The following is a 110,924-nucleotide window of genomic DNA, read 5'->3' as shown; positions in this document are numbered from 1 at the left end:
GAGCGGCCCCGGCTGGGTCATTCGGCCAAGGCGGCGGACGACTTCGTGCGCCTGTGCCAGACGCCGTCGCTGGCGTTCGCGCCGAAGACGGTCGATCGCTACGAGCCCGGTGGTGGTGGCAAGCCGGCGCGTCTGCACGGCCTGTTCTTCGGCTTGTTCGGCCCCAATGCACCGTTGCCGCTGCACTTGACCGAATATGCGATAGATCGCGAACTGAATGCGAAGGATCGGACTTTCACGGCCTTCGCGAACATCTTCCACCATCGCATGATGAGCCTGTTCTACCGGGCCTGGGCGGACGCGCAGCCGACGGTGCAGATGGATCGTCCCGCCGAGGATCGCTTTCGGATGTACATGGGTGCGCTGGTGGGCCTGGCCACGCCGGATCTCGGTGATCGCGATGCACTGCCGGATCAGTTCAAGCGCTTCTTCGCCGGTCGCCTGCTACAGCAGAGCCGCAATGCCGAGGGTCTCAAGGGGTTGCTCGAGCGATTCTTCCGCGTTCCGGTCAGCATCGTCGAGTTCGTGACCGAATGGATGCGCCTGCCGCCCAGCTCCCATCTGCGACTGGGGGCATCCGGCGAGGTCGCCGCACTGGGGCTCACCACGGTCACTGGCGAATATGTATTGGGCAGTCAGCAGCGATTCCGTCTGCGGCTGGGGCCATTGAGCCGTGCCGAATTCAACAACTTCCTGCCCGGTGGCGAGGCGCTCAGGCAGTTGGAGGCGGCCGTCAAGACCTATGTGGGCGAGGAAAAAGCCTGGGACGTGCAGCTGGTGCTGAAACGGTCCGATGTGCCGGCCACCCGACTGGGGCAGAACGGAAGAATGGGGCTGACCACCTGGATGGGACGGCCACAGCTGGAAGGCGACGCCGACCAGGTCGTGCTGAAGCCGGTGGGATAGCCGTTCGCGCGCGAGATGGGCAGCAGGTTCCGAGATACGACTTCATCGCACTGGATTGACTTCGCAACAAGACATCCGGATCGACAACTACCGCAAAGGATCAATGATCATGGCCGAAATCAGTCGCGGCGCACTGTTCGGGAAACTCAACAAACTGGCCTTTCGCGGTATCGAGAGCGCCACGGTGTTCTGCAAGCTGCGCGGCAACCCCTATGTCGAGCTGGTGCACTGGATCCACCAGATACTGCAGTTGCAGGATTCGGATCTGCACCGCATCGTCAAGCAGTTCAATCTCAATCCGTCGAACCTGGCGCGCGACATCACCGATGCGCTGGATCGCCTGCCGCGTGGTTCGTCGTCCATCTCCGACCTTTCCAGCAATGTCGAGGAAGCGGTCGAGCGGGGCTGGGTGTTCGCGACCCTGATGTTCGGCGAGGCACAGGTGCGCACCGGTTACCTGATCGTGGGCTGCATGCGCACGCGCAACCTGCGCAACGCGCTGGTGAACATCTCGGCGGAGTTCGACAAGATCAAGCCGGAGGCGCTGGTCGAGAAATTCGCCGAGATCGTCGCCGGTTCGCCGGAAGACGGGCAGAGCGCCAACGACGGTTTCCGGATGGGCGGTGGCTCGGCACCCGGGGAGGCCAGCGGCGCGATGTCGCCGGCACAGATGGGCAAGCAGGAGGCACTCGCGCAGTTCACCATCGACCTGACCGAACAGGCGCGTAGCGGCAAGATGGATCCGATCGTGGGCCGCGACGACGAAATCCGCCAGCTGGTCGACATCCTGATGCGCCGGCGCCAGAACAACCCGATGCTGGTCGGCGAGGCCGGCGTCGGCAAGACCGCGGTGATCGAAGGCTTCGCCATGCGTATCGCGATCGGCGACGTGCCGCCCCCGCTGAAGGACGTGCAACTGCGCGTGCTCGACGTGGGCCTGCTGCAGGCCGGTGCCAGCATGAAGGGCGAGTTCGAGAACCGCCTGAAGCAGGTCATCGAGGAGGTCCAGTCCTCGACCCGGCCGATCATCCTGTTCATCGACGAGGCGCATACGCTCGTGGGCGCCGGCGGCGCGGCCGGCACCGGCGACGCCGCGAACCTGCTCAAGCCCGCGCTGGCGCGCGGCAACCTGCGCACGATCGGGGCCACCACCTGGGCCGAATACAAGAAGCACATCGAGAAGGATCCGGCGCTGACCCGCCGTTTCCAGACCGTGCAGATCGATGAGCCCAGCGAGGAGAAGGCGATCCTGATGATGCGCGGCGTCGCCAGCGTGATGGAAAAGCACCACAAGGTACAGATCCTCGACGAGGCGCTGGAAGCCGCGGTGAAGCTGTCGCATCGCTACATTCCGGCGCGTCAGCTGCCGGACAAGTCGGTCAGCCTGCTCGACACCGCCTGCGCCCGCGTGGCGATCAGCCAGCACGCCGTACCGGCGGAAGTGGACGACACGCGCAAGCGCATCCAGGCGCTGGAGACCGAGCTGGGCATCATCGGCCGCGAGAAGAATGTCGGCGTCGAGGTGACGCTGCGGGAGGAAGCCGCCAACGAGAAGCTCGCGATACAGAAGGCCCGGCTTGAGACCCTGGAAGCGAACTGGGTTACCGAGAAGGAACTGGTCGAGAAGATTCTCGACATCCGCTCGAGGCTGCGCGGTTCGACCGGTCCGGTGGAAGGCACCGGCAGCGCGCTGGAAGAATCCGCCAACCAGGAAGCGGTGGCCGAAGGTACACCGCCGAAGGGGGAGGCGGCCCTCGATGGCGCCGAGCGCGCGGCAGCGCTGGAAGAGCTGAAGGGGCTGCAGACGCAGCTGGCCGAACTGCAGGGTGAGACGCCGCTGATCCTCGCCTCGGTGGACTACCAGGCGGTCGGCTCGGTGGTGTCCGACTGGACCGGTATCCCGGTCGGTCGCATGGTCAAGAGCGAGGTCGAGACCGTGATGAACCTGGCCAGCCTGATGGGTGCGCGCGTCATCGGCCAGGATCACGCGATGGAGATGATCGCCAAGCGCATCCAGACCTCACGAGCTGGACTGGTCGATCCGAACAAGCCGATCGGCGTGTTCATGCTGGCCGGCACCTCCGGCGTCGGCAAGACCGAAACAGCGCTGGCGCTGGCCGAAGCGCTGTACGGTGGCGAGCAGAACATCATCACCATCAACATGAGCGAGTTCCAGGAGGCCCATACGGTTTCCACGCTCAAGGGCGCGCCTCCCGGTTACGTCGGCTATGGCGAAGGCGGCGTGCTGACCGAAGCGGTGCGGCGCAAGCCGTATTCCGTGGTGCTGCTGGATGAAGTCGAGAAGGCGCATCCCGACGTCCACGAAATCTTCTTTCAGGTGTTCGACAAGGGTGTGATGGAGGACGGCGAAGGGCGCTCGATCGACTTCAAGAACACCCTGATCCTGCTCACCACCAATGCCGGCACCGAGATGATCTCCGGCCTGTGCAAGGACCCGGAGCTGATGCCCGATCACGAGGGCATGGCCAAGGCCTTGCGCGAGCCGCTGCTGAAGATCTTCCCGCCCGCGTTGCTGGGTCGGCTGGTGACGATCCCGTACTACCCGCTCAGCCCGGAAATGCTGGGCAAGATCGTCAAGCTGCAGATCAACCGCATCAAGAAGCGGGTCGAGGCCCGCTACAAGATCCCGTTCGAGTACAGCGAAGATGTGGTGAAGCTGGTGGTCGAACGCTGCACCGAGACCGAGTCGGGCGGCCGCATGATCGACGCGATCCTGACCAACTCGATGCTGCCGGATATCTCGCGCGCGTTCCTGACCAAGATGATGGAAGGGGAGCAGATCGCCAAGGTGCAGGTGGGAGTGACGGGCGGGGAGTTTTCGTACGGGTTTGGTTAACGAGTCGGTTGCAGTGAACTTGTCCCCTTTTCATTTTCCTGGATGAGGATCGACACGATGCCAGACTTCATAGAGACCTACATTGCCGCGTACAAGAAGAGCCATCCCACCCGCAACATTGCGGGCTACCTGGATGGTGACGACAACTTCGTCTGGGTCGATCGACCAAGGGTGAGCATCCTGCCGGCCGCCGCCTATCTGGCCGACTATATCGTCCGAAAGGGTTGGAATTTCAGAAATTCGACAATCTACACATCGCTGCCGACCGGCCACTGGATCACGACCTACTTCAAAAATATCAAGACCATCGATATGGCGGGTACCGCAACCTATAAAAAGGTCAATCCAAAAAGTCTTGACGAGACCGTGGGCGAACTCAAGCTGAACCTGTTCTCCGGCTTTGACCAGTCCCCGGCGCCGTTACCCGGTGGCGGATTGTATGAAGCGGCCGAGCACGGCCTGGCGCTGAGCCTGGAAAAGCAGGCGTCGCTGACAGGCAGTCGGCACGCTCGAGTTCGCGCCTTGCGCTATTACATGCTGGCAACGTATGCACTGTTGGGGCTGTGCAAGCGCAATGGCTATGAGGGCGGCAACTACGTCGCGGCAATGATGGTCAGCGACGACGGGCAGGTGCTGTCCTATGGCGTCAACAACGGGCAATCGGCGGGCAGTTTCCACCATGCCGAGGTAAACATGTTGTTGAGCTACTTCGACGCGAACCGTGATGCCGTCCGCTACCCGGAGAAAACTGTCGTCTTCTCCACGCTCACACCGTGCGCCCAATGCACGGCTTACCTCAAAGACACGCGTCCCACTAAAAGCTTCATCTATTTTGGCCAAATGGATACTGGCAAGTCAGGTGCGGTCGGTGCCGAGGGAGGCTTTTCCAAGGCTTTCGATGACCTGACGAAACCCGTGCGCGGATCCGAACTCAACGAGGGTGTGGTCAACAAATTCCGGATTTCGACGGGCATAGAAAGCTGCATGACCGGAGGCGGAATGATTGCGGCCCAGATAGGTCGGGACGATCCGGCAGCTTATCTTGAGACCGCCTTGTTCGCGCTCGAAAGGAAGGGCGAAAAGGCGCGATCGGGCGAGACTCCGGATCAGAAGGAAGAGGCCGAGATAAAAACCCGTGTGCTGACGTACCTGCGAGGGTTCGTGAACTCGACATGGGGATAAGGGCTGAGATCGACGCGCGCTTTTGGGGCCGGCTGGAAAAGGCCGCAAGGCAGGGGCTGTGGGGAATGCAAGAAATGCCCGTCGGAGTCGACTTTGCGAGAGAAAGCGACGACGAATCGTACTCTGCGTGATTTTCAGTTTGGTGAATGGATTGGGGTGACTCCCGTTTTGCCGTGCGGGCCTTCCTGGACGTCGTCGATACATGGAATGCAATGTCGGCAGGATTTCCGTCACTCCAGCACCCACTTTCTTTGCAAGAGGAACCTAAATGGCTGTTCTGCGCGCTTCGATTGCTATAACGCCTTACAACATAGGTGCACCTCAGGTCTTGGTCGATGTCGCCCCTCTCAGGGGGGAGCACAAAATGTACACAGCCGTTGCCGCCAGAATAACCGACGCCTGGAACGTAAGTCAGACAGTGCCGGTGCTGCGGGATTTTGCACCGGTGCTGAATGCCGCCGGCACCACCATCTACTTGCCGTACAACGATGACAGAATAACCTCCGTACGACTGCCCAGCCCGCCACCAGCTGGAGTCGACTTCTTCCTGACCGCAAACATGAGCGGCTGCAAGTTCTTCGTGGATACCATTGCCGGAAGCAACGATTTGATGGTGTACCACGCGAACACGCATCAACACGGCTCGCCGGCTCACAATAGTCCCGTGAATTACCAGAGCGTGCAGGCCGGTCACATCCTGGATGCCTTGCACGCCAATGCCCAGGCCGACTATGCGGCGCTCCCGGCGCCAAACAATCTCGTTCTGCACAACGTGGCATCTCTGGCTAAAGGCACGTACTACATGCAGGGCGCCCTCGCCGAACAACGGAAGGCAAATCAGGGGCGAGGCCTGGCACTTCCTGGAGGAGTATGGGCCACGCCTGAATTTGCCGGGGGATGCTCAGTGATGGGCTTCTACAACGCGGGCTGGCATTTCTACTATCAAACGTGGGGCGGTGTGGACTATACCCGCCCTTCAGGAACGCAAGCGATAGCCAAGGACCTCTTCACGTTCCACTGGAAATCGCTGCATAACCGGCGGACCAAAGGCATCTCGCACACCGCCTTCAGCGATATCACGGTAGTCGATCATGCGTTGATTTATTGAAGCTGATCGTCCACTGCCTGTGTGCGGCGCCGACGCTACGAATTCTGACCAGAAGGACGTTCAACAATGGCAATTGAATACCATTCGCTCGGCGGCCAGAAGAAGGTCAACGAGATCGTCATGGCCGGCAGTCACGATGCCGCCATCACCTCGGGCGGCATCCGCGCGCGCACCCAGAACAAGTCGATCTATCAGCAGGCCAAATGCGGCGTGCGAATTTTCGATGTCCGCATTTCGGGGCAGCGTACCGGTCACGGCGGAGCCAAGCTTTCCGCGTTCCACGGCAAGAACACGCCGGAGATGAAGTCGAAGACCGTGGGCGGCGTCACCCGGAACATTGAAGTTACCCGTATGGTTCTCGGCGATTGGGGCATGGACCTGGACGACATTCTCGACGGTGCCAAGCGTTTCGTCGACAAGTACCAGACCGAATTCCTGATACTCAAGTTCGACAAGTCGGCCAACTACGAGCTGATCCTGGAGGCCTGCCAGAACAAGCTGGGCAACCGGATCTACAAGAAGACCGGCAACCTCGCCAACCACACGCTCAGCGAAATGGCCGGCAAGGTGGTCTGCGCCTTCATGCCGGACGGGTTTGCCGCGCTGAGCCATGCAGGTTGCACGATCGCCGACGGGGCAGCGCAGATCGTCAGCCTGTACCCCCATGGCACCATGCCGGACACGATTAACGGGCTGATCTACTACGGCAAGGGCGGCACCTCGATCGCGCAGCCATCCAAGTACGCGCTGAAGGCACCGGTCAAGGGCAAGTTCCTCGAGAACATCGACAAGCAGCGTCGGATTCTGGGCGATGCGAACACCGCACACTACTCGCGCGATGTGCTGCGCATGATGTACTGGACCCAGACCGGCATGGTGCGAAGCATCAAGGGACGCGACAAGAAGGCATGGACCACGGGCTCGAAGCAGCGCCTGAAATCGCTGTGGGCCGAGGGTGGCTACAACTACCTCAGCAACAGCGTGCCCGAAGCATTCCCGATGGACTCGCATGCCACCAATTTCCAGATCTACATGCCGAATTTCATCATGGTCGACTTTGCGGACGAACATAAGGGTCAGACGATTTACGATCTGAATCTGCTGACCCGGGCGGAAATCATCCAGTTGAACGGCGGTATCGACCAGCCCGACGACACGGTCGGCTTCAATATCTAGCCTGACGTGGTATTCGACCCCGCGCTGGACGGGGATCGCATCGGAATCATGAAGAAGAAACAAATGCAACCCATGATCAAGATCGCCAACAACATCATCATCGGCTCGCAACGGCAGCCGGAAGGGCTTGGCAGCGACAAGAGGATGCGCGGCAAGAAAGGCTACTTCGTCGGCGTCGCGATCGCCCGAACTGTGCTTCGGCTCCAGGCGGATTGCGACCGATGGTGACGAGAATGCACAAGGCGTTATTTACGGGGATGGCCGACAGGGCGTGCAAGATCCTGCGTGCGGTTCATCCCGTGGGTACAGCAATTTTTCTATGTCTGGCTTTCAGTTTGTCCGAGGGGTGTGCCATGGGTTTATCAAGTCATCTGGTGCTGTTTTCCGAAGTGCAGGGCACCGTGTTGAAGGAGGGCAGGCCGGTGCAGGGCGCACGGCTCACCCAGGAGATCGTGTGGTCCGACAACAAGAACGACGTGCCGCCGAGTACGGTGAGCAGCGGCTCCGATGGTCGCTTCATGTTTCCGGCGGTGGAACGCGATGCAGGCGTGATGCGCGTCGTGCCGCACCAGCCGGTGATCCTGCAGAAAATCACGATCAGCTACGAGGGCGTGGAATACACCGCATGGCGCCACACCAAGAACAGTTATGAGGCGAATTCCGAGATGGACGGCCGCCCGCTCAGGCTCGAATGCGAGTTGACCCGCGCCGCGGATTTCGAAGGCACTCATTACGGCATCTGCAAGGCACTCTGACCGCAGCGACACTTTCAATTGCCACAGGGGAATGGATGATGACGACGGAACTCTCACCTGCCCAGTCCGCGGAAATCGCCGAAAGCGCATATGCGCTGCGGCTCTCCACCGACATGCTCGATGCCGCGGTAGCGGCGCCACGCGCACGTGCCGCATTCGACCTGATGAATGGCCGGCGCCTGACCGGCACCACCGGGCTGGGCGCACGGGCACTGCAGCAAACGACCGGTTTCGGCTACGTCGCCTGGGGCCAGGGCTCGCGCCAGGGCGAATGCCTGATCTCGGTGCGCGGCACGTTCAAGACCAGTGCCTACGACTGGATCACCAACGCACGCATGGCCGGCTGCACCGGGCCCAGCGGCTTTACCGTGCATGCCGGCTTCTGGGCCGCGGCACAATCGCTGTTGCCGCAGATCCGGGAGTCGTTGCGCGGGCGCACACCCTCGGCCATCCACGTGGTGGGGCACAGTCTCGGCGGCGCCATCGCCACCCTGATCGCCGACAGCCTCAGCGGTGCCGGCAGCGGCATGCAGCTCTACACGTTCGGCGCGCCGCGGGCGGGTGTCGAACTGCACGCGGAATATCTCACGCATCGGCTCGGCGCGGCGCAGGTCCATCGTGCATATCACGATACCGATCCGGTCCCGATGGTGCCGATCCATCCGTACAGCCACGTGCCTTACAAGGCCAATGCCTATCGCATGAAAGGTCCCGGCAAGCTGGTCAGCGTCGGGGCGCATCTGATGCCCGAATACATCCGCTCGGTCGGCGATGCGGGCTGGGCGGCGCTGCCGGTGCAGCCTGCCGGGCCGGGTGTACTGGCCAGCGCCGAAGCATGGCTGGAGGAAGTGGCCAGCGGTGCCGGTCCGGGCGTGATGCTGTCGGCGACCGCCTTGCGCATGATCCTGCATGCACTCGACTGGATCCTCAGCCAGATCGGCAAGGGCATCGGCCTGGCCGTGCTCGGCGGCGCCACGATCATCGACAGTCTGGCGCAACTGCTTTACAGCGGCGTGCTGCAGTCGGTGAGGCTGGCCGGGATGATTCGCAACCTGATGGTGGCTGCGCTGCGTTTCATGGGACGCACGCTGGCCACCGGCGTCAGCATCACCGCCAGTTTCATCCAGTACGTGCTGGGCATGCTGTTTCGCGTCATCTCCACGGTGGCGGTGCGGGCACTGGATGCGCTGTCGAGATAGTGGGGCGGCGGCCGGGCCTCCCCGCCCTCCGTTGCCGGATCGGGCGATGATGCGGAGCTTCGATGGAGCATTACCCGGCGGAGTGAGGAGACGATGCCCGCATCGGAGCCAGTACGGCCTCCAGCGTGCGGCAGATCGTCTCGAAGTCTTCGTCGGTCATCCACGGGCTGTTGCTGATGCTGAGGCTGCGCGCGGCGAAGTCGCGCGCATGCGGTACGTCCTGTTGCGGCACGATCGCGGACAGATAGGCGTAGTCCGGCAGCGCATGGATGAACAGGCGACTGACCCCCATGCCGGCGCCCCACAGTTGCTCCAGCGCCGCATCGCGATATTTCTGATCCGGCAGCAGCAGCAGCAGGAACGGCCAGGTGCCTCCGGTGCCGGCGGAATCGTCGTACACCTCGACCCCTCCGATCCGGCGCAATCGTGGCAGGCGGCGCTGGGCCTGGGCGGCCAGCTGATCGAGGAATGCCGGCAGCCGGGTTGCCGCATGCGCGCCCACGGCCTGTCGCCAGCGTCCGACGCGGTGCAACGGAATCGTCAGCGCAAAGTCATCGCCCACCGCCGCAACCGGGTCGCCCCGACGCAATCCACGGCGCAGAGGGTTGCCATAGGCCAGCCGCAGTCCGCCGGGCCGGTACAGCGCGGCGTAGCCGAGCAACTCGATGCAGCGGCGGCATTCCCAGTCGAAGCGACGCGGCACGAGGCGTGCAGCGGTATCTGCCAGCCGCTGGCGCAGGCCCGGGTCACGAGCCAGCAACAGTCCGCCCTCGTAGATCGACAGGCCCTTGCCCGCGGCCAGGCTGAAGAAGCCGATGTCGCCGGTACAGCCGACACTGATGCCGTCGCGGCGGGCGCCCAGCGCCTGTGCCGCATCCTCGATCACATACGCGCCGACGTCGCGTGCTGCCGCCATCGCATCATCCACGTCGGCGACGCGCCCGGCCAGATGGGTGGGGATGATCGCCAGGGTGCGTTCGTCGCAGACCGTGCGCAGGGCCGCCGGGTCCATGTCGAAATGGCCGAGGCGCAAGTCGCACAGTTGCAGCTCGAGTCCCGCCTGCTGCACCGCGATCGCGACCAGCGGGCAGGTGAATGCAGGGACCACCACGCGGCGGCGCTGCGGCTGCAGTTCGCGCAGCGTGGTCAGGGCGATCAGCAGGCTGGCGGTGCCCGAACATTCCAGTTGCAGCGGTGGCGTGCCCAGCTGCCGGGCGAGGTCCGACGCCAGCGTCGCGGCGCCCGGACGCAGGTCAGCGGCTTGCAGCGGCAGGCCGGCGGTGGGGGGCAGTTCGCGAGGGCGACGAGGCAGCATGCAGGCAGCTTAACCGGGCTCAGGCCTCGGCCGGTTCCGGCGCGTGCTCGCGGTCTTCGGCCAGTCCCAGGCAGACGATGCCGGCGACGATCGCGATCGCCCCCAGCACGCGGGGGAGGGTGAGGTGTTCGTCGAACAGCCAGATCGACAGCAGCATCACCGAGACGACCTCCAGGTGCGAGGCGGCGAACGCGGGGCCGATCGGCGCGTGCTTGAGCAGTGCCATCCAGGTGAAGAACGCGCCGACGTATCCGAGCACCGCGCCATAAACCCAGGGCTGGCTGAATACGCGCAGGAGCCAGCCGATGCTGGCCTGCACCGGCAGGGCACTGTCGCCAGCATATTTGAAGCTGATCTGCGACAGCGTGTCGAAGGTCATCAGCAGCAGGAACCCGAACACATAAAAGCGTTTCATCAGGCCAGCCCCACGATCGCCACGCCCAGGGTGACCAGCAGGATGCCGGCCACCCGCAGCCGGGTAAGCTTCTCGCCGAACAGGAAACGGCCGGCGATCATGATCGCCACGATGTTGATCGAGCCCAGCAGCACGCCCTCGGACAGCGGCAGCAGCGACAGAAACGCGATCCACACCAGGAACTCGATGACGTAGCAACCGATGCCCAGCCACAGCCATGGCCGGGCCGCCATGTGCTTCCAGCGCGCCAGTCCGTCACCGGCAGCGGGATTGCCCGCGGCGGCCTTGAAGGCCAGCTGGCCGCCGGTATCCAGCACCACGTTGAGCAGCCACAGGCTGGCGACCAGGGCCGAGAGGGAACCGGGTGCCGGCATGATCAGGCGGCGATGCGCAGCGAGCTTTCGGTAGCGACGACCCGTTCGAAGAAGGCGGCCGATCGTTCGATCAGGGTGCGCCGTTCCTTGTCGATCGTGATCATGTGGTAGCTGTCCTCGAGCAGCAGCAGCTCGGTCGGCGCGCTGACCGAGCGCATCACCAGCTCGGCATTCTTCACGCTGGCGACGTCATCTTCGCTGGCGTGGGCGACCAGGCACGGCGCGGTGACTTGCGGCAACTGACGGCGCACGTCGGCGGCCAGATCATACATTTCGGCCAGCGAATACCACGGATTGCCGGGCAGGCCGGCGGCGGCGCTGTCTCCGCCGAGCATGGCCGCGCTGACCTGCGCGCGCAGGCGCTCGTCACGAATCCCGTACGGCGGTTGCTCCATGAAGCTGCGTCCCCGTCCGATGCCGAGTTTCTTCAACAGCGGCAGCAGGAACGACAGCCGCGCCAGTGGCGGAATGCTCCAGCCGTCGTAGCGGAAGGTGGCACCGTACACGCCGACGCCGGCAATCTGCCGCGGCCGATCCGCGGCCAGTTTCAGGGCCAGCAGTGCCCCCATCGAGAGACCGCCGACGAACAGGTGATCGACCTTGCCGAGCATGTCGTCGGCGGCCTTTTCGACGCTGGCGTACCAGTCGCGCCAGCCGGTGGCGAGCAGGTCGTCCGCGTTGCCGCAGTGACCGGCCAGCTGCATGCCGTGCACGGTAAAGCCGGCACGGTTCAGACCCTTGCCAAGCAGGCGCATCTCCATGGGCGTGCCAGTCAGGCCATGGATAAGCAGCACGCCGCTGCGGCCACCTTCGAAGAAAAAGTCAGTCTGCTGAATCACTCGCTTGCCTTCATGCCTGGTGGGCCCGGATCGTTCGATCGAAGCAGCCATTATCGGCAGAAAGTTTCGCAGGCGGCGGTTTCCTCAGTCTTTCGCAGAGACCCCCTGGGGAGCGGCTTCTGCCTCGAAGCGCACCATCACGCGTTGGCCGATACGCAGCTTTTGCGGCTGGTCGAAGGCCAGCACGCATTCCACCGTGCGGGCATTGGCGCGCACCTGCGGGTCGTTTTCCAGGGTGGCCGGGCCATAGATCTCGCCGATGCGCAGCACGTGCGCGCGCCAGTGCGCGGTGGCGCGACCATCGTCTGCAATCACTTCGGCAGACATGCCCGGATGGATCACCCCGACAAAACTCTCGTTGAGCTCGGCCCGCACGATCCTCGGCTTCTGCGGCAGCAGGGTGAACAGCGGGCCGGAAGCGGGCGAGACACTGGCACCGGGCTGTGCCGAGGCCTGCACCACGTCGGCGTCGAACGGCGCCAGCAGACTGCGCTGCTTCAGCTCGTAGCGCGCCGCGTCCAGTTTCTGGCCGGCCATGCTCACAGCGGCACGAGCGCCCTGCTGCTCGGCGTCGAGCTGGGCGGCCGCCTCACGTGCGTCATCCGCGCTCTGGCCATCGCCGGCACCGGCCGCGACGGCGGCGGTCAGGCGTTGCGCGCGTTGCTTCGCCGCCGCCTGCTTGATGCCGAGCAACTTCAGCTGCGCCTGCGCCTGTTCCAGTTGCGCCTGAGCCGCATCGACGGCCAGGGTGGCGGGCCGGGTGTCCAGCTGGGCCAGCAACTGCCCCTGCCTGACGTGATCGCCTTCATGCGCGGCGACCCTGGCCAGGGTGCCTTCGCGTGGCATCGACAGGGTCAACAGGCCCCCTTCGATGTCGATCCGCCCGCGTGCCACGGCGGCGTAGGCTGGCGCCGGTGGGGCGTGGGTGCCGGGCGCCGGCGCGGTTGAGCGGGAGCAGGCCGCCAGCAGCCAGGGCAGGCACAGGGCCAGGCAGGCCAGTCCCGCGGGATGCAAGCCACGGGGGCGGTCGAACGGGGCGGGTATCGCGGGAGGCAGCTTCATGGCGAAATTCCGTTGCTGTCGTCGATCCGCGCGCTATTGCGGCGGTCGCTGAGAATGCGGCCGTCTTCCATCGCCAGGACGCGATCGGCGTGGACGACCAGACGTGGATCGTGGCTGACGCAAAGCACCGTGGTGCCATGGGTGGTGGCGATCCGGTGCAGGATGTCGATGATCATCTGGCCGTTGGCGGAGTCAAGCGCGCTGGTCGGCTCGTCGGCGAACAGCAATTCCGGCTCCTTGGCCAGTGCGCGGGCAATCGCCACGCGCTGCTTCTCGCCGCCGGACAGCTCGGCCGGGCGCAGCCGCATGCGATGCGCCAGGCCGACCTCCTCCAGCGAGAGCCGGGCACGACGGCGGGCTTCGGTGCGCGACAGGCCCATGTGGCTCAGCGGCAATTCGACCTGTTCGAACGCGCTCAGCGCGGGGAACAGGTTGAAGCCCTGGAACACGAAGCCGGTGTGCTGCAGGCGGAAGCGCTCCAGCGCTCGCAGATCGAGCTGGCCGAGCTCGCTGCCCAGTGCCTGCACGCGACCGCTGTCGACTTTCTGCAGGCCGCTGAGTATGGCCAGCAGCGTGCTCTTGCCGCATCCCGAAGGCCCGGAAATCAGGGTCAGCTCACCCGCTTCGATGCTCAGGCTGAGGTTGTTCAGTACCTGGGTACGCTGGTGACCGGAGATAAATGCCTTGCTGACACCCTCGGCCAGCAGGGCGGGCTTGGGGGTCGACGTAGTGGCGATGGCGGGCTGCATGGTCGACTATCTCAGCAAGGTGGCGGGGTCGGCGCGGCGCAGGCTGCGCATCGCGGCCAGGCCGGAAACGGCGGCCAGACCCATCACCAGGATGATGCAGGCCAGCGCCGCGGGTACATTCAGGACCACTGGCACATCCTGGCTGCGCGCCAGCAGCATCAGTGCGACACCCAGCACACCGGCGCCGAGCAGGCCCAGCGCCCCGACCCAGAACGCCTGTTCCAGTACCACCCGGCGCAGCGCCGCCACACCCACGCCGAGCGCATTGAGGGTGGCGTATTCGCGGATCGAGCCGTTGACCGCGGCGATCAGGGTCTGACTGGTAATGACGGTGCCGACCAGGAATACGATGCCCGCCAGAAACAGTACGCCCGCACCGGCACCGGTATCGAACAGCCAGTAGCGAACCGAGCGAGCCGCAAAATCGCGGGCGCTCCAGGCGGCATACGGCCCGAAGGCCTTGTCGCCGCTGATACGCAGGGCTGCCGCATCGGCCTGGGTCGGATCGCGCAATCGGGCGACCAGGTAGGTCGGGCCGATGTCGGTGGCGTCATTGTCCAGTCGGCGTGCGGTATCCAGCGAGCACAACACGTTGACGCCGCCCAATGCGCGCAACCCGGTACTGATCCCCACCACATGCACCTGATGGCCGTTGATGGTGGCGGTCTGGCCGATGTCGACACCAAGCTGATCGAGCGCGGAACGATCGACGACGATGGCGTCCGGCTCGGCCAACCGTGCGCGCAGGATCGGCGACAAGGCCTTGGAGAACATCAGCCCGTCAGCTGCCGGATCGATGCCGGAAACGAACACCGAAACGCCGCCGGTCTCCTGCGGCCCGCGCCAGTCGCCGTCGATCCAGAGATACGGTTCGACCTGTTGCACGGCCGGATCCATCAGGATGCGCGACTCCACGTCGGCGTCGATGGTGCGGCCCAGCCCCACGCTTTGCGTGCCGGGATAGCCCACCCAGACATCGGCTGAGGAGCCGGTGATGTACAGGCTGGTGCTGCCGAAGATACCCAGCACCAGGGCGATCTGCAGCAGTTGCAGCAAGCCTGCGAAGCCGACAGCCAGCATGGCCGGAAGGAATCGGCGCCATTCGTAGATCAGGGTCTTGCGTGCGAGGGCCACCATCAGCGGGGTGTCCCGTCGGTGGGGCCGGCAGAGCTGCCGGTCGACGCGGCCGGAGCACTCTCCGGCGCATCGACGTCCGGCAACGGCGCGCCGCCCAGGGCCTTGTACAGCGCCACGTAAGCCAGGCTGTGGGCGGCGCGTGCGTCTGCCAGTTCCAGCGATGCCTGGTCGGCGGCGATCTGGCTTTCGGCGCGATCGAGCGGACCGCTGAGTTGCAGGTCGACTCGTGTTTGCTCGGCCCGATCGGCATGTTGCAGTGCCTGCCACGCGACGGTGCTGTGCTGCTCGCGTTGCTCTTGCTGCTGCAGGCTGCCCAGCGCGGTTTCCACTTCGGCCACGCCTTGCAGCACGGCTTGCCGGTAGGCCAGCACGCTGGCTTTCAGCTCGTATCCCTTGGCATGGGTGGCAGCCAGCCGTATACCCCAGTCGAACAGGGGGATGTTGATGATCGGCCCCACCGACGCGATGCCATTGGGGGTGCTGGAAATTCGATGGTTGTTGTTGATGTCCGTGGCCCAGACCATGGATCCGCCGATGCCGATATTGGGAAACATGTCGGCGTGGGTCAGGGCGAGTTCACCGGCCGCACGCAGCACGTCCGCCTCGGCCCGGGCAATCTCCGGGCGCGTGCGCAGCAGGTCGGCGGGGGTGCCGGCGAGTCGCCAGGCGCCCAGTTCCGGTGGCGCGCCGGGTTGCAGCCATGCCGGATCGGGATGGTTCTGACCCAGCAGCACGGCCAGGCGCTGCGCGCTGGCGTTGATGGCCTGGCGCGGCGAGGCCAGCGCCGCCTGGGCCTGTGCGAACGCTGCCTGTGCCTGGTCGACGGCGCTGGGCGCGACCAGTCGCAGGTGTTTGCGCGCCTGCAACAGTTGCCACTGACGCTGGCGAACCTGACTGATCTGCTGCAGCAGGTGTTCCTGTTGCTGCGCGGTGCGCAAGTCGATCCATTCGCGAACCACTTCGGCCACCAGGCTGACTTGTGCGGCGCGCAGGTCGGCCACGCTGGCGTCGAGTTCACCTTGCGATTCGCGTCGGGTGCCCTCGGCCCGGCCAAACAATCCCAGTTCCCAGGTGGCATCGAAGCCGGCCACAAAGAACGATGCGCTGGCATCGGGGTCGATCGCATCGTCGGTACGTGCGCTCAGTGCCGGCAGGTAACGTCGCTGCGCATGCGCGTGCAACGCACGCACCGCGCGCAGGTGCTCGACTGCCTGGGCAACATCGAGGTTGTTCGCCAGGGCGTGGTCGACCAGCTTGTCGAGCTGTGGATCGTTGAAGGCGTGCCACCAGCCATGCAGGTCGGTGGGTTTGGCCTGGTCCATGGCTTCCACCTGTTGCCACTGTGCAGGCAGGGGCGGGGCCAGTTTGGGCAGCGGTGCAGCACAACCGGCCAGTCCCGACAGCAACGCACCGAGCAGGCACGCGCGAAGCCGGCAGGCGGGGGGCAGCTTGCTCAATCGAAGCGACACGGTGGGCATTTTTCCATGGCAAATGATGCTGTGCACAGGCACCGGTCCGGATTTGTTGTTGGCCATCATGCTCATTGTGATGATGGAGCCTTTGTATATTCTGATGGCGCCGGGCGGGATCACGCCAGCTGCCTTGCTCAGCCGTCCGTACCGGCCGCGGCGTCGGTCGCCTTCATGCCTGGCGCGACACTGGCGGTATCGGCGCCGGGAAGTGTACTTCCACGCGCAGGCCATGTTCTTCGCCGAGCCGGTAGGTAATCGTGGCATGGTGTCGTTCGACGATGCGCTGGACGATCGCCAACCCCAGTCCGCTGCCTTCCTCGTTGTTGCCGGCCACCCGGAAAAAGCGCTCGCTGAGCCGCGGCAGCAGCTCGGGGGGCACGCCCGGGCCGTTGTCCTCGACGCTGAGGCAGACGCCTCCATCGACTTGCGCCTGCAGGTTGACGGTAACGCTGCTGCCGCGGCCCGCGTAGCGCACCGCGTTGTCGATCAGGTTGTCCAGCAAGTCCAGCACGCTGGAAGCATCGCCAAGGATGCTCAGCGGCTGTCCGCTGCACGAGTAGCCGAGATCCACTCCGGCACGGATGGCTTCGTGCACGCGCTGGGATACCGCGTCGGGGATCAACCGGCCCAGATCGAGCAGCTGAGGTTCGTCGGTGTCCAGCGGCGCTGCCTGTGCGCGAGTCAGCGCCAGCAGTTGCGACGATGTGCGCGCCGCGCGCTGGGTCAGGCGCCGGATATGGCTGAAGGCATCCGCCATCGTTTCCGGCCGCGGGTCGGCAATGGCGCGATCGACATGCAGGCTCAGTCCGGTCAGCGGCGTGCGCAGCTGGTGCGCGGCATCGGCGATGAAGCGGTCATGCAGGGCCAGCGTGCTGCGCAGCCGGCCGAACAATGCATCGATGGTGCGGGTCAGCGGCTGGATTTCCTGTGGCACATCGGGGGCGTCGATCGGGGTCAGCTCATGCGAGCGGGCAGCCAGCCGGGCCGTCAGTGGATCGAGTACGCGCAAGCCCCGGCTGACCCCGAACCAGACCAGCGACAGTACGCAGGCGATCAGTGACGCCTGCATCAGGATCGACAGCAGCAGGATTTCCCGGGCCTGTCCATGCCGGTCGCGCAGGGTTTCGGCGACGGTGACGATCAGGCTGTCGGTCGGGTCGCGAGGTGCTACCGCACGGACCGTTGCCGCTCGCAAGGTGTGCCGGTCGAATGCGGTGTCATAGAGCGACGGTACGGCATCGGCCACCGGCATTTTCGCCGGGAGCGGCAGTTCCCCATCACCTGCGATCAGACCATGCCGGGAACTACGCACGCTGAAATAGCTGTGACCCTCACGATCGTATTCGAGCAGGAAGCGCGCCTGTGGGCTCAGCTGATTGCCGAGCTCACCGTTGCCCAGCATGTTGGCCAGCATCAGCGCGTCATCGCTGAGGCCCCGATCATGTACCCGATTGGCATAGGTCAGGGCCACGCCGTAACTCAGCAGTGCGTCCAGCATCAGCAGCACGGCCATCGGAATCAGCAAAAAGACCAGCAGCCGCCGCCGCAGGCTGGGACGCCGCTGATCCCGTGCTGGTGTCCTCATGCCGCGTCGCCAGCGGTCGCGTCGACTTCTTCCAGCAGATAGCCGAGGCCGCGGATCGTGCGCACACCGGTGCCGCTGCCGTGCAACTTGCGGCGCAGGCGATGGATCGCTATGTCCAGGCCGTTGTCGGTCAGTTCCTGATCCCAGTCGCACAGCGCTTCGATCAATTGCGCCCGGCTGGTGACGCGGTCGGGCCGCAACGCCAGCGCTTCGAGCAGGCCGAATTCGCGCGCGGTCAGTTCCAGCGCTGTCTCGCCTACCCACGCGCGGTGACCGGGAAGATCCAGTCGCAGTTGGCCGAGCATCAGCTCCGGCTTGCCCTGGCTGCTGGACCGGCGCAGCAGGGCGCGCACGCGTGCCTCGAATTCAGCCAGCGCGAAGGGTTTGACCAGGTAATCGTCGGCACCCAGATCAAGCACGCGAATGCGCTCCGGCAAGCCGTCACGGGCGGTCACTACCAGCACCGGCATGCCGGTGCCGCGATTGCGCAGCCGGCGCAGCACCTCGCTGCCGTCGATGGAGGGCAGGCCGAGATCGAGCACCAGCAGGTCATAGTCGTGATCGCGCAGCGCGGCGTCGGCCAGGTTGCCTGCAGCCACGTGATCCACCGCGTGACCGCCGTGGCGCAGTGAGGCACAGATTCCCTCGGCGATGGAGGGATCGTCCTCGGCCAGAAGAATGCGCATCGTGGGCTCCGGGTCAGGATGTCAGTGTGGCCGGCGAACGCATGGGCAGCAAGCTGGCGGTCGGGACTTCCCGGGTTCCGAGTCGCGACCGGCTCGTCACCACAGGGAAGATCCGGATGTCATGGACTTCCAGACCATTCACGCCACCAGCAGTTCCCCGTGAAGAGGTGCCCGTGCAGCCCATTCACATGGGGTGGGGGCACCACGCAGACAAGGGGACTTGGCGCAGCGGCCACCCGATCGGCCACCAGGGGAGCGTTGGTGCAGCGCTCAGGCGTAGGCGCGGCGGTGTTCGCGGTGTGGCGGGTAGTAGGCGAATACGTGGCTGTGGCTGCCGTAGAAATCGATGTTCTCGATGTGCTCGCCGCCAAGGCGCTCGGCCACCCGGTCGGAGGCCTCGTTGCCGATGCGCACCAGGCTGATTACCCGCTGGGCGTGCAGATGGTTCCAGGCGAATTCCAGTACGGCATTGCCTGCCTCGGTGGCATAACCCTTGTGACGATGTTCCGGTTTGAGCATCCAGCCCAGTTCCAGGTCCGGCCAGCCGTCCGGGTACATCAGCCCCGCGCGGCCGATGAATTCGCCGGTATCCTTCAACTCCAGTGCCCACATGCCGCAGCCACGCAGTTGCCAATGGCCCAGCAGCATCGCCAGCGAACGCCAGGCGTTGGTGCGATCCAGCGGCTGGCCGTCACCGATCCAGCGGGTACTTTCCGGGTCGGCCAGCATCGCGGCGTAATCGTCGAAATGCCGTTCGGTCAGGGCGGTCAGGCGCAGGCGCGCCGTTTCAAGAGTAGGAATATCAAACATCACGATCAGCGGTTGGTTGTATCCAGCAGGTGGGCCAGTGCATGAGTACTGCTGGCGAGGCTTTCTTGCCAGGACAATCCCGTAATTGTCTCACCTGTGACGGAATCGACAAAATCCTCGGCCTGGCCGGGCGGCAGCAGGTGCCGGTAGTCCACCGTGATCTCGCTGCCGGCGGGCAGTTCGGCCAGGGCGAACACGAAACCCAGGTGCCACAGCCCATTCGGCTTGAAGCTGTGGTTGATATAGCACTCGTCCGGCCAGTCGGGCGACAGCGTGTAGCGGTCCTCGAACCAGCGGGCGCTGGCGTGGAACTGTGCGCTCAGCTCGGCCGAGGCGGCGATGTCGGCGTGGCGAAAAGTCTGCTGGATGCTGTCGGGGGCGGTGATGATACGTCCGGCCGGCACTGTTTCGTCGAGAAACAGGCCCTTGCCGGCACCACGGATGCTGGAGGCGGCAATGTGGTAGCGCGGAAGGATCATGGCGACACGGCGACTGGTTGGGCGCGCGAGTGTAACGCAAGCGGCGCGCCCGGGCTGGGCGCGCCGCTTGCGGCTTCCGTCCGTGGAAGCGGTCGCCGCGACCTTACTGCTCCGCCGCGGTCTTGCTGCTCTTGTGGGCCGTCTTCGTGGGCGCGTGCGGCCTGGCGACGGCCTCGGGCGTGCTGTCGGCGAGCAGGATCGCGCTACGGTTGCGTTCGATCGTCGCCTTGCCGATGCCCTTGACGTGGTGCAGGTCGTCGGCCTTCTTGAATGGCCCGTGCGCATCGCGCCAGGCCACGATGGCCTCGGCTCTGGACTGGCCGATGCCGTCCAGTGATTTGGCGATGGTGGTGGCGTCGGCCTGGTTGACGTTGACGGGCGTGGCGGCAAGCAACAGCGCCGGCATGCCGAGGGTCAGTGCAAAGGCGAGTGCGGCAAGTCTGTGGAACATGGTCTTCCTCCTTGAACCGGTGATGATGCGGCGTCGATGGCGGCATCTGGATACTGCGGGGCCCACTATGCGCGGCAGTGGCAGATCGTGCCGTCGGGCGTGCGGCTGCGGGCGCGTGCGCGATGCTCATTCCCGCGCGTGGGCGCTTTACCCGGGCCGCGTAAGGGCAGTCGGAGCGCGCTGCTACAATGGAAAATTGATCGCCTGCTGGAGTATGTCCATGGATACCACCCGCCTTTCCCGCTTCGTCAGCGATTTGTGGGACGCCGAAATCGTGCCGCAGCTGGTTGAATACATTCGCATTCCCAACAAGTCGCCGATGTTCGATGCCAAGTGGGTCGAGCACGGCTACATGGATGCGGCGGTCAAGCTGATGGAGGATTGGGCCCGCTCCAAGTTGAGCAAGCTGCCGGGTGCCACGCTGGAAGTGGTGCGACTGGAAGGGCGCACACCGCTGATCTTTATCGATGTACCGGGCGAAGGCGACGACACCGTGATGCTGTACGGCCATCTGGACAAGCAGCCGGAGATGACCGGCTGGGCTGACGACCTCGGTCCGTGGCAGCCGGTGATCAAGGGCGACCGGCTGTATGGCCGCGGTGGGGCCGACGACGGTTACGCGATCTTCGGTTCGCTGGCCGCGTTGCTGGCGTTGCATGAACAGGGCATTCCGCATGCGCGCTGCGTGGTGATGATCGAGGCGTGCGAGGAATCGGGCAGCTACGACCTGCCGTTCTACGTCGATCACCTGGCTGCGCGGATCGGCAGCCCCTCGCTGGTGGTCTGCCTGGATTCCGGCTGCGGCAATTACGACCAGTTGTGGCTGACCACCTCGTTGCGCGGCATGACCGGCGGCAACCTCACCGTGCAGGTGCTGGACGAGGGCGTGCATTCAGGCGATGCGTCCGGGGTGGTGCCATCCAGTTTCCGCATCCTGCGCGAACTGCTGTCGCGGCTGGAGGATCCGGTCACCGGCCAGATCAAGCCGAAGGAACTCCACGTCGAGATTCCGGCGCAGCGGGTCGAGCAGGCCCGGTTGTCCGCCGACGTCCTGGGCGAGGAGATTTTCAACAAGTTTCCGTGGGTCGATGGCATGCAGCCGGTCACCCACGATCTGACCGAGCTGGTGCTCAACCGCACCTGGCGTCCGCAACTGGCGGTGACCGGGATCGGCGGCATGCCGACGCTGGACAGCGCCGGCAACGTGCTGCGGCCGTATACCGCGGTGAAGCTGAGCCTGCGCGTACCACCCACGCTCAGTGGCGCCAAGGCCGGCGAGTTCGTCAAGCGGTTGCTGGAAAAGGATCCGCCGTACGGCGCCAAGGTCAGCTTCACGCTGGAGAAGGACGGCAGCGGCTGGAATGCGCCGGCGCTGTCGCCGTGGCTGGCCGAGGCGGTCAGCGATGCTTCGCAGCACTATTTCGGCGCTCCGGCGACCTACATGGGCGAGGGTGGCAGCATCCCGTTCATGGGCATGCTGGGCGAGAAATTTCCGCAGGCGCAGTTCCTGATCACCGGCGTGCTGGGGCCGCATTCCAATGCCCATGGTCCGAATGAATTCCTGCACATCCCCACCGGCAAGAAAGTCAGCATGGTGGTGGCCGAGGTGGTGGCGCGGCACCACCAGCAGGGCAGCAAGGCCTGATCCGGGCACCGGTGCATGAGCACGGACACCGCCTACCTGGCCGGGCACTGGGCGCAGGTCCGCCAGCGGGTCGATGAGGCCTGCCGCCAGGCCGGTCGCGATCCGGCGGCGGTCGGCATCCTGCCGGTCAGCAAGACGTTCGGCGCGGAACTGATCCGGGCCGCGGTTGGGCTGGGCCTGCATCGGTTTGGCGAAAACAAGGTGCAGGAAATTCGCGACAAGTCGCCGGCGCTGGCCGACTGCGCCATCGAGTGGGTGATGATCGGCCACCTGCAGACCAACAAGGCCAGGGACGTGGCCCGCCTGGTCAGCGAGGTGCAGTCGCTGGATCGACTGGAGCTGGCCGAGGCGCTGGAGCGGCGCCTGCAGCTGGAAGGCCGTGCGATCGACGTGCTGGTGCAGGTGAAGACCTCGCCGGAGCCCAGCAAATACGGGCTGCCGCCGGAACAACTGCCGGATTTCCTGGCCGGCCTGCGTGCCTACAACACTCTGCGCGTGCGTGGCCTGATGACCCTGGCGACCCAGTCAAGCGATCCGGTGGAAGTGCGCGGCTGTTTTCGCCTGTTGCGTCAATTGCGCGATCAGGTGCAGTCCCAGGGCCATGATTTGCCGCGGCTTTCCATGGGCATGAGCGGTGATTTTCCGCTGGCCATTGCCGAGGGTGCCACCGAGGTACGGATCGGCACGGCGATCTTCGGCCAGCGGGCCTATCCGGCCGCCTGAGCGCTGGTCGAAAGCGGGCGAGCCCTGACTGCCGTGCAAGCCGGTCACAGGCGGGAGCCTATGGGCGGTTTCCACCGGGCTCAGGGGAGCCTGACGATCTTCGTGCCGGACGGCCGGAAAATGCCGTCATGTCGACCGGCGACAACGCCGTTCAGCGCCCCGTGCATGACATCACCGCGCCGCCCTCGGCGGCGCAGCGGTCGCCGAGGGCGAGTGTGATCGAACGCCGGTCGCTTGAAACCGGTGTGCGGTCGGTCCGCGGACAGGCGGGAATGGCAGTGGCTTGATGTTGATCAATAACCGCCCGCCGGCGATCGCTATGGTAAGCGCTCGATCCTGTGAACCACGCCATGGCGGGAGTTCCCCATGAACCGACAACGCAAGCGTGTCGACCCACCCGTTGACCGGAGGGGCTCGTGGTAGCGGATCCGGATACGCAAAGAGCGCCCCGGACTCCGGCGGGGACGGGACTGCCCTTGATGCCGCAACCGCCGGCAGGCCGTGGCTGGCTGGCCCGGTGGTGGCGCTGGTCGCTGGCGCTGGTCGTCTTGCTGGCGCTGGCTGTCTTCGGTTATGTGATCCTCCATCGCGGCGAGGCTTCGGCGCCGCGCTACCGGACCGCCGAGGTCAGCCGCGGCAACCTGGTGGTCCGGGTGACTGCCACCGGCAACCTGCAGCCGACCAATCAGGTGGATGTCGGCAGCGAGCTGTCGGGAACGATGGAAGCCGTCTTCGTGGACGTCAACGACAAGGTGCGCCGGGGCCAGATCCTGGCGCAGCTGGACATGTCGCGACTGCAGGATCAGCTGGCCAACGCTCGCGGGGCGCTGGCGGCGGCGCAGGCCCAGGTGAAGCTGGCCGCGGCCACGGTGAAGGAGACCCGGCTGCAGTACGACCGGCTCAGCCGCCTGTTCACGTCCAGCGGCGGCCAGCACCCGGCCAGGGCCGACGTGGATGCCGCCGAGGCATCGCTGCAGCGCGCGCAGGCCTCCCACGCCAATGCGCTCGCCGCGGTGCTCCAGGCGCAGGCTGCGTTGAGTTCGGCCCAGACCAATCTGGCCAAGGCATCCATCCGTTCGCCGATCAACGGGGTGGTGTTGACCCGCACGATCGAGCCCGGGCAGACCGTGGCCGCCTCGCTGCAGGCGCCGGTACTGTTCTCGCTGGCCGAGGACCTGTCGAAGATGGAGTTGCAGGTGGACGTGGATGAAGCCGACGTGGGTCTGGTTCGCGACGGTCAGCGCGCCACTTTCACGGTGGATGCCTATCCGGCGCGCGAGTATCCGGCCCGGGTGCGGCGCGTCGGCTTCGGTTCGCAGACCAAGGACGGCGTGGTGTCGTATCTCACCGTGTTGACCGTCGACAACGTGGACATGAGCCTGCGTCCGGGCATGACGGCCACCGCCTCGATCGTGGTCAGCGATCAGCAGAACGTGTTGCTGGTGCCGAGCGCCGCCTTGCGCTTCACGCCCGAGGCGAGCACGACGCCGGCGGCCAGGACCTCGGGCAACCTGGTCAGCCGTCTGATACCGCATCGGCCGAGTCCCACCGCGGCCCGACCGCCGACGGAGGCGGCCGGCGCTCGCCGGGTCTGGATCCTGCGCGACGGTCGGCCGGTCGCGGTGCCGGTCACCATCGGTGCCAGCGACGGCAAGATGAGCGAGGTCACCGGCGGCGACCTGAAAGCCGGGATGAAGGTGATCATCGCCAGCCTGGGCGCCTCGCCGTGAACGCGGAGGTGGATGCGGGGCAGTCCGTGCCGCCGTTGATCGAGTTGATCGGCGTGACCAAGACCTACGGCGAGGGGGCGGTGGCGCTGCAGGCGCTGCGTGGCGTCGATCTGGTGGTACGCGAGGGCGAGTTCGTCGCCATCATGGGACCCAGCGGCTCGGGAAAATCCACCGCGATGAACATCCTCGGCTGTCTCGATGTGCCGACCACCGGCAGCTACCGCTTTCGCGGCGTCGCGGTGGAAACCCTGTCGCGCAACCAGCGGGCGCTGGTGCGGCGCAACTACCTGGGTTTCGTGTTCCAGGGCTACAACCTGCTGGGGCGAACCTCGGCGCTGGAGAACGTGGAGCTGCCGCTGCTTTACCGCGGCGAATCGCCGGCCACGCGCCATGCCGCCGCCCGCGAGGCGCTGGCCGCGGTGGGCCTGACCGGTTGGGAACATCATTCGCCGGCCGAGCTGTCCGGCGGCCAGCAGCAGCGCGCGGCGATCGCTCGCGCCATCGTGACGCATCCGGCGGTGCTGCTGGCCGACGAGCCCACCGGCAACCTCGATACCCAGCGCAGCCGCGAAATCATGGATCTGATCGTCGCGCTCAATCGCGATCGCGGCATCACCGTGCTGATGGTGACCCACGAGCCCGACATGGCGGCCTATGCGCGGCGCATCGTGCGCTTCGTGGATGGCCGGGTCGAGAGCGACATCCGCCAGCCGGAGCCGGCGTAATGTTGTGGAGCACGCTGCTGCTGGCGCTGCGCGAGATCCGCCGCAACCTGACGCGGTCGTTTCTCACCGTGCTGGGCATCCTGATCGGGGTCGCCGCAGTGATCACCATGGTCACCCTGGGCAACGGTGCCACCGCGGCGGTTTCCGCGCAGATCTCCAGCCTCGGCAGCAACCTGCTGATGGTGCGGCCGGGGCAGCGGCTCGGCGCCGGCCGCGACACCGCCGGTGCGGCGGCGTTCAAGCTCGCCGATGCCGCGGCCATCGAAAGCCAGGTCGGCCAGCTGAGCAGCGTGGCGCCGGTGGTGTCGCGCACGGTGACGGTGGTGCACCTGGCCAACAACTGGTCGAGCAGCGTGGTCGGCAGCAGCAACGCATATTTCAGCGCGGGCAGCTGGAAGTTCGCCGCCGGGCGCATGTTCAGCGAGGCCGAACAGCAGACCGGCAAGGCGGTCTGCGTGCTGGGCGAAACCACACGCAGCAAGCTGTTCGGCAGCGAGAATCCGGTCGGCAGCGCGATCCGCATCAAGCGGTTTTCCTGCGAGGTGATCGGGTTGCTGGTGGCCAAGGGCCAGTCCTCGATGGGGCGCGATCAGGACGACGTGATCGTGATGCCGCTGCGCACGGTGCAGCGGCGGCTCAGCGGCAACCAGGACGTCGGCATGTTGCTGGTATCGGTGCAGGACGGCGCCTCGACCAGTCAGGTCAAGCAGCAGATCGAGGCGCTGCTGCGCGATCGGCGTCGCATCGCCGCCAACGAAGAAGACGACTTCAACGTGCTCGATACCCGCGAGATCGCCGAGATGCTGTCCAGCACGACCCGCGTACTGACCCTGTTGCTGGGCGCGGTGGCGGCGGTCAGCCTGCTGGTGGGCGGGGTTGGCATCATGAATATCATGCTGGTGTCGGTGACCGAGCGGACCCGCGAGATCGGCATCCGGCTGGCGGTGGGGGCGCTGGAGCGCGAGGTGCTGCTGCAGTTCCTGATCGAGGCGGTGGTGCTGTCCTCGATCGGCGGCCTGCTCGGCATGCTGGTGGCCACCGTCGGCTCGATCGTGCTGGCCCAGCTGATGCAGGTGCCGTACGTCTTCGGCCCGGCCATCAACCTGCTGGCGTTCCTTTTTTCGGCGGCGATCGGCGTGGTGTTCGGCTACTTTCCGGCGCGCCGTGCGGCGCGGCTTGATCCGATCGAGGCACTGCGCCACGAATGATTCGCCGGCCAGCGGCGCGGCGCTGTTCCGGCGGTCACAGCTGTTCGGCCGCCGAGTCGTCGCAGGAGTGTCCCAGCAGCGCCATCCCTTCCGCGAGGAAATCGGCGACCAGAGGGGTTCCCAGCAGATAGTCGACGGTGCGGGCACTGTGGGCCTGCGCGGCTTCCTCCCGGACCGCGGGCCAGTCGTCAGCGATGCTGTCGTTCCGGCCCAGCCAGGCAAGCGCCACCAGATCGATCTGTTCGTCTTCCGGCAGATCACCGATGAACGCGGCCAGCTCCTGCAGCACAGGGGCCTGCTCGAACTCGTGCCCGGGTCCTTCGAGCGTCTCGTCGATATCCTCGCCTTCCAGCGGGCTGGATTCCTCGGCGGGCTCGGAGAACATGTCCAGGGCGTCGTACTCGCGCAGCTTGTCGATGATGAAGCACACCGTATCCGTCGCTATCGCCAGCGCGGGTTGCGGAGCGTCTGGCTGGGTTGTTGCTGTTGGTTCTGCCATGGCTTTCACCTGAGTCATTGGTCGATGGCTTCGCGCAATGCATCGGCTTCAGCATCGTCATGCGTCGATCTCCCCGGCAGGCGCCACCTGCGAGTACCGACCGGAGGATGGACCGCGATACGCGGTCGCCGCGCCAATTCGGGTCCGTCGTCACGGCGGCATCCGGTACGCCGTGGATGTGTTGTATAGCGCTGGGTGGACGCGTGGGTTGATCTGGGTCAATCGGCGGCAGCGCGACGCCCAGGCGGAGCCGTTCCACATTCGGCTCACGGCGGAGGCGAGACGGGCAGGGGGCGATCGCCGGCATCCGGTTCGCCGCCGTGGTCGAGCAGGAACTGGCGCGCCGCCTCGGAAAGCCGCAGCGCCTCGTGCCAGCGATCGGCCGCCGGCTGCGGCACAAGCGGTGCGCCGATGGTGACTTCCACCGGCGCGCGGCGTGGCAGCCGCTCGACATCGCGCAGTACCGCGCGGGTACCGCGCAGCGCCACCGGCACGACCGGCAACCCGGCATGCGCGGCGGCGAGGAAGGCACCCAGATGGAACGGCAACAGGCCCGGCATGCGGGAGAACGTGCCCTCGGGGAAAAACAGGAAGTCCCGCCGCCCTTCCTCGGCCTGCGCGACGACCTCGGTGCTTCGCTGCGGGTCCGAGCGTTCGACGAACACGGCGCCGAGCCGCGACAGCAGCCAGTGGAACAGCGGCTTTCGGGACAGCTCGGCCTTGGCGGTGAATGCCACCGGGCGGGGCAGCGCCCACAGCAGGACCAGGGCATCGACATAGCTCGCATGATTCGCCACGAAGATGCACGGGCGCGCGGGCGGGGCCTGCTCCACATGCAGGGTCAACGGCAGGCGCAGTGCCACGCGCAGGACCCGGATGATCGCCCGCATCGCTCGCCAGCGCGACGGAGTGCCCGGCACCACCGCCAGCGCGACGGCGGCCGGCAGCAGCAGCAGCGCGAGGATCGTCCACGCATAGGCGGCGAAGGCGAGCGCGCCGGCACGCCGCAGACGGCTTCGCACGTTTTCGCCCAAGCCGCGCAGCAGTACCGCCAGCAGCGCACCGCGATGGGGCTTGCCCAGTGTGCCGGCCTCGTAGGCGGCACGGCAGGCGGCGCGGCGAAGCTTGCCGCTGGATGTCTTGAGCACGCTGCCCGGCGGCGCCAGGATCACCTCGTCGGCGGGACCGCCGGAGAGATTCGCGGCGATCGCGTTGACCTGCTTGCGCAAGGCGTCCAGCGCAGTGGCGTCGGCGACGCGCGTTTCGGCCACCACCACAAGCCGTTCGGTGCCTTCATCGGGGGCATAGCTGCCGAAGACCGCGACCCGCCCGCGGCGAATGCCGGCCACCGAACCGATCGCCTGTTCGATCGCCTGCGGATGGATATGGCGGCCGGCGCGGATGATCAGGTCCTTGACCCGCCCGGTGAGATACAACTCGCCCTCGAAAACGAACCCCAGGTCGCCGCTGTCGAGCCACGAATCATGAAACAGGCGCCGCGTCGTCTCGGTTGCGTGGAAATAGCCCGCGGTCGCCGACGGGCCGCGGAACTGGACGCTGCCTTGCATGCCGTCGGGCAGCTCGCGACCGGCTTCATCCACGATGCGGATCTCGTGTTCGCGCAAGGGTTGCCCGCACGACACGAAACTCAGCGTGGCTGTACCCGGGGCCGGTTGCGCCGCGCCGCGCTGGAGAAACGGCTCGCGCGCGATGCGCAGTATCCGGGGCGCCCGGCCGGTTGGCGGAAAGGTCAGGCCCAGGGTGTTCTCCGCCAGGCCATAGACCGGAAACAAGGCCTCGCGCCGGAAGCCGAACGGCGCAAAGCGCTGCGAAAAGCGCTCGAGGGTTTCCTCGAATATCGGCTCGGCGCCGCAGAAAGCCAGGCGCCAGCGACAGAGATCCAGACCCTGGATCGCGCTGTCCGGTACCCGATAGACGCACAGCTCCAACGCGAAATTCGGCGCGGCCGACAAGGTGGCGCGATAGCGGTGGATGGCCCACAGCCAGCGCTCCGGTCGCAGCAGGAACGCCTGCGGAGGGATCAGCACCAGCGGGATGCCGTAATACAGGCTGCCCAGGCACGCACCGATCAGCCCCATGTCGTGATACAGCGGCAGCCAGCTGACGAACACGTCGTCCGCGTTGACACCGATCGCCTGGCCCATCACGCGCAGATTCGCCAGCAGGTTGCGATGGGTCAGCATCACCCCCTTGGGGTCGGCGGTGCTGCCGGAGGTGTACTGCAGCATGGCCAGATCGTCCGGCCCGGGGGTGGCCGAGTGCCGCAACGGCGCATCGCCGAGTTCCGCCACGGTGACGATGTGCTCGACCGGTCCCGTCATGCTGCGGATGAGGTGCCGATGCGACTGCATCGCCGCGTCGACCAGCAGCAGCCGCGCGCCGCAATTGCGCAGGGTGCCTGCCTGCCGGCGCCAATAGTCGGCCAGTTCAGCGGGGCGCATGGGCGGATACAGCGGTACCGGCACCCCACCGGCGAGCAGGACGGCGAAAAACGCGATCAGGAAATCCGGATGGGTAGGAAGCATCAGCGCCACCGGGTCGAGCGGGCGCAGGTCCAGCGCCTGCAATCCCGCCGCGGCACGGCTGGCGCCCTGCCGGAGCTCGCCGTAGCTCAGCAGGGTTCCGTGCGCCGTGCCACCCTCGAAGCGGACATAGTTGCGGTCGGCGTGGCGCCGGCAATGCCAGTCGAGCACCTCGGGCAGCGTGCGCGCGCCGTCGGGCAGCTCGAACGCGGCGGTGTCCGCCGTGGCGGCCGCGACAGCCGTCGCCACGATCGCTTCGCGCGGCGCGGCCCGTTCCAGTGCATGCACCAGTTCGGCCGGCGTGGCGGCGGCCAGCGCCTCGGCCTCCGGCAGGACAACCCCGAAGTGACGCTCCAGCCGTGCCAGCAGTTCGACGCGCGACAGGCTGTCGAGGCCAAGATCGCGATCCAGGCGCGAATCGAGGTGAACCGCCGGTCGCTGGGCCGCCTGCGGGTGCAGCTCCGTCATCAGCTGGGCAATCTGCGCCAGTAGCGCGCGCTGCATCGACGCGGCGGCATCGGGCGGCCCGCCTGATACAGGCTCGGTCATGCCGGCGCACCGTTCGCCGCAACGCGAACCCCGGCGGCGGCCTCCTGCGCGCCGCCTACGCAGCGATGCACCGGTCGCTGCCACGATGCGTCAACTGAATGTGCCGTTGAATGTGCCGTCGGGATCACCGTCATGTCGGGACCTCCTGAGCAGAACCGGAAACACCTGCCGGCATCCCCCCACCAGGGGATGCCGGATGCCGCCAGGCGTGCAACACCACATTAGCGATGGAATGGTCACCGGTGCTTGATGTGCGTCAACTGTCGCCCGCCTTGTCCGCCGGCCACCGGCCACCGGCGAAAGCCGGGCGAGGAAGCTCGAAGGAAGACCGGGCCACCGTTTCACCGCCGTGATCGAGAGGAAAACGGGCAGCGGCTGGTGACGGGGCACTGCCCCGGAGTCTGGTCAGGCCTGCACGGGTGAGAAGTGACTCCTGGCAAAAGGACTGGCGCACCCCCGGCCAGCGCAGGACAGCGAAAGGCAGTCGAGGGCACCATGGATGGCTTTCTCGCGGGAAGGCTTGTTGGACGCGATCGGCCAGGGCTGTCATCTCGCTCCCTGAGGGGGCGGCCAAGGCGCTCCGGCTCTCTCCTTGGGCACCAGTCAAGTCATTCAAGATCAGCAACTTGGGGTTGCTTGCACGGGCGCCCTGACCGCCTGGCGTCGCCATCGGTGCGGTCAACTGAACTCGATGGCAAGAACTTGCTCCAAGCATCAAATGTGCGAGCGATCATGGTTTTTCGAAACGACAGGGTTTAGTTAACCTCAATCCAACATGCGGGCGGCGCCTTCTTGCTAATTTTGCTGCGCTATCACGTCGTCAGCTTCTGCGGGCGGCCAATCCTGTGAACACAACGGATTTTACCCCGCATGCCCATCAAGCGATTGACCGCTATTGCCGCGCTCTTCTCAGTGCTGCTCCTGTCGGGTCCGCTCCACGCCGCAAACAACCCGCCCGATAGCGCAACCCCCGTCGATTCTCCGGTCATCGCCAACGTCGCTTCGCAACTGCTGCAGCAGCTGCCGGTGTTCAATCCGGCACCCATGCTGGGCCAGTCGATCATCCCGGGCAATGTCGATGCCCTGCTGGCAGACAGCACGTCCGGCAACCGCAGCACCGCGGTCGACTCCACGGCAGCCGTGCAGACGGGCGGTGGCCAGGCGGATGCCGCGGGTACCCGGAACATCACCGATCTGCGCAAGGCGCTGCTGGCGGCGGCCATGAGCCTGCGCGACATCCGTTACGTGCGCGGCGGACATGATCCGTCCACCGGTTTCGACTGCAGTGGTTTCGTCCGCTACGTGTTCTCGCATGCGATCGGCATGCAGCTGCCGAGCAACTCCGCCGCGCAGTTCCTGGCCGGACTCAAGGTCAAGCGCGCCGACATGAAGCCCGGTGACCTGGTGTTTTTCCATACCCACGGCAGGCGGCGCATTTCGCATGTCGGCATCTACATCTCGAATGGCCGCTTCATCCATTCGCCCACCACCGGCAAGTCGGTGGAGATTTCCAGCCTGGATTCGGGCTACTGGGCCAAGCGTTTCGCCGGTGCCAAGCGCCCGGAGGCGATGGCGCTGGTCGTCAACAAGGGCTGAGTCGCCAGTCGCTAAGTCCCTGAAAAGGCCGCCCGCAGGCGGCTTTTTCATTTGCTTTTCCCGCTTTCACCCGCCATGTCTGCCGATGCTGGATGAACGATTCTCCGCGGGCAGGGTCACGTAAGGCGTTGCCTGCCTGCTGCCGTTGCATGGCGATATCCAGCCATCACCGTTACGCTTGTCACTGATCTCCCGGAAATCGCCCGATGCCTTTTGATTTGCCGCCCGTCACGCGCAACCTGCTGATCGCCAACGTCGTCATATTCCTGCTGCAACAGGTCATGGGTGATGCCCTGCTGCAATATTTCGCACTGTGGCCGTGGGGACCGGACCAGATTTTCCAGACGACGCAAGGCCTGGTGTCGATCGGCTTCCGCCCCTGGCAGCTGGTCACCTATGCCTTCATGCATGGCGGCGTGACCCACATCCTCTTCAACATGTTTGCGCTGTACATGTTCGGCGGCACGATCGAGCGCACGTTCGGCGCGCGCAATTTCACCATCTATTATTTTGTCTGCGCGATCGTGGCGGCGGTGGCCCAGTTGATCGTGGTGCACTGGTTCACCCACGGCTTCTATCCCACCCTGGGTGCGTCGGGTGCGATCTTCGGCCTGTTGCTGGCATTCGGCATGCTGTATCCGCACGAGAAGGTGATGCTGATCTTCCTGCCGGTGCCGATGCCGGCGTGGCTGTTCGTGATCGGTTACGCCACGGTGGAGCTGGTGATGGGCGTGACCGGGACCCAGGCCGGTGTCGCCCATTTCGCCCACCTGGGCGGCATGCTGGGCGGCATCGTGCTGATCGAGTACTGGCGCGGACGGCTTCCGATCAAGCCGAAGCGGCGGCTGATGCGCTGAGCGATCAGCGCAGCGCCAGGAAGTCCGCGCTGACCACGAAGCGTACCGCATCCAGCCGCAGGCGCGATTGCGGCAGGGCCGCCAGCAGGGCGGTGCGTTCGTCGGTCACCGCGGTGATTTCGGTGTCGCTGATCGACGGGTTGACCGCGCGCAGCGCCAGCAGGCGCGACAGTTCGGCGTCCAGCGTCTCGGTGGCCACGTCCAGTGCGGCCTCGATGCTGGCCTGACCGCGCGCGGTGGCCAGCACCTCGGCCCGGGTCAGCATCGGCGGGACCAGCTTGCCGAGGAATTTGCGGTAACGCGCCACTTCGATGTTGCGGTCGGCGGCCTTGCGCAAGGCGATCTCGCTGGGCACGAAGTCGGCCCGTTCGGCCAGCCGCGTATCGACCGTGACCACGATCGGCAGGGTCGGCAGGAAGCGCTCGGCATCGAGCCGGCGATCGGCCACGCACTCCAGCACGTACACGGCCTGCAGCAGTGCGGTGCGCGGCGGCAGCACGTCGTCGACCATGAACGCCGCATTGCCCTGTTCACCGGACAGGGCCAGGTCCATCGCGCCGGCGATCAGCGGGTGATCGAGCCGCAGCAGCGGCAGGTCTTCACGTGCCAGCGCCACGTCGCGCGCGAACGTCACCGACTGCGGGCCTTCGGCAAAGCCGGGCAGGGCGTCGGTGGACAGGTATTGCGGATCGAGCAGCAGCACCTGGGCACCGAGTTCCTCGGCATGGATGCCGAAGGCCTCCAGCAGGCGCTGCATGAAGGCATCGCGGCCCGGATCGTTGTCCTCGCGGGCAAACGCCTGCTGCAGTTCGTCGGCGTGCAGGTCGCGACTGGCCGCCAGTTCCAGCAGATGGTCGCGACCACCGCGGATCAGTTCGGCCAACTGCTCGTGACTGGCGTGGGTTTCGGCGAGCAGCACGTCCAGTTCCTGGTCGCGGTTGTCGACGCCGCGGGCATGTTCCTCGGCCAGCCGGGTCAGCGGCTCGCCGTAGCGACGCAGCAGCTCGCGACCGTCGGCGGGGCTCGAGCGAAACGCGTTGACGCCCTCGTCGTACCAACGTGCCAGCACGTGCTGGGCGCTGTCGGCCACGGCCAGGATATGGATGTTGATGTCGTGCTTCTGGCCGATGCGGTCGAGTCGCCCAATGCGCTGTTCCAGCAGATCCGGATCCAGCGGCAGGTCCCACAGGATCAACCGGTGGGCGAACTGGAAGTTGCGCCCTTCCGAGCCGATTTCCGAACACAGCAGCAGGCGGGCGCCATCGGGCTGGGCAAAGTAGGCGGCGTTGCGGTCGCGCTGCACGATGCCGAGGCCTTCGTGGAAACGCGCCACGCCGACGCCGCTGCGTGTGCGCAGCACTTCCTCCAGCGCCAGCACCTTGGCCTGGCTGCGGCAGATCAGCAGGAACTTGTCCTGCGGGTACCGATCGAGCAGGGCGATCAGGGTGTCGACGCGGGGGTCGACGCTGTAGTCGACCTCGATCAGCGCCGGTGGCTGCTGGATGTCGGCATGGAATTCGGCCAGCAGCGCCTGGCGCGTGCTTTCCTCCAGCGTGTCGGCATCGAGCAGATGCCACTCGGGCAGGCGTGTGGGGAAGCCGCCGACGCCGGCGCGATTGTTGCGGAACATCGCGCGGCCGGTGCCGTGACGGTCGATCAGTGCCGCCAGCAGTTCGCGCGCGTGGGTCGGCTTGCTCGAGTCGGCCAGCTGCGCGGTCAACGTCGGGTCGCCGTGGAAGGCGTCGGCGAGGGTGGCGCGCTGCAGGTCATCCAGCGCCTCGCCGTCGAGCAGCTTGTCGGCGATCTGCGACAGGGTCTGGTAGGTATCCGCTTCGGCGAGATAGCCATCGAGGTCGTGATAGCGCTGCGGATCGAGCAGGCGCAGGCGGGCGAAGTGACCGCTGCGGCCCAGTTGTTCCGGCGTGGCGGTAAGCAGGATCACCCCGGGGATCGCCGCGGCCAGTTGTTCCACCATCGTGTAGCGCGGGCTGGCCGCTTCCGGCGACCACGCCAGGTGATGCGCTTCGTCGACCACCAGCAGGTCCCACGGCGCATCGAGCAGTTGCCTGGCGTACTTCGGCGAGCTCTCGAGAAAGCCGAAATCGGCGATCACCAGTTGCTCGTCCTCGAACGGATTGCCGGCGTCGGCGGACGAATCATCGTCGTCTTGCGTCAGCGCCTCGCAACGCTCCTCGTCATAGATCGCGAAGCTGAGGTTGAAGCGCCGCAACAGTTCGACGAACCACTGGTAGACCAGGGTGTCGGGCAACAGCAGCAGCACCCGTGAGGCGCGACCGGTGGCGAGCTGGCGGGCGATGATCATGCCTGCTTCGATGGTCTTGCCCAGACCGACTTCGTCGGCCAGCAGCACCCGTGGCGGGCGACGGGCGGAGGCGATGCCAGCCACGCGCAGCTGGTGCGGCACCAGCCCGATCCGCGCGGCGCCCAGTCCCCACATCGGCGAACGGCGTGCTTCCGCACGCCGCTTGAGGCCTTCCAGGCGCAGCTCGAAATGCGCCACCGCATCGGTGCGGCCACCGATCAGACGGTCGTCGGCCTGACTCACGCTTTGCTCGTCGTCGAGCTGGCCTTCTTCCAGCTCGCGACCTTCGCCACGGTAGATCAGCAAGTCGTCGCGAATCTCCACCCGCTCGACCAGGAACGCGATGCCCTTGCCGGCCACCCGCTGGCCCGCGCGGAATTCGGCGCGCAGCAGCGGCGCCGAGTCGACAGCGTACGGTCGCAGCACGCCGGCCTTGGCGAACAGCACCTGCACACCGCGTCCTTCGACGCGCAGGATGGTGCCGAGACCGAGCTCGGGTTCGGCGGAGGAGATCCAGCGTTGACCAGGTACGAACATTGCACAGCCGTGTTGTTTCGAGGGCCGACGATTATCCGCCCCACAGCGCCCAGTGGGAACCGCTCGGCGCGGATTCGTGCATTTCGCCACGGTGATCCGGCTGCAGGCAAGGCCTGTGCAGACCGGTCGTACTCAGGTTTCGGCCCATCGGCGCAGCAGATTGTGGTACACGCCGGTCAGCTGCAGCACCGCGTCCGGGTCGGCACCGGTCAGGCGCTGGATCGAGGTGTCCAGTTCGAACAGCAATCGCCGCTGACCGTCGTCGCGGATCAGGCTCTGCACCCAGAAGAACGCGGCCAGTCGTGTGCCGCGACTGACCGCCTGCACCCGATGCAGGCTGCTGGAGGGGTACACGATCAGGTCGCCGGCCGGCAGTTTCACCTCGTGCTCGCCGTAGGTGTCGCTGACGATCAGCTCGCCGCCGTCGTAGGTATCGGGCTCGCTGAGGAACAGCGTGCAGGAGATGTCGCCGCGCAGCTGGCCGGCCTCAGCGGGCAGCGCCATGACGGCGCCGTCGACATGGAAGCCGTAGTGGCCGCCGCCGCGGTAGCGGTTGAAGCGCGGCGGCAGCATGCGCAGCGGCAAGGTCGCGGCGTGATAGAGCGGATGTTTCGCCAGCGCCGAGCTGACGACCTCGCCCAGTTCCCGACGCAGCGGCGATCCATCCGGCAGTTGCTGGTTGCGTTTCACGCGGGCCCCCTGCGCGCCGACCGTTTCGCGACCGTCGGTCCAGTCGGCGGCGTTCAGTGCGTCGCGCATCCTGGTGACCTGTGCAGGACTGAGAACATCCGGAATGTGCAGCAGCATGGCGAATTCCCGTGAAGAGGCCTCTGCCGCTCCCGCCAGAGCGGCGGGAGCGGGCCGTCGTCAGAAGCGGATATTGGCGGTGAGCATGGCCGAGCGCGGTGTGCCCGGCGTGTAACGGTAGCCGCTCTTGTTGATGGCGGCGACGTAGCTCTTGTCGAAAACGTTGTAGAGGTTCAGTTGCAGGCTGAGGTGCCTGCTGACCGGGTAGCTGGCCATCGCGTCGAACACCCAGTACGCATCGGTATGGGCCGGGGTGCCGATGGCGCCGTCGGTGCCTCGCTTCATTTCGCCGGCATGGCGCGCGCCGCCACCGAGGGTGAGGTCGAACGGCAGGCGGTAGGTGGTCCAGGCGGTGAATGCACTTTTCGGCGTGTACGCGAGGTCGCGGGAGCCGTCGCTGGCGACGGCCGAACCGTCGACGACCCTGGCGTCCATCGTGGTGTAGCCCGCGCTCACCGCCCAGCGCTCGGTGAGCTTGCCGACGGCGCCGATCTCGATGCCCTGCACCCGCTTCCTGCCGACCTGGTAATACAGCCCGTCGGTCGGATCCTGCACCAGATCGTTGCTGACGGTGGTGCGGTAGAGCGCGCCGGTCAGCAGCAGCCTTTCGCCCAGCAGGTCCCACTTGGTGCCGACTTCGACGGTGCGTGCCTTCTGCGGGTCGAGGTCGGGCCTGTCGGCGCTGTTGGCCGAGTTGCTGAGCGTCAGCGTGCTGCCGCCCGGCGGCTCCTGCGACATGGCGAAGTTGGCGTAGAGGCTGCCGTTGGCTGCCGGCTTGTACAGTACGCCGAGCTTGTAGCTGGGCAGATTGCCCGAGAGCCGTGCATCGACGCTGGGCAATACCGTGCCCACCGGGTTGCTGCCGCAGGCGGGGCCGCGCCGGCTGCCGCACAGATCGGTGCTGCTGAATTCGGTGCGGTAGTGGTCCAGTCGTGCACCGGCATTGATCTGCCAGTGCGCGCCGAATTTCATCGTGTCGAAGACGTAGGCCGCGGCCGTGTCGGTCGTGCCGTTACCGTAGGCGCCGGTCTCCCCGTAGATCAGGCCATCGGCACGGGTATCGGGATGATAGAGATTGGCCGCCGGCCAGGTGCTGCCATCGAGTGCGGCGAGGCCGAGCGTGGTGGCCTTTTCCTGGGTGAGCTCGATGCCTGCACTGAGGTTGTGGGTGATCGCGCCGCTGCCGAAGTTTGCGGTGAGGTTGGTCTGGTTGGTGATGATGCGATTGTTCTGGTGCTTGAAATTCGGATTGCTGCGCGCCAGCGTCCAGCTGGACGGGTCGGCGGGATCGGGCGTCAGCAGGTTCGCCGCGGTGGCCGTGAACGAGGTCAGCAGGTAATCCTGGCGCGTGCGGCCCCAGCGCAAGGTGTCGTGCAGGGCGACATTCCCGGAGACATCGTGTTCGACGATCGCGGTGAACATGTCGGTGGTGACATGTTCATGATCCTGGCGGGTGCCGTAGAAATTGTCGGGGTCGACCCTCGGTGCCTCGGTGATGAACGGGCGGGTCGGGTCCGGGCTGCTGTAACCGGGCAGGCCGATGGTCGAGACGCCGCCGTCAGGCACGTTGTCCTGCTTCACGTGCAGGAAATCGAGGTAGAGCCGGGTCGGCGTATTCAGGCCGAACGCCAGCGACGGGGCGATCCCCCAGCGGTCGTTCTCGACCTTGTCGCGGCCGGCGACGCCGCTGTCCTGGCCCATCACGTCGAGGCGGAAGGCGGCGTTGCCGCCGATGCTCTGGTTCCAGTCGGCAACGGCGCGCCGGTGCGAACCGCTGCCGTAACCGACCGAGCCGGACAGGCTGTGCCCCCGCTGCGGTTGCTTGCTCACCATGTTGATGGCGCCGGTGGGGGCAGTACGGCCGTACTCGGTGCCGTCGGGGCCCTTGGTCACCTCGATCTGCTCGATGTTGAACACGTCGCGGCTGATCGATCCGGTGTCGCGCACGCCGTCGACGAAGATGCTGCTGGAGGTATCGAAGCCACGCATGCTGATGGCATCGCCGGTCGAGGTGCTGCCGTTTTCGCCGACATAGAACGTGCCCACGCCGGGGCTGTTGCGCAAGGCGTCAGTCAGCGTGGTTGCGCCCTGCTGCTGGATCAGTTCCCTGCCGATCACGCTGATGGTCTGCGTGGTATCCAGCAGCGGCTGGGTGAATTTCGGCGACGACAGCGTGTCGACGCGATAATCGCCGGAGATGCTGGCCTCGACCTTGATGCCCGGCAGGTTGCTGGCGTGGCTCATCTGCGCGTCGGTGGTGCCGGTCGCCGCCGGCATGTCCGCAGCGGCGGCAGGACCGGCCAGTGCCAGGCCGGCCAGCAGGGTGGCGGCGCTCGCCATGCTGCAGCTAGTGGGCGATTTGCGCCCGGTGACGGGATATTTGCGGCTGTTGATGAAGGCCATGGGGATTCCGTTGGTGAAGAGTTGCGGGTCGACAGGGCCTGGCGGGTCTGGCGGATGCAGATGTTTCGCATTGGCTGGATGCAGGATTTCGGGTCAGCGCCGTTCCCGCGCCGTGACCGCTCCGCGGGAGGGTGCGGGCAGGCAGGAGCGACAAGCGGGATTCGTCGGCACCGCAGCGTGTGTTCGCTGGCGAACGGGCTGCGGTCGACATGCACGATATTAAGAATGAGAATGATTTGCAATAACTTTGCGTGCGAGTGAGGTCGTCGTTACCGCGGGAAGCCATGGGTCGGGCCAGGTATCGGACGGGCCGGAGGCCGCCGTCGCGGGGCATGCCTGGCCAGTCGGCCTGTTCCAGGCGGTCCGTCCGCTTTTGTTCAAGACCCGGAAGGCGGCAACATGTCGAATTGCAGCGGGCAGGACACGGTGTCCTGCCCGCGATGCAACATTCCTTCCACAACCGCACGGCGGTCCAGGCGCGGCGGCCCGCTGATGCTGGGGTGAGACGTCGTTCGCAGTCGCCAGCCATCGGAGGAACCGCTCCATGATCTTCGTTCTCGCTGCACTGCTCGTCGGCGTCGTTGCGGGCTTGCGTGCCATGACGGCGCCGGCGGTACCGGGCCGGGCAGCCCAGTGGGGCGCCCTGCATCTGGCCGCCACACCGCTGGCCTTCCTCAGCTGGTACTACTCGCCATGGGTCCTTTTCGCGCTCGCGCTGCGTGAATTGATCACCGACCAGTTGCCCTCGACGCCGAGCCGCAAGGTGCCCGCGCACTTCGGTCGCGATCGCCCGGTGGCCCTGCTGGAGGATACGGAGGCGATCGGTGGCGCGATCCCGATGATGGCGATGCTGCCATGAGCCGCGTCTTCGACGCGATCATCGTGGGTGCCGGCCAGGCCGGACCGTCACTGGCTGGCCGGCTCACGGCCAGCGGCATGACGGTGGCGCTGGTCGAGCGGCATCTGGTCGGCGGCACCTGCGTCAACACCGGCTGCATGCCGACGAAGGCGCTGGTGGCCAGCGCGCAGGTCGCGCACATGGCGCGCCGCGCGGCCGATTATGGCGTCGTGGTGGAAGGTACGGTCGACGTCGACATGCCGCGGGTGATGGCGCGGGCGCGGACGGTGACCACGAACGCGCGTGGCAATCTCGAAAGCTGGCTCGGTGGCATGGAGCGACTCAGCCTGCTGCGCGGCCACGCTCGCTTCGAGGCGCCGGATACGCTGCGCGTCGGCGAGCAGGCGATCAGCGCGCCACGCATCTTCCTCAATGTCGGTGGGCGTGCGCTGGTACCGGAAATGCCCGGCCTCGACACGATCGACTACCTCACCAACACGTCGATCCTGCAACTGGACACGCTGCCCCGTCACCTCGCCGTGGTCGGCGGCAGCTACATCGGACTGGAGTTCGCGCAGATGTTCCGCCGCTTCGGTGCGCAGGTGACCGTGGTGGAGCGGCAGTCACGCCTGATCGCACGCGAGGACGAGGATATATCCGCCGCGATCCGCGCCATCCTCGAGGCCGAGGGCATCGCGATCCGTACCGACGCGAACTGCATCGCCTTCGCGCCGCATGCCGATGGCGTCGCGGTGCGGGTCGAGTGTCGCGAGGGCGCACCCGAGGTGCCGGCCAGCCACGTGCTGCTGGCGATGGGGCGGCGGCCCAATACCGACGACCTCGGCCTGGAGCATGCCTGCGTCGCCACCGACGAACATGGCTACATCGTGGTCGACGACGTGCTGGCCAGCACCGTGCCCGGCATCTGGGCGATGGGCGACTGCAACGGGCGCGGCGCGTTCACCCACACCGCCTACAACGACTACGAGATCATCGCCGCCAACCTGCTCGACGGTGCGCAACGGCGCGTGTCGCAAAGGGTGCCTGGCTATGCGCTGTTCATCGACCCACCGCTGGGGCGTGCCGGGCTCACCGACGCCCAGGCGCGTGCCACGGGCCGCCCGTTGCTGGTATCCACGCGGCCGATGACGCGCGTCGGCCGTGCGGTCGAGCGCGGCGAGACGCAGGGTTTCATGAAGCTGGTGGCCGATGCCCAGACGCGCCGCATCCTGGGCGCGGCGATCCTCGGCATGAGCGGTGACGAGGCGATCCATGGCGTGCTCGACCTGATGCATGCCGATCAACCTTACGAGAGCCTGCAGTGGGCCGTGCCGATCCACCCCACCGTGTCCGAGCTGCTGCCGACCCTGGTCGGCGGGCTGAAGCCGGCCGACTGATCCGGCGCTTTCCGGCGGCTCGATCCGCGTCACGAAAAAGGCCCCGCATTCGCATGCGGGGCCCTGGCTTTCAGTCCGTGACGAATCGCGGCCGACGGCGCCGGCGGCTTACCAGATCTTCACCTGCTTGTCGGCCGGGCGGACCATCGCATCACCCGGCTTGCACTGGAACGCCGTGGCGAACGCAGGCATGTTCGACGGCGCGCCGATCGCGCGCAGCGAGGCCGGTGCGTGCGGGTCGGTATTGAGATACAGCAGCGCCTGCTTCTCGCGCACGCTGCCGCGCCACACCCGGGCCCAGTTCAGGAAGAAGCGCTGGTCCTCGGTGTAGCCCTCGATCTTCTTGCCGGCTTCTTCCGGATGCGCCTTCAGTGCCGTCTGCAGGGCGTCGTAGGCGACATTGAGGCCACCCAGGTCGGCGATGTTCTCGCCCAGGGTCAGCTTGCCGTTGACGTGCGCATCCGGCTTGTCCTTGATCGGCGTGTAGTCGTTGAACTGCGCCACCAGCTTGTCGGTGCGTGCGTCGAACTTGGCGCGGTCATCCTTGCTCCACCAGTTCTTGTTGTTGCCGGCACCGTCGAACTGGCTGCCTTCATCGTCGAAACCGTGGCTGGCCTCGTGGCCGATCACCGCGCCGATGCCGCCGTAGTTGATCGCGTCGTCGGCCTTGGCGTTGAAGAACGGCGGCTGCAGGATCGCGGCCGGGAAGTTGATCGTGTTGTCGGTGGGGTTGTAGTAGGCGTTGACCGTCTGCGGCGTCATGCCCCATTCCTTGCGGTCGGTCGGCTTGCCGATCTTGTCCAGGTCGTAGCGGTAATTGAACTTGCCGGCGGCCATGACGTTCGCATAGAAGTTGTCCGGCGTGACGGTGAGGCCGGACCAGTCACGCCACTTGTCGGGGTAGCCGATCTTGGGCAGGAAGGTGTTCCACTTGTCGATTGCCTTGGCCTTGGTCTCGGCACTCATCCAGTCGAGATTCTCGATGCGCGCCTTCAGCGCATTGCGAACGTTGGTGACCAGTTCCAGTGCACGCGCCTTGGCTTCCGGAGTGAACTCCTGCTTGACGTACAGCTCGCCCAGCGCCATGCCCATGCCGCCGTTGACGGTGCTCAGCACGCGCTTCCACAACGGTTTCTGCTCCGGCTGGCCGGACAGGGTCTTGCCGTAGAAGTCGAACTTGTTGTCCGAAAACGCCTTGGTCAGGTAGGGCGAAGCATCGTCGATGGTGTGGAAGCGCAGGTACGCCTGCCACTGGCTCACCGGCGCCCTGGCCAGCAGCTTGTCGAACTCGGCGAAGAATTTCGGTTGCGACAGCGAGAAGCCCTTGTCGACGGTCACCGCCTGCGCGGCGAAGAACTTCTCCCAGTTGAAGTGCGGGGTGACCTTGTCCGCATCCTTGACGCTGACGAAGTGATACTGGTTCTCCGGCGTGCGCAGCTCGACCGGGGCCAGCGAGGCCTTGGCGAGTTCGGTCTCGAACGCCATCACCTGGTCGGCCTGCTTCTTCGCGTCGGCTTCGGACACGCCGGTCAGCTCGAGGCTCTTGGCGATGTAGCCGAGGTAGGCCTTGCGCTCTTCGGCATGCTTCGGATCGAGGTAGTAGTCCCTGGTCGGCAGGCCCAGGCCGCTCTGGAAGGTGTAGGCGATCTGCATGTCGGCGTGCTGGAAGTCGGCACCGGAGCCGAACTGGAATACCTGCATGTCGCCTTCGGTGAAGCTCCTGGTCAGGTAGTCGGCGACGTCGCGGCCGTTCTTGAGGCCGTTGATCGCGTCCAGCTTGGGCTTGATCGGGTCGAAGCCGGCCTTCTCGCGGGCAGCCTCGTCCATGCCGGACTGGAACATGTAACCGATCTTCTGCTCGATCGAGCCGGCCGGCAGGGTGGTAGCCTGCTTGGCGGCATCCTCGACGATCTTGTGCTGGGTGTTGAGGCTGTCCTCGGCCAGCTGGTCGAACGCGCCCCAGCGACTGCGGTCGGCCGGGATCGGGTTGGCGGCAACCCACTTCGCGTTGACGAAGCCGTTGAAGTCCTGGCAGGCGTTGACAGCGGGATCCAGCTCGCTGACGTCGAAGATGCTCTTGCCCAGGTCGGCCGCCGCGGTGGTGCTGCTGGCGGCCGGTGCGGTGCCGGTACTGGCCGGCGCGCCGGTGTTGGCCGCCTCGTGCTTGCCGCAGGCGCTCAGGGTCAGGGCGGCGCTTACGGCCAGTGCCAGTGCCAACGGCTTCAGATACTGCTTGGTCATGGGTTTCCCTCAAATATGATGATGTCGCCCGTCGGGCGAGTACGGTCGTGCTTGACTGGCTGCGCACCTGAATCTCCCCCTCAGGGCCCAACCACGCCGGATTACGCTAGGTCAAACGTCACGGGTCAAACAGTGTCAAAGGTCAGGGGGTGGCGCCGTGGCCGGAACTCCTCCTTTGCGCAGGGCGCTCCGCTACGGGCGGTCGGAAGGCAGGCGCGCGGGCGAGGCGGGCAGGGTGTCGGGGGCCACCGCGCCGCCGGAGATGATGAAGGCCATCGCCTGATCCATGGTCCAGTCGGTCGGGGTCAGTTCGTCCACCGGCACCAGCTCCAGATAACCGCCCGTCGGGTTCGGCGTGGTCGGGATGTAGACCGCGGCCATCTCGCGGCCGCTGCCTTCCTCGACCATCACCCGGGTGACGAAGCCGACCACCTTCATGCCGCGTCGCGGGAAGTCGATCAGCACCACCCGTTGCATGCCGCTGGGCTTGTTCTGCAGCACCGCCATCAGCTTCTTGGTGCCACCGTAGATGGTCTGCACCAGCGGGATGCGTGCCAGCACCCGGTCGAATGCATGGATGAAACGCTGGCCGATCACCCGGTTGGCGATGAAGCCGAGCAGGTACAGCGACGCCAGCGTGATCAGCAGCGCCACGATGAAAACCAGCCACTCGGTCTTGAGCGCGGCGGCGGCATTCGGAGCGATCAGCGACAGCGCGCCGATCATCGCGCCGACCAGCGGGGCACCGATGCCGGCCAGCATGCCGAGCACGAACTTGAACACCAGCCAGGTCACCCACAACGGGATGAAGGTCAGCAGGCCGGTGAGCAGGTAGCGTTTGACACGCAGTTGGCGCATGGGGACGGGATCCGTTTTCAGTGTCTGATGATGAGGGATTGTAGGGGGGCTGGCGGGGCGTTGCGAACGCGGGGCCTTGTTGCGATGCGTTGCGATCGGAGTTGACGGCTTTCGTGTCGCGGTCGAAGCGGCGGCAGATGCCGTGCCCCGTCGTCGTGGAGGAGTGGGCTTCGGGGCGGTCTCGCCATCGGCAAATCGTCGTCACTGTGATTTTTTCCCTTAGCCTGCGAATCATGGGGTGGATCACCTGGGAAAGCGGCCGGCGATGACATCGGGGAAACACCAGCAATGTTTTCAGGCGCTCCTGCACGAGCATCGGGGGATCGTGTTCAAGGTGGCGGGGCTGTACAGCCGCAGCGCCGCCGACCGCGAGGATCTGGTGCAGGAAATCAGCGTGCAGTTGTGGCGCTCGTTCGGGCGGTATGACGAGCGGCAGGCGAAGTTCTCGACGTGGCTGTACCGGATCGCGTTGAACGTGGCGATTTCGCAGTTGCGGCGGCAGCGCTGGTCGGAGGCCGACCGCTTCGAGCCGCTGCAGGCACATCACCTGGAGACGGTCGGCGGTGGCGAGGCCATGCCCGAGCCCGATGAGCGGCTGGGCGCGTTGTATGCGTTCATCGGCCAGCTCGACCCACTGAACCGGGCGTTGATCCTGCTGTACCTGGAGGACCGCGGCTACGCCGAGATCGCCGAGATCCTGGGCATCAGCGAAACCAACGTGGCGACCAAGATCGGTCGCATCAAGCAGAAACTGCGTGGGCAGATGACCGGCGCGGTAGCCATCGGAGCATGAGCATGGAACTCGACGAGATGAAACTGGCCTGGCAGGCGCTTGATCGCCGGTTGGACAAGCAGTACGCGCTGAACCTGCAACTGTTCCGCGATGGCCGGATGGACAAGCTGCGACGCGGATTGCGGCCGCTGGTCTGGGGACAGGCGATCCAGATGCTGCTGGGTTTGTTGCTGGTCGGTGTGGCGGTCGCGTTCTGGGCCACGCACTGGCACGTCATGCATCTTCTGATCTGTGGTTTGCTGGTGCTTCTGTACGGAGTGCTGCTGACCGCATTTGCTGCGCGGAACCTGTATCTGATCCATCGGATCGACCACGCCGCTCCGGTGCTGCAGATCCAGCGCCAGCTGGCTGACCTTCGTGCATGGCGCGTGCGGGTGGAGGCGCCAGTGAACGCCATCCTCGGTTGCTTCGTCTGGATTCCGGTGGTGTGGATGAATCTGGCATGGTACGGAATCGATCTGTGGTCGCGAACATTTTTCTACTGGTCGATCAGCAGCAGTCTGGTCGGCGTGGTGATTGTCGTTCTGGTGGTCTGGCTGATGCGTCGCGCGGGCATGGCACGCCGGATTGAAGACAATGCAGCAGGCCGCAGTATCCAGAAGGCCACAGCGACGCTCGACGAAATATCCCGCTTCGAGCAGGAGTGAGGCTTCAGCCAGCTGAGGTGTTGGCTTCTGGATGATTCCGGGCAGGAGCATCGAGGCTGAAGCCGCTCCCACGATCCAGATCGGGGCTCAGCGCGCCTTCGGCTTCAGCCGCACGTAGACCTGCTTGCGCACGATGGCGATGAGTTCACCGGCGGCGGTCTTCACCTCGGTCTCGAACCAGCGCAGCACCTTCTGCCCGCCGGCTGCCGCCGCGCGCAGCTCGTCGACCACGGCCGGCTCCAGCTTGAAGTGGGCGTAGACGTCCTCGCGGCCGGGTGCCACGAAGTCGATCGCGCCGGCCTTGTCCCACACGTAGTAGTCGTTGCCCAGCTGGTGCATCACCAGCAGCATCCAGAACGGGTCGACCATCGCGAACAGGTTGCCGCCGAACTGGCTGCGCACGTAGTTGCGATTCCACGGGCGCAGCCGCAGCACGACGCTGGCCTCGGTCCAGTCGTCGCTGAGCGACTGCAGGCGGATCGAGTTGCACAGGAACGGCGGCCACAGGTTGAGCAGGTGACGGAAGGTGCTGGGACGCATGGGAAGGGGTTCGGCAAGGAGAGACCGGCCAAGCATACCCGAACGTACGTGCGCGTATGGATGGCCGGCCAGCGCGGCTCCTCGCCGTGACGGCCGGGCCGTCCGCTCAGAACAGCATCGAGGCCATGCGGCGGCGATAACGGCCGACCAGCTCGGCATCGTCGAGCGTGGCGAAGGCGGCGAGCAGGCGCTTCTTCGCCTGGCCGTCGTTCCACTCGCGCGCTTTCTGCAGAATGGTGAGGAACTGTTCCAGGCCGGCTTCGGCGTCGCCCTGCTGCAGCAGACGCACCCCGAGCTGGTCGCGCGCGGCCCAGTCGCTGGCATCGGCCTGCACGCGCTGCTGCAACTCGGCCAGCTCGGGTGCGTCCTTCAGGGCATGCGCCAGATCCAGCGCGCTGCGCAGGCGCTGGGCGCGCGCGTCGGTGGCGAGGTTGGCCGGCAGCGCGGTCAGCTCCACTTCGGCGGCCTCGGTGCGGCCGCCCTGCATCAGCGCCAGCGCCAGTTCGAGTTTCAGTTCGGGCTTGTCCGGCGCGGTGGCGATCGCCTGTTGCAACCGGTTGATCGCCTGCTCGGGGGTCTCCGCCGCGACTTCGGTGGCGGCTGCCTCGGGCGCTTCCAGCGGCTGCACGTGGCGCGACAGGAATTCGCGCAGTTGGCCTTCCGGCAGTGCGCCGGCAAAGCCGTCCAGCACCTGGCCGTCCTTGACCAGCACCACGGTCGGGATGCTCTTGATGCCGAACATGCCGGCCAGTTCCTGCTGGCTGTCGACGTCGACCTTGCCCAGCCGGAAGGCGCCGTTGTACTCGGCGGCGAGCTTTTCCAGCATCGGCCCCAGGGTCTTGCATGGCTCGCACCAGCTGGCCCAGAAGTCCACCAGCACCGGCGTGGTCAGGGACGCCTGCAATACGTCGGCTTCAAAGGTTTGCTGATCCACGTCAAAGACATGGGCCAGAACATCGGGAGGGGTGGTGGCATCGGTCACGGAAAACTCCAGCTCGGCGAATACCCGGTTTCAGATCAGGGCGCCGGCCAGCATATCAAGCAGACCAGCGCGTTCACGATGGATTTGCGAGAATCCATCCATCGTCATGTTGGAATCAGACCCCGAAGGCATGGGCACGAGCTCACCCGAACCACTGCTGATCTGCGAACACTGCGACACGGTTTACCGTCGGCGCAGGCTGTCGCGTGGCGACGTGGCGCAATGTGCGCGCTGTCATGCGGTGCTGGAGCGGCACCACGGCATGAGCTCGAACACGCTGCTGGCGCTGGTGCTGACGGCGATGATCGCATTCACCCAGGCCAATCTGTGGCCGATCGTGACGCTGGGGTTGAACGGGCAGTACAGCAGCGCCACGTTGTGGGGCACGATCATCACGATGTGGCAGCAGCAGGCGCAGGTGGTTGCGGTGATCGCCGCCGCCACGCTGTTCTTCTTTCCGCTGATCAAGATGCTGTCGTTCGGCTGGCTTTACTGGTTTGCCCGCGATGGACGGCGGGCGCCGGGCTTCGTGCCGATCATGGTGACGATGCATTACCTGGGGCCGTGGACGATGAGCGAGGTGTTCGTGCTCGGCGCGCTGGTGGCGATCGTCAAGGCGCGCGTGTATTTCGAGGTGACACCGGACCCGGGCATTTATGCGTATGCGCTGCTGACCCTGATGATCACCGTGTTCGCCAGCGTCGACGTGCGCCGCCTGTGGGACACCACCGCGGAGCGCCCCGCATGAGTACGTTGCCGCGGGCGGTCGACCTGGGTGTGATCGGTTGTCGCGTATGCCACCTGGTGAGCCACGACACGCTCGGCGACGACGACTCCGCGCTGGCCTGCCCGCGCTGCGGCTCGCGGTTGCACCGGCGCAAGCCGGCCAGCTATTCGCGCACGTGGGCACTGCTGATCGCCGCGTTCCTGATGTACATCCCGGCCAACCTGTTGCCGATCATGCGCACGGCCAGCCTCAACGACATCGACGACAACACCATCCTCAGCGGGGTGGTCGAGCTGTGGGTCAAGGGCTCGCCGGATCTGGCCGTCATCGTGTTCACCGCCAGCATCCTGGTGCCGATGTTGAAGTTCCTGGTGCTGAGCACGCTGCTGCTGAGCTGTCATCGCGGCAGCGACTGGGCGCGGTTGCAGCGGGCCAGGCTTTACCGGCTGGTCGAGTTCATCGGTTACTGGTCGATGCTGGACGTGTTCGTGGTGGCGCTGCTGACCGCACTGGTCCGCTTCAGCGTCCTGAGCCGGGTCGAACCGTTGCCCGGCGTGATCTTTTTCGGCCTGACCGTGGTATTGACCATGCTGGCCTCGATGAGTTTCGACCCGCGTTTGATCTGGGATGGCAGGGACATAGATGACTGACGACAGCAACACCGGAGCGAACGGACCGACGGGCGACGAGCTGCCGCAGCCGGTCGTGGTGCACCGGCGATTCAACGCGTCGCTGATCTGGCTGGTGCCGGCGCTGGCCGCGCTGGTCGGCCTTTCGCTGGTGATCAACAACCGGCTGCAGGCCGGGCCGCAGGTCACCGTCAGTTTCCAGAGTGCCGAGGGACTGGATCCGGGCAAGACCCCGGTGAAATACAAGAGCGTGGTGATCGGCCGGGTGCACAAGATCCGCCTCAGCAGCGATCGCAGCCACGTGCTGGTCACCGTGGCACTGGAGAAGAGCGCGGAAAGTTTCGCTACCAAGGGGACCCGCTTCTGGGTGGTGCGCCCGCGCATCGGGCTGGGCGGCATCTCGGGCATCGATACGCTGTTGTCGGGGGCGTTCATCGGTGCCGATGTCGGCGACTCGAACCAGCCCGAGGAGCACTTCAAGGGACTGGAGACACCGCCGGCGGTCAATCACGGCGCGCCGGGCCGCAGCTTCGTGCTGCATGCGGAGGACCTCGGCTCGCTGGATATCGGCTCGCCGGTGTACTACCGGCGCATCCAGGTCGGCCGGGTGGTCTCCTATCAGCTGGACAAGGATGGCAAGGGCGTCTCGCTGCATTTCTTCGTGGACGGTCCCAACGACCGGTTCGTCACCATTTCCTCGCGCTTCTGGAATGCCAGCGGGATCGATCTGTCGGTGGGCGCCAACGGCCTGAAGCTCAACACCCAGTCGCTGGCCTCGGTGCTGGCCGGTGGCATCGCGTTCCAGGATCCGCGCGGGCCACACGACAGCACGCCCGCGCCGGAGGACACCAGCTACCAGCTGTTCAATGACGAGACGACTGCGATGGCGCCGCCGGATGGCGAGCCGCACTACATCCGCATGCGCTTCGACCAGTCCGTGCGGGGGCTGGCAGTGGATGCGCCGGTGGAGTTCCTGGGCATGAACATCGGCAAGGTGGTGTCACTCAAGCTGGACTATGACGAGAAGACCCAGCACTTTCCGGTGATCGTGGGGGCGCTGGTCTATCCGCGGCGGCTCGGCGGAGCGTACGACAAGCTCGAGGCGATGGCCCGCGAGCGCGGTGAAAACCCCGACCTGTCGCAGCTGATGGGCGTGTTGATCGGCAAGGGCCTGCGTGCGCAGGCACGTACCGGCAACCTGCTCACCGGTCAGTTGTACGTGTCGCTGGATTTCGTGCCGCACGTACCGAAGGTCGCGTTTGACCCGACCGCCAAGCCGCTGACCATTCCCACCGTGCCGGGCAGCTTCGACAAGCTGCAGGAACAGCTGGCCGAGATCGTCGACAAGATCAACAAGATCCCGCTCGACAGCATCGGCCGGAACCTCGACCAGACCCTGGCTGGCCTCAACGCCACCCTCAAGCAGGTCAACGGGCAGACCCTGCCCGAGTTCAAGAGCACCTTGCAGGGCGTACAGAAGACCATGGGCACGGCCAACGATGCGCTGTCCGGCGACTCGCCGCTGCAGCAGAACCTCGGCGCCACGCTGGAGCAGGTGCAGCGCATGGCGCGCTCGTTGCGCGTGCTCACCGATTATCTGGGCGGTCACCCGGAGGCGCTGCTTCGTGGCCGCCGCGGGGATGCGAAACCGGACAACCCGAAACCGGCCGGCGTCGCCGCGCCGGCCCCCGCGGCGCAGCAAGGGAGCAAGCCATGAACCGGATCGCCAGCTGTCTACTGGTGGCGGCGACCCTGTCGGGTCTGGCCGCCTGTGCCTCGGCGCCACTGCACTACTACACCCTGGTGACGCCGGCCGATGCGCCGGTGGTCGATGCCGGCACGCAGGCGCCGTCGCTGCCGTTCGAGCTGCTGCCGGTCAGCGTGCCGGCCCAGGTCGACCAGCCGCAGCTGGTGGTGCGTGAAGGCGGGCAGGGTGTAGCCCTGCTGGGCAGCGAACGCTGGATCGCCCCGCTCGGCGACGAGGTGCGCAGTGCGCTGTCGGCGGATCTGGCGCGTGAACTGCGCAGCCAGGATGTCAGCGGCCTGTCCGGCGGTGACAAGCCGCGACTGCGGATCACGCTGGATCTTCGCCGGTTCGACTCGCAGCCCGGCAGTTATGCGCTGATCGAGGCGGTGTGGAGCATGCGCCTGCTGCATGGCGAACACCCCGCCGCACTGACCTGCAGCAGCCGCATCAGCGAAACGGTGGGGCCGGGTTACGCCGCGCTGGTGCAGGGGCACCAGCGCGCGCTCGGCCAGCTGGCAAGCGACATCGCCACCGCGGGACGCGCGCTCGGCGCCGGCCAGCCGGCCAGCTGCCCGGCCGGCTGAGCGCGGACGGCTTGGCGCCCGGCTCGCGCTGGGCTAGTCTGCCCAGTTCACCGCAGCTCGCCAGCGTGGGCCTGCACCAACCGCATCACGGCACCGGAATCATGCAGCACATCCAAGACCCGAACTCTCCTGATCAGGGCGGCGCCGAAACGGGCGGCCATCCCGAGCAGGGTTATGCACCGCAGGCGGTGGAAGCCGCCGCACAGCAGTACTGGAACGCCGAGCGCGCTTACGAAGTCGGCGAAGACAGCAGCCGGCCGAAGTTCTTCTGCCTGGCGATGCTGCCGTACCCGTCCGGTGCACTGCACATGGGCCACGTGCGCAACTACACCATCAGCGACGTGATCAGCCGCTACCAGCGCATGCAGGGCAAGAACGTGCTGCAGCCGATGGGCTGGGATGCGTTCGGCCTGCCGGCCGAGAACGCCGCGATCAAGAACAACACCGCGCCGGCCAAATGGACCTACGCGAACATCGACCACATGCGCAGCCAGCTGAAATCGCTGGGCTATGCGATCGACTGGACCCGCGAGTTCGCAACCTGCCGGCCGGACTATTACCGCTGGGAACAGCTGATGTTCACCCGGCTGCTGAAGAAGGGCCTGGCTTACCGCAAGAATGCGGTGGTGAACTGGGACCCGGTCGACCAGACCGTGCTGGCCAACGAGCAGGTGGTGGACGGCCGCGGCTGGCGTTCCGGTGCGCTGGTGGAGAAGCGCGAGATCCCGCAGTGGTTCCTGAAGATCACCGACTACGCGCAGGAGTTGCTCGACGGCCTGGACACGCTGCCGGGCTGGCCCGACGCGGTCAAGACGATGCAGCGCAACTGGCTCGGGCGCAGCGAAGGGCTGGAGATCCACTTCGCACTGGAAGGCGGCGGCGAACCGCTGAGCGTGTTCACCACCCGCCCCGACACGCTGATGGGAGTGACCTTCCTGTCGATCGCCGCGGAACATCCACTGGCGCTGCAGGCGGCCCGCGACAACGAGACGCTGGCGGCCTTCATCACCGAGCTGAAACACGGTGGCGTGTCCGAGGCGGAACTCGAGACCCAGGAAAAGCGCGGTATCGACACCGGCCTGCGCGCGATCCACCCGGTCACCGGCGAACCGGTGCCGATCTGGGTCGCCAACTTCGTGCTGATGGGCTACGGCACCGGCGCGGTGATGGCGGTGCCCGGGCACGACCAGCGTGACTGGGAGTTTGCGCAGAAATACAGCCTGCCGATCAGGATGGTGATCGTCGATGCGTCGGTGATCGAAGCGTTGAACGCGATCCAGCACGACCTGTCGCTCGGCGTCGGCGGCGATCCGATGCGCGCGGCCCTGCAAGGGCGCGACAGCAACACGCAGGATATCTCCGCACCGGTGCGGGTCATCGAGGAATTCGAGCGGCGCATCCAGGAAGAGGCCGCCTGGACCCCGCGCGGCCTGCTGGTCAATTCCGGCGAGTACGACGGCATGGACTTCGAGCAGGCACTGGCCGCGCTGGCCACCCGCTTCGAGCGGGACGGCAGCGGCTCGCGCCGGGTCAACTGGCGCCTGCGCGACTGGGGCGTCAGCCGCCAGCGCTACTGGGGCTGCCCGATCCCGGTGATCTACTGCCCGGACTGCGGCGCGGTGCCGGTGCCGGAGGACCAGCTGCCGGTGGTGCTGCCCGAGGACGTGGCGTTCTCCGGCGTGCTGTCGCCGATCAAGGCCGACCCGGCATGGCGCCAGTGCGCCTGCCCGCAATGCGGCGGCGCGGCGGAGCGCGAGACCGATACGTTCGACACCTTCATGGAGTCGAGCTGGTACTACGCGCGCTACACCAGCCCCGGCGCCGACGCGCAGATCGACGAACGCGCCAACTACTGGCTGCCGGTCGACCAGTACATCGGTGGCATCGAACACGCGATCATGCACCTGCTGTATTTCCGCTTCTATCACAAGCTGCTGCGTGACGCGGGCATGGTGCATTCGGACGAGCCGGCGCAGAACCTGCTGTGCCAGGGCATGGTGATCGCCGAGACGTTCTACCGCGACAATGCCGACGGCTCGAAGGACTGGATCAACCCGGCCGACGTCGAGATCCGGCGCGACGAGAAGGCGCGCGTGGTCGGTGCCCTGCTCAAGGCCGACGGCCAGCCGGTGTCGATCGGTGGCACCGAGAAGATGTCGAAGTCGAAGAACAACGGCATCGATCCGCAGACCATGGTGGACAAGTACGGTGCCGACACCGTGCGGCTGTTCTCGATGTTCGCCGCGCCGCCGGAGCAGTCGCTGGAGTGGAGCGAGGCCGGCGTCGAAGGCATGGCGCGCTTCCTGAAGCGGCTGTGGCGCGAGGTGACCGCGCACGCGGCGAATCCGGATCATCCCATGATCAAGCCCGTGGTCGCAGACCGCTCCGCTTCCCTTCTCCCGCCTGTGGGCGAAGGTGCCGAAGGCGGATGGGGGGACGCCGCAGGCGTCGTCGATCCGGCGCTGCTCGACCCGGCCCAGAAGACCCTGCGGCGCCAGCTGCACGAGACGATCCAGAAGGTCGGCGACGATTTCGGCCGGCGGCACGCGTTCAACACCGCGATCGCCGCGCTGATGGAGCTGCTCAACGCGCTGGGCAAGTTCCACGACCAGAGCGACCAGGGCCGCGCGGTGCGGCACGAGGCGCTGGAGGCGATGGTGCTGCTGCTCAATCCGGTGGTGCCGCACATCAGCCATGCGCTGTGGCAGGTGCTCGGCCACGAGCAGACGGTGCTGGAGGATCAGCCGTGGCCGCAGGTCGACCCGGCCGCGCTGGTGCGCGACACGGTCACGCTGGCGGTGCAGATCAACGGCAAGTTGCGCGCTACCATCGAGCTGGCGGTCAACGCCTCGAAGGAAGAGGCCGAGGCGCTGGCGCGGGCGCAGCCGCAGGTGATCGGTTTCCTGGAGGGCCTCAGCGTGCGCAAGGTCATCGTGGTACCCGGCAAGATCGTCAACATCGTCGCAGGATGAAATCCATGAGCTTCATGAAAGCGGGCCGTCTGATTCAAGCCTCGTTGCTGCTGGTCATCGCGCTCGCGCTGAGCGCCTGCGGCTTTCACCTGCGTCAGAACGCGAGCCTGCCGCCGTCGATGCAGCGGGTGCACCTGGACATCAGCGGGAGCAGCGAATTCCAGCGTCACCTGGCGCGTGCGCTGGAAACCTCCGGCGTCACGGTCGAGGACGACAGCGGTCCCGGCATCGCGGAGCTGCGCGTGCCGGTGGCCAGGTTCAGCACCGAGACGGTGAGCGCGGGTGGCTACGTACGGATCACCGAATACGCGGTGCGCTACCACGTGCAGTTCGATGTGACCGACGGCACCGGCCAGACCCTGGTGCCGGTCCAGCGCATCGACATGTCGCGCGAGTACAGCTACGACGCCGGCAATACGATTGGCAACGCGTCGCAGGTCGAGGAGATCCAGCGCAGCCTCAACGACGACATGGTGCAGGCGATCCTGTTCCGCCTGCAGGCCGCCGGCCAGCATCAGCTGGCCGCACCGGCGGCCGCTTCCAGCGCACCCTGATGCCGCTCAGCACGGGCCAGTGGCAGAAGGCATTGGCGGCGGATCGCCTGGCGCCGGTCTATCTGCTCGCGGGCGAGGAGTTGCTGGTGCTGGAAGCCGCCGACGCGCTGCGCGCGCAGGCGAAGAAGCTGGGCTACAGCGAACGTGAAGTACTCGAGGCGGGTCAGCATTTCGACTGGAACGACCTGGCGCGTGCCGGTGCCAGCATGTCGCTGTTCGCGACCCGCCGCCTTATCGATCTGCGCCTGCCCACCGGCCGTCCGGGGATCGAGGGGGCCAAGGCGATCAACGCGTTCTGCGCCGATCCACCGCCGGATGTCACGCTGCTGATCACCGCGATGGAGTGGAGCAGCAAGCACGACGGCGCCTGGAACAGGAAGCTCGACGCCAGCGGCACGATGGTGGTGTTCAATGCGCCGCGGGCGCACGAGTGGGCCGGCTGGATCGGTGCGCGGCTGGCATCGCGCGGCCTGTCGGCCACGCCCGAGGCGGCGGCGCTGCTGGCCGAGCGGGTCGAGGGCAACCTGCTCGCCGCGGCACAGGAAATCGACAAGCTGGTGGTGTTGCACGGCGAAGGCCGCATCGATGCCGCCGAGATGGAAACGCTGGTGGCCGACAGTGCGCGCTACGACGCATTCAAGCTCACCGACGCCGCGTTTGCCGGCGACGGCGCCCGCGCGCTGCGCGTGCTGGCCGGCCTGCGTGCCGAAGGCGACGAGCTGATCGCGCTGATGGGCTGGCTGGTCAATCAGCTGCAACTGGCCCTGCGCCTTGCCAATGCCCGCGACTTCGCCGCCCAGGCCAAGGTCGAGCGGCTGTGGCAGGCACGCGAGCAGCTGTTTCGCCAGGCCCTGCGCCGGGCCCCGCGCGAGCACTGGCTGCAGTGCCTGGCCCGCGCCTCGCGCATCGATCGCATGGCCAAGGGTCGCGAAACCGGCAACCCGTGGCAGGAAGCCGAGCGACTGATCGCCGCGATCGCCGAACCGCGCGCGGCTGCCGCGCTGGCATGAAACCGCTGGCGATCTTCGGCGGCACCTTCGACCCGATCCACCTGGGGCACCTGTGCGTAGCCTGGGAGGCCTCCGAGCTGCTCGATGCCGAGGTGCTGATGATGCCCTCGGGCATCCCGCCGCACCGGCCGCCACCGATCGCCAGCGCCGAGCAACGGGTGGCGATGCTGCGGGTCGCGCTGCGCGACCAGTCGCGGCTGATCCTGGATACACGCGAGCTGGCGCGCAGCGGCTCGTCCTATACCGTCGACACCATGGTCGAGCTGCGTGCCGGGCACGGCGAGCGCCCGCTGGTCCTGCTGCTCGGTGCCGATGCCTTCGCCGGCCTGCCGGGCTGGCAGGGCTGGCGAAGGCTGTTCGAGCTGGCGCATATCGGGGTGCTGAGCCGACCGGGCGAGCAGGCGTTGCTGCCCGATGAGCTGAAGCGGGAGACCCATCATCGCTGGGTGGACGCTCCGGCGGCGTTGCGGTCGCTGCCGTCAGGCAAGCTGATCGCCCTGTCGGTCACACCGATGGAAATCTCCGCCACGCGGATCCGCGAGCTGATCGCCGCCGGACGCGAGCCGCGCTACCAGCTGCCGTCGGGTCTGTTCGACGATCCCGGCCTGCTGGCGCCGTACCGACGCTGAGCCACCCGCTCCGGCCGAATTGCCGGAAATTCAGCTGTCCGTGTCCGGCTGCCCCTCCGGCGCGCCACGCTGAAGGCAATCCGGCAGCGGGTCGCCCTGTTCGGTAAAGGACAGCGATACCGAGTTGAGGCAGTGGCGGTCGCCGGTCGGCCTGGGGCCGTCGGGGAATACGTGGCCCAGATGGCTGCCGCAGCGTGCGCAGACTTCCTCGGTGCGGATCATGCCGTAGCTGGTGTCGCGGATCAGCCGGATATGGCTGTCGTCATAGGGTTTGAAGAAGCTCGGCCAGCCGGTACCCGAATCGAATTTCGCGCTGGAGCGGAACAGTGGCAGCCCGCAGAAGCGGCAGGTGTAGACGCCGTCCTTGTGGTTGTCCAGGAACACGCCGCAGAACGCCGCTTCGGTGCCGTGTTCCAGCAGCACGCGCTTTTCGTCGGCCGAGAGAGTGGCGGTGATATCGCGTCGCTGGGCGTCGCTGGGCGGGGTCAGATCGAATACGGTCATGCTGGACTCCTTGTGCGGCCGAATGCCGGGGCGGTCGTTATTGCTTCGATATTGGGGTGCCAGCGGTTACCCCAGGACGCGTTCGGCGGTGTCGTTCAACTGTCCCTGCACCTGGTTGATCGAGTCGCGGATGCGCTTGCTGAAGATCGAATCCTCGTGGTGGATCAGCAGCAGGTGCTCGGTGGCGCGGGTCATCGCCACGTACAGCAGGCGCGCCTCGTCGGCTTCGCGCTGGCCTTCCTTGGGCAAGCCGCCCAGGCCGGGGATGATCACGAACGGAAACTCCAGGCCCTTGCTGGAATGCATGGTCATCAGCTTGACGCTGTCTTCGACCACGAACAGGGTCTGCTTGCCCGTGTGGTCGGCGACCCGGCTGGGGATGCCGAGCTGCTGCAGTACCTCGTGCAGCTTGTCGCCTTCCCACTGGTTGCGGTACAGCACGGCCATGTCGGAATACGGACGGCCGCCGACGTGCTCGTCGCGCAGTCGCGCGATCAGCACGTCGAGCTGGGCGCGCGCGGTGTCGGTGCGCACCAGTTCGGGCACGGCGCCGCGGCGGCCGGCGCTTTCCGGTGCGATCAACGGCACGCCATCGTCGTCGTCGCTGCGCGACTCGAGCAGATCCTGGGCGAAGACCCGCGCGACAGAGAGGATCTCCAGCGTATTGCGATAGTTGAGCTTGAGGATGGTGGTGCGGCCCTGAGCCTGCACGCCGAGACTTTTCCAGCTGATCCTGCGCCGGTCGGTGTTGCCGTAGATGTTCTGCGCGTCGTCGTACAACACCAGCAGCGAGTTGGTCGCCGGGTCGATCATCTGCACGATCAGCTTGTACCAGTCCGGCTCGAAATCGTGGCCTTCGTCGACCAGCACGGCACCGTACTGGAAGCGGGGGATCTGGCCGCGATCGACCCCGTCGATGACGTTCTGCACCATCTGTTCGAAGAAGTCCTTGCTGCCCTGCGCGGGCAGATCCACGTGATACGCCACCAGCATCTTGCGACACCATTTGTGGAAGTTGTAGACCTGCACTTTCTCGCTCAGGCCGCGCTCGCCGATCAGCTGTTCCAGCCGCGCCGCCAGCGTCTTGTTGTAGCAGAGCACCAGGATGGGCTTGCCCAGCTCGCGTGCCAGCTGCATCGCGCGGAAGCCCAGGATCATGGTTTTTCCCGAGCCGGCCACGCCGTGGATGACCCGGTGCTCGCCGCCGATCGAGCGCGCCAGTTGCTCTTGCTGCGCATCCATCACCTTGACCAGGTCGGGAATCTCCAGCGGTCGCACCGCGGCATCGGTGGGTCCGAACAGGCCGAACTGGCCGCTGCCGGCTTCGACCCGCAGCTCGGGAAACAGGTGCCAGCGTACGCGGTCGATCTGCGGCAGGGTCATGGCCACCGGGAACACCTGCGGGAACATCGCCCACAGGCGCTCCTGGAACGCTTCGGCATCGACCGTCTCGTACAGTTCGTCGCGGCAGATCACCAGGTGTCCGGCAAGCACCTCGCCCAGTGCGCCCTCGTCGAACTGCTTGCGGGTGATGTTGGCCAGCACCACGCCCCAGGCCCACGGCATGATCAGTTTGCCGGCGTGGCGGGAACCCGCCGGATGGTGCAGGGCAGGGTCGCGCTCGAGTGCGTTGCTGATTTCCAGCGCGTGGGAGCGTGCCTGCAGCAGTGGATTGGGTTCCTTCGCCAGACCGCGTTCGGTGACCAGGGTGAACTGGGTGCTGTCGGCATGGCGGATGGTGTCGGCCTTCCAGTCCTTCACCTCCAGCACCAGCAGGCCACGGCGCGGATGGAAGATCACGAAGTCCGGGTGGCGTTGCTTGAGGCCGACCGGCACGTCGTACCACAGCAGGTAGTCATCCTCGAGCTTCTGCTCCAGACGCTCGGAGACGCGTTTCTCGCCACCGGTCATGCGCGGCAGGCAGCTGTTGCGGGTCGGAATGAGCGTGGCCATCCAGGATCCAGAAAGATTCGTGTAGTCGAAAGTAGCGAATCGCCGTGGGCTGTCAACGCTGACGTGGTTCGATGTCTGGGGGGTTAACGACTATTATTGAACCCCACTCCTTCAAGAGTGATACAAATGGTCGCACTGGATCTCGCCGACTGTTCGGCTCAGCGGATGCGCAATGGCTCTTCACATTGAAACGCTGTCGCTGATCAGCACCGTGCAGACCGCGGTGCTGGCCCTGATGCTGTGGGCGGGCACCCATCCCGGGGCGAGCGTGGCGCGCAACAGCCTGCATCTCCGGGCCGCGGCCTTTGCGGTGGAGGCGGCCGGGTGGGGCACCCTGGCGGCACATGCCTATCTGTCGCCGACGATGTTGTTGCTCGGCGGCAACGCGCTCAACCTGATTGCCATGGCCATGAGCGTGATTGCGTTGCGCATGCTGCTGGGCGAGCCGCTGCGCTGGCGGCTGGTGCTGGCGATCGGCGTGATCGGCTGGCTGGGCGTGGGCTGGTTCGGCCTGGTCCACCCGGATTACCGCTACCGTGTGCTGTGGGGTTCGGTGGCGATCACGTTGAACATGCTGCTGAACGTGGAAGCATTGACCAGCGGTTTTCGATGGCACTTTTCGCGCGCGCGCAACGTCCTGCTGCTGTTCTGCGTGATGGCGGTGGTCCTGGTGGTCTGGCGCAGCGGCCAGCTGTGGTTCGGCTCCGATCAGCCGCTCGCCACCAGCGTGCCCAGCGCCACGAATTTCATCTACATCAGCCTGTCGGGCATGCAGCCGTTGTTCGCCAGTATCGGCTTCCTGCTGCTGTACAACGAAATCCTGCAACAGGAATTGCACCTGCTGGCGCGGATCGACTCGCTGACCGGAGTGAAGAACCGGTTGGCGATCAATGAAATCATGCCTCGCAAGATGGCGCAGAGCGCGCGTTGGCAGCAGTCGCTGGCCGTCCTGATGATCGATGCCGACCATTTCAAGTCGGTCAACGATCGCTTCGGGCATGCCGGAGGTGACGTGGTGCTGTGCGCCATGGTCGCGAGCATTCGCGCCACCTTGCGCGAAACCGATGTGCTGGGCCGGGTGGGTGGCGAGGAGTTCGTGGTGCTGTCGTCGGGAACCGATTTGTCGGGTGCCCTGCGCCTGGGCGAGCGCATTCGCACGACGGTGGAGAGTACGTCGCTGCTGGTGGATGGCCAGGCCCTGCGGCTCACGGTTTCGATCGGAGTGACCACGGTCATGCCGGCCGAACAGGACAGCGCCGCGGTGCTGCATCGTGCCGACCAGGCCTTGTACGCAGCCAAGCGCGCGGGGCGCAACCGGGTGGTGTCGGCGTCGATGGATGACGATCAGGTGGCCACGCTGCCTGCCTGAGCCCGGCGTGGTCGGACGACGGGGCGCTGTCTGCGGATCATGGCCAGCGGCTCAGCTCGGCCGGATCGCGATCCATGCGCCGGCAGGCGCGGCTGGCGATGCCGTCGCGCAATGCGCTGCGAAATACCGGTGCAACCGACCACAGGGCACCTGCCGCCAGCCGGGACTGGCGTTGTCGCCATGGCGTATGGCCCAGCAGGACCGTCGCCCACTCCGGCAGCAGGGCGGTACCGGCCAGCAGGAACAGGTCCCGCGACAGGCCGGCCGCGGGCACCGGCAGGCGCACCTGCGAGAGCAGGTCGAGCACCACGCGGGAGCGTTCGGTGAAGGCCAGCTTGGGCTGGATCTGCCGGAAGTATTCTTCGACCTCGCGTTCGGATGCCGGGACCCGGGTGGCACCCAGTGCCTCGGCAATCCGCCGCACTTCATCGTAGTAGCGGTCCGCGGCACCGGCAGGCAGCACGACATGGCTGTAGCGGCGATAGCCCTGCAGGAAGCTGTAGGCCTCGGTGACATGCACCCAGGTCAGCAACTGCGGATCGTTCGCCGAGTAGGGACGGCCGTCCTCGGCATGGCCGACGATGTGTGCATGGATCTGCCTGACGTGTTCGATCAATGCATCGGCCTGCGCGCGCGGCGCATAGGTGGTGCCGCCGACGAACGCGGTGGTGCGGCGCAGCCGGCCGAGCAGGTCGCCGCGGAAATTGGAGTGGTCCCATACCCCGGCCAATGCCAGCGGATGCAGGGTCTGCAGGGTCAGCGCGGCCAGGCCACCGGACAGCATGCCCGGAAAATCCGCATGCACACGCCAGGTTGCGCTGTCCGGCCCGAACAGTCCGGGATCGCCCCGGGGCTGATCGTAGTCGAGGCTGCCGCTGTTGCTGCGCGGAAAGGCGCTGAGCACCCAGTGCCGGATCGCGGCCCGGAGCGGGCGCAGCGATTCGCGCGCAGTGCGGCTGAGAAAATCGGGGGGCGAGAACATGCCGCCAGTCTAGCGACATGCCGCGTCCGGACGATCGAGCGCCGTTTAACTTTCCAGGTTGGCGTCCAGCGTGATGGCGGCCCTGAGTACCTTGGATACCGGACAGGCCTGCTTGGTTGCCTGCGCGATCCGGTCGAACGTGGCCGCGTCGGCACCGGGCACCCTGGCCTTGCAGCTGAGATGCACTGCGGTGATCGAGAAGCCGTCGCCATCCTTTTCCAGCGTCACCACGGCCTTGGTGTCGATGCTGTCCGCCGTCAGGCCTGCCTCGCCCAGGCCGAGCGACAGCGCCATCGAATAGCAGCCGGCGTGGGCCGCGCCGATCAGTTCCTCGGGGTTGGTGCCGGGGCCGTCCTCGAAGCGCGACTTGAAGCCGTACGGCGCCTCGCGCAACGCACCGGTCTCGGTCGAGATCGTGCCCTGGCCATCCTTGATCCCGCCGGACCAGTGCGCCGATGCGGATTTCTTCATGGGTATTCTCCTGCTGCCGAAATGGAAAGGCGCACTATGCCCTGCGATGCATGCAGGCGGCGCGAACGCGTGGCGGTTCCGGCTTCACGTCCGGTTGCCCCGCGCGGATCGTATGCTTGCGGTTTCCATCCCGGCCAGGCGCACATGTCATTTCCCGTCCAGCACGATCGCACCGCACATCGCTTCGAGGCCCGGGTCGACGGTGCCGTCTGCGAGCTCGACTACCATCTGACCGGCGCCGTGATGACGATCACCCATACCGGTGTGCCGTCCGTAGCCCGCGGGCGGGGCATTGCCGCGGCGCTGGTGGAGGCGGCGTTTGCGGCGGCCCGCGCCGAAGGCTGGAAAGTGGTGCCGGCCTGCTCCTATGCTGCGGCGTGGATTCGGCGGCATCCGGAGTACCAGGAGCTGTGCGCCTGACACCCGATATCGCTCTGGGTGACAGCGGGCCGGGCGGGAGCACGGACCGATTCGATGCCACTCCGCTCGCCAGCGCACTGTGCAAGGGGTCCCTATGAGCAAGCCACTGCCCCCCGCGGAACCCGGAACCGGTGCAACCAGGCGTCGTGGCTGGCCACCGCTGAGGCTCGTCAGGGGCCGGCCATGGACGATCACGTCACTGGTGATCTTCCTGCTGACCGTGGCGGTGCTGAGCGGCTGCGGTCTGCGCCTGGCCAGTGCGGTGCTGCTGGGCTTCGATCTGGCAGCACTGGTGTTTCTCGGTTTCCTGGCCCGCTTGTTCAACCGGGCTACTCCGGCACGCATGCGCGACCAGGCACAGGTGCTGGACACCGGGCGCTGGGTGGTTCTGTGGGGTGGCGTGATCTTGTCGGCGGTGGTGCTGATGGCCCTCGGCAACGAATTGCACGTGGCCAGGAGCGGCGGCCTGGAGCCCCTGGTGGTGGGCGTGTCGAGCGTGGTCCTGAGCTGGCTGTTTCTCAACGTGATGTTCGCGATTCACTACGCACACGGCTATTACGGCAATTTCGGCGACAAGCACACCGGTCTGGAATTTCCCGGCACGCCGGCGCCGGATTACTGGGATTTCGCGTACTTCTCGATCGTGATCGGCATGACTTTCCAGGTCTCGGACGTGCAGATCGGCAGCCGCTACCTGCGCCGCGTGGTGCTGCTGCACAGCGTCATCGCGTTCTTCTTCAATGTGTTCATCATCGCGATCACGGTGAACATTGTGGCCGGGCAGGGAGGCTAGGCGACCGCCCGCGGCCCTGGCCAGTGGCGGTAAACACCCGGATCCGTCCGGTGCGGTCCGGCGGCCCGGGCATCCGTCGAAGTTGTTCGGGTCGGCATGCGCTCCGGCCGCCCGGCAGGCCCGCTGGGTGGTGTGGCTGAGGGGTGGGTTCCGGCGTCCGGCGGGCCCTGGCGCATCGAATGGCGCCTGGAGCACGCTGCACCGCAGGGCAGGTATACTGCGCACGCGCCATTTTGCGCTGCGATACCGTATTGAGGCTCCCCCTCTTGAGTACTGCCCGTACGAACAAGTCCGTCACCACGGCCACCCTGCGCAAGTCCGTCGTCGACGCGCTCGAAGAACTGAAAGCCAAGGACGTTCGCGAGATCGATGTCCGCGGCAAGACCTCCATCGCCGACTTGCTGGTGATCGCTTCCGGTACGTCGGCCCGCCACGTCAAATCCATCGCTGACGAAGTGATCAAGTTCGCCAAGAAGGCGGGCGTGATGCCGCTGGGTGTGGAAGGCGAGGTCGAGGGAGAATGGGTCCTGGTCGATCTGGGCGACGTGATCGTCCACGTGATGCTGCCCCGCATCCGCGAGTTCTACGGTCTCGAGCGACTGTGGACGGTGGGCGACCACGGGCATGAAGTCGACGCTGTGCAAGCGGGCTGAGCCCCATTCCCTTCTCTTCCGGGGAGGGGAATTGGCTGGATCGCCGATATTGTGCGGCGTATGCCGCCCGAAGGGCGGATAAGGCGGGTGCTCGCGGGCCCTCACGTCAATCCTCTCCCACAGGTGGGAGAGGAGGCGAGCGCAAGAAGCGCGGGAACTTTATGGGAGCGGGGCGGGCTTGATGCGGGTTCTGCGCAAGATTGACCCCTCGCCTCAATCCTCTCCCCGCAGGGGAGAGGAGGCAAAGGTGGCTTCGCAGCGTTCTTTCGTTGGAGCGCCTTCACCTCAATCCTCTCCCCGAGGGAGAGAGGAGGCGAACGAAGGCGCTGCGCGCCGGCATTTATCTGATCGACGGCAATCATGCGCGCGCGCCTGATCGCCGTCGGTGAACGCATGCCTGGCTGGGTCGCCGAGGGCTTTGCCGAATACCGCAAGCGGCTGTCGCACGAACTGCCGCTGGAACTGATCGAACTGAAACCGGGCAGCCGTGGCAAGGGCCGCGACGACGCGCGGGCGATCCAGGACGAGGGCGCCGCGATACTCGCCACCCTGCCGCACGATATCCATGTGGTGGCGCTCGATGGCGGTGGCCGGATGTGGTCCAGTGAGGAACTGGCCGATCAGCTGGCACGCTGGCGCATGGCCGGTCGCGATCTGGCGTTTCTGATCGGTGGTCCGGACGGGCACGCGCCCGAGGTGCTGGCGCGCGCCGACCAGCGCTGGTCGCTCGGTCCGCTGACCCTGCCGCACATGCTGGTGCGACTGGTGCTGGCCGAGCAGTTGTATCGCGCGACCACCATCATCGCCGGACACCCTTATCATCGTGCCTGATTGCGGTCCTGCTCGTGGAGTCCATCGTCATGTCGTTCCAGATCCGGCAAGCCACCATTCTCGACATCGATACACTGACGCCGCTGTTCGATGGCTATCGGCAGTTCTATGGCCAGCCCGCCGATCCGGCGCGGGCCCGCGGTTTCCTGATGGAGCGCATCCATCAGCATGAGTCGCTGATCCTGCTGGCGCGCGACGAAGCGGGCGCGGGGCTGGGCTTCACCCAGTTGTATCCGCTGTTTTCCTCGGTGCGCACGGTGCGCACGTGGCTGCTCAATGATCTGTTCGTGGTGGCGGCGGCGCGGCGGCAGGGCATCGCAGCTGCGCTGCTGAAAGCCGCCGCGGAGCATGCGCGGGCGTTGGGTGCGGCGAGCCTGTCCTTGTCGACGGCACGGGACAACGTGCCGGCGCAGGCGCTGTACGAGTCGCTGGGCTGGCAGCGCGACCAGCAGTTCTGCGAGTACAGCCTCACCCTGTGAGGCGCTACGCTGACGGCTTCACCATCGCCTGGAATCCGCATGCTTCATCTCGCCTCGCAGTCGCCGCGTCGGCGCCAGTTGCTGGAACAGCTCGGCGTCGAATTCGCCGTGGTCGATGTCGAGGTGACGGAACAGCGCGCGGCGGCGGAATCGCCCTCGACCTATGTGAGCCGCGTGGCGCGCGACAAGGCGCGCGCCGGCCTGGCCAGGCTCGATGCCGGGCAGGATGCGTGGGTACTCGGTGCGGACACCGAAGTGGTGCTGGACGACGAGGTGTTCGGCAAGCCGCGGGATGCCGAGGCGGCAGCGGCGATGCTGCGCCGCCTGTCCGGACGCACGCATGAGGTGATCTCGGCGGTCTGGCTGGTCGGCGCGCAGCGGGAGCAATCCTCCGTCTGTGTGTCGCAGGTGCGTTTTGCCACGCTGGACGAGCCGACCATCGCGGCCTATGTCGCTACCGGTGAGCCGTTCGGCAAGGCCGGCGGGTACGCGATCCAGGGCCGTGGCGCGGCCCTGATCGAGCATCTGCAAGGCAGCTATTCGGGGGTGATGGGGCTGCCGCTGTTCGAGACCGCGCAACTGCTGCGTCACGGCGGTATCGCGCCACGCTGAACGGATTCAGCCGGGCAGGTTGAACACCACGAACCAGGCGACCACGGCCAGCAGGTTATTGACCCCATGCGCCAGCACGGCCGGCCAGATCGAGCCCGATCGGAGTCGCAGCCAGGCCAGCACCATGGCCAGCAGGGCCAGCTCCGGCAGCGCGTACCAGCCGAACTGCAGGCCCGGCAGATGGACCAGCGCGAATAGCGACGAGCTGATCAGCACGGCCCAGCCGGTGCGCCAGCGCTGCATCAGGGCCGACAACAGCACCCCGCGGAACAGCAGTTCCTCCAGCAGCGGCCCCAGGCTGATCACCAGCAGAACCAGCGGAATGCGCAACCCCAGGGGCGTGTTGGCGCCGAGCTGCCGGATATCCTGGGTTACCGCGTGGCCGTGGGCCAGCCACTCGGTCAGCAGCCCGCCCAGCAGCGGTGCCGCCAGCCCGACCACCAGCGCCAGCACGAGGAACAGCGGCCGCCGGGGCGGCGCAAAGCCGAATCCCGGCGGTCGTCCCAGCGACCACAGCTGTGGCCATCTCCGGCGCGTCAGCCACAGCGTCAGCAGTGCTGCTACACCGAGCGAAAACATGACCAGCACGGCCTGCAGGCCAGGCATCGCCTGGATCGTGCTGTCGATGCCCGGCCGGCCATGCCGGAAGCCTTCGACCAGGGCCATCACCAGCGAGAGCAGTGCGCCGGCCGCCGACTGCAGCGCGAAATACAGCACGATCAGGCCTGCGGCTGCCCACAGGCCGGGCGCCGGCGCACTGGCCTGCGGGACCGGTGGAGGCTGCGGTGTCGACGATGGCAGCGGGTGTGCCGTGCGGGAAATGACGTTCATCAGTGAACTATGCCGCAAGTGCGCTGAACGGGCTTGTCCGGAGGTTGCGCGCCCGATCAGTCGGCGGGGCCGCACCCGGGTGCGCGCGATTGCAGGGTCATCGGATCGGATCGCTCCGCGGGGTCGTGCCCGGCCTGCCGGTCCGAGCGTGGACCCGATCAGCCGATCAGCATCAGGCGTCCCACGCCGAAGCAGGCCATCACCAGCAGGGCCAGCCAGCCGAGCATGCTCAGCGTGAATCCCGGCCCACGCCTGGACGCATCCTTGAGGTAGGCCACCGCATACCACGCCCGGCCGGCCAGCCAGACCAGGCCGGCCACGCCGGCCCAGCCACTGAAGCCGTAGGTGGCGGCCAGCCACAGGGTGGGCAGGAACATCACGGTCTGCTCCAGCGTATTCATCTGTACCCGGTAGGCGCGTTCGAAGGCCGGATCGCCGGTGGTGGCGGGCGCCTTGATGCCGTACTTGCCGCGGGCGTGGCCGACGGCCCACATGGTGCCGAGCAGCAGGAACACGGTAAGCAGGGTCACCAGGGCAGGCAGATGGGTCATGCGGAAGTCCTCACGAAAGGTGGTCTACTTTAGCTGCAGTGTGTGCATGGTGCCGCCGCAGGCGACACGCTATCGTCTACATCGGTATCGGAACGCGTGATCAGTCGGCGAGGCATCTATGGATTGGCGAAAAGGCGGCAGCAGCAGCAACGTCGAGGTCGACAGCGGTGGCGGCGGCCCGCGCTTCGGCGGCGGTGGTCGCGGCATGGGACTGGGCGGCCTGATCGTGCTGGCGATCCTGGGCTGGATCTTCTTCAAGAATCCGCTGGCCCTGCTGGAGCAGGGCGGCCAGCAGGATGCCGGCACGCAGAGCAGCGTGCCGGTGCAGGTCGATCCCGAGCAGAAGGCGTTCGTCAGCGCGATCCTGCATTCGACCGAACAGACCTGGGGCGCGATCTTCCAGGCCAGGGGCATGACCTACGTCGACCCGCGGTTGCACCTGTTCAGCGGTGGCGTGAACACCGCCTGCGGCGGAGCCAGTACCGCGGTGGGGCCGTTCTACTGCCCTTCCGACCAGAAGGTCTATCTGGATCTGGCGTTCTTCCAGCAATTGCAGGACGAGCTGCATTCCTCCGGCGATTTCGCGCGTGCCTACGTGATCGCGCATGAAGTGGGTCATCACGTGCAGAAGCTGACCGGGGTGTTCGACAAGGTCGACGCCGCACGCCGTCGCGGCGTGCCGATGGACGGGGCCGACGGATTGTCGGTGCGACAGGAGTTGCAGGCCGACTGCTACGCGGGCGTGTGGGCCAACCACAGCCAGCAGGAACTGCACTGGCTGCAGCCCGGCGACATCGAGTCGGCGCTCAACGCCGCCAGCCACATCGGCGACGACACCCTGCAGCAGCAGGCGCAGGGCCGGGTGCGTCCGGACACGTTCACCCACGGCACCTCGGCGCAACGGGTGAAGTGGTTCAAGACCGGCTTCGGCAGTGGCGACGTGGATCAGTGCAACACGTTTGCCGGCGAGCCGTGATCGGGGTTCGCGTTGCGGGTCCGCACAGCGCGCCCGCAACGCTCTAGAATCGGCGGGCTGCGCGCCTCGGGGTGCGCCCTGGTCTGCCGTTCGATGGAACATCCCTGCCTGCGTTGCGGTGCCTGTTGCGCGTTCTTTCGCGTGGCGTTCCACTGGTCGGAAGCGGACGCCTTCCTGGGTGGCAACGTACCGCCCGAACTGACCGAAAAACTCGATCCGCATCGCCTGGCGATGCGCGGTACCGATGCCGCCAAACCGCGCTGCGTGGCGTTGCGGGGGACGGTCGGTGAGGCGGCGCACTGTGGCATCTATGCGCAGCGACCCTCGGTATGCCGCGAAGTGCAGCCGTCGTGGGAGTTCGGTGCGATCAGCCCCCAGTGCGACAAGGCGCGACTGGCGCACGGCCTGCCGCTGCTGACGGCGCAGGACTGGATCGAGCCGGGCGATCCGGACATGCCCCGGACCGGCTGAACGCCGGACCGGTGGATCCGGCGAGCCGCCGGCTCAGTCGAAGCGGTAGATGTCCATCGCCAGCAGCCCCAGGTCGATGCCGGCATCGATGCGCCGGGCGCGTGCGTTCGCGCCGGCCGCCCCCCGTGCCACGAACAGCGGCAGCAGGTGCTCGTCGGTGGGATGGGCGCGGACGGCGAACGGTGCCCGACGTCGGTAATCGAGCAAGGCGTCGATGTCGCCGGCGTCGAGCCGCTGCTCGATCCATTCGATGAATGGCTTCACGTACGGTGCCTGCCGTTCATCGCTGTAGCCGGCACCGAGGTCATGCAGGTTGTGCGTGATGCTGCCCGAGCCGATCACCAGCACGCCCTCGTCGCGTAGCGGCGCCAGTGCCTGCCCCAGCGCATGGTGATGCGCCGGACCCAGCTCGGGCTGGATCGAGATCGGCACGATCGGGATGTCGGCCTGCGGATAGAGCAGGCGCAACGGCACCCAGGCGCCGTGGTCGAGGCCCCGTCCGGGGTCGACCGTCGCTGCGAGACCGGCCTGATCGAGCAGCCGGGCCACCCGTTCGGCCAGCGCCGGAGCACCCGGCGCCGGGTAGCGCAGTCGATACAGCGCCGCTGGAAAGCCGCCGAAGTCATGGATGGTTTGCGGTTGCTCCGCGCTGCCGACCTGCGGGCGGCGCGACAACCAGTGGGCACTGGCCATCACGATCGCCTGCGGCCGCGGCAGCGCGGCGGCCAGCGCGGCCAGCCGCTCGCCGGTCAGGCCGGGCTGCAATGCAGTCATCGGCGAGCCGTGTGAAATGTACAGGCTGGGCAGGGCGGTCATGTCGGGTCTTGTTCCGCTGGAATCCATGCCGTGATGATGGGGTCCGGTCCGTGCGTTTGCATCGGCCAGAACGGAAACGATGCGTTGCCCCCGGTGCACGACTGTGTGGCATCAGCGGATCGTCGGCATGCCCAGGCCGAAGCGCAGCGGATCGAGGCGGGCGCCGTAATGGCCGGCACGGGTGGTATCGCGCTGCAACGGCTGGCGCACCTGCGCGGCGCTGGCGGTGCGTACGTTGCGCGTGGCCCGGTGGTAGTCCAGGCAGGCCGGGTCGAACGGCAGTCCGCAAAACGCCAGCAGTTCGCGGATCTCGTGTGCGGGGTCGGCCAGCAACGCCTCGTAGTGCTGGATGCGGATACGGCGCGGCGCGGCCGCCTGCCATATCGCCATCACGCGCTGGTAATCGCCGATGTAGGCTGCGATGTCGGTCAGCGTGCAGGCGAAGTGCGGCAACCGGTAGAACTGCTGCTTGTAGCAGGACCAGCCCGCTTCCAGTGGATCGCGGCGCACGTCCACGATGCATGCACCGGGCAGCATCGCGCCCAGCACACCGCCGAGCAGCCAGTTCGACGGCAGCTTGTCGGTATGGCGCGGCCGGCTCAGGCGCCAGCGCGCGGTGAGTTCCAGATAGCGCAGGCCCAGTCGCTGCCAGTCATCGGTCGTGGCTGCGCTCATCCACTGCAGCAGGGGCTGGCGGCGGCGCGCCGACTCCTCGCTGAGCACCTGTTCCAGATCCGGCAGCTCGCTGGCGCCTTCCACTTCGGCGTGGGCGGCGAGGACCTGCTCGAACAGGGTGGAGCCGGAGCGCGGCAGCCCGACGATGAAGATCACCTCATGGCCCAGCGCCGCGTGTGTCGCTGTCGGCAGTCGCGCCGAGGCGGCGAGCATGGCCTCGACGTGGGCATGGAACGCGCCCGCATGCCATGGCGCGAGCTGGCGCAGGCGGGTGTTGGCTTCGTTCAATGCGACAAAGGCCGCTTCGTACAGGCCGTGATCCTCGCACAGCTTGCCCAGCGCAAATCCCATCGCGATGCGATCGGCAACCGCCAGCCCGGGTTGGCGCAGGGCCGCGCCCAGCCGTTCGCGATCCGCGGCGGACAGCGGCCGCGTCTTGATGTTGGCCAGCCCGCGCCAGGCGTCGCCGCAGGCCGGGTGGAGCGCGAGTGCCGCGCGATAGCTTGCATCGGCCTCGTCGAAACGACCGGCGTGCACCAGCGCGTCGCCGAGCAGGATCAGCGCCGGCAGGAAGCCCGGCGCCAGCACATGCGCCCGCTGCAGTGCCTCGATGGCGGCGTGGGTGTCGCCGTGCTGCTGCAGGTTGCGGCCGAGATTGAACCACGGCATCGGTGCATCCGGCGCCAGGGTGCAGGCTTCTCGCCAGCTGGCGAACGCCGCGTCGAGTTCGCCGGCAGCCTGTTGCGCGTTGCCCAGATCGGAATGTGCCAGTGCATAGTCCGGCCATTGCGCGATGGCCTGCTGCAGCGCGTTGCGGGCATCGGCATGGCGCTGGGCGCGGCTGTGCAGCAGGCCATACAGGCGCAGTGCCTCCGGGTGGGCCGGCGTCAGTGCGAGCGTGGCGTCGAGCGCCCGTCGCGCCGCCTCTTCGGCACCGTCGCGAATGGCATGCGCCGCAGCCTGCAGGTGCTGCAGGGCCGCCGGCGTGAGGCCGGCGAGATTGGGTTCGAAGCGATGGGGCGGAAGCTGCCCGGTAGCGGGGCTGGACATGCGGCGATTTCGCAGCGGCGATGATCCGCCCGATGGTACGCGGTCGCGGCGTCGCTTATCGAGCGCTGGTTCATCCGGCTGCCGTGACTGCCTCGCGAAGCGATGCACGGAAGCGCTTCATCGCGCCGCCGGCCCGGGGCCGGCGATGCGATGCATTCGGCCTACTTCCGGCGCGGCGGCTTGCCGCCGCTGGGCCGCGGCTTGAACCCGCCGGGCTTCTTGAAGCCACCCGGCTTGTGCGAAGGCGGTGCACTGGTGCCGGTGTCGGTACCGTCCCACTCGTGAATGCGCAACTGCTGCTGCACCACCCACACCTTCTTCAGGTGCTCGAACACTTCCGCCGGCATGCCGTCGGGCAGGTCGATCAGGCTGTAGTGGTCGCGGATGCTGAGGCGACCGATGAACTGGCTCTCCAGCCCGGCTTCGTTGGCGATCGCGCCGACGATGTTGCCGGGCTTCACGCCATGCTCGTGGCCGACTTCGATGCGGTAGGTGCGCTTGCCTTCCTCGGTGGCATGCGCGCGTACCGGACGATGGCCGGACTCGCGCGACGGCGCGTTCTCGTGCGCACCATGCTCGCGGGGCCGGTCATGCGGCCTGGCCTCGCGCGGTGCGTGGCTGGCCGCGGCATCGCGACCGGGCACGTGCCGCTCGTTGCCGCTGCGTTCGCGCGGGGCACGGTCATTGCGCTCGCGGCTGGCGGACTCGTATTTCTCGCGCTTCGGCGGCGGCGCCAGCAACAGCGGCTGGTCGCCCTGCGCGATGCGCGCCAGTGCGGCAGCGATCTCGATCGCCGGCACGTTGTGTTCCTGCTCGTACTGTTCGATCAGCTGTTGGAACTGGCCCAGGTCTTCCCGGCCCAGCATGTCGGTGATGCGTTGCTTGAACTTGCCGATGCGCACGTCGTTGACCACATCGACCGACGGCAGCTGCATCTGCTCGATCGGCTGCCGGGTGGCGCGCTCGATCGCGCCCAGCATGCCGCGCTCGCGCGGGCTGACGAACAGGATGGCTTCGCCGCTGCGGCCGGCGCGGCCGGTGCGACCGATGCGGTGCACGTAGCTCTCGGTGTCGTACGGGATGTCGTAATTGAATACGTGGCTGATCCGGTCCACGTCCAGGCCGCGTGCGGCCACGTCGGTGGCGACCAGGATGTCCAGCTTGCCGTCCTTCAGTTGCTGGATCACCCGCTCGCGTTGCGGCTGGGCGATGTCGCCGTTGATGGCGGCGGCGGCCAGGCCACGCGCCTGCAGCTTGCCGGCGAGCTCCTCGGTAGCCTGCTTGGTGCGCGCGAAGATGATCATCGCGTCGAACGGTTCGGCCTCGAGGATGCGGGTCAACGCATCGAGCTTGTGCATGCCGCTGACGAACCAGTAGCGCTGGCGGATGTTCGGCGCGGTACTGGTGGACGTCTTGATGGTGACTTCGACCGGATCCTTCAGATGACGCTGGGCGATCTTGCGGATCACCGACGGCATGGTCGCCGAGAACAGCGCGACCTGGCGTTCCGGCGGCGTCGCCTGCAGCACTTTCTCGACGTCGTCGATGAAGCCCATGCGCAGCATTTCATCCGCTTCGTCGAGCACCAGGTATTTCAGCTCGGACAGGTCCAGCGTGCCCTTGTTCATGTGATCGATCACGCGGCCCGGCGTGCCGACCACCACGTGCACGCCGCGCTTGAGCGAATGCAGCTGCGGGCCGTAGCTCTGGCCACCGTAGATCGGCAGCACCTGGAAGCCCGGGATGTGCGCGGCATAGCGCTGGAATGCTTCGGCTACCTGGATCGCCAGTTCGCGCGTGGGTGCCAGCACCAGTGCCTGCGGCTTGCCGGCGCGCGGGGTGAGGCGCGACAGGATCGGCAGCGCGAACGCGGCAGTCTTGCCGGTGCCGGTCTGGGCCTGACCCAGCACGTCACGACCTTCCAGCAGGGGCGGGATGGTCGCGGCCTGGATCGGCGAAGGTGATTCATAGCCAACATCGGCCAGTACGCGCAGAACGTCGGGGTGCAGCGCGAGTGCGCCGAAGCCGGACGGAACCGGGGCGTTGTCGGAAACGGGGGATGACATGGGGGGAACCTCGGAACAGATGGCAGCATCGGGAACGCGACGCGCGAGCCGGGCATTCTACCATTTTCCGCGCTGAAGCGTGACAGAGCCCACGGAATGTGCCATGCCGCCTGCGCGGGTATCCTCCATGCGTTGCCTCACTGACGCCAGGGATCACCCGATGGACAGGCTCGAAACCATCTCCGAACAGCGGTTGCACGGCGGCCTCCAGGGGTTCTATCGGCATCGCTCGGAAGCCTGCGACGGGCCGATGCGTTTTGCCGTGTACCAGCCGCCCCGGGCGGCACGACAGCCGTGCCCGGTGCTGTATTTTCTGGCCGGGCTGACCTGCAGCGAGGAAACCGCGACGATCAAGGCCGGCGCCCAGCGACTGGCAGCGGAGCTGGGTCTGGTTCTGGTGATGCCCGATACCAGTCCGCGCGACACCGGTTTCGACGGCGCCACCGGCGACTGGGAGTTCGGCGAGGGCGCCGGTTTCTATGTCGACGCCAGCCAGGCGCCGTGGTCGTCGCGTTTTCGCATGCACAGCTACGTGGTGGACGAGTTGCCGCAGCTGATCGCCACGCAGTTCCCGGTGGACACCTCGCTCAGCGGCATCTGCGGCCATTCGATGGGCGGCCACGGCGCGCTGACCATGGCCTTGAAACATCCGGGGCGCTATCGCTCGGTGTCGGCCTTCGCGCCGATCGTGGCGCCCAGCCAGGTGCCATGGGGACACAAGGCGTTGCCGCGCTATCTGGGCGACGACCCGGCGGCCTGGGCGGACTACGATGCCTGTGAACTGGTACGCAGGCGGGTGTTTCCGGGCACCATCCTGATCGATCAGGGTGAGGCCGACCCGTTCCTGGACACGCAGCTGAAGCCGGAACTGTTCGACCAGGCCTGCGCCGAAGCGGGGCAGCCCCTGCTGCTGCGTCGACACATCGGCTACGACCACAGCTACTGGTTCATCGCCAGCTTCATCGACGATCATCTGCGTCATCACGCCAGGGCCCTGGGAGTGGCGTGATGGTCCTGCCCACGCTGACGACCGGGCGCACCACGAGTCGCCTGCCCGAACCCGCCGACGCCTCCCGGCTGCTGCACTACCGGGTGTGCAATCGCGAGCATTTCGCTCCCTGGGAACCCACGCGCGAGGCCGGTTATTACACGCTCGAGCACTGCCGGCAGACGATTGTCGACGCGAACGAGGCCGCGCGACTGGATCGCGGCTATCCGTTCCTGGTGTTCGACCCGGGCGAACGGGAAATCCTGGCCGGTTTCACCCTGAGCAACGTGGTGCGCGGCCCGTTCCAGGCCTGCCTGCTCGGTTACGGCATCGGCGCCCGGTCACAGGGGCAGGGGCTGATGCACGAGGCGCTCGAAGCCGGTCTCGCGTGGGGTTTCGACGAGCTGGGCCTGCATCGCGTGATGGCGAACTACTTGCCACGCAACGAGCGCAGCGCACGGTTGCTCGAGCGGCTCGGCTTCGAGCGCGAAGGCTGCGCCCGGCACTATCTGCAGATTGCCGGGCAGTGGGAAGATCATGTGCTCACGGCGAAAATCCGCGCTGGGGACTGAGTATCGCTTCGGACCCCGCAAATGAATGTGGCGGCCATCGGGCCGCCACATTCGGTATCACTCGAGCCGGTCGGCTCAGGCCTTGGCGGCCGGGCGCTGGTTCGAGCGGCGGCGCTGGTTGCCGGCGGCGTGGTCGCCACGCCCCTGCGGCGCATAGCCATTCGGCCGGGCCGAACCGGCGGGCTTGCCCTGACGCGGTGCGCCCTGACGCGGCTGACGCTGACCGCCGCCACCCTGCTTCGGGCGCGGCGCGCCGGCATCAAGACGCAGCGGCGCCGATGGCTCGTAACCGGTCACGGCGTTGATCGCGATGTCCTGCTTCAGCAGTTTGCGGATGTCGTGCAACAGGCCGCTTTCGTCATGGCTGACCAGCGATATCGCGAGGCCTTCCATGCCGGCGCGACCGGTGCGACCGATGCGGTGCACGTAGTCTTCGGCCACCGAGGGCAGGTCGAAGTTGATCACGATCGGCAACTGTTCGATGTCGATGCCGCGGGCGGCGATGTCGGTGGCCACCAGCACGGTGACGCGGCCGCTCTTGAAGTCACTCAGGGCGCGGGTGCGGGCGTTCTGGCTCTTGTTGCCGTGGATCGCGGCGCTGCGCAGGCCCGAGGCATTGAGGTAGGTGACCAGCTTGTCGGCGCCATGCTTGGTACGGCTGAACACCAGCGACTGGCGGCGGCTGTCCGCCGAGAGCAGGTGCAGCAGCAGGTCGCGCTTGCGTGCGGAATCGACCGGATGCACCTGATGGCTGACCAGGGTGGTGACGGTGTTCGGCGCCGAGACCGAGATCTCGCGCGGGTTGTGCATGAACTCCATCGCCAGCGTCTTGATCGCCGGTGCGAAGGTGGCCGAGAACAGCAGGGTCTGGCGCTTCTTCGGCAGCGCGGCGAGGATGCGCTTCAATGCCGGCAGGAAGCCCATGTCCAGCATGCGGTCGGCTTCGTCCAGCACCAGTGTTTCCACCGCGGACAGGTCCAGCGTGCGCTGCTGCATGTGGTCCATCAGGCGACCGGGCGTGGCGATGACGACGTCGACGCCGCGACGCAGCGCGTTGATCTGCGGTCCCATGCTGACGCCACCGAAGATGGTGGTGGCGCTGACCTGCACATGCTTGCCGTAGTCGCGCAGGTTCTCATGCACCTGGGCTGCCAGTTCGCGGGTCGGGGTCAGTACCAGTGCGCGCGGACGGCGCGTCATGGTCTGGCCGCTGGTCGACAGCTTCTGCAGCAGCGGCAACGCGAACGCGGCGGTTTTGCCGGTGCCGGTCTGGGCGGCGGCGAGCAGGTCGTGACCTTCCAGTGCGGCGGGAATCGCGGCGAGCTGGATCGGGGTGGGCTGGGTGTAGCCGTAATCGGCAAGCGCACGCAGCAACGCGGGCGCAAGGCCCAGCGAATCAAAAGACATGTAACACTCCTGAGCAACCCGGAGTGTTCATACCGTGTTGCAGACTAAGGGAAAGGGGCGGCGATGTGCCGAAGCAGTCAAGAGGCGACTGCGCCGGCTAGTGTAGCCGATTTGTCGACGCGACGTACGCCTTGCGTGGATCAACCGGAACGGCACGCTTCAATCGTGTCGTTGCGCCACGATCAGATAGCTGTTGAACGGAGTGCGTCCGCGCAATGGCGTGATGCGGACATCGAGTCCGGCGTTTTCCAGCGGCAGGCGCAGTTCCATGGCCGTCGGGTAGTGCTGGGCACCGCCGGGAATCCAGCCGGAGCGACGCAGGAAGAACTCCTCCACGCGGGTGGCATGAAAGCGCCAGTTCGGCTCGCGCAACACGTTGCGGATGATCAGCCGGCCGCCCGGCGCCAGATGCTGCAGTGCCGCCGCCAGCATGGCCTGCTGCCCGGGTGCCGGCAGATAGTGCAGCACATCGAGCAGGGCGACATTGCCCTGGATGGGCGGTAACGACGCGACATCGGTCGGGTGGAACTGCATCTGCTGCTGCAGGCCGACGGATTGCGCGGCAAGGCGTGCGGCGCTGATCTTGCGGAGGTCGTGGTCCAGCCCGACGTAACCGGGCAGACGGCCGAGTGCATGCAGGTATTGCCCCAGCAGGCCGATGCCGCAGCCAACATCCAGCAAGGGCAGGGTGGTGCCGGCGAGCAGTTCGTCGACGGCTACGTAGACCGGGTCGCAGGCGAGCTTCCAGCGCACGTACTGGCGCTGGGCGACGGGGGCATAGCAGCGGGCGATCGCCTTGCATTGCGATCGATCGAGATGGTGGCGTACCAGCGTCATGCAGCCGGATCGGCGGGGAGTGAGGTCATCGGACGGTTCCCGCGAGAGGAGGGGGCGCAACGTTTTGTCGGGTTCGGCCGGAAGTATGCGCGATCACTGTGTGACGACGGCATGGATGGGGCGTCCGCGCGGCCGCTGCGGGCCATGCACCGGACACAAGGTCGGGCAGTCTTCGTCGTTATTGCCCGGGTACCGGGTGACGCTGTGCAGCGCCGCCAGTCGTGGCTACGATGTCGGGAATATGTCCCATCAGTCGAACCTACCGGAGAAGAGCCGCGTGTCATGGATTGCATCCTTGCGGGAACTCGATTCGTCCCAGCGGCACACGGTGCTGGCAAGCTTCCTGGGCTGGACCCTGGACGCGTTCGACTTCTTCCTGCTGGTCTTCGTGCTGGGCGACATCGCCAGCGATTTCCACGTGCACAAGACGGCGGTGACGTTCGGCATCCTGCTGACGCTCGCCGCACGTCCGATCGGCGCATTGCTGTTCGGCCGTCTGGCCGATCGCTTCGGCCGACGCCCGGTGCTGATGCTCGACGTGTTGTTGTTCTCGACGCTGGAGCTGGCCTGCGCGTTCGCGCCATCGCTGACGGTTCTGCTGATACTGCGTTTCCTGTTCGGCATCGCGATGGGGGGCGAATGGGGTATTGGCGCCTCGCTGGCGCTCGAAAGCATTCCGATCAAGGCGCGTGGCCTGGTCTCGGGCCTGCTGCAGAGCGGCTACCCCTGCGGTTACTTCCTGGGGGCGATTGCCTACTGGGTGGTGTTCGACGCGCTGGGCCTGGGCTGGCGCGCCATGTTCGTCGCCGGAGCCTTGCCTGCGCTGCTGGTGTTGTACGTGCGCAGCAAGGTGCCCGAGTCGCCGGTATGGCTCGCCGGTCGTGCCGGCCAGCCACGCCGCAGTATCCGGGAGTCCATGCGCGGGCAGTGGAAGCGACTGCTGTACATGATGCTGCTGATGATGGCGTTCAACATGTTCAGTCATGGCTCGCAGGACATGTACCCCACCTTCCTGCAGTCGCAACTGCATTTCCAGACCGGTACCGTGACGCTCCTGACGATGCTGCTCAACGCAGGCGCCATTGTCGGCGGGCTGACTTTCGGTACGTGGTCCGAGCGCATCGGCCGGCGCCGCGCGATGATCATCGCCGCGTTGCTGGCCTTGCCGTGCATCCCGTTGTGGACCTGGGGCGGGTCACTGGTGCTGCTCGGGCTGGGCGCGTTCCTGATCCAGGTGATGGTGCAGGGCGCCTGGGGCGTGGTGCCGGCTTATCTCAACGAGCTGTCGCCCGACGAGGTGCGCGGCACCCTGCCGGGATTCGCCTATCAGCTGGGCAACCTGCTGGCGGCCAGCACCGCCACGGCACAGTCGTGGCTGGCCGAGCACAGCGGCGGCAACTACGCCCTGGTGATGGCTTCGTGGATGACCGTGGTGGCACTGCTGCTGGCGCTGCTGGCGTGGCTGGGGCCGGAGGTGCGCGGGATAGGCTTCGGCAAGGCGCGCTCCTGATAGAATCCGCGTTTTGCATCCCACGGCGAGACGCACAATGAAAGCTGGCAAGGACAAGGTCATTTCCCTCCACTACACGCTGACCGTGGATGGCGAAAAGGTTGAGAGTTCGCATGATGGCGATGAGCAGCTGTGGGTCCTGCTCGGGCATGGCCAGTTGATCCCCGGCCTGGAGCGAGCCATCGAAGGTCACGAGGCCGGTGAGAGCCTGCAGGTGGAAGTCGCCGCTGCCGACGGTTATGGCGAGCGCCAGGAAGGGCAGATCCAGCGCATGTCGAAAAAGTATTTTCCGCAGGCCAACCGCCTCAAGCCGGGCATGGTCACGACCTTGCAGCTGAAGGAAGGTGGCCATCGCGCGGTCACCGTGCACAAGGTCGGCATGAGCACGATCGACGTGGACGTGAATCACCCGATGGCCGGCAAGACCCTGCATTTCGACGTGACCATCGGCGAAGTGCGCGATGCCACCGAGGAAGAGATCGAGCACCGCCACGCGCATGCACCGGGCAGCGCGGCGCACTGATCGGCGGATGGAAGATCGGGGCAGGGATGACACCCGCTCCAGCAAGAGGAAACCGAAACGGCGCCCACGGCGCCGTTTTTCGTTGGCCCCTTCGCCCCCGCTTCAATCAAATATCGCGCTCTTTGCATTCGCCCCTTCTCCCTCCGGGAGAAGGTTGGGATGAGGGTGCACGGCGGCCCTCGAATCATCCAGGCTCTGGGTCGTCGCGCACGATCGAAACCGGGTGCCCCTCAATTAAGCACCCGCTTCGCATACGCGAAATGATCGCCCCAGTAGGGCCCGTCGATATCGTCCAGGCGGACCGTGCCGCCGCTGTTCGGTGCATGCACGAACCGTCCCTTGCCGACGTACACGCCGACATGGCTGATCGAGCCATTGATGTCGAAGAACACCAGGTCGCCGCTGGCCAGCTGGGTCATCCGGCGTACCTTGCGCCCGTTCATCGAGGCCATGTCATGCGAGGTGCGCGGCAGTTTGATCCCGGCAGCGGTGCGGTAGATGTAATCGACCAGGCCGCTGCAGTCGAAGCCGCCGGCCGGGGTATTGCCGCCCCAGCGGTACGGCGTACCGACCAGTCCGATCGCGCGAAACAGGATGTCATTGGCCTCGCCCGCACTGGCCGCCGAAGGCGCCCGTGGCGGCAGGTCGGCCAGCGCGGAGTGCGAGGCGCGGTAGGTGGGTTCGTGCCGGTGCGGCGAGCTGGCGCACGCCGCCAGCAGCAGGATCAGCACGCCGGGCAGCAGTTGCCGCACCGCGAGGGGCTGGCGTGGCGGGACGGTGAGTGGCGACGCGTAGTCCAGTGGCATGGGACAACCTCGGCTTGTGGCAAGTCGAGGTTATCAAATCAATGACTTGGGGGAAAGTTCTCATAATTTGGTGCAGGAAGCCATGGTTGCTTGTGCAAGGCCGCTGGTTCCGACGGCGGCGTAGCTGATTGGCTCGCTACAATCGAGCGATGGAATCCACGCATGACGACGTACTGGTTCTTGGCGGCGGGGTCATCGGCCTGGCGTGCGCGCTGTACCTGCTGAAGGCCGGTGCCGGCGTGCGGGTGCTGGAGCAGGGCACGCCCGGTTGCGGCAGTTCGCATGGCAATTGCGGCACGATCACGCCCAGCCACGCGGCACCGCTGGCGATGCCGGGCATGATCGGAGTCGCGCTGCGTTCGATGCTCAGTGCCGACGCGCCGCTGTATCTCAATCCGCGGTTCGACGGTGCGCGCCTGCGCTGGCTGCTGGGTTTCGCGCGGCATTGCAACTGGCGCGACTTTGCCGCCGCAACGACGGCGCGATGCTCGATCCTGCAACGCTCGCGTCGCTTGCTGGGCGAGCTGATTCGCGACGAAAAGCTCGATTGCGAATTCAGCGAACAAGGCACGCTGTATGTCTATCGCACGGCCGGATTGCGCGCGGCCGACGAGCACGATCATGCGAAGCTGCTCGACCGGCTGGGCATCGAAGTGCAGCGCCTGGACGGGGCGCAGGTCGAGGCGATGGAGCCGGCGCTGAAGCCGGGGGTGGCCGGTGGTCTGTTCCATCCCGGCGATGCGTCGTTGCGACCGGACCGCTACGTGGCCGAGCTGGCCAGGCGGGTGGTCGAGCTCGGTGGCGTGATCGAGCAGGGCGCGCGCATCGAGCATCTCGACACGGACGGCAGGCAGGTCACGCGGGTGCACAGCAGCCGTGGTGTATTCCAGGGCGCGCAGGTGGTGCTGGCGCTGGGGGCATGGTCGCCGTTGCTGGCGAAGCAGCTGGGGCTGCGCCTGCCGATGCAGCCGGGCAAGGGGTACTCGCTGACTTACAGCCGTCCACGGCTGGTGCCGCGCCATGCCCTGGCGCTGCGCGAGGCGTCGGTCTGCGTCACCAGCTGGAACGATGGCTACCGGCTGGGCAGCACGATGGAATTTTCCGGTTACAGCGAAGGACTCAATCGCACCCGTCTGGACGCCTTGCGCCGCGGCGCCGCCGCCGGCCTGCGCGAGCCGGAAGGGCCCGAACTGCTGGAGCAATGGTGGGGCTGGCGTCCGATGAGCGTGGACGAGGTGCCGATCATCGGTCCCAGCACCCGCTGGTCCAACCTGCAGCTGGCAACCGCCCATGGCATGCTCGGCGTGAGCATGTCGGCGGCCACCGGCGAACTGGTGGCATCGATGCTGGCCGGCACGGACCCGGCGATCGACGCGGCACCGTATGCGCCGGCGCGATTCGGTCTTTAGATCGTGCTGCGGCGTCGACCGTGACGTCAGCCGGCAGGGACTGCATGCAGTGAAGTTTCCCGGGAGTTGCGATGACCGCAAGCCATGACCTGATCGTGCTGGGCGCCGGTTCCGGTGGTCTGGCGACTGCTTTCCGCGCCGCGCAGCATGGTGCACGCGTGGGCTTGCTCGATCCGGCCGCGCTGGGCGGGACCTGTGTGCATCGCGGCTGCGTGCCGAAGAAGGCGCTGTGGTTTGCCGCCCAATGGGCGCAGGCGCAGCAGATGGCTGCCACCGTGGGCTTTGCCCTGCAGCCGGGTCCGCTGGACTGGGAGCACTTTCGCCAGCTGCGGCAGCGCTACATCGATGCGATCGACGAGCGCTACGCCCGACGACTGCAGGAGGCCGGCGTGCAGTTGCTGCGCCAGGCCGGTCGTCTTGTCGCCGCCGACACGATCGAGCTGGGCGATGGCAGTCGACTGCAGGCAGCGCAGATCGTGATCGCCACCGGCGCGCGCCCGCGCACCCTGAACCTGCCGGGCTTTCCATTGGGCATGGTTTCCGACGACATGTTTGCGCTGCAGTCATTGCCGCATCGGGCGGCCATCGTGGGCAGCGGCTACGTGGCGACGGAGTTTGCCGGGATGTTGCGGGCCTTCGGCAGCGAGGTGGATCTGCTGATGCGCGAGCGCCTGCTGGCAGACTTCGACGTCGAGCTGACGGTGGCCCTGCAGGAACAGATGCAGGCGCAAGGCATCCGCATCCGCCGCTGCAGTGCCGTGCAGGCGGCACATCGCGGTGCCGACGGCATCCTCCTAGACGATGCCCGGGCCGGCGCATGCGGCCCCTATGACGCGCTGCTGTGGGCGGTCGGGCGCGTGCCCAACAGCGAGGATCTGGGACTCGCCGCCGTCGGCGTGGAGACCGACGAGGACGGCCACGTCCTGACCGATGCGCGGCAGCAGTCCAGCGTGGCCGGCATCCACGCGGTCGGCGATGTGACCGGGCGCAAGGCGCTCACGCCGGTGGCGACGGCGGCCGGTCGCCGGCTGGCGGATCGGTTGTTCGGCGGCCAGCCGGAGGCGCCGCTGGATTACGACAATATTCCCAGCGTGGCGTTTTCCGAACCACCGCTGGGCATGGTGGGACTGACCGAGGCGACGGCGCGGGAACGGCATGGCGATGCGGTCACCGTCTATCGCCGCCGGTTCACCCCGATGCAGTGGGCGCTGGCGGGCAGGCAGGAGCAGAGCCTGATGAAGCTGGTCTGCGTGGGCAGCGAGGAACGCGTGCTCGGTATCCACGTGCTGGGGCCGGGTGCCGAGGAAATGCTGCAGGGCTTTGCGGTCGCGTTGACGCTGGGCCTGCGCAAGCGCGATCTGGATTCCACCGTGGCGATACACCCCAGTTCGGCGGAGGAACTGCTGCTGATGGGGTGAGTACAATGATGCGCATGGCCAACTTCACCTTGCAGCGCGGCCGGGTGCCGCTGCTGATCAGCCTGCCGCATGACGGCAGCTACATTCCCGACGACATCGCTGCGCGGATGCTCCCGGCGGCGCGCCGCTCGCCCGACACCGACTGGCATGTGGGGCGCCTGTACGAACCGCTGGCGCAGGCGCTGGGCGCCAGCGTGCTGAAGCCGCTGGCCTCGCGCTACGTGGTCGACCTCAACCGACCCGCCGACGGGCATGCACTGTATCCGGGGCAGCGCGAAACGGGTCTGGTGTCGACCGTCGGCTTCGACGGCGAGCCGCTGTATCGCGACGGCGAATCGCCGGACGGCGACGAAGTTCAACGGCGGATAAACGAGTTCTGGCAGCCCTACCATCACGCCCTGGCACAGGAACTTGCGAGGCTGTGCGCCGAGCATGGGCGGGCGATCTTGTGGGAAGGCCATTCGATACGCAGCCAGGTGCCGATGCTGTTCGAGGGACGCCTGCCGGATTTCAACCTCGGCACCGCGACCGGAGCCAGTTGCGGCCCCGCGCTTCAGACGCGGTTGCAAGCCTGCCTGGCCGCCCAGTCGCGCTTCACTTTTGCCGTCAATGGCCGTTTCAAGGGCGGTTACATCACCCGCCATTACGGTAGCCCCGGTACCGGCGTGCAGGCGGTGCAACTGGAGCTGGCACAAGTCAATTACATGGATGAAGCAAGTTTCGAATACGACGAGGGAAGGGCCGTGGCGGTGCAGGAGCTGATCGGCCGGCTGCTGCAGCTCAGCCTGGCCTGATCGCAGGACATTACGGTTCCGGTCAGGGTCGATGCAAAGTCAAGTCGCGGGGTGTCCGGCGCGCGGAAAATTCCGCGATCCATTCAGCCACCGTATGCCGTTTTCGTTGCAATGTCGGCTTGTCGCGCCACCCGAGGTGCCGGGTTCCGGCCGGGCTCGCGATAACCTGTTTCGAGGCTCGACATCATGATGCGTAAACTTCTGATCGCTTCCCTGCTGGTGGCGGGTGTGGCGCTTTCCGGTTCCGTGCTGGCCCAGGCTACGACCCCGGAGCCGGCGGCTCAGGCAACTCCCGCGGCAGCTCCAGCGCCGGCGACGCCGACGCCGAAGGCCACCATGACCCACAAGTCGCACCACAAATCCCATCACAAGACCCATCACAAGGCAGCCAAGACCGCGCCGGCGAGTGCCTCTTCGGCCGGTTGATGTCGTTGTCGCGAGTCAGACCCCGCCGAGGTAACCCGGCGGGGTTTTTCATGGGGGCGATTCAGCCATCGAGCGGCACCCCGCGCAGGAGGATCAGCGCGGTACCGCGGGCACTGCCGCGACGCATTTGAGCTCGATCGCGATCGGCGTCGGCAAGGCACTGATGCCCAGGGTGGTGCGGCAGGCATCGACCCCGGCGAAGTATTCCGCATACAGCCGGTTGTAGCTCGCGAAGTCACGCTGCATGTCGGTCAGGAACACGGTCACATCGACCAGGTCGGTCCACGCGGCGCCGCTGGCTTCGAGCACGGCACGCACGTTGGCGAAGACCTGCCGGCACTGGGCCTCGATGTCGTAGCCGGTCAGCCGGCCGTCGGCATCGTGCACGTTGCCGGGAATCGCGTTGTTGCCGGGCTGGCGCGGACCCACGCCGGACAGGAACAGCAGGTTGCCGACGCGGCGCGCGTGCGGATAGGCACCGACCGGCGCGGGCGCGGCCTCGGTGCGGATGATGTCGCTCATCCGGTGATCGCCGGGGTCTGCAACAACCGATGCAATGCCTGTTCGTAGGCCGGTTGCAGCGATGCGCGCGAGTCGACATGCATCGACAGGTCGTTCATGTGGCCGTTGTCCAGGCTGTAGCACCACGCATGCACCGACAGCTTCTGGCCGCGTTCCCAGGCATCCATCACCATCGTGGTGCGGCAGACGTTGGTCACCTGCTCGATCGCGTTCAGTTCGCACAGCCGTGCATTGCGCACGGCCATCAGGTCGAGCGAGGCGAGCATGCCGGAATGCTTCTGGGCCACGTCGCCGACGTGGCGCAGCCAGTTGTCGACCAGCCCGATCCGGCGCTCGTCCAGCACCGCCTGCACGCCGCCGCAGCCGTAATGGCCGACCACGATGATGTGTTCCACCTTGAGCGCATCGACCGCGAACTGGATGGTACTGAGGCAATTGAGGTCGGTGTGCGAGACCACGTTGGCCACGTTGCGCTGCACGAAGATCTCGCCCGGCGGCAGGTCGACGATCTGGGTGGCCGGTACGCGCGAATCGGAACAACCGATCCACAGGTATTTCGGCGACTGTTGCTGGGCAAGCCGCTCGAAGAAATGCGGGTCGGCCGCGTGCGTGGCGGCGGCCCAGCGGCGGTTGCTGTCGATCAGGTGCTGCAAGGGGCTGCTCAAGATGTGGCTCCTCAATCAGTAGCGGATGCAGATGTTCTTCGGCTCGGTGAAGAAGTGCAGCGCCTCGGCGCCGCCCTCCCGCCCGAGTCCGGATTGTTTGGCGCCGCCGAATGGCGTGCGCAGGTCGCGCAGCAGCCAGCAGTTGATCCACACGATGCCGTAGTCCAGTTGCGCGCCGAAACGATGCGCGCGCGACAGGTCCTGAGTCCACAGCGAGGCGGCCAGGCCATAGCGGCTGTCATTGGCGATCGCCAGCGCTTCCGCCTCGTCCTCGAACGGGATCAGGCTGACCACCGGGCCGAAGATTTCCTGCTGATTGGCCGCTGCCGACGACGGCAGGCCCTCGATCACGGTCGGCGCGATGAACCAGCCATCGGCGCAACGCCCGGTCAGGGCGACCGGCGTGCCGCCGCACAGCAACCGGCCGCCATCGGCACGCGCCTGTTCGATGCAGCCGAGTACCTTGGCCTGGTGCGCCGCGGAGACCACCGCGCCCAGGTCGCTGTCCGCGTCCTCGGGATCGCCGACGCGGAGGGCCTGCACTTTCGCCAGGTAACGCTGGCGGAACGTTTCGTAGATGGAGCGCTGCACCAGCAGGCGCGAGCCGCACAGGCAGATTTCGCCCTGGTTGGCGAAGCCCGAGCGCACGATGGTGTCCAGGTTCGCCTCGGAAAGATCCGCATCGGCAAACACGATCGCCGGATTCTTGCCACCCATTTCCAGCGAGACCTTCTTGAACTGCGGTGCGGCCACGCTGGCGATCCGCGTGCCGGTGGCGGTGCTGCCGGTGAACGAAGCCGCCTTGACCGCCGGGTGTTCCACGATCGCCTGGCCCACGCTCGGGCCGCGGCCCTGCACGATGTTCAGCACGCCGGGCGGGAAGCCGGCCTCGATGCTGAGCTCGCCCAGCAAGGCGGCGGTGCATGGGGTGATTTCCGAGGGCTTGGCCACGACCGTGTTACCGCTGGCCAGGGCCGGTGCAATCTTCCAGGTGAACAGGTACAGCGGCAGGTTCCACGGACTGATGCAGCCGACCACGCCCAGCGGCTGGCGCAGGGTGTAATTGATCGCGCCGCTGCCGCTGGCGCCGGTCTCCATCGCGTGCGACTCGCTGCCCCAGGCCATGACCGCGGCGGCGAAATAGCGCAGGTTGCTGACCGCGCGCGGAATGTCCAGCCGGCGCGCCAGGCTCACCGGCTTGCCGCTGTCGCGCGATTCCAGCACCGCGAATTCCTCCAGCCGCGCCTCGATCAGCGCGGCCAGTTTCTGCAGCAGGTGCGCGCGCTGTTCGACCGGTGTGTTCGCCCAGCCGGCGGCGGCGCGGCTGGCGGCTTCGACCGCGGCGGCGACATCCTCCGGGCCGGAATCCGGGCAGTACGCGAATACCGCGGCGGTAGCCGGCTCATGCACCTCCAGCCAGGCGTCGTGGGCAGGCGCCTGCAGGCGACCGTCGATCAGATTGGCAAGGCGCAGGGTGGGCATCCGCGCAAGCTTAATTCCAGCGGGCGGCAATTGCACCGAACGCTGGCGTATGCCGTGACCGCAACGCGCTCGCGAGGGTTACAGCGAGCGCATCCGGCCGCCATCGACCGGCAGGTTGACGCCAGTGATGTAGCTCGCGGCCGGCGAGGCCAGGAAGGCCACCGCGGCGGCGGTTTCGGCGGGGTCGGCGAAGCGGCCCAGCGGAATTTCCGTAGCCATCGCCTGCTGCACTTCCTGCGCGCTGCGACCGGATTTCTGCGCGCGTGCGGCGATGATCTGATCGATCCGTGGGGTGTGGGTGGAGCCGGGCAGCACGTTGTTGACGGTGATGCCGAACGGCGCGAGTTCGCCGGCCAACGTCTTGGCCCAGCTGGCCACGGCGCCGCGGGTGACGTTGGAGACGCCGATGCCGGGGATCGGTTCCTTCACCGAGGTGGAGATGATGTTGATGATGCGACCCCAGCCGGCTTCGCGCATGCCGGGGATCACCACCTGCGCCAGCACGTGGTTGGCCAGCAGGTGCTTGCGGTAGGCGTCGAGAAACTCGGCTGTGGTGGCATCGACTGCGCTGCCGGGCGGCGGCCCGCCGCTGTTGTTGACCAGGATATGCACCGGCCCGGTCGTGATCAGCTTTTCGACGCGGGCACGCAACGCATCGGTATCGCCGGCGTCGGCGACGATGAAGTCATGCTGCTGCGCCGGGTGGATGCGCGGCAGCGCCTGCACCAGCGCCTCCAGCACTTCGGCGCGGCGCGCCAGCACGGTGACGTTGGCGCCCAGCGCCGCCAGTTCGATCGCGCTGGCGCGGCCGATGCCTTGCGATGCGCCGCAAACCAGCGCATGGCGCCCACTCAGATCCAGTTGCATCGGGTCGTCCTCCGGGAATTCAGTGCAGCAGCAGGCGCATCGCCAGGGCGGCGAGCCAGCTCAGCCAGCCCAGCCATGGGCTGTAGCGCCATATGTCGCGCCAGCGATTGATGCTGGCGTCACCCAGGGCGGGCAGCGCCGGCGACCGCAGCACGTGCTGCATGCGGATCCAGGTGCGCATTGCCGAGGTCTTGCCGTGTTCCGGTTCGACGATGACTTGCCAGTGCTGCGGATACCGCTCACGCAGCAAGGCGGTCAGTCGGAACTGGGCGACATACGACAGCAGGAACAGGCTGACACCGGCGACCAGCAACCCGAGATACAGGATGATCATCGCGAACTGCCGGTCTTGCTGCTGCCCCACGGGAGCGACAGCGAGTTCAGCAGGCCGTCGCCGCTGGCCGGCTTGCCGCAGACCGAGCTGTCGATGGCCTTCTGGTAGGTCGTGTTCATCATGCCGATCCACAGCGAGCCATCCGGCCCGTGCGGAATGCTGAAGCTGCCGGCGGAGTTCATCTTCAGCGAAGCCGCCGTGGTCGTGGAAAACGAGGCGGGGGACTGCTCCCAGTAGGTCTTGCCCGATTGCTGCCGGGCGGAGCTGTAGACCAGCAGGTAGCGGGGCTTCCTGCTGTCGATCTTGACGCTGCCGAACGCGCCGGTGGTTTCGTCGCTCCAGCCCATGTGCTCGCACAGGTCGATGTCTTCGGTACGGATCGGCTGGAACCCCTCGTCCAGCAGCACGATGGTGGGCGCGAACAGGTAGCTGGCATGCAGCCAGCGGCCGTTCAATTCCGATTTCACGGCCAGCCGGTACGGCAGCTTCACGTCGGTCGGCAGGCGGAAGGCCAGAAAGTAGCTGTGCGTTCCGTCCAGGTTCGCCACCATGCTGCCGCTGCCCAGGGTGAACCGCTGTGGCTGCCACGGCAGCATGCTGCGATAGGAAAAATCGGCGAAGCTGCTGCAGCACGGCGTGGCCTCCAGCAAGCGCTGCTGGGCCAGCTTCAACGGGTCGCCGGCGGTCTCCGAGGGCGGTCGCAGGTTCGGCGGCAGCAGTGCTTTGGCACTGTGGCAGCCGGCCAGCACGACGGTGGCGGCCAGGGCGGCGGCGATGGCGGAGAAGCGATGCGACATGGCAGACGGGATACTCAGAATTCGGCCGTACCGGCCGCGCGTGGGTAGGGGATGGCATCGCGGATGTTGGACAGGCCGCAGACATAGACCAGCAGACGTTCGAAGCCCAGGCCGAAACCGGCGTGCGGCACCGTGCCGTAGCGGCGCAGGTCACGGTACCAGCCATAGGTGGCGGGATCGAGGCCGAACTGGATCATGCGGCGATCCAGATAGTCCAGCCGTTCCTCGCGCTGCGCGCCGCCGATGATCTCGCCGATGCCTGGCGCCAGCACGTCCATCGCCGCCACGGTTTTCTCGTCATCGTTCAGACGCATGTAGAACGCCTTGATCGCCTCCGGGTAGTTCATTACGACCACCGGGCGGCCGATATGTTTCTCGGCCAGGTAACGTTCGTGCTCGGTCTGCAGGTCGATGCCCCAGGCGACGGGATATTCGAATTTCTGTCCGCAGTTCTTCAGGATCTCGATGGCGTCGGTGTAGTCGATCCGCTCGAACGGCTGGGCGATGAACGCCTCGATGCGGCTGATCGCGTCGCTCTGCACGCGCTCGGCGAAGAACGCCATGTCGTCGGCGCGCTCGTCCAGCACGGCCTTGAAGATCGCCTTGAGGAAGCCTTCGGCGCAGTCGGCATTGGCGGTGAGGTCGGCGAACGCGATCTCCGGTTCGACCATCCAGAACTCGGCCAGATGACGCGGCGTGTTGGAGTTCTCGGCGCGGAAAGTCGGGCCGAAGGTGTAGACCTTGCTCATCGCCAGGCAGTAGGCCTCGACGTTGAGCTGGCCGGATACTGTGAGGAACGCCTCGCGACCGAAGAAATCCTGGCGGAAGTCGATCTTGCCGTCGGGCAGGCGCGGCAGGTTGGCCAGGTCCAGCGTGGACAGGCGGAACATGTCGCCGGCGCCTTCGGCATCGGAGGTGGTGATGATCGGGGTGTTGATCCAGAAGAAGCCCTGCTCGGTGAGATGGCGGTGGATCGCCGTCATCATGGTGTGGCGCACGCGGGTGATCGCGCCGAACAGGTTGGTGCGCGGGCGCAGGTGGGCGACCTCGCGCAGGAACTCCATCGAGTGCTGCTTCGGCTGAATCGGGTAGGTTTCCGGGTCGTCGACGAAGCCGGTGACGACGACCTCGCCCGCCTGCAGCTCGAAGCTCTGGCCTTTGCCCTGCGATGGCACCAGGGTGCCGCTGACGATCACCCCGGCGCCGGCGGTGAGGTGCTTCACTTCGCTTTCGTAGTTGCCCAGGGTGGACGGCACCACCGCCTGGATCGGGTCGAAGCAGGAGCCATCGGTCACGTTGACGAAGGACAGGCCGGCCTTGGAATCGCGCCGCGTGCGCACCCAGCCGCGCACGGTGACCGCGCTGCCGGCTTCGATCGCGCCGGATAAAGCCTGCTTCACACTGACCACTGCCATGAATTGAAACTCCTGCTGATTCGCCGCATATCGACGAGTAGTAATGAATCGCGCTGACGCCCCGCGGCGTGCAAGCCGAGCCGGCATGATAATGTAGCTGTCGCCCGAGCTGTGACACTTCGGGCCACTTTCGAGGTTGGATATACCGTCATGAGCATCACCATCACTCCCGCCGCGAATGAACGCATGCGCCATTTTCTGGCAGCGACGCCCGCTGCCGCCGGTGTGCGTTTCGGGGTCAGGCGCACCGGCTGTTCCGGATTTGCCTATGTGGTGGATCTGGCCGAGGCGATCGGCGAGGGCGACCGGGTGGTCGAAGTGGACGGGTTGCCGCTGATCGTCAACGACAAGAGTCTGGCGATGGTGGAGGGCACGGTGATCGACTTCCAGCGTCAGGGCCTCAACGCCAGTTTCGTGTTCCACAACCCGAATGCCACCGGCGAATGCGGTTGCGGCGAGAGCTTCACCATCAGCTGAAGCCGCCCTGCCGCGGGCCATTGATTTTCAATGACTTGCGCGATCATCCGCAGGCGCCGTACAATTCCGCTTCTGTCCACGCCCGACCGGCCCATTCCGCAAGGTTTGCGCCTGCCGGGCGGCGACAGCTACTTGCCTCACCGCACCGGCGGGAGGCTGCGAGGCCGCAAGGCCGCATCCACAAGGAGTCAACCCACAATGACGCTACGTCATTACGAAGTTGTGTTTCTGGTCCATCCTGATCAGAGCGAGCAGGTTCCGGCGATGATCGAGCGCTACAAGGCGCTGATCGAGACCGACGGTGGCAAGATCCACCGCCTGGAAGACTGGGGCCGTCGCCAGCTGGCCTATCCGATCGTGAACCTGGCCAAGGCTCACTACGTCATGCTCAATATCGAAGTGAGCCAGAACGCGCTGAACGAGCTGGAGTCGGGTTTCCGCTTCAACGACGCCGTGCTGCGCCACCTGGTCGTGCGTCGTGACGAAGCCGACACCGAGCCGTCCTTCATCCTGAAGTCGAAGGAAAAGGACGATGCCAAGTCCACCCGTCGCCGTGATGACGACAGCGATGGCGAAGGCGAGGGCCGCCCGCGTGGGCGTGACCGTGACGACAGCGATAACGATCGCGACAGCGACGACTGATAGGAATCCAGACCATGTCCAAGTTTTTCCGCCGCCGCAAGTTCTGCCGCTTCACTGCCGAAGACGTGAAGGAGATCGACTACAAGGATCTCAACACCCTGCGTCAGTACGTTACCGAGAACGGCAAGATCGTGCCGAGCCGCATCACCGGTACCAAGGCGCGCTATCAGCGTCAGCTGGCCACCGCGATCAAGCGCGCACGCTTCCTGTCGCTGCTGCCGTACACCGACAACCACGACGTCTGACCACAGGCTCTTCTCCCCGCCGGGGAGAAGATGCCCGCAGGGCAGATGAGGGGCGGGTGCTCGCGCAGGACTTGATCAATGCGCGCTTCGATCAGACACCAGCGCAAGCCTGGGCCCCTCACCCCAGCCCTCTCCCCGACGGGGAGAGGGAGCAATACTTTCGGACAACCGTCCTCTGGCTGCGCCGGGCCACACCGGTGCTAACGAACAGGAACCATCATGGAACTCATTCTTCTGCAGAAAGTCCGCAATCTGGGCACGCTCGGCGACAAGGTCGACGTGAAGCCGGGTTACGGCCGCAACTACCTGCTGCCGCAGGGCAAGGCCGTGCGCGTCAACGCCGCCAACCTGGCTGCGTTCGAACAACGCCGTGCCGAGTACGAGGCGAAGGCCGACAGCCTGCTGGCCGACGCCGAGTCGCGCAAGGCCAAGCTGGCCGATGCTTCGGTGACCATCAGCGCGCACGCCAGTGCCGAAGGCAAGCTGTTCGGCTCGGTCGGCCCGCGTGACATTGCCGAAGCGCTGGCTGCGGCCGGTCACACCGTCAACAAGGTGGAAGTGATCCTGGGCGAAGGCCCGCTTCGCAACACCGGCGAGTACGACGTGGCCATTCACCTGCATGCCGACGTCCACACCACCGTCAAGGTGATCGTGGTCGGCGACAAGTAAGCCGCAAACGCCATCTTCGATGATGGATGCAGACGGGCGCCGCGAGGCGCCCGTCTGTTTTTCGACCCCGGAAGGGTGGCGGGAAGAGGTGAGTTATCCCCATCAACGCACAGCTTATCCACAGGGTTATTGTCTCGGCGGCTGAGATGCTGCCGCGTATGATGGTCGTCAGTGCAGTCGCCCGCGCAACGTCGGTGAGCTGCCCGTTTTCACTGAGGGAATCCTCCCCGAGGTAAGTCGATGTCCTTCGTGCCCGAACGCAAATCCTCCTCCCCGGCCATCGAGGCGCTGCGTGTGCCGCCGCATTCCATCGATGCCGAACAGGCGGTGCTGGGCGGCCTGATGCTGGCGCCGGATGCACTGGACAAGGTCGCCGACCGGCTGGCCGAGCAGGACTTCTATCGCAAGGATCACCGGCTGATCTGGCGCGCGATCAACGAGCTGGCGAACAAGGGCATGCCGTGCGACGCGGTGACCCTGGGCGACTGGTTCGACAGCAACGGACTGGCCGAGATGGTCGGCGGCGCCGGTTACCTGATCGAGCTGGCCAACAGCACGCCCAGCGCCGCCAACATCGCCGCCTATGGCGAGATCGTGCGCGAGAAATCGGTGATGCGTCAGTTGATCGATGCGGGCACCTCGATTACCGAGGACGGCTATCGTCCCGAAGGCAAGAGCGTGCAGGAGGTGCTGGAAAGCGCCGAGCAGCGCGTGTTCCACATCGCCGAATCCGGTGCGCGCGGCAAGAAGGATTCCGTCTCGATGCGCGAAGCGGTGAAGGACGCGTTCCGGCTGCTTACCGAGCGCTATGAGAACCGCGGCCAGCTCACCGGCGTCAGCACGGGATTCACCGACCTGGATGCCCTCACCTCCGGCCTGCAGCCCTCGGATCTGATCATCGTGGCGGCGCGTCCGTCGATGGGAAAAACCGCATTCGCGCTGAACATCGCCGAGGCAGCCGCGCTGGGTGGCAAGAAGGCGGTAGTGGTCTTCTCGATGGAAATGTCGTCCTCGCAGCTGGCCTTCCGCCTGATCTCCTCGGTCGGCAGGATCCATCAGCAGCATCTGCGCAACGGCACGCTGGAGGAGGAGGACTGGCCCCGCGTCTCCAATGCCATCGCGCTTCTTTCCGAAGCCAAGATCTTCATCGACGACACGCCCAGCCTGTCGCCGGTGGAGCTGCGTTCGCGTGCGCGCCGACTGCACCGGGAGCACGGCGGACTGGGCCTGATCGTGATCGATTACCTGCAGCTGATGCAGGTGCCCGGCAACAAGGAGAATCGCGCCACCGAAATTTCAGAAATTTCACGTTCACTGAAGGGCCTCGCCAAGGAGTTGCACGTGCCGGTGATCGCCCTGTCGCAGTTGAACCGCTCGCTGGAGCAGCGTGCCGACAAGCGTCCGATGATGTCCGACCTGCGCGAGTCCGGCGCGATCGAGCAGGACGCCGACGTGATCATGTTCATCTACCGCGACGAGTACTACAACAAGGAATCGCCGGACAAGGGCATCGCCGAGATCATCATCGGCAAGCAGCGCAACGGCCCCACCGACACCTGCAAGCTCACCTTCCTTGGCCATTACACCCAGTTCGTGAACTACGCGCCGGATTCGTTCGTCGGTTCGTTCGACTGATCCCGGATCCCGGTCTGCCATGAGCCGCACCACCGTCGCCACCATCCATCTGGGCGCGCTGCGCCATAACCTGGCGCGGCTCAAGCAGCTGGCGGCGCCGGCGCGGGTGATGGCCGTGGTCAAGGCCGACGCCTACGGCCACGGGCTGGAGCGCGTGGCCCGTGCGCTGGACGGCGAGGCCGAGGCATTCGCGGTGGCCGCGCTGGGCGATGGCCTGCGCCTGCGGGCGGCGGGACATCGGCAGCGCATCGTGGTGCTGTCCGGCCCGGACAATGCGCATGACATCGCCGAGATGCAGCGGCTGCAGCTGGAAGCGACAATCCATCATGAAGCTCAGTTGCAGTGGCTGGTGCAGGCGGCGCCGACGCGGGGGCGCCTGCGGGTGTGGCTGAAGATCGACAGTGGCATGCATCGGCTCGGCTTCGCGCCGGAGCGGGTGGCGGCGGTGCATGCGCAACTGCAGGCGATGGCGGGGATTGATCCGGAGATCGGCCTGCTCACGCACTTCTCCGATTCGGAAGTGTTCGACGGCGAGCAGACCCCCGCCCAGATCGCCCGTTTCACCGAGGCGACCGGCCTGTTCGTGGGGCCGCGTTCGTTGTCCAATTCCGCCGCCGTGCTCGGTTGGCCCGCCGCGCGCGGGGACTGGGTGCGCAGTGGCGGCCTGCTGTACGGTCTGTCGGTGGTTGATGGCCGCAGCGGCGCCGATTTCGGCTTTCGCCCGGCGATGACGCTGAGTACCCAGCTGATTGCGATCAACCGGATCGGCAAGGGCGAGCGCATCGGCTACAACGGCACCTGGACCTGTCCCGAAGACATGCCGGTCGGCGTGGCGGCGGTGGGTTATGGTGACGGTTATCCGCGCAGCGCGGCTGCCGGTACCCCGGTGCTGATCGGCGAGCAGCGCGTTCCGCTGATCGGCCGGGTCTCGATGGACCTGATCACGCTCGACCTGCGCACGGCGCCCGCGGCGAAGATCGGTGACCGGGTCGTGCTGTGGGGCGCCGGACTGCCGGTGGAAACCATCGCCGCGCAGGCCGGCACGATCTCCTACGACCTCACCTGCGGCATGACCCGACGGGTGCTGTTCGTCGAGGACGAAAGCTGACTGCTTTCCGCGGCAGGGCGTCTCGCGGTTTGCGATGATCGCGGGCTAAGCTTGCCGCCACCTCTTTATCCCAGCCGGAAACCCGCATGGCCAAAGCCAAGACCGCCTATGTCTGCACCGAGTGCGGCGCCGAGCACAACAAGTGGCAGGGGCAGTGCGTCGAGTGCGGGGTGTGGAATACGCTCAGTGCGATCGTGTTGATGCCGGCCACCGCGGCGGCGGCATCCGTCGGCGCGCAGCGTTCCAGTTATGCCGGCCAGGCGGCCGGCTCGGCGCGGATCACGCCGCTGACCGCCGTGGCGATGACCACCGAGGCGCGCACCCTGACCGGGATCGGCGAACTGGATCGCGTGCTCGGTGGCGGCCTGGTGCAGGGCTCGGTGGTGCTGATCGGCGGGGATCCCGGCATCGGCAAGTCCACCTTGCTGCTGCAGGTGCTGGGGACGCTGGGGTTGCAGCTGCCCAGCGTGTACGTCACCGGCGAGGAATCGCTGTCGCAGGTCGCTTCGCGGGCGCAGCGTCTGGGGCTGTCGCTGGAGCCGCTGCAGGCCCTGGCGGAAACCTGCATAGAACGGATCCTCGAGCAGGCGATGGCGACGCGGCCGCGGGTGCTGGTGATCGATTCGATCCAGACGATCTGGACCGAGCTGCTCAGCGCGGCGCCGGGGTCGGTCAGCCAGGTGCGCGAGTCGGCGGCCAAGCTGACCCGCTTCGCCAAGGAAACCGGCACCTCGGTGTTCCTGGTCGGGCACGTCACCAAGGACGGCGGCATTGCCGGGCCGCGTGTGCTCGAGCACATGGTCGATGCCGTGCTGTATTTCGAGGGCGAGTCCGGCAGCCGGTTCCGGGTGCTGCGCGCGTTCAAGAACCGCTTCGGCGCGGTCAACGAGCTGGGCGTGTTCGCGATGTCCGACAAGGGACTGCGCGAGGTGCCCAATCCGTCGGCGATCTTCCTGTCCGCGCACAGCGGGCCGACCTCCGGCAGCGTGGTGATGGTGACCCGCGAGGGCACCCGGCCGCTGCTGGTGGAGGTGCAGGCGCTGGTCGACCAGTCCTCGCTGGGCAACCCGCGCCGCGTCACCCTGGGACTGGAACAGAACCGGCTGGCCATGCTGCTGGCGGTGCTGCATCGGCATGGCGGCGTGGCGGCCTACGATCAGGACGTGTTCGTCAACGTGGTCGGCGGCATCCGCGTGCAGGAAACCGCGGCGGATCTGCCGGTGCTGCTGGCGGTGCTCTCCAGTCTGCGCGACCGGCCATTGCCCGAGCAGACCATCGCGTTCGGCGAGGTCGGCCTTTCCGGCGAGATCCGGCCGGTGCCGAATGGCGAGGAGCGGCTGAAGGAGGCGGCCACGCACGGCTTCAGGCGCGCGATCGTGCCGAAGGCGAACGCGCCGAAGAAGGGCAGGATCGGCGAACTGGAAGTGATCGGGGTGGAGCGCTTGTCCGAAGCGATCGATGCCTGCCGCTGAGGGGACTTATCCGTTCGGCAGCGGACATGCCTGGAACGCCGGCAAGCGTTCGGCTCGGGCGGCGAGGCTGGCGAGGGCAGGGTAATCCTCTGCCGTGATCAGCTCCGGCTGGACCAGCCGGGCAAAACCCCAGGCTACCGCGGTCGTGATGTCCGCCTGGCCTGGCTGTTCGCCGTGCAGCCAGGTGGTGGCGATTTCACCGACTTCCCGATCCAGCATCGCGCCGGCCGCCTCCAGCTGGGTACCCACGCGCTGCAGCCAGGGACCGTAGCGCAGTTCATCCGGGCGCTTGCGTTCGTAGACGATCTGCACGGATTTCTCCGCAACCAGCAGCGCCAGCCCGATCAGTCGCAGGGCGACGCGTCGTTGCACCGGTTCGGTCGGCATCAGGCGCTGTTCCGGTGCCACGATGGACTCGGCGTAGTCGATGATCAGGCTGGAATCGATCAATTGCATGCCATCGTCGCAGACCAGCGTGGGTGCCTTCACCAGCGGATTGATCTGGCGGAACGTCTCGAAGTCGCTGAATACCGACAGCGAGCGGTGCTCGAACGGAATGCCCAGCATGTGCAGCGAGATGGCGGCGCGCCGCACGAACGGGGAATCGAGCATGCCAATCAGTTGCATGGGACACCATCACGATGGGAGATCGGGCAGATGGTAACGCGCGGGCTGTCGGTTCGGGACGCCGGGCAGGCGTGCGAGGCGCGGCTTACATGCCCCGATGCAGTACCAGTTCCAGCGCTGCCTTGGTGCCGAAGAACGCGAGCAACAACACGGCCATGCCGATCAGGGTCAGGTTGACCGCACGCTGGCCGCGCCAGCCGTGGCGCCACCGGCCATAAAGCAGTATGCCGAAGACCAGCCATGCCACGATCGACAGGATCGTCTTGTGGGCCAGGTGCTGGCCAAACAGATTGTCGACAAACAGCGCCCCGGTAAGCAGGGTCAGTGTGAGCAGGGCGAAGCCCGCGCCGATCAGGCGGAACAGCAGCGTCTCGGTCAGCGTCAGCGGCGGCAGCGCCCGCAGCCAGGGGCCGAACTGACGATGGCGCAGCGCGCGTTCCTGCACGGCCAGCAGGATCGCCAGCGCGGCGGCGATCGACAGCACGCCGAAGGCGATCAGGGCCACGGTGACGTGCAGCTTGATCTGCCAGTCCATGGGCTGCGGCAGTGTCGGTGGCGCCAGGAAGCTGTCGACCGCGATCAACAGGGCGGTCAGCGGGAACACGATCACGCCCAGGGCGGCGACCGGGCGCGAGAGGTTCACCAGCAAGGTCAGCACCGAGACCACGAAGGCGACCAGCGACAGTGCAGCGAAAAAATGCAGGTCCAGTGCGCCGCGATGCATGCCCAGCAGGATCCCGGCATGGATCAGCACCGCGCCGCCGGCGAGGCTCAGGGCGAGCCGGTTCAACGGCTGGCCGCCACTCAGCAGGGGGCGTGCCAATCCCCCGGCAGCAACGAGATAAAGCACGATAGCGAGCGAGGCAAGGAGGTGAATGGCCATAGCGGTGCAGTGTCGCACAGGCCCTTGCCGGCGTGCATGCGAAGCCGATCATCGCGTCCGCTATAATCGGCTCCTTTCCTGTATGCCGGTTTCGCCATGTTCGAGTCGCTCAGCCAACGTCTTTCCACCACCGTCAATCGTCTGCGCGGCCGCGGCCGGCTGACCGAGGAGAACATCCGCGAAGCCCTGCGCGAGGTACGCATCGCGCTGCTGGAGGCGGATGTCGCGCTGCCCGTGGTGCAGGCGCTGATCCAGCGGATCAAGGTCCGCGCGGTCGGCCAGGAAGTGGTCAAGAGCCTGTCGCCCGGCCAGGCGCTGGTCAAGGTGGTCAGCGACGAGCTGACCGTGGTGATGGGTACCGCCAACACCGAATTGAACCTGGCCCAGCAGCCACCGGCCGTGGTGCTGATGGCCGGCCTGCAGGGTGCCGGCAAGACCACGACGGTGGCCAAGCTGGCGCGGTTGCTCACCGAGCGCAAGAAGAAGCGGGTGATGGTGGTCAGCTGCGACGTCTATCGTCCGGCGGCGATCGAACAGTTGCGCACCCTGGCCGAGCAGGTCGGGGTGAAGTTCTTCCCGTCCGAGGCGGGCCAGGATCCGGTGGCCATCGCCAGGGCGGCGGTGGCGGCGGCCAGGCGTGAAGTGATCGATGTGCTGATCGTGGATACCGCGGGCCGCCTGCACGTGGACGAGGCGATGATGGCCGAGATCAAGGCCCTGCATGCCGCGATCACGCCGATCGAAACCCTGTTCGTGGTCGATTCCATGACCGGTCAGGATGCCGCCAACACGGCCAAGGCATTCAACGAGGCGCTGCCGCTGACCGGCGTGATCCTGACCAAGACCGATGGCGATGCCCGTGGCGGCGCGGCGCTGTCCGTACGCTACGTGACCGGCAAGCCGATCAAGTTCCTCGGCGCGGGCGAGAAAAGCGACGCGCTGGAGCCGTTCCATCCCGATCGCCTGGCCCAGCGCATCCTCGGCATGGGCGACGTGCTGTCGCTGGTCGAGGAAGTCGAACGCAAGGTCGACCAGGACAAGGCGCAGAAGCTCGCCCAGAAGGTGATGAAGGGCAAGCGCTTCGACCTGAACGACATGAAGGACCAGCTGGAGCAGATGGGCAACATGGGCGGCCTGGCCGGTCTGATGGACAAGCTTCCGGGCGTTTCCAACCTGCCGGACAGCGTGAAGTCCAAGGTCAACGACGGCGAGATGAAGCGGATGATCGCGATCATCAGTTCGATGACCAAGAAGGAACGTCGCCATCCGGATCTGCTCAACGGCTCGCGCCGTGCCCGGGTGGCTCGGGGTTCCGGTACCCAGCCGGCCGACGTCAATCGGGTGCTCAAGCAGTACATGCAGATGGAAAAGATGATGTCCAAGCTGTCAAAGGGTGGCAGCAAGGGCCTGATGCGGCAGATGCGCGGGGCCATGAAGGGCATGGGCGGGATGGGCGGCCTGCCGCCGATGCGCTAGAAGTGCGAGAAACGAGTGGGGAGGAGTGAGAAACGAGAGAATGCGGGTCTGACGCTCCATTCTCGTTTCTCACTCCTTTCCACCCACTTCTCACCGTCAGGCCTTCCCTTTTCCCGAAAACCCGCTAAAATGCCCCGTTTACCGCGCACGACTCGCGTGTGCCTGCCGCTGGTTCGGCAATTCTGGAGTTTTACCATGGTCAAGATTCGTCTTTCGCGCGGTGGCGCAAAGGGCCGTCCGTTCTACCACGTTGTCGTGACCGATCAGCGCAGCAAGCGCGACGGCCGCAACATCGAGAACGTCGGTTATTACAATCCGGTCGCATCGGGCAAGGACAAGCGCCTTGAGCTGAATGTCGAGCGCGTCAAGGAATGGGTGGGCAAGGGTGCGCAGCTGACCGACAAGGTCGCCGCCCTGGTCAAGGAAGCCGGCAAGCTGCAGCAGGCCGCCTGAACATGACGGCAGCCGGTCGGCGCGTCCCGATCGGGCGCATCGTCGGGCTGTATGGCGTGCAGGGCTGGCTCAAGATCGAATCCTGGGCCGAGCCACGCATGCGGATCTTCGACTACCAGCCTTGGCTGCTCAGTGCAGCGCCGGGTGCGGAGACGCAGATCAGCGGAGTGAAGGGTCGTACGCAAGGCAAGGGCATGGTGGCCCAGCTGCCCGGTGTGGACGACCGCGAGCAGGCAGCCGCGCTGATCGGTACCGACATCTATGTCGCCCGTGAGCAGCTGCCTCCTCCGGCGGAGAATGAGTATTACTGGGTCGATCTCGAAGGACTCGAGGTTGTCACCACGGAAGATGTGTTGCTGGGGCGGGTCAGTCACCTGTTCGCCACCGGTGCCAACGATGTCGTGGTGGTGAGGGACGGCGAGCGCGAGCGGCTGATTCCTTTCGTCCAGGGTTCGTATGTGCGTTCGGTGGACTTGTCCGCAGGGCGCATGGTGGTGGACTGGGATCCTGAATTCTGACGTCGCCGGGTAGCGGGACTTGAGGAACGCGGATCATGCGCATCGATGTCGTCAGCCTGTTTCCCGACTTCGTGCGCCAGTGCGCCGCGGTCGGTGTAGTGGGACGCGCGCAGCAACGCGAGTTGCTGCAGGTGGAAACCTGGAATCCGCGCGACTACAGCAGCGACAGGCACCGCAGCGTGGACAGCAGCTCGTATGGCGGCGGTCCGGGCATGGTGATGATGATTGAACCGTTGCGTGCAGCCCTGGCGGCGATGCGTGACGCGGCGCCAGAACCGGCGCACGTGATTTACCTCAGTCCGCAGGGAGCGCGGCTGACGCAGGGCAGGGTGGAAGCGCTGGCGAAATTGCCGCGAATCGCTCTGCTCTGCGGGCGTTACGAAGGTGTGGATGAGCGCCTGCTGGCGCACGAGGTCGACGAGGAGCTTTCCATCGGCGATTATGTGCTGTCCGGTGGCGAACTGGCCGCTGCGGTGATCATCGACGCAGTGGGGCGCTTGCAGGACGGCGCGTTGAATGACGCGCAGTCGGCCGAGCAGGATTCATTTTCGGATGGCCTGCTGGATTGTCCGCATTATGCAAGACCGGTGCAGGACGCACTGGGTACCGTGCCGGCAGTGTTGCTCTCCGGTGACCATGCGGCGATCGCCCGCTGGCGCCTGAAGCAGTCGCTGGGACGGACCTGGTTGCGACGACCGGATTTGTTGTCACAGCGTGTGCTGGATGCGAAGTCCCGTGCATTGCTGGATGAATTCCGCCGCGAACATGCCTCGCAAGGGCAGGCTCGAGAAGAGCCGTCGCGACAAGACGATGCGGTCGAGTGATGACCGCAGCCATGATTGACATCGCTTAAGTGAACCGACAGGTGCGCCATGAACAAGATCATTGAACAGTTCGAATCCGAGCAGATCACCCGCCAGCTGCCGGATTTCAGCCCCGGCGACACCGTGGTGGTCAACGTCAAGGTGAAGGAAGGCAATCGCGAGCGCGTGCAGGCGTTCGAGGGCATCGTCATCGCCAAGCGCAGTCGCGGCCTGCATTCGGCCTTCACGGTGCGCAAGATCTCGCATGGCACGGGCGTGGAGCGCGTGTTCCAGGCGCACAGCCAGCAGATCGATTCGGTGACGGTGAAGCGCAAGGGCAAGGTGCGCGGCGCCAAGCTGTATTACCTGCGCGGTCTGGAAGGCAAGGCCGCACGCATCAAGGAAGATATCGCCGCCGCGGCTACTGCCAAGGCCAACGCCAAGGCAGCCGCTGCAGCCTCCGCCGCCGAGTAATCCACTCCGTAGCGGTCGCATGAAAAAACCCGCGGAGCGATCCGCGGGTTTTTTCGTTGCTGTCGGGCTGGTCGGTGACGCGATGCGTCGGGTCGCCGCCGGACTCAATCCAGCCTTTGCGGCGGCTGCAGGAAATTGCCCTGCACGAAGTCGACCCCGCAGGCAAACAGCAACGATGTGCTGGTGGCGTCCTCGACCCACTCGGCGATGGTCTGGCGTTTCAGTTCATGCGCCTGCTGGCAGATCTCGGCGATCTTCTTCTGGCTGTCGGGATGCTGTGGCAGATCGGCCATGTGGCTGCGGTCGATCTTCAGATAGTCCGCGTCGATGTGATTGAGCAGCTGGAACGAGTTGAGGCCGGAGCCGAACTGTTCCAGCGCGAAACGGCCGCCCAGCTTCTTCCATCCATTGACGAACTCCTGCGCCGGGCGCAGCAGGGTCATGACCTTGCTCTCGGTCATCTCCAGCACGAGATGGCCGCGCTTCAGAGCCGCGCGCTTGAGTCGTGCATCCAGCCAGGGCAACAGGGTGTCGTCCTGCAGCGAGGCGGCGGTGAGTTTGATGAAGAAGGTGGTCTGCTGCCCCTGGGTATCCCTCTCCTGCAGTGCGCTGATGGCCTTGTCGAGCACCCATCGGTCGATCGCACCGGTGAGGTTGTGCTTTTCGGCGATCGGCATGAAGAAGCCGGGCAATACCTCTCCCTGTGGCCCGTTCATGCGCAGCAGGATTTCCGAGTAGTCACCTTCGGCATCCTGCAGGCTGATGGTCTGCTGGTGATAGAGCACCAGGCCATCGTTCGTCAGCGCCTGCTGCAGCAGCTCCAGCCAGAAGCGATCGCGTTCCTCGTCGGCCTTTTCGCGCGCCGCCGGGTCATGCAGTTCCACCTGGCTGCCGCCGAGGCTCTGCGCGGTACGCAGGGCGTGGCTGGCCTGGTTGAGCAGCAGTTCGGCATTCGCATTCTTTTCGCCAAGCAGGCTGCCGCCGACGCTCGTGGTGACCGTGATGGAACGAGTGCCGGCGTCGAAGATTTCGCTGCTGACACTCTGCTGCAGCTTGGCGATCCATTCCCTGATCGCCTCGTCCGGACGCGAGTCCAGCACCACGCCAAGCGTATGTTCGGCGAGCATGCCGGCGACATCGTCGGTACCCAGCAGCATGCGGATCCGGTCGGCAAAGCCGGCCATCAGCTCGTCGGCCTTGCCCAGCCCGATGCCGGCCACCAGCGTGGCCCAGTTGTCCGGTTCGATCAGCAGCAACGACTGGCCTTTCTTGCCCTTGGCCGCCGCGGTCACGGCGTCATCGACACATTCCAGCATGCGGGCGCGATTGAACAACCCGGTGACCGGGTCGCGCTGCAACTGTTCCAGCACGGCCGGGTCGACCAGCTGCCGGCGGAACACGATCTGCAGGCACGGCTCGCCTTCGAACGTGGCCGGGGCGAATTCCACCGTGGCGTCGAAGTGGCTGCCGTCGGCACGTCGCGCGCGCAGGTTGAGCTGTGGCGACTTCCCCTGGCGCGCCTGCCCCTTGAGCACCGACTTCAATTCGTCCGCATTGGCGGCGTCGATCATGTCCAGCACCGGCAGGCCGAGCAGGTCGTCGAAACTTTCGTAACCGAAGGTGTCCAGGTAAGCCTGGTTGGCCCGCACGTGCATGCCTTCATGGACGTAGGCGATCGCATCGGTGGAGGAGTCCAGCAAGGCATCGCAGCGCCGCTCCGATTCCCGCAGTGCGGTTTCCAGGCGGCGGGCCAGACGGCGTGTCTGCAACGATTCGAACTCGCGCTGCAGCACCGCGATCAGCTGCTTCGGGTGGCTGCGGATCGCGATGCCGCGCACGCCGCCCTCGAACAGCTCGGCCAGGATCTTCGTGTCCATCGTGTTGGTCAGGCCCAGCAGCGAATAATCGCGGCTGTAGACATCGAGTACCGTCATTGCCTCATCCAGCGTGATGCTGGTGACCGCAGGGTCGAACATCACCACGTCCGGTTCCAGCTCGTTCACCGCGGTCCGCACCTGCTCGACGTTGGTGGCGCGCGCCGGCCTAACGGCGATGCCGTTGTTGCGCAGCAGGCTGATGATCTGTTCCGCCTCTTCAAGCGAGTTCTCTATGAAAAGGATCTTGATGACGTAGTCTTTTTTCATGGGGCCTTGGGCTGTCCGTTGATCACCGCGGGCGGTCGGTGGGCATGATCGCTTGTCAACAGTGTTTGTAACGGATTCCGCCACGGGCCGCCAGCGAAAACCGCACAATGGCGGCGGTTGCCCCGGTCACAGCGGCCGCTTGGAGGCATCCCCGGCCACCTCGCGGACCAGCTTGGGTACCAGATAGCCCGGCAGCCGGGCGCGCAGGGTATCCATCAGGGCCAGTGCGCCGGAGTCGTCGACCTCGAAATGCGCGGTACCCCGGACCCGATCGAGTTGATGCAGGTAGTACGGCAGGACCCCGGCGGCGAACAGCCGTTCGGACAGTTCCGCCAGCGTCCCGGCGTCGTCATTGATCCCCCGCAGCAGCACGGACTGGTTGAGCAGGGTGACCCCGGCCTCGCGCAGCGCCGCGCAGGCGGCATCGACCCCGGCATCGATCTCGTTGGCGTGATTGGCATGCAGCACCATCACCTTCTGCAGCGGCAATTCCGCCAGCCATGCCAGCAATGCCGTGTCGATCCGCTCGGGCAATACCACCGGCAGTCGGCTGTGGATGCGCAGGCGGGTGACGTGGGGAAGTTCGGCCAGGCCCCGGCTCAGCTCCTCCAGTTTACCGGTGGCCAGCGCCAGCGGATCGCCACCGGAGAGGATCAGCTCGCTGATCGAATCGTCCTGGCGCAGATGTTCCAGCGCCTGCCGCCATTGACCGGCCGCCGCCATCTCGTCGCCATAGGGAAAGTGCCGCCGGAAGCAGTAGCGGCAGTTGATGGCACAGCTGCCGCTGGCGACCAGCAGGGCGCGGCCCTGGTACTTGTGCAGCACGCCCTGGGCGGCGCGTGAACCCATGTCACCCACGGCGTCGATGACGAAACCCGGTACCTCCTCGAGCTCGGCCAGTTGCGGCAGCACCTGCAGCAGGAGCGGGTCGTTCCGATCGTTGCGACGCATGCGCGCCACGAATCCACGCGGGACCCGCAAGGCGAAGCCGGCATCGCCCGGCGGCAGCCGGTCGGCGAGCTCGCCCAGCCCCACCGCATGCAGCAACTCACCGGCGTCGGTGATGGCATCGCGCCAAAGCGCGCGCCAGTCGGGCACGGGCGACGATAGGCGGAGATGGGGGCTTGCGGTTATCATGATGGGCCTTGATGCGGGCGATAAAGCCCGTGACAGATATCCATTTTAGCCGCCCCTCGGGCGAAATTGACTCCGGAGCAGATAGCGCATGGCGACCCTTGGCCTCAACGACGTCAAAACGGGCAAGAAGATCCTTCATAACGGTGATCCGTGGATCATCGTCGAGGCGGACTTCGTCAAGCCCGGCAAAGGGCAGGCGTTCACCCGTATCCGCATCCGCAACCTGAAGGACGGCCGCACCACCGAGCAGACGCTGAAGTCCAGCGACTCGTTCGAGGAGGCCGATGCCACCGATACCGACATGCAACTTTCGTTCATCGACGGCATTGGCAAGGACCGCGTCTGGAACTTCATGAACATGGAGACGTTCGAGATGGCGACCGCATCGCTGGCCGCGATGGGCGATGCCTGGAAGTGGCTCAAGGGTGAGGAGGAGTGCGTCGTCACCCTGTTCAACGGCGGTATCATCGCCGTGCAGCCGCCGAAGTTCGTCGAGCTGAAGATCGTCGAGACCGATCCGGGCGTGCGCGGGGATACCTCGGGCGGTGGCGGCAAGCCGGCCACGCTGGAAACCGGTGCGGTGGTGCGCGTGCCGCTGTTCGTCAATCAGGACGAAATCATCAAGGTCGACACCCGCACGGGCGAGTACGACAGCCGCGTCGGCAAGTAAGCGTGGTGCGTGAGCCGGACTCACGTCAGCGCAGCAGGTCGGCCCGGCGTGGCCGGGGACAGCAGGATGGGGCGGGCGCCGCGAGGTGTGCCGCCCCATGCCGTATACAGCATCAGCATGGAGCGAGGACAGGATGAGCCAGATGACACCCGTGGACCTGATGATCGAGGCCCGCTGGGTCGTGCCGGTCGAGCCGCATGCGGTGGTGCTGGAGGATCATGCGGTGGTGGTGCAGCACGATCGCATCGTCGCGTTGCTGCCGATCGCCGAGGCGCGCACCGCGTACGCGCCGCGTGAGCTCGTCCAGTTGAGCGAGCACGTGCTGATCCCCGGCCTGATCAACAGCCATACGCACAACCCGATGACCCTGCTGCGCGGCCTGGCCGACGACCTGCCGCTGATGGTGTGGCTGCAGCAGCACATCTGGCCGGCCGAGGCGAAGGTGATCGGACCGGAGTTCGTGCGCGACGGGGTGGAGCTGGCGGTGGCCGAGATGCTGCGTGGCGGTACCACCTGCGCCAACGAGAACTACTTCTTTCCCGACGTGATCGGTGCGACCTATCGCAAGCTCGGCTTCCGCGCGGTGGTGGGCTTGCCGGTGATCGACTTTCCGACGGCCTGGGCGAAGAGCCAGGACGAGTATTTCGAGCGCGCCGGCGAAGTGCACGACAGCTTCATCGGTGATGCGCTGATCAGCACCGCGTTCGCCCCACACGCGCCGTACACGGTGTCGGACGAGAGCTTCGAGCGCATCCGCATGCTGTCCGACCAGCTCGATATCCCGGTGCATCTGCATACCCACGAAACCGCGCATGAGATCGAGGAAGAGAAGAAGAAGAGCGGCCTGCGTCCGTTCCAGCGCCTGCAGAAGCTGGGGCTGGTCAACGATCGCCTGATCGCCGTGCACATGACCCAGGTCACCGACGGCGAAATCGCCGCCTGCGCCAGTGCCGGCGTGTCGGTGGTGCACTGTCCGGAGTCCAATCTCAAGCTGGCCTCCGGTTTCTGTCCGGCCGAGAAGTTCCGTCTGGCCGGGGTCAACCTGGCGATCGGCACCGACGGCTGTGCCTCCAACAACGATCTGGACATGTTCGGCGAGATGCGTACCGCCGCACAGCTGGCCAAGGCCGTGGCGCAGGACGCCGCGGCGTTCGACGCGGCGTCCGCACTGCGGGCCGCCACGCTCAACGGTGCCAGGGCGATCGGGCTGGAAGCGAAGATCGGCTCGATCGAGGTCGGCAAGCAGGCCGATCTTGCCGCGATAAGGCTGAGCGACCTGGAAACGCAGCCGCTGTTCCACGTGCTGTCGCAGCTGGTTTATGCCTGCGGCCGCCATCAGGTCAGCGACGTATGGATCGCCGGCCGGCGCAAGCTGGCCGCACGCGAACTGATCGGCATCGATACGGCGGCGATGCTGGGCCGTACGCGCGCCTGGCGCGAACGCATCGCCGAGTCCTGAGGCGGGACGATACGATGAAGCGTTACCTGATCCTGGCCATGCGCCGAGCCCAGTTCGACCTGGCCGTGGTGCCGCGGCACCAGGCCTTTCTCGACGGGTTGCGCGAGCATGGCAGACTCGAGATGGCCGGCCCGTTCGGCGACAAATCCGGTGGTGCCTATCTGCTGCGCGCGGCGGACCTGGCCGAAGCGACGGCGATCGCGCACGCCGACCCCGCGCACGTCAGCGGCGGCTGGGATATCACGGTGTACGAATGGCAGGCGCATTAAACTCCATGGTGGCCCTCGAGGATTCGACGATGCACACAGCACCCCAGCCCGGCGCCAACGTGAGCCCGGAAGAGATTGCCCGCTTCGACAGCCTGGCGGCACGCTGGTGGGATCCTGACGGCGAGTCGCGCCCGCTGCACGATCTCAACCCGGTGCGCGCGGCCTACATCGCGGCGCGCGTCGATCTGCGCGAGGCCCGGGTGGCCGACGTGGGCTGCGGCGGCGGCCTGCTGAGCGAGGCGCTGGCGCGGGCCGGTGCCCGGGTCACCGGGATCGACCTCGGCGAAAAGGTGATCGAGATCGCGAAGCTGCACCTGTACGAGTCGGGCCTCGATGTCGACTACCGCGTCCAGTCCTCGGCCGATCTCGCCGCCGCTGAACCGGCCGGCTTCGATGTGGTGTGCTGCATGGAATTGATCGAGCATGTGCCCGACCCGGCGGCACTGGTCGACGATCTGGCGGCGATGCTGAAGCCCGGCGGGCGCCTGTTCATGTCCACCATCAACCGGACCCCGGCCGCATTTGGCGCGGCCATCGTCGGTGCCGAGTACGTGATGCGCATGCTGCCACGGGGTACCCATCACTATGCGCAGTTCCTGAAGCCGTCCGAACTGGCCCGGCTGCTGCGCCATGCGGGACTGGAGCTGGAAGACGTCAGCGGGCTGGCCTACAACCCGCTCAATCGCAAGGCCTGGCTGAGCAGGATCACGGCGGTCAACTACGTCCTCAGCGCCAGCAAACCCCTATGAACCCGCTTCCCTCCGATATCCAGGGTGTGCTGTTCGATCTGGACGGCACGCTGCTCGACAGTGCCCCGGACCTGTACGCCGCTCTGGTCATTCAGTGTGCGGAAGAGGGAGTGCCACCGCCACCGTATGCGCCGGTGCGCGAACTGGTGTCCCGTGGTGCGCGGGCGGTGCTGCGCCACGCGTTCGCCGGGCGCGGCGAGCCGGCACTGGAATCGCTGGTCCCGCGTTACCTGGAGTTGTATCAGGACGTGATGGCGCAGCAGACGACCGCGTTCGACGGCATCGATGACCTGTTGGCACGGATCGAGGCCGCGGGCCTGCGCTGGGGCATCGTGACCAACAAGGCGGGCTTCCTGACCGACGAACTGCTTGGCCGCATCGGCTGGGCGGACCGCGCCAGCGCGGTGGTGTGCGGCGATACCCTGGCGGTGAAAAAGCCCGATCCGGCACCGGTCCTGCTGGCCTGCGAGCGCGCCGGGATCAGTCCCGCGCACTGCCTGTTCGTGGGCGACGACCGGCGCGACGTGGAGGCCGGTGCGGCCGCCGGGTTGTACACGGTGGCCGTGAGCTGGGGCTATCTGGACGGTGGCGATCCGCATGCCTGGGGTGCCGACGCGGTACTCGATCATCCGGCCGCGCTGGCCGCGCTGCTGCAACTGCAACCGGTCGTCGCATGATCGAGCTGGTCGAACAGAGTGCGGTGTTGCAGGGCTTCATCGACAAGTGGCTGGCAGTGCAACCGCAGCAGCGCGTCGCGCTGGTCTTCGTCGACGGGCGCCGTTACCCCGGTCACGTGGCGCTGGCCGCACTCGAGCAGGAGCTGCTCGGCGCCGCCTACGGCATTCGCGAGCCGCAGGTTGCGGTGGCCAAGCTCGGCTGGTGGGCGGAAGAGCTCTCCGGTGCCGCTGCCAGCGGCGGCCGTCATCCGCTGACCCAGGTGCTGTTCGACGACGAGCGTGCGCATGCCCTGCCTGCCGAGCGCTGGCTGGCGCCGGTACTGGCGGCGATGGCGCAACTGGAGCAGGGCACGGCAGCGGATTACCCGGCGCAGCTGGCCGCGGCGATGCCGCTGCATGGTGCCCTGGCCGCGCTGGAAACCGCCTGGTGGTACGGCGCCGAGGCGTCGGCTGATCGTGCCGCGCGGGTCGCCACGCTCAATCACCTGCTGTTTGCGCTGCTGCGGCTGGAGCAGGATGCCGAGCGCGATCGGCTGGCCTTGCCGATGGCGCGGCTGGCGCGCCACGGCCTCAGTCGTGCGCAACTGCGGCAGTCCGGCGCCGCGCGCCAGCAGGCAGTCAAGGCGCAACTGGATGACCTGCTGGCCAGCTGGGACGAGGCCGATGCGCAGGCCGGTCCGCTCAGCGTGTTTCGCGCCCTGGAGTCGCATCATGGTCGTCGGCTGGCGCGGCGCGCCGCGGTCGCCGGCGATGCGCTGGCCGCGTTGCAGGCCGGCCAGCCGCGCTCGGGGCTGGCGACCACGCTGCAGGCCTGGCAGGCCGCGCGTGCGTGGCAGCGGCAGAGGCGCTAGTGTGGCGTTGCACGGCTGGCGACCCATGCAGAGCTTCGCCCGGGTCGCGGGGCAAGACGCAGCGTTTCCGCCACGCCACTATTGTGCGGCAGGCCGTTTGCCCCAAGATTGATGTGCCTTGAGGCGACTTGCTCGCCGATGTCAGGATCCCGTATGTCGAATCAGGAAAATACCGCGCGCTTGCTGCCCGATGTGGCCGTGCACGCGCAGCCGCATCTGGCCGGCGCACTGGACTGGGTCGGCATGGCCGATATCCAGGTGCCGGTGCTGTTCGATGCCGGCGACGGCGAGGTGCAACGCGCCAGTGCCCGGGTCGGTGCCTTCGTCAATCTGAACCAGCCGGACAAGCGTGGCATCCACATGTCGCGCTTGTACCTGCAGGTCGAGCAGGCGTTGAGCACCCGCACGCTGACCGCCGATTCGCTGCACGCGCTGCTGCGCGGATTTCTCGATTCGCACAAGGGCCTTGCCGACCGCGCCTGCCTCAGCATCCATTTCGAGCATCTGGTGCGTCGTCCGGCCCTGCGCAGCGCCCACAGCGGCTGGCGCGCCTATCCGGTATGCATCGAGGCCAGCCTGACCGGCCAGGACTTTTTGCTCGAATTCGGCACCGAAGTGATCTATTCCTCCACGTGCCCGGCCTCGGCGGCGCTGTCGCGCCAGCTGATCCAGGATCAGTTCGCCCACGATTTCGATGCGGACGAGCCGATCGAGCGGGCGGCGGTACTGGCCTGGCTGGGCAGCGAGCAGGGCATCGTCGCCACCCCGCACGCACAGCGCAGCGTGGCGCGCCTGCGCATTCGCCCGGTGGCGGGCGCCGGTTTCGATTTGATCCGGCTGGTCGACCGGGTCGAACACGCGCTGGGCACGCCGGTACAGACGGCGGTGAAGCGTGAGGACGAACAGGCCTTCGCACTGGCCAATGGTGGCAACCTGATGTTCTGCGAGGATGCGGCCCGGCGTATCCAGCGGGCACTGGATGCCGATGATCTGCTCAGCGACTTCCACATCCGCGTCGAGCACCAGGAAAGCCTGCACCCGCACGATGCGGTGGCCTATGCCAGCAAGGGCGTCGAAGGCGGTTACGGCTCGACTTCGTAACGCGGCCTTCCCTGGGATCTCGTGCCGTCAGGGGTGACGGCTCGCGGAGTATTCAGCGGTCTCCTGCACCGTGCGCGCCCCGCGCGCCGCCACTCAGCGGTCGAATGCCAGTCGCTGGCCGCGCACGCTGTCGTCGATCCTGTTGCCGTCCCAGACACGCTGGCCGTTGACGAAGGTGCTGGCGATCGAGCTGTGGAAGGTTTCACCCTCGAACGGCGACCAGCCGCATTTGGACAGCACTTCGCCGCGGGTCACGGTATGCGGCTTGTTCGGGTCGACCAGCACCAGATCGGCGGCATAGCCTTCGCGCAGGAAGCCGCGCTGCTTCACGCCGAACAACGTGGCCGGTGCGTGGGTCACCGCCTCGACCACCCGTTCCAGCGTCAGCTTGCCCTCGAACACCCGCTGCAGCGCGGCCTGCAGCGCGAACTGCACCAGCGGCAGGCCGGATGGCGCCTGGTCGTATTTCTGCGCCTTTTCGCCCAGCAGGTGCGGTGCATGGTCGGTCGCCAGCACATCGATGCGACCGTCGGCCAGCGCCAGGATGATCGCCTCGCGGTCGGCGGCGGTCTTGATGGCGGGATTGCACTTGATCAGGAAGCCGAGTCGTTCGTAGTCGCGATCGTCGAAATGCAGGAAATGCACACAGGTTTCGGCAGTGATCTGCTTGCCCTTGATCGGGCCGGGCTGGAACAGCGCCAGCTCGTCGGCCGTGGTGATGTGCAGCACATGCAGCCGGGTGCCGTGCTTGCGCGCCAGCGCGATGGCCAGCCGGGTCGACTTGAGGCAGGCCTCGCGCGAGCGGATCAGCGGGTGCTCGCGGGGCGGGATGTCCTCACCGTACTTCTCGCGCGCCAGTGCATGCAATGCATCGATCATCGGGGTGTCTTCGCAATGCGTGATGATCGGGGTGGGGCATTCGCGGAAGATGCCGTCCAGGGTTTCCGGGTCGTCCACCAGCATGTTGCCGGTGGAGGCGCCCATGAACACCTTCACGCCTGGCGTGGTGCGCGGGTCGATCGCGCGGATCGCCTGCAGATTGTCGTTGCTGGCGCCCATGTAATAGGCGTAGTTGACCACCGAGCCGATCGCGGCGTGTGCGTACTTCGCCTCCAGCGCATCACGATCGAGCGTCGGTGGCCGGGTATTCGGCATGTCCATGAAGCTGGTGATGCCACCGGCCACGCAGGCACGCGATTCGTGCAGCGTATCGGCCTTGTAGGGCATGCCCGGTTCGCGGAAGTGCACCTGGTCGTCGAT

The 110,924-nt window shown here is 66.4% G+C and carries 109 protein-coding genes (2 of these 109 cut by a window edge); 63 read left to right on the top strand and 46 right to left on the bottom strand.

Going from position 1 to position 110,924, the window contains the following annotated elements; genetic code table 11:
* From tssG to ACFPPA_RS12595, 8 genes are all read left to right on the top strand, one after another.
* Positions 1-906: the 3' portion of a type VI secretion system baseplate subunit TssG gene (tssG, locus tag ACFPPA_RS12630; RefSeq protein WP_377320377.1), read on the top strand. Its footprint begins 117 nt before the window's first position; 906 of the gene's 1,023 nt are visible here — the last part of the coding sequence; the start codon falls outside the window, past its left edge; the stop codon is at positions 904-906.
* Between the two features lie 109 nt (positions 907-1,015).
* Complete coding sequence (gene tssH / locus ACFPPA_RS12625; protein WP_377320375.1) at positions 1,016-3,763, top strand: type VI secretion system ATPase TssH; 2,748 nt, start codon at positions 1,016-1,018, stop codon at positions 3,761-3,763.
* A gap of 57 nt (positions 3,764-3,820) precedes the next feature.
* Positions 3,821-4,945: a Bd3614 family nucleic acid deaminase gene (locus tag ACFPPA_RS12620; protein ID WP_377320373.1), complete on the top strand. Its 1,125-nt coding sequence runs from the start codon at positions 3,821-3,823 to the stop codon at positions 4,943-4,945.
* 268 nt (positions 4,946-5,213) lie between these two features.
* Positions 5,214-6,053 carry a hypothetical protein gene (locus tag ACFPPA_RS12615; RefSeq protein WP_377320371.1) on the top strand — a complete coding sequence of 280 codons (840 nt, stop codon included), beginning with the start codon at positions 5,214-5,216 and terminating at the stop codon, positions 6,051-6,053.
* A 66-nt stretch (positions 6,054-6,119) separates the two neighbouring features.
* Complete coding sequence (locus ACFPPA_RS12610) at positions 6,120-7,229, top strand: phosphatidylinositol-specific phospholipase C domain-containing protein (RefSeq protein ID WP_377320369.1); 1,110 nt, start codon at positions 6,120-6,122, stop codon at positions 7,227-7,229.
* Between the two features lie 48 nt (positions 7,230-7,277).
* On the top strand, positions 7,278-7,457 hold the full coding sequence (locus ACFPPA_RS12605) for a hypothetical protein (RefSeq protein ID WP_377320367.1): 180 nt from the start codon (positions 7,278-7,280) through the stop codon (positions 7,455-7,457).
* A gap of 125 nt (positions 7,458-7,582) precedes the next feature.
* Positions 7,583-7,984: a DUF6795 domain-containing protein gene (locus tag ACFPPA_RS12600; RefSeq protein ID WP_377320365.1), complete on the top strand. Its 402-nt coding sequence runs from the start codon at positions 7,583-7,585 to the stop codon at positions 7,982-7,984.
* Positions 7,985-8,022: 38 nt separating this feature from the next.
* Positions 8,023-9,183, top strand: coding sequence for a lipase family protein (locus ACFPPA_RS12595; protein WP_377320363.1), 1,161 nt, complete (start codon positions 8,023-8,025; stop codon positions 9,181-9,183).
* Positions 9,184-9,253: 70 nt separating this feature from the next.
* On the opposite strand, the gene ACFPPA_RS12590 is transcribed toward ACFPPA_RS12595, so the two are convergent.
* From ACFPPA_RS12590 to ACFPPA_RS12530, 13 genes are all read right to left on the bottom strand, one after another.
* The gene (locus ACFPPA_RS12590; RefSeq protein ID WP_377320361.1) at positions 9,254-10,498 is read right to left on the bottom strand and encodes a DegT/DnrJ/EryC1/StrS family aminotransferase; all 1,245 of its coding nucleotides are present in this window, start codon (positions 10,496-10,498) and stop codon (positions 9,254-9,256) included.
* A 19-nt stretch (positions 10,499-10,517) separates the two neighbouring features.
* Positions 10,518-10,913: a DMT family transporter gene (locus ACFPPA_RS12585; RefSeq protein ID WP_377320359.1), complete on the bottom strand. Its 396-nt coding sequence runs from the start codon at positions 10,911-10,913 to the stop codon at positions 10,518-10,520.
* A complete protein-coding gene (locus ACFPPA_RS12580) occupies positions 10,913-11,287 on the bottom strand; it encodes an EamA family transporter (RefSeq protein ID WP_377320357.1) in 375 nt (124 codons plus the stop codon). Before ACFPPA_RS12580 ends, ACFPPA_RS12585 begins: the two co-directional genes overlap by 1 nt.
* 2 nt (positions 11,288-11,289) lie before the next feature.
* Positions 11,290-12,126, bottom strand: coding sequence for an alpha/beta hydrolase (locus tag ACFPPA_RS12575; RefSeq protein WP_377320355.1), 837 nt, complete (start codon positions 12,124-12,126; stop codon positions 11,290-11,292).
* Between the two features lie 84 nt (positions 12,127-12,210).
* Positions 12,211-13,188: an efflux RND transporter periplasmic adaptor subunit gene (locus ACFPPA_RS12570; protein WP_377320354.1), complete on the bottom strand. Its 978-nt coding sequence runs from the start codon at positions 13,186-13,188 to the stop codon at positions 12,211-12,213.
* Positions 13,185-13,937: an ABC transporter ATP-binding protein gene (locus ACFPPA_RS12565; protein ID WP_377320352.1), complete on the bottom strand. Its 753-nt coding sequence runs from the start codon at positions 13,935-13,937 to the stop codon at positions 13,185-13,187. The genes ACFPPA_RS12570 and ACFPPA_RS12565 overlap by 4 nt, the downstream gene beginning before the upstream one ends.
* A 6-nt stretch (positions 13,938-13,943) precedes the next feature.
* On the bottom strand, positions 13,944-15,074 hold the full coding sequence (locus ACFPPA_RS12560) for an ABC transporter permease (protein ID WP_377320350.1): 1,131 nt from the start codon (positions 15,072-15,074) through the stop codon (positions 13,944-13,946).
* Complete coding sequence (locus tag ACFPPA_RS12555) at positions 15,074-16,543, bottom strand: efflux transporter outer membrane subunit (protein WP_377320348.1); 1,470 nt, start codon at positions 16,541-16,543, stop codon at positions 15,074-15,076. The genes ACFPPA_RS12560 and ACFPPA_RS12555 overlap by 1 nt, the downstream gene beginning before the upstream one ends.
* Before the next feature lie 172 nt (positions 16,544-16,715).
* Positions 16,716-18,131, bottom strand: coding sequence for a sensor histidine kinase (locus ACFPPA_RS12550; RefSeq protein WP_377320346.1), 1,416 nt, complete (start codon positions 18,129-18,131; stop codon positions 16,716-16,718).
* Positions 18,128-18,817 (bottom strand): response regulator, encoded by a 690-nt coding sequence (locus ACFPPA_RS12545; RefSeq protein ID WP_377320344.1) that lies wholly within the window; start codon positions 18,815-18,817, stop codon positions 18,128-18,130. The genes ACFPPA_RS12550 and ACFPPA_RS12545 overlap by 4 nt, the downstream gene beginning before the upstream one ends.
* 270 nt (positions 18,818-19,087) lie before the next feature.
* Entirely contained in the window at positions 19,088-19,627 is a 540-nt protein-coding gene (locus ACFPPA_RS12540; RefSeq protein ID WP_377320342.1) for a GNAT family N-acetyltransferase, read from the bottom strand.
* A 5-nt stretch (positions 19,628-19,632) separates the two neighbouring features.
* Positions 19,633-20,106, bottom strand: coding sequence for an SET domain-containing protein-lysine N-methyltransferase (locus tag ACFPPA_RS12535; protein WP_377320340.1), 474 nt, complete (start codon positions 20,104-20,106; stop codon positions 19,633-19,635).
* 103 nt (positions 20,107-20,209) lie between these two features.
* Positions 20,210-20,557, bottom strand: coding sequence for a ComEA family DNA-binding protein (locus ACFPPA_RS12530; RefSeq protein WP_377320339.1), 348 nt, complete (start codon positions 20,555-20,557; stop codon positions 20,210-20,212).
* Between the two features lie 220 nt (positions 20,558-20,777).
* Here ACFPPA_RS12530 and ACFPPA_RS12525 point away from each other — a divergent pair, with 220 nt between their 5' ends.
* The 5 genes from ACFPPA_RS12525 (at position 20,778) to ACFPPA_RS12505 (ending at position 26,588) form a co-directional block, all read left to right on the top strand.
* Positions 20,778-22,202, top strand: coding sequence for a M20 family metallopeptidase (locus ACFPPA_RS12525; protein ID WP_377320337.1), 1,425 nt, complete (start codon positions 20,778-20,780; stop codon positions 22,200-22,202).
* Between the two features lie 15 nt (positions 22,203-22,217).
* A complete protein-coding gene (locus ACFPPA_RS12520) occupies positions 22,218-22,925 on the top strand; it encodes a YggS family pyridoxal phosphate-dependent enzyme (protein WP_377320335.1) in 708 nt (235 codons plus the stop codon).
* Between the two features lie 479 nt (positions 22,926-23,404).
* Positions 23,405-24,655: an efflux RND transporter periplasmic adaptor subunit gene (locus ACFPPA_RS12515; RefSeq protein ID WP_377320334.1), complete on the top strand. Its 1,251-nt coding sequence runs from the start codon at positions 23,405-23,407 to the stop codon at positions 24,653-24,655.
* On the top strand, positions 24,652-25,380 hold the full coding sequence (locus ACFPPA_RS12510) for an ABC transporter ATP-binding protein (protein ID WP_377320333.1): 729 nt from the start codon (positions 24,652-24,654) through the stop codon (positions 25,378-25,380). The genes ACFPPA_RS12515 and ACFPPA_RS12510 overlap by 4 nt, the downstream gene beginning before the upstream one ends.
* Entirely contained in the window at positions 25,380-26,588 is a 1,209-nt protein-coding gene (locus tag ACFPPA_RS12505) for an ABC transporter permease (protein ID WP_377320331.1), read from the top strand. Before ACFPPA_RS12510 ends, ACFPPA_RS12505 begins: the two co-directional genes overlap by 1 nt.
* A gap of 34 nt (positions 26,589-26,622) precedes the next feature.
* Here ACFPPA_RS12505 and ACFPPA_RS12500 read toward each other — a convergent pair whose 3' ends face one another.
* Both ACFPPA_RS12500 and ACFPPA_RS12495 read right to left on the bottom strand, forming a co-directional pair.
* A complete protein-coding gene (locus ACFPPA_RS12500; RefSeq protein WP_377320329.1) occupies positions 26,623-27,105 on the bottom strand; it encodes a DUF3775 domain-containing protein in 483 nt (160 codons plus the stop codon).
* Positions 27,106-27,353: 248 nt separating this feature from the next.
* The gene (locus tag ACFPPA_RS12495; protein ID WP_377320327.1) at positions 27,354-30,179 is read right to left on the bottom strand and encodes an AMP-binding protein; all 2,826 of its coding nucleotides are present in this window, start codon (positions 30,177-30,179) and stop codon (positions 27,354-27,356) included.
* 870 nt (positions 30,180-31,049) lie between these two features.
* On the opposite strand from ACFPPA_RS12495, the gene ACFPPA_RS12490 reads away from it, so the two are divergent.
* Together ACFPPA_RS12490 and ACFPPA_RS12485 are read left to right on the top strand one after the other, a co-directional pair.
* Complete coding sequence (locus tag ACFPPA_RS12490) at positions 31,050-31,775, top strand: C40 family peptidase (protein ID WP_377320325.1); 726 nt, start codon at positions 31,050-31,052, stop codon at positions 31,773-31,775.
* Between the two features lie 206 nt (positions 31,776-31,981).
* Positions 31,982-32,632, top strand: coding sequence for a rhomboid family intramembrane serine protease (locus ACFPPA_RS12485; RefSeq protein ID WP_377320323.1), 651 nt, complete (start codon positions 31,982-31,984; stop codon positions 32,630-32,632).
* Positions 32,633-32,636: 4 nt separating this feature from the next.
* Here ACFPPA_RS12485 and rapA read toward each other — a convergent pair whose 3' ends face one another.
* From rapA to ACFPPA_RS12470, 3 genes are all read right to left on the bottom strand, one after another.
* Positions 32,637-35,492 carry an RNA polymerase-associated protein RapA gene (gene rapA, locus ACFPPA_RS12480; protein ID WP_377320321.1) on the bottom strand — a complete coding sequence of 952 codons (2,856 nt, stop codon included), beginning with the start codon at positions 35,490-35,492 and terminating at the stop codon, positions 32,637-32,639.
* Positions 35,493-35,624: 132 nt separating this feature from the next.
* Entirely contained in the window at positions 35,625-36,299 is a 675-nt protein-coding gene (locus ACFPPA_RS12475) for a Fe2+-dependent dioxygenase (protein WP_377320319.1), read from the bottom strand.
* Between the two features lie 60 nt (positions 36,300-36,359).
* Positions 36,360-38,702: a catecholate siderophore receptor Fiu gene (locus ACFPPA_RS12470; protein WP_377320318.1), complete on the bottom strand. Its 2,343-nt coding sequence runs from the start codon at positions 38,700-38,702 to the stop codon at positions 36,360-36,362.
* Positions 38,703-39,246: 544 nt separating this feature from the next.
* Here ACFPPA_RS12470 and ACFPPA_RS12465 point away from each other — a divergent pair.
* Positions 39,247-39,561, top strand: a complete 315-nt coding sequence (locus tag ACFPPA_RS12465; protein WP_377320316.1) for a hypothetical protein — start codon at positions 39,247-39,249, stop codon at positions 39,559-39,561.
* The gene (locus ACFPPA_RS12460) at positions 39,558-40,937 is read left to right on the top strand and encodes an FAD-containing oxidoreductase (protein ID WP_377320315.1); all 1,380 of its coding nucleotides are present in this window, start codon (positions 39,558-39,560) and stop codon (positions 40,935-40,937) included. The genes ACFPPA_RS12465 and ACFPPA_RS12460 overlap by 4 nt, the downstream gene beginning before the upstream one ends.
* Positions 40,938-41,045: 108 nt before the next feature.
* Here ACFPPA_RS12460 and ACFPPA_RS12455 read toward each other — a convergent pair whose 3' ends face one another.
* Together ACFPPA_RS12455 and ACFPPA_RS12450 are read right to left on the bottom strand one after the other, a co-directional pair.
* The gene (locus ACFPPA_RS12455; protein ID WP_377320313.1) at positions 41,046-43,178 is read right to left on the bottom strand and encodes a M13 family metallopeptidase; all 2,133 of its coding nucleotides are present in this window, start codon (positions 43,176-43,178) and stop codon (positions 41,046-41,048) included.
* Positions 43,179-43,370: 192 nt separating this feature from the next.
* Positions 43,371-44,036, bottom strand: coding sequence for a DUF502 domain-containing protein (locus ACFPPA_RS12450; protein ID WP_377320311.1), 666 nt, complete (start codon positions 44,034-44,036; stop codon positions 43,371-43,373).
* 265 nt (positions 44,037-44,301) lie between these two features.
* Between ACFPPA_RS12450 and ACFPPA_RS12445 the strand changes: the two genes are divergently transcribed.
* Positions 44,302-44,829, top strand: a complete 528-nt coding sequence (locus ACFPPA_RS12445) for an RNA polymerase sigma factor (protein WP_377320309.1) — start codon at positions 44,302-44,304, stop codon at positions 44,827-44,829.
* Between the two features lie 2 nt (positions 44,830-44,831).
* Positions 44,832-45,476, top strand: a complete 645-nt coding sequence (locus tag ACFPPA_RS12440; protein ID WP_377320307.1) for a hypothetical protein — start codon at positions 44,832-44,834, stop codon at positions 45,474-45,476.
* An 87-nt stretch (positions 45,477-45,563) separates the two neighbouring features.
* Here ACFPPA_RS12440 and ACFPPA_RS12435 read toward each other — a convergent pair whose 3' ends face one another.
* On the bottom strand, positions 45,564-46,016 hold the full coding sequence (locus ACFPPA_RS12435) for a DUF4442 domain-containing protein (RefSeq protein ID WP_377320306.1): 453 nt from the start codon (positions 46,014-46,016) through the stop codon (positions 45,564-45,566).
* A 106-nt stretch (positions 46,017-46,122) separates the two neighbouring features.
* Positions 46,123-46,998 carry a thioredoxin gene (trxA, locus tag ACFPPA_RS12430; RefSeq protein ID WP_377320304.1) on the bottom strand — a complete coding sequence of 292 codons (876 nt, stop codon included), beginning with the start codon at positions 46,996-46,998 and terminating at the stop codon, positions 46,123-46,125.
* 130 nt (positions 46,999-47,128) lie between these two features.
* Between trxA and ACFPPA_RS12425 the strand changes: the two genes are divergently transcribed.
* The 8 genes from ACFPPA_RS12425 (at position 47,129) to nadD (ending at position 55,850) form a co-directional block, all read left to right on the top strand.
* Positions 47,129-47,746, top strand: a complete 618-nt coding sequence (locus ACFPPA_RS12425) for a paraquat-inducible protein A (protein ID WP_377320302.1) — start codon at positions 47,129-47,131, stop codon at positions 47,744-47,746.
* Entirely contained in the window at positions 47,743-48,375 is a 633-nt protein-coding gene (locus tag ACFPPA_RS12420; protein WP_377320300.1) for a paraquat-inducible protein A, read from the top strand. Before ACFPPA_RS12425 ends, ACFPPA_RS12420 begins: the two co-directional genes overlap by 4 nt.
* Positions 48,368-50,071: a PqiB family protein gene (locus tag ACFPPA_RS12415; RefSeq protein WP_377320298.1), complete on the top strand. Its 1,704-nt coding sequence runs from the start codon at positions 48,368-48,370 to the stop codon at positions 50,069-50,071. The genes ACFPPA_RS12420 and ACFPPA_RS12415 overlap by 8 nt, the downstream gene beginning before the upstream one ends.
* Positions 50,068-50,685, top strand: coding sequence for a PqiC family protein (locus ACFPPA_RS12410; RefSeq protein WP_377320296.1), 618 nt, complete (start codon positions 50,068-50,070; stop codon positions 50,683-50,685). Before ACFPPA_RS12415 ends, ACFPPA_RS12410 begins: the two co-directional genes overlap by 4 nt.
* Positions 50,686-50,786: 101 nt before the next feature.
* A complete protein-coding gene (gene leuS / locus ACFPPA_RS12405) occupies positions 50,787-53,657 on the top strand; it encodes a leucine--tRNA ligase (protein ID WP_377320294.1) in 2,871 nt (956 codons plus the stop codon).
* 5 nt (positions 53,658-53,662) lie between these two features.
* Positions 53,663-54,211, top strand: a complete 549-nt coding sequence (locus ACFPPA_RS12400) for an LPS-assembly lipoprotein LptE (protein WP_377320292.1) — start codon at positions 53,663-53,665, stop codon at positions 54,209-54,211.
* Positions 54,211-55,221 (top strand): DNA polymerase III subunit delta, encoded by a 1,011-nt coding sequence (gene holA / locus ACFPPA_RS12395; protein WP_377320290.1) that lies wholly within the window; start codon positions 54,211-54,213, stop codon positions 55,219-55,221. The genes ACFPPA_RS12400 and holA overlap by 1 nt, the downstream gene beginning before the upstream one ends.
* A complete protein-coding gene (gene nadD, locus ACFPPA_RS12390; protein ID WP_377320288.1) occupies positions 55,218-55,850 on the top strand; it encodes a nicotinate-nucleotide adenylyltransferase in 633 nt (210 codons plus the stop codon). Before holA ends, nadD begins: the two co-directional genes overlap by 4 nt.
* Positions 55,851-55,880: 30 nt before the next feature.
* On the opposite strand, the gene msrB is transcribed toward nadD, so the two are convergent.
* Positions 55,881-56,354, bottom strand: coding sequence for a peptide-methionine (R)-S-oxide reductase MsrB (msrB, locus tag ACFPPA_RS12385; protein ID WP_377320286.1), 474 nt, complete (start codon positions 56,352-56,354; stop codon positions 55,881-55,883).
* 66 nt (positions 56,355-56,420) lie between these two features.
* Entirely contained in the window at positions 56,421-58,307 is a 1,887-nt protein-coding gene (locus ACFPPA_RS12380; RefSeq protein ID WP_377320284.1) for a DEAD/DEAH box helicase, read from the bottom strand.
* A gap of 172 nt (positions 58,308-58,479) precedes the next feature.
* Between ACFPPA_RS12380 and ACFPPA_RS12375 the strand changes: the two genes are divergently transcribed.
* Positions 58,480-59,676, top strand: coding sequence for a GGDEF domain-containing protein (locus ACFPPA_RS12375; RefSeq protein WP_377320282.1), 1,197 nt, complete (start codon positions 58,480-58,482; stop codon positions 59,674-59,676).
* A gap of 37 nt (positions 59,677-59,713) precedes the next feature.
* On the opposite strand, the gene ACFPPA_RS12370 is transcribed toward ACFPPA_RS12375, so the two are convergent.
* On the bottom strand, positions 59,714-60,658 hold the full coding sequence (locus ACFPPA_RS12370; RefSeq protein WP_377320280.1) for an oxygenase MpaB family protein: 945 nt from the start codon (positions 60,656-60,658) through the stop codon (positions 59,714-59,716).
* Positions 60,659-60,703: 45 nt separating this feature from the next.
* Entirely contained in the window at positions 60,704-61,129 is a 426-nt protein-coding gene (locus tag ACFPPA_RS12365) for an OsmC family protein (protein WP_377320278.1), read from the bottom strand.
* Between the two features lie 144 nt (positions 61,130-61,273).
* On the opposite strand from ACFPPA_RS12365, the gene ACFPPA_RS12360 reads away from it, so the two are divergent.
* From ACFPPA_RS12360 to ACFPPA_RS12335, 6 genes are all read left to right on the top strand, one after another.
* Positions 61,274-61,549, top strand: coding sequence for a GNAT family N-acetyltransferase (locus tag ACFPPA_RS12360; protein WP_377320276.1), 276 nt, complete (start codon positions 61,274-61,276; stop codon positions 61,547-61,549).
* A 94-nt stretch (positions 61,550-61,643) separates the two neighbouring features.
* Complete coding sequence (locus ACFPPA_RS12355; protein WP_377320274.1) at positions 61,644-62,342, top strand: DUF1345 domain-containing protein; 699 nt, start codon at positions 61,644-61,646, stop codon at positions 62,340-62,342.
* Between the two features lie 266 nt (positions 62,343-62,608).
* A complete protein-coding gene (gene rsfS / locus ACFPPA_RS12350; RefSeq protein WP_377320272.1) occupies positions 62,609-62,995 on the top strand; it encodes a ribosome silencing factor in 387 nt (128 codons plus the stop codon).
* A 360-nt stretch (positions 62,996-63,355) separates the two neighbouring features.
* Positions 63,356-63,826, top strand: a complete 471-nt coding sequence (gene rlmH, locus ACFPPA_RS12345; protein WP_377320270.1) for a 23S rRNA (pseudouridine(1915)-N(3))-methyltransferase RlmH — start codon at positions 63,356-63,358, stop codon at positions 63,824-63,826.
* 29 nt (positions 63,827-63,855) lie between these two features.
* On the top strand, positions 63,856-64,305 hold the full coding sequence (locus ACFPPA_RS12340) for a GNAT family N-acetyltransferase (RefSeq protein WP_377320268.1): 450 nt from the start codon (positions 63,856-63,858) through the stop codon (positions 64,303-64,305).
* A 39-nt stretch (positions 64,306-64,344) separates the two neighbouring features.
* Entirely contained in the window at positions 64,345-64,917 is a 573-nt protein-coding gene (locus ACFPPA_RS12335; protein WP_377320266.1) for a Maf family protein, read from the top strand.
* Positions 64,918-64,923: 6 nt separating this feature from the next.
* Here the strand turns inward: ACFPPA_RS12335 and ACFPPA_RS12330 are convergent, their stop codons facing one another.
* Positions 64,924-65,748: a CPBP family intramembrane glutamic endopeptidase gene (locus tag ACFPPA_RS12330; RefSeq protein WP_377320264.1), complete on the bottom strand. Its 825-nt coding sequence runs from the start codon at positions 65,746-65,748 to the stop codon at positions 64,924-64,926.
* 158 nt (positions 65,749-65,906) lie between these two features.
* Positions 65,907-66,299, bottom strand: coding sequence for an MAPEG family protein (locus tag ACFPPA_RS12325; RefSeq protein WP_377320262.1), 393 nt, complete (start codon positions 66,297-66,299; stop codon positions 65,907-65,909).
* 118 nt (positions 66,300-66,417) lie between these two features.
* On the opposite strand from ACFPPA_RS12325, the gene ypfJ reads away from it, so the two are divergent.
* A complete protein-coding gene (gene ypfJ / locus ACFPPA_RS12320) occupies positions 66,418-67,275 on the top strand; it encodes a KPN_02809 family neutral zinc metallopeptidase (RefSeq protein ID WP_377320260.1) in 858 nt (285 codons plus the stop codon).
* 93 nt (positions 67,276-67,368) lie between these two features.
* Positions 67,369-67,746, top strand: coding sequence for a YkgJ family cysteine cluster protein (locus ACFPPA_RS12315; protein WP_377320258.1), 378 nt, complete (start codon positions 67,369-67,371; stop codon positions 67,744-67,746).
* A 33-nt stretch (positions 67,747-67,779) separates the two neighbouring features.
* On the opposite strand, the gene ACFPPA_RS12310 is transcribed toward ACFPPA_RS12315, so the two are convergent.
* The 3 genes from ACFPPA_RS12310 to ACFPPA_RS12300 all read right to left on the bottom strand — a co-directional run bounded on the left by ACFPPA_RS12310 (position 67,780) and on the right by ACFPPA_RS12300 (position 72,353).
* Positions 67,780-68,562, bottom strand: coding sequence for a DODA-type extradiol aromatic ring-opening family dioxygenase (locus ACFPPA_RS12310; protein ID WP_377320257.1), 783 nt, complete (start codon positions 68,560-68,562; stop codon positions 67,780-67,782).
* A 111-nt stretch (positions 68,563-68,673) separates the two neighbouring features.
* Positions 68,674-70,287: a tetratricopeptide repeat-containing sulfotransferase family protein gene (locus ACFPPA_RS12305; RefSeq protein ID WP_377320255.1), complete on the bottom strand. Its 1,614-nt coding sequence runs from the start codon at positions 70,285-70,287 to the stop codon at positions 68,674-68,676.
* Between the two features lie 161 nt (positions 70,288-70,448).
* A complete protein-coding gene (locus ACFPPA_RS12300; RefSeq protein WP_377320253.1) occupies positions 70,449-72,353 on the bottom strand; it encodes a DEAD/DEAH box helicase in 1,905 nt (634 codons plus the stop codon).
* A 160-nt stretch (positions 72,354-72,513) separates the two neighbouring features.
* Between ACFPPA_RS12300 and fghA the strand changes: the two genes are divergently transcribed.
* Entirely contained in the window at positions 72,514-73,362 is an 849-nt protein-coding gene (fghA, locus tag ACFPPA_RS12295; protein WP_377320251.1) for an S-formylglutathione hydrolase, read from the top strand.
* Positions 73,362-73,913 carry a GNAT family N-acetyltransferase gene (locus ACFPPA_RS12290; protein ID WP_377320249.1) on the top strand — a complete coding sequence of 184 codons (552 nt, stop codon included), beginning with the start codon at positions 73,362-73,364 and terminating at the stop codon, positions 73,911-73,913. The genes fghA and ACFPPA_RS12290 overlap by 1 nt, the downstream gene beginning before the upstream one ends.
* 75 nt (positions 73,914-73,988) lie before the next feature.
* Here ACFPPA_RS12290 and ACFPPA_RS12285 read toward each other — a convergent pair whose 3' ends face one another.
* Both ACFPPA_RS12285 and ACFPPA_RS12280 read right to left on the bottom strand, forming a co-directional pair.
* Positions 73,989-75,320 carry a DEAD/DEAH box helicase gene (locus ACFPPA_RS12285; RefSeq protein ID WP_377320247.1) on the bottom strand — a complete coding sequence of 444 codons (1,332 nt, stop codon included), beginning with the start codon at positions 75,318-75,320 and terminating at the stop codon, positions 73,989-73,991.
* A gap of 159 nt (positions 75,321-75,479) precedes the next feature.
* Positions 75,480-76,157, bottom strand: coding sequence for a class I SAM-dependent methyltransferase (locus tag ACFPPA_RS12280; protein ID WP_377320246.1), 678 nt, complete (start codon positions 76,155-76,157; stop codon positions 75,480-75,482).
* On the opposite strand from ACFPPA_RS12280, the gene ACFPPA_RS12275 reads away from it, so the two are divergent.
* Together ACFPPA_RS12275 and ACFPPA_RS12270 are read left to right on the top strand one after the other, a co-directional pair.
* Positions 76,156-77,667 carry an MFS transporter gene (locus tag ACFPPA_RS12275; RefSeq protein ID WP_377320244.1) on the top strand — a complete coding sequence of 504 codons (1,512 nt, stop codon included), beginning with the start codon at positions 76,156-76,158 and terminating at the stop codon, positions 77,665-77,667. The genes ACFPPA_RS12280 and ACFPPA_RS12275 overlap by 2 nt on opposite strands.
* Positions 77,668-77,704: 37 nt before the next feature.
* Positions 77,705-78,190, top strand: a complete 486-nt coding sequence (locus ACFPPA_RS12270) for an FKBP-type peptidyl-prolyl cis-trans isomerase (protein ID WP_377320242.1) — start codon at positions 77,705-77,707, stop codon at positions 78,188-78,190.
* Between the two features lie 230 nt (positions 78,191-78,420).
* Here the strand turns inward: ACFPPA_RS12270 and ACFPPA_RS12265 are convergent, their stop codons facing one another.
* Entirely contained in the window at positions 78,421-78,996 is a 576-nt protein-coding gene (locus ACFPPA_RS12265) for a C40 family peptidase (RefSeq protein WP_377320240.1), read from the bottom strand.
* 149 nt (positions 78,997-79,145) lie between these two features.
* Between ACFPPA_RS12265 and ACFPPA_RS12260 the strand changes: the two genes are divergently transcribed.
* The 4 genes from ACFPPA_RS12260 to ACFPPA_RS12245 all read left to right on the top strand — a co-directional run bounded on the left by ACFPPA_RS12260 (position 79,146) and on the right by ACFPPA_RS12245 (position 83,043).
* Positions 79,146-80,405, top strand: a complete 1,260-nt coding sequence (locus ACFPPA_RS12260) for an NAD(P)/FAD-dependent oxidoreductase (RefSeq protein ID WP_377320238.1) — start codon at positions 79,146-79,148, stop codon at positions 80,403-80,405.
* Positions 80,406-80,476: 71 nt separating this feature from the next.
* Positions 80,477-81,823 (top strand): glutathione-disulfide reductase, encoded by a 1,347-nt coding sequence (gorA, locus tag ACFPPA_RS12255; RefSeq protein WP_377320236.1) that lies wholly within the window; start codon positions 80,477-80,479, stop codon positions 81,821-81,823.
* Between the two features lie 14 nt (positions 81,824-81,837).
* On the top strand, positions 81,838-82,617 hold the full coding sequence (hutG, locus tag ACFPPA_RS12250) for an N-formylglutamate deformylase (RefSeq protein WP_377320234.1): 780 nt from the start codon (positions 81,838-81,840) through the stop codon (positions 82,615-82,617).
* Between the two features lie 186 nt (positions 82,618-82,803).
* Complete coding sequence (locus ACFPPA_RS12245) at positions 82,804-83,043, top strand: hypothetical protein (RefSeq protein ID WP_377320232.1); 240 nt, start codon at positions 82,804-82,806, stop codon at positions 83,041-83,043.
* 93 nt (positions 83,044-83,136) lie between these two features.
* On the opposite strand, the gene ACFPPA_RS12240 is transcribed toward ACFPPA_RS12245, so the two are convergent.
* The 7 genes from ACFPPA_RS12240 to asnS form a co-directional block, all read right to left on the bottom strand.
* Positions 83,137-83,565, bottom strand: a complete 429-nt coding sequence (locus tag ACFPPA_RS12240) for a RidA family protein (RefSeq protein WP_377320231.1) — start codon at positions 83,563-83,565, stop codon at positions 83,137-83,139.
* Positions 83,562-84,230, bottom strand: coding sequence for a carbonate dehydratase (can, locus tag ACFPPA_RS12235; RefSeq protein WP_377320229.1), 669 nt, complete (start codon positions 84,228-84,230; stop codon positions 83,562-83,564). Before can ends, ACFPPA_RS12240 begins: the two co-directional genes overlap by 4 nt.
* Before the next feature lie 15 nt (positions 84,231-84,245).
* Positions 84,246-85,712 carry an aldehyde dehydrogenase gene (locus ACFPPA_RS12230; RefSeq protein ID WP_377320227.1) on the bottom strand — a complete coding sequence of 489 codons (1,467 nt, stop codon included), beginning with the start codon at positions 85,710-85,712 and terminating at the stop codon, positions 84,246-84,248.
* A 78-nt stretch (positions 85,713-85,790) separates the two neighbouring features.
* Complete coding sequence (locus ACFPPA_RS12225) at positions 85,791-86,579, bottom strand: SDR family oxidoreductase (protein WP_377320225.1); 789 nt, start codon at positions 86,577-86,579, stop codon at positions 85,791-85,793.
* A gap of 19 nt (positions 86,580-86,598) precedes the next feature.
* Positions 86,599-86,913 carry a hypothetical protein gene (locus tag ACFPPA_RS12220; RefSeq protein WP_377320223.1) on the bottom strand — a complete coding sequence of 105 codons (315 nt, stop codon included), beginning with the start codon at positions 86,911-86,913 and terminating at the stop codon, positions 86,599-86,601.
* Positions 86,910-87,710 carry a MalM family protein gene (locus tag ACFPPA_RS12215; RefSeq protein ID WP_377320222.1) on the bottom strand — a complete coding sequence of 267 codons (801 nt, stop codon included), beginning with the start codon at positions 87,708-87,710 and terminating at the stop codon, positions 86,910-86,912. Before ACFPPA_RS12215 ends, ACFPPA_RS12220 begins: the two co-directional genes overlap by 4 nt.
* A 14-nt stretch (positions 87,711-87,724) precedes the next feature.
* Positions 87,725-89,125: an asparagine--tRNA ligase gene (asnS, locus tag ACFPPA_RS12210; protein WP_377320220.1), complete on the bottom strand. Its 1,401-nt coding sequence runs from the start codon at positions 89,123-89,125 to the stop codon at positions 87,725-87,727.
* 150 nt (positions 89,126-89,275) lie between these two features.
* Here asnS and ACFPPA_RS12205 point away from each other — a divergent pair, with 150 nt between their 5' ends.
* The 7 genes from ACFPPA_RS12205 to radA all read left to right on the top strand — a co-directional run bounded on the left by ACFPPA_RS12205 (position 89,276) and on the right by radA (position 95,373).
* Positions 89,276-89,602 (top strand): HesB/IscA family protein, encoded by a 327-nt coding sequence (locus ACFPPA_RS12205; RefSeq protein ID WP_377320218.1) that lies wholly within the window; start codon positions 89,276-89,278, stop codon positions 89,600-89,602.
* 198 nt (positions 89,603-89,800) lie between these two features.
* Positions 89,801-90,244 carry a 30S ribosomal protein S6 gene (rpsF, locus tag ACFPPA_RS12200; protein WP_377320217.1) on the top strand — a complete coding sequence of 148 codons (444 nt, stop codon included), beginning with the start codon at positions 89,801-89,803 and terminating at the stop codon, positions 90,242-90,244.
* 14 nt (positions 90,245-90,258) lie between these two features.
* Positions 90,259-90,489, top strand: coding sequence for a 30S ribosomal protein S18 (rpsR, locus tag ACFPPA_RS12195; protein WP_007081973.1), 231 nt, complete (start codon positions 90,259-90,261; stop codon positions 90,487-90,489).
* Positions 90,490-90,708: 219 nt separating this feature from the next.
* A complete protein-coding gene (gene rplI, locus ACFPPA_RS12190) occupies positions 90,709-91,158 on the top strand; it encodes a 50S ribosomal protein L9 (protein ID WP_377320215.1) in 450 nt (149 codons plus the stop codon).
* 240 nt (positions 91,159-91,398) lie between these two features.
* Positions 91,399-92,793, top strand: a complete 1,395-nt coding sequence (locus ACFPPA_RS12185; RefSeq protein ID WP_377320213.1) for a replicative DNA helicase — start codon at positions 91,399-91,401, stop codon at positions 92,791-92,793.
* A gap of 19 nt (positions 92,794-92,812) precedes the next feature.
* A complete protein-coding gene (alr, locus tag ACFPPA_RS12180; RefSeq protein ID WP_377320211.1) occupies positions 92,813-93,901 on the top strand; it encodes an alanine racemase in 1,089 nt (362 codons plus the stop codon).
* Positions 93,902-93,987: 86 nt separating this feature from the next.
* Positions 93,988-95,373: a DNA repair protein RadA gene (gene radA, locus ACFPPA_RS12175; protein WP_377320209.1), complete on the top strand. Its 1,386-nt coding sequence runs from the start codon at positions 93,988-93,990 to the stop codon at positions 95,371-95,373.
* A 6-nt stretch (positions 95,374-95,379) separates the two neighbouring features.
* On the opposite strand, the gene ACFPPA_RS12170 is transcribed toward radA, so the two are convergent.
* Positions 95,380-96,000, bottom strand: a complete 621-nt coding sequence (locus ACFPPA_RS12170; RefSeq protein ID WP_377320207.1) for a glutathione S-transferase family protein — start codon at positions 95,998-96,000, stop codon at positions 95,380-95,382.
* An 85-nt stretch (positions 96,001-96,085) separates the two neighbouring features.
* Complete coding sequence (locus tag ACFPPA_RS12165; RefSeq protein WP_377320205.1) at positions 96,086-96,883, bottom strand: cytochrome C assembly family protein; 798 nt, start codon at positions 96,881-96,883, stop codon at positions 96,086-96,088.
* 96 nt (positions 96,884-96,979) lie between these two features.
* Between ACFPPA_RS12165 and ffh the strand changes: the two genes are divergently transcribed.
* The 5 genes from ffh (at position 96,980) to rplS (ending at position 100,607) form a co-directional block, all read left to right on the top strand.
* On the top strand, positions 96,980-98,359 hold the full coding sequence (gene ffh, locus ACFPPA_RS12160) for a signal recognition particle protein (RefSeq protein ID WP_377320203.1): 1,380 nt from the start codon (positions 96,980-96,982) through the stop codon (positions 98,357-98,359).
* 195 nt (positions 98,360-98,554) lie between these two features.
* A complete protein-coding gene (rpsP, locus tag ACFPPA_RS12155; RefSeq protein WP_377320201.1) occupies positions 98,555-98,812 on the top strand; it encodes a 30S ribosomal protein S16 in 258 nt (85 codons plus the stop codon).
* A gap of 2 nt (positions 98,813-98,814) precedes the next feature.
* Positions 98,815-99,330 (top strand): ribosome maturation factor RimM, encoded by a 516-nt coding sequence (rimM, locus tag ACFPPA_RS12150; RefSeq protein ID WP_377320199.1) that lies wholly within the window; start codon positions 98,815-98,817, stop codon positions 99,328-99,330.
* 35 nt (positions 99,331-99,365) lie between these two features.
* Positions 99,366-100,154 carry a tRNA (guanosine(37)-N1)-methyltransferase TrmD gene (trmD, locus tag ACFPPA_RS12145; protein WP_377320197.1) on the top strand — a complete coding sequence of 263 codons (789 nt, stop codon included), beginning with the start codon at positions 99,366-99,368 and terminating at the stop codon, positions 100,152-100,154.
* 48 nt (positions 100,155-100,202) lie between these two features.
* Complete coding sequence (rplS, locus tag ACFPPA_RS12140) at positions 100,203-100,607, top strand: 50S ribosomal protein L19 (protein ID WP_377320195.1); 405 nt, start codon at positions 100,203-100,205, stop codon at positions 100,605-100,607.
* Positions 100,608-100,711: 104 nt separating this feature from the next.
* Here rplS and ACFPPA_RS12135 read toward each other — a convergent pair whose 3' ends face one another.
* A complete protein-coding gene (locus tag ACFPPA_RS12135; protein ID WP_377320193.1) occupies positions 100,712-102,751 on the bottom strand; it encodes an EAL domain-containing response regulator in 2,040 nt (679 codons plus the stop codon).
* 126 nt (positions 102,752-102,877) lie between these two features.
* On the bottom strand, positions 102,878-103,888 hold the full coding sequence (gene epmB / locus ACFPPA_RS12130) for an EF-P beta-lysylation protein EpmB (protein ID WP_377320192.1): 1,011 nt from the start codon (positions 103,886-103,888) through the stop codon (positions 102,878-102,880).
* A gap of 88 nt (positions 103,889-103,976) precedes the next feature.
* On the opposite strand from epmB, the gene efp reads away from it, so the two are divergent.
* From efp to folE2, 7 genes are all read left to right on the top strand, one after another.
* Entirely contained in the window at positions 103,977-104,558 is a 582-nt protein-coding gene (gene efp / locus ACFPPA_RS12125) for an elongation factor P (protein ID WP_377320190.1), read from the top strand.
* Positions 104,559-104,691: 133 nt separating this feature from the next.
* Positions 104,692-106,017: a TRZ/ATZ family hydrolase gene (locus ACFPPA_RS12120; RefSeq protein ID WP_377320188.1), complete on the top strand. Its 1,326-nt coding sequence runs from the start codon at positions 104,692-104,694 to the stop codon at positions 106,015-106,017.
* 14 nt (positions 106,018-106,031) lie between these two features.
* Complete coding sequence (locus tag ACFPPA_RS12115) at positions 106,032-106,286, top strand: YciI family protein (RefSeq protein ID WP_377320186.1); 255 nt, start codon at positions 106,032-106,034, stop codon at positions 106,284-106,286.
* A gap of 29 nt (positions 106,287-106,315) precedes the next feature.
* Positions 106,316-107,035 carry a bifunctional 2-polyprenyl-6-hydroxyphenol methylase/3-demethylubiquinol 3-O-methyltransferase UbiG gene (gene ubiG / locus ACFPPA_RS12110; RefSeq protein ID WP_377320184.1) on the top strand — a complete coding sequence of 240 codons (720 nt, stop codon included), beginning with the start codon at positions 106,316-106,318 and terminating at the stop codon, positions 107,033-107,035.
* Positions 107,032-107,712, top strand: a complete 681-nt coding sequence (gene gph, locus ACFPPA_RS12105; protein WP_377320182.1) for a phosphoglycolate phosphatase — start codon at positions 107,032-107,034, stop codon at positions 107,710-107,712. Before ubiG ends, gph begins: the two co-directional genes overlap by 4 nt.
* Entirely contained in the window at positions 107,709-108,563 is an 855-nt protein-coding gene (locus ACFPPA_RS12100) for an isoprenoid biosynthesis enzyme family protein (RefSeq protein WP_377320180.1), read from the top strand. The genes gph and ACFPPA_RS12100 overlap by 4 nt, the downstream gene beginning before the upstream one ends.
* Positions 108,564-108,716: 153 nt before the next feature.
* Positions 108,717-109,664 (top strand): GTP cyclohydrolase FolE2, encoded by a 948-nt coding sequence (folE2, locus tag ACFPPA_RS12095; RefSeq protein WP_377320178.1) that lies wholly within the window; start codon positions 108,717-108,719, stop codon positions 109,662-109,664.
* A gap of 93 nt (positions 109,665-109,757) precedes the next feature.
* Here the strand turns inward: folE2 and ACFPPA_RS12090 are convergent, their stop codons facing one another.
* On the bottom strand, positions 109,758-110,924 hold the 3' portion of the coding sequence (locus ACFPPA_RS12090) for a dihydroorotase (RefSeq protein WP_377320176.1). Its footprint extends 171 nt past the window's final position; only the last 1,167 of its 1,338 coding nucleotides appear in the window; its start codon lies beyond the right edge, outside the window; it ends in the stop codon at positions 109,758-109,760.

This window comes from Rhodanobacter ginsengisoli (genome assembly GCF_042657065.1).
GTDB lineage: Bacteria > Pseudomonadota > Gammaproteobacteria > Xanthomonadales > Rhodanobacteraceae > Rhodanobacter > Rhodanobacter ginsengisoli.
Note: the sequence above shows the minus strand (reverse complement) of the source record. Positions and strands in the feature narration are given on the sequence as shown.

Excerpts from the sequence above, each read along its gene's own strand:
- rpsR (WP_007081973.1), top strand. The coding sequence starts at position 90,259 with ATGTCCAAGTTTTTCCGCCGCCGCAAGTTCTGCCGCTTCACTGCCGAA.
- asnS (WP_377320220.1), bottom strand. The coding sequence starts at position 89,125 with ATGGCAGTGGTCAGTGTGAAGCAGGCTTTATCCGGCGCGATCGAAGCC.
- ACFPPA_RS12115 (WP_377320186.1), top strand. The coding sequence starts at position 106,032 with ATGAAGCGTTACCTGATCCTGGCCATGCGCCGAGCCCAGTTCGACCTG.
- ACFPPA_RS12440 (WP_377320307.1), top strand. The coding sequence starts at position 44,832 with ATGGAACTCGACGAGATGAAACTGGCCTGGCAGGCGCTTGATCGCCGG.
- ACFPPA_RS12470 (WP_377320318.1), bottom strand. The coding sequence starts at position 38,702 with ATGGCCTTCATCAACAGCCGCAAATATCCCGTCACCGGGCGCAAATCG.
- efp (WP_377320190.1), top strand. The coding sequence starts at position 103,977 with ATGGCGACCCTTGGCCTCAACGACGTCAAAACGGGCAAGAAGATCCTT.
- ACFPPA_RS12580 (WP_377320357.1), bottom strand. The coding sequence starts at position 11,287 with ATGCCGGCACCCGGTTCCCTCTCGGCCCTGGTCGCCAGCCTGTGGCTG.
- ACFPPA_RS12530 (WP_377320339.1), bottom strand. The coding sequence starts at position 20,557 with ATGTTCCACAGACTTGCCGCACTCGCCTTTGCACTGACCCTCGGCATG.
- ACFPPA_RS12225 (WP_377320225.1), bottom strand. The coding sequence starts at position 86,579 with ATGCAACTGGATCTGAGTGGGCGCCATGCGCTGGTTTGCGGCGCATCG.
- ACFPPA_RS12475 (WP_377320319.1), bottom strand. The coding sequence starts at position 36,299 with ATGCTGCTGCACATTCCGGATGTTCTCAGTCCTGCACAGGTCACCAGG.
- ACFPPA_RS12100 (WP_377320180.1), top strand. The coding sequence starts at position 107,709 with ATGATCGAGCTGGTCGAACAGAGTGCGGTGTTGCAGGGCTTCATCGAC.
- ACFPPA_RS12505 (WP_377320331.1), top strand. The coding sequence starts at position 25,380 with ATGTTGTGGAGCACGCTGCTGCTGGCGCTGCGCGAGATCCGCCGCAAC.
- ACFPPA_RS12230 (WP_377320227.1), bottom strand. The coding sequence starts at position 85,712 with ATGCCCACCCTGCGCCTTGCCAATCTGATCGACGGTCGCCTGCAGGCG.
- nadD (WP_377320288.1), top strand. The coding sequence starts at position 55,218 with ATGAAACCGCTGGCGATCTTCGGCGGCACCTTCGACCCGATCCACCTG.
- ACFPPA_RS12615 (WP_377320371.1), top strand. The coding sequence starts at position 5,214 with ATGGCTGTTCTGCGCGCTTCGATTGCTATAACGCCTTACAACATAGGT.
- ACFPPA_RS12335 (WP_377320266.1), top strand. The coding sequence starts at position 64,345 with ATGCTTCATCTCGCCTCGCAGTCGCCGCGTCGGCGCCAGTTGCTGGAA.
- ACFPPA_RS12325 (WP_377320262.1), bottom strand. The coding sequence starts at position 66,299 with ATGACCCATCTGCCTGCCCTGGTGACCCTGCTTACCGTGTTCCTGCTG.
- ACFPPA_RS12380 (WP_377320284.1), bottom strand. The coding sequence starts at position 58,307 with ATGGCCACGCTCATTCCGACCCGCAACAGCTGCCTGCCGCGCATGACC.
- ACFPPA_RS12365 (WP_377320278.1), bottom strand. The coding sequence starts at position 61,129 with ATGAAGAAATCCGCATCGGCGCACTGGTCCGGCGGGATCAAGGATGGC.
- rlmH (WP_377320270.1), top strand. The coding sequence starts at position 63,356 with ATGCGCGCGCGCCTGATCGCCGTCGGTGAACGCATGCCTGGCTGGGTC.
- ACFPPA_RS12490 (WP_377320325.1), top strand. The coding sequence starts at position 31,050 with ATGCCCATCAAGCGATTGACCGCTATTGCCGCGCTCTTCTCAGTGCTG.
- rpsF (WP_377320217.1), top strand. The coding sequence starts at position 89,801 with ATGACGCTACGTCATTACGAAGTTGTGTTTCTGGTCCATCCTGATCAG.
- ACFPPA_RS12420 (WP_377320300.1), top strand. The coding sequence starts at position 47,743 with ATGAGTACGTTGCCGCGGGCGGTCGACCTGGGTGTGATCGGTTGTCGC.
- ACFPPA_RS12540 (WP_377320342.1), bottom strand. The coding sequence starts at position 19,627 with ATGTTTGATATTCCTACTCTTGAAACGGCGCGCCTGCGCCTGACCGCC.
- ACFPPA_RS12165 (WP_377320205.1), bottom strand. The coding sequence starts at position 96,883 with ATGGCCATTCACCTCCTTGCCTCGCTCGCTATCGTGCTTTATCTCGTT.
- ACFPPA_RS12520 (WP_377320335.1), top strand. The coding sequence starts at position 22,218 with ATGAGCACGGACACCGCCTACCTGGCCGGGCACTGGGCGCAGGTCCGC.
- ACFPPA_RS12185 (WP_377320213.1), top strand. The coding sequence starts at position 91,399 with ATGTCCTTCGTGCCCGAACGCAAATCCTCCTCCCCGGCCATCGAGGCG.
- ffh (WP_377320203.1), top strand. The coding sequence starts at position 96,980 with ATGTTCGAGTCGCTCAGCCAACGTCTTTCCACCACCGTCAATCGTCTG.
- ACFPPA_RS12620 (WP_377320373.1), top strand. The coding sequence starts at position 3,821 with ATGCCAGACTTCATAGAGACCTACATTGCCGCGTACAAGAAGAGCCAT.
- ACFPPA_RS12595 (WP_377320363.1), top strand. The coding sequence starts at position 8,023 with ATGACGACGGAACTCTCACCTGCCCAGTCCGCGGAAATCGCCGAAAGC.
- rplI (WP_377320215.1), top strand. The coding sequence starts at position 90,709 with ATGGAACTCATTCTTCTGCAGAAAGTCCGCAATCTGGGCACGCTCGGC.
- ACFPPA_RS12570 (WP_377320354.1), bottom strand. The coding sequence starts at position 13,188 with ATGAAGCTGCCTCCCGCGATACCCGCCCCGTTCGACCGCCCCCGTGGC.
- ACFPPA_RS12205 (WP_377320218.1), top strand. The coding sequence starts at position 89,276 with ATGAGCATCACCATCACTCCCGCCGCGAATGAACGCATGCGCCATTTT.
- trmD (WP_377320197.1), top strand. The coding sequence starts at position 99,366 with ATGCGCATCGATGTCGTCAGCCTGTTTCCCGACTTCGTGCGCCAGTGC.
- ACFPPA_RS12525 (WP_377320337.1), top strand. The coding sequence starts at position 20,778 with ATGGATACCACCCGCCTTTCCCGCTTCGTCAGCGATTTGTGGGACGCC.
- ACFPPA_RS12535 (WP_377320340.1), bottom strand. The coding sequence starts at position 20,106 with ATGATCCTTCCGCGCTACCACATTGCCGCCTCCAGCATCCGTGGTGCC.
- ACFPPA_RS12330 (WP_377320264.1), bottom strand. The coding sequence starts at position 65,748 with ATGAACGTCATTTCCCGCACGGCACACCCGCTGCCATCGTCGACACCG.
- ACFPPA_RS12560 (WP_377320350.1), bottom strand. The coding sequence starts at position 15,074 with ATGGTGGCCCTCGCACGCAAGACCCTGATCTACGAATGGCGCCGATTC.
- ACFPPA_RS12240 (WP_377320231.1), bottom strand. The coding sequence starts at position 83,565 with ATGAGCGACATCATCCGCACCGAGGCCGCGCCCGCGCCGGTCGGTGCC.
- ACFPPA_RS12310 (WP_377320257.1), bottom strand. The coding sequence starts at position 68,562 with ATGACCGCCCTGCCCAGCCTGTACATTTCACACGGCTCGCCGATGACT.
- ACFPPA_RS12220 (WP_377320223.1), bottom strand. The coding sequence starts at position 86,913 with ATGATCATCCTGTATCTCGGGTTGCTGGTCGCCGGTGTCAGCCTGTTC.
- ACFPPA_RS12455 (WP_377320313.1), bottom strand. The coding sequence starts at position 43,178 with ATGACCAAGCAGTATCTGAAGCCGTTGGCACTGGCACTGGCCGTAAGC.
- ACFPPA_RS12265 (WP_377320240.1), bottom strand. The coding sequence starts at position 78,996 with ATGCCACTGGACTACGCGTCGCCACTCACCGTCCCGCCACGCCAGCCC.
- ACFPPA_RS12280 (WP_377320246.1), bottom strand. The coding sequence starts at position 76,157 with ATGACGCTGGTACGCCACCATCTCGATCGATCGCAATGCAAGGCGATC.
- ACFPPA_RS12315 (WP_377320258.1), top strand. The coding sequence starts at position 67,369 with ATGGAACATCCCTGCCTGCGTTGCGGTGCCTGTTGCGCGTTCTTTCGC.
- ACFPPA_RS12565 (WP_377320352.1), bottom strand. The coding sequence starts at position 13,937 with ATGCAGCCCGCCATCGCCACTACGTCGACCCCCAAGCCCGCCCTGCTG.
- ACFPPA_RS12340 (WP_377320268.1), top strand. The coding sequence starts at position 63,856 with ATGTCGTTCCAGATCCGGCAAGCCACCATTCTCGACATCGATACACTG.
- hutG (WP_377320234.1), top strand. The coding sequence starts at position 81,838 with ATGGCCAACTTCACCTTGCAGCGCGGCCGGGTGCCGCTGCTGATCAGC.
- ACFPPA_RS12600 (WP_377320365.1), top strand. The coding sequence starts at position 7,583 with ATGGGTTTATCAAGTCATCTGGTGCTGTTTTCCGAAGTGCAGGGCACC.
- ACFPPA_RS12275 (WP_377320244.1), top strand. The coding sequence starts at position 76,156 with ATGCAGCCGGATCGGCGGGGAGTGAGGTCATCGGACGGTTCCCGCGAG.
- fghA (WP_377320251.1), top strand. The coding sequence starts at position 72,514 with ATGGACAGGCTCGAAACCATCTCCGAACAGCGGTTGCACGGCGGCCTC.
- ACFPPA_RS12460 (WP_377320315.1), top strand. The coding sequence starts at position 39,558 with ATGAGCCGCGTCTTCGACGCGATCATCGTGGGTGCCGGCCAGGCCGGA.
- ACFPPA_RS12355 (WP_377320274.1), top strand. The coding sequence starts at position 61,644 with ATGAGCAAGCCACTGCCCCCCGCGGAACCCGGAACCGGTGCAACCAGG.
- ACFPPA_RS12285 (WP_377320247.1), bottom strand. The coding sequence starts at position 75,320 with ATGTCTTTTGATTCGCTGGGCCTTGCGCCCGCGTTGCTGCGTGCGCTT.
- rpsP (WP_377320201.1), top strand. The coding sequence starts at position 98,555 with ATGGTCAAGATTCGTCTTTCGCGCGGTGGCGCAAAGGGCCGTCCGTTC.
- ACFPPA_RS12120 (WP_377320188.1), top strand. The coding sequence starts at position 104,692 with ATGAGCCAGATGACACCCGTGGACCTGATGATCGAGGCCCGCTGGGTC.
- ACFPPA_RS12515 (WP_377320334.1), top strand. The coding sequence starts at position 23,405 with ATGCCGCAACCGCCGGCAGGCCGTGGCTGGCTGGCCCGGTGGTGGCGC.
- ACFPPA_RS12170 (WP_377320207.1), bottom strand. The coding sequence starts at position 96,000 with ATGCAACTGATTGGCATGCTCGATTCCCCGTTCGTGCGGCGCGCCGCC.
- rapA (WP_377320321.1), bottom strand. The coding sequence starts at position 35,492 with ATGTTCGTACCTGGTCAACGCTGGATCTCCTCCGCCGAACCCGAGCTC.
- ACFPPA_RS12400 (WP_377320292.1), top strand. The coding sequence starts at position 53,663 with ATGAGCTTCATGAAAGCGGGCCGTCTGATTCAAGCCTCGTTGCTGCTG.
- ubiG (WP_377320184.1), top strand. The coding sequence starts at position 106,316 with ATGCACACAGCACCCCAGCCCGGCGCCAACGTGAGCCCGGAAGAGATT.
- alr (WP_377320211.1), top strand. The coding sequence starts at position 92,813 with ATGAGCCGCACCACCGTCGCCACCATCCATCTGGGCGCGCTGCGCCAT.
- ACFPPA_RS12550 (WP_377320346.1), bottom strand. The coding sequence starts at position 18,131 with ATGAGGACACCAGCACGGGATCAGCGGCGTCCCAGCCTGCGGCGGCGG.
- ACFPPA_RS12495 (WP_377320327.1), bottom strand. The coding sequence starts at position 30,179 with ATGACCGAGCCTGTATCAGGCGGGCCGCCCGATGCCGCCGCGTCGATG.
- tssH (WP_377320375.1), top strand. The coding sequence starts at position 1,016 with ATGGCCGAAATCAGTCGCGGCGCACTGTTCGGGAAACTCAACAAACTG.
- ACFPPA_RS12290 (WP_377320249.1), top strand. The coding sequence starts at position 73,362 with ATGGTCCTGCCCACGCTGACGACCGGGCGCACCACGAGTCGCCTGCCC.
- ACFPPA_RS12305 (WP_377320255.1), bottom strand. The coding sequence starts at position 70,287 with ATGTCCAGCCCCGCTACCGGGCAGCTTCCGCCCCATCGCTTCGAACCC.
- ACFPPA_RS12500 (WP_377320329.1), bottom strand. The coding sequence starts at position 27,105 with ATGACTCAGGTGAAAGCCATGGCAGAACCAACAGCAACAACCCAGCCA.
- gorA (WP_377320236.1), top strand. The coding sequence starts at position 80,477 with ATGACCGCAAGCCATGACCTGATCGTGCTGGGCGCCGGTTCCGGTGGT.
- ACFPPA_RS12260 (WP_377320238.1), top strand. The coding sequence starts at position 79,146 with ATGGAATCCACGCATGACGACGTACTGGTTCTTGGCGGCGGGGTCATC.
- rplS (WP_377320195.1), top strand. The coding sequence starts at position 100,203 with ATGAACAAGATCATTGAACAGTTCGAATCCGAGCAGATCACCCGCCAG.
- epmB (WP_377320192.1), bottom strand. The coding sequence starts at position 103,888 with ATGATAACCGCAAGCCCCCATCTCCGCCTATCGTCGCCCGTGCCCGAC.
- ypfJ (WP_377320260.1), top strand. The coding sequence starts at position 66,418 with ATGGATTGGCGAAAAGGCGGCAGCAGCAGCAACGTCGAGGTCGACAGC.
- radA (WP_377320209.1), top strand. The coding sequence starts at position 93,988 with ATGGCCAAAGCCAAGACCGCCTATGTCTGCACCGAGTGCGGCGCCGAG.
- ACFPPA_RS12360 (WP_377320276.1), top strand. The coding sequence starts at position 61,274 with ATGTCATTTCCCGTCCAGCACGATCGCACCGCACATCGCTTCGAGGCC.
- ACFPPA_RS12410 (WP_377320296.1), top strand. The coding sequence starts at position 50,068 with ATGAACCGGATCGCCAGCTGTCTACTGGTGGCGGCGACCCTGTCGGGT.
- ACFPPA_RS12425 (WP_377320302.1), top strand. The coding sequence starts at position 47,129 with ATGGGCACGAGCTCACCCGAACCACTGCTGATCTGCGAACACTGCGAC.
- ACFPPA_RS12415 (WP_377320298.1), top strand. The coding sequence starts at position 48,368 with ATGACTGACGACAGCAACACCGGAGCGAACGGACCGACGGGCGACGAG.
- ACFPPA_RS12435 (WP_377320306.1), bottom strand. The coding sequence starts at position 46,016 with ATGCGTCCCAGCACCTTCCGTCACCTGCTCAACCTGTGGCCGCCGTTC.
- ACFPPA_RS12585 (WP_377320359.1), bottom strand. The coding sequence starts at position 10,913 with ATGAAACGCTTTTATGTGTTCGGGTTCCTGCTGCTGATGACCTTCGAC.
- ACFPPA_RS12605 (WP_377320367.1), top strand. The coding sequence starts at position 7,278 with ATGAAGAAGAAACAAATGCAACCCATGATCAAGATCGCCAACAACATC.
- ACFPPA_RS12370 (WP_377320280.1), bottom strand. The coding sequence starts at position 60,658 with ATGTTCTCGCCCCCCGATTTTCTCAGCCGCACTGCGCGCGAATCGCTG.
- gph (WP_377320182.1), top strand. The coding sequence starts at position 107,032 with ATGAACCCGCTTCCCTCCGATATCCAGGGTGTGCTGTTCGATCTGGAC.
- ACFPPA_RS12485 (WP_377320323.1), top strand. The coding sequence starts at position 31,982 with ATGCCTTTTGATTTGCCGCCCGTCACGCGCAACCTGCTGATCGCCAAC.
- ACFPPA_RS12300 (WP_377320253.1), bottom strand. The coding sequence starts at position 72,353 with ATGTCATCCCCCGTTTCCGACAACGCCCCGGTTCCGTCCGGCTTCGGC.
- ACFPPA_RS12270 (WP_377320242.1), top strand. The coding sequence starts at position 77,705 with ATGAAAGCTGGCAAGGACAAGGTCATTTCCCTCCACTACACGCTGACC.
- ACFPPA_RS12590 (WP_377320361.1), bottom strand. The coding sequence starts at position 10,498 with ATGCTGCCTCGTCGCCCTCGCGAACTGCCCCCCACCGCCGGCCTGCCG.
- msrB (WP_377320286.1), bottom strand. The coding sequence starts at position 56,354 with ATGACCGTATTCGATCTGACCCCGCCCAGCGACGCCCAGCGACGCGAT.
- ACFPPA_RS12215 (WP_377320222.1), bottom strand. The coding sequence starts at position 87,710 with ATGTCGCATCGCTTCTCCGCCATCGCCGCCGCCCTGGCCGCCACCGTC.
- rimM (WP_377320199.1), top strand. The coding sequence starts at position 98,815 with ATGACGGCAGCCGGTCGGCGCGTCCCGATCGGGCGCATCGTCGGGCTG.
- ACFPPA_RS12375 (WP_377320282.1), top strand. The coding sequence starts at position 58,480 with ATGGCTCTTCACATTGAAACGCTGTCGCTGATCAGCACCGTGCAGACC.
- leuS (WP_377320294.1), top strand. The coding sequence starts at position 50,787 with ATGCAGCACATCCAAGACCCGAACTCTCCTGATCAGGGCGGCGCCGAA.
- ACFPPA_RS12445 (WP_377320309.1), top strand. The coding sequence starts at position 44,302 with ATGACATCGGGGAAACACCAGCAATGTTTTCAGGCGCTCCTGCACGAG.
- ACFPPA_RS12135 (WP_377320193.1), bottom strand. The coding sequence starts at position 102,751 with ATGAAAAAAGACTACGTCATCAAGATCCTTTTCATAGAGAACTCGCTT.
- folE2 (WP_377320178.1), top strand. The coding sequence starts at position 108,717 with ATGTCGAATCAGGAAAATACCGCGCGCTTGCTGCCCGATGTGGCCGTG.
- holA (WP_377320290.1), top strand. The coding sequence starts at position 54,211 with ATGCCGCTCAGCACGGGCCAGTGGCAGAAGGCATTGGCGGCGGATCGC.
- ACFPPA_RS12245 (WP_377320232.1), top strand. The coding sequence starts at position 82,804 with ATGATGCGTAAACTTCTGATCGCTTCCCTGCTGGTGGCGGGTGTGGCG.
- ACFPPA_RS12465 (WP_377320316.1), top strand. The coding sequence starts at position 39,247 with ATGATCTTCGTTCTCGCTGCACTGCTCGTCGGCGTCGTTGCGGGCTTG.
- ACFPPA_RS12545 (WP_377320344.1), bottom strand. The coding sequence starts at position 18,817 with ATGCGCATTCTTCTGGCCGAGGACGATCCCTCCATCGCCGAGGGAATC.
- ACFPPA_RS12610 (WP_377320369.1), top strand. The coding sequence starts at position 6,120 with ATGGCAATTGAATACCATTCGCTCGGCGGCCAGAAGAAGGTCAACGAG.
- ACFPPA_RS12450 (WP_377320311.1), bottom strand. The coding sequence starts at position 44,036 with ATGCGCCAACTGCGTGTCAAACGCTACCTGCTCACCGGCCTGCTGACC.